This is a genomic window from Paenibacillus sp. PL2-23 (assembly GCF_040834005.1).
GTDB lineage: Bacteria > Bacillota > Bacilli > Paenibacillales > Paenibacillaceae > Pristimantibacillus.
The window spans coordinates 5,142,501-5,257,843 of the sequence record NZ_CP162129.1; the positions used below are offsets into that span (position 1 = coordinate 5,142,501).

General features: G+C 51.0%; 94 protein-coding genes, 1 pseudogene and 1 riboswitch (1 of these 96 only partly in view). Of the genes and pseudogenes, 12 read left to right on the top strand and 83 right to left on the bottom strand.

The genetic code is table 11. The features are described from left to right. On the bottom strand, positions 1–557 hold the beginning of the coding sequence (gene ligA / locus AB1S56_RS22860) for an NAD-dependent DNA ligase LigA (RefSeq protein WP_340872874.1). It extends 1,444 nt beyond the left edge of the window; 557 of the gene's 2,001 nt are visible here — the first part of the coding sequence; the start codon lies at positions 555–557; its stop codon lies off the left edge, out of view. Positions 558–649: 92 nt separating this feature from the next. Then, positions 650–3,043 carry a DNA helicase PcrA gene (gene pcrA, locus AB1S56_RS22865; protein ID WP_340872873.1) on the bottom strand — a complete coding sequence of 798 codons (2,394 nt, stop codon included), beginning with the start codon at positions 3,041–3,043 and terminating at the stop codon, positions 650–652. A gap of 207 nt (positions 3,044–3,250) precedes the next feature. On the opposite strand from pcrA, the gene AB1S56_RS22870 reads away from it, so the two are divergent. Continuing rightward, positions 3,251–3,622, top strand: coding sequence for a hypothetical protein (locus tag AB1S56_RS22870; protein ID WP_340872872.1), 372 nt, complete (start codon positions 3,251–3,253; stop codon positions 3,620–3,622). A gap of 70 nt (positions 3,623–3,692) precedes the next feature. Here AB1S56_RS22870 and AB1S56_RS22875 read toward each other — a convergent pair whose 3' ends face one another. The 6 genes from AB1S56_RS22875 to AB1S56_RS22900 all read right to left on the bottom strand — a co-directional run bounded on the left by AB1S56_RS22875 (position 3,693) and on the right by AB1S56_RS22900 (position 10,077). Next, positions 3,693–4,052 (bottom strand): DUF4183 domain-containing protein, encoded by a 360-nt coding sequence (locus tag AB1S56_RS22875; protein WP_340872871.1) that lies wholly within the window; start codon positions 4,050–4,052, stop codon positions 3,693–3,695. Positions 4,053–4,127: 75 nt separating this feature from the next. Continuing rightward, the gene (locus AB1S56_RS22880) at positions 4,128–4,820 is read right to left on the bottom strand and encodes a heptaprenylglyceryl phosphate synthase (RefSeq protein ID WP_340872870.1); all 693 of its coding nucleotides are present in this window, start codon (positions 4,818–4,820) and stop codon (positions 4,128–4,130) included. A gap of 215 nt (positions 4,821–5,035) precedes the next feature. Further along, complete coding sequence (locus AB1S56_RS22885; protein ID WP_340872869.1) at positions 5,036–6,499, bottom strand: hypothetical protein; 1,464 nt, start codon at positions 6,497–6,499, stop codon at positions 5,036–5,038. Then, positions 6,499–6,834 carry a hypothetical protein gene (locus tag AB1S56_RS22890; protein ID WP_340872868.1) on the bottom strand — a complete coding sequence of 112 codons (336 nt, stop codon included), beginning with the start codon at positions 6,832–6,834 and terminating at the stop codon, positions 6,499–6,501. Before AB1S56_RS22890 ends, AB1S56_RS22885 begins: the two co-directional genes overlap by 1 nt. Then, the gene (locus AB1S56_RS22895; protein WP_340872865.1) at positions 6,812–7,399 is read right to left on the bottom strand and encodes a sigma-70 family RNA polymerase sigma factor; all 588 of its coding nucleotides are present in this window, start codon (positions 7,397–7,399) and stop codon (positions 6,812–6,814) included. The genes AB1S56_RS22890 and AB1S56_RS22895 overlap by 23 nt, the downstream gene beginning before the upstream one ends. A gap of 146 nt (positions 7,400–7,545) precedes the next feature. Beyond that, positions 7,546–10,077 carry a DUF3656 domain-containing protein gene (locus AB1S56_RS22900; RefSeq protein WP_340872864.1) on the bottom strand — a complete coding sequence of 844 codons (2,532 nt, stop codon included), beginning with the start codon at positions 10,075–10,077 and terminating at the stop codon, positions 7,546–7,548. A gap of 312 nt (positions 10,078–10,389) precedes the next feature. Between AB1S56_RS22900 and AB1S56_RS22905 the strand changes: the two genes are divergently transcribed. After that, positions 10,390–11,358, top strand: coding sequence for a sugar phosphate isomerase/epimerase (locus AB1S56_RS22905; protein ID WP_340872863.1), 969 nt, complete (start codon positions 10,390–10,392; stop codon positions 11,356–11,358). 60 nt (positions 11,359–11,418) lie between these two features. Here AB1S56_RS22905 and AB1S56_RS22910 read toward each other — a convergent pair whose 3' ends face one another. From AB1S56_RS22910 to uvrB, 3 genes are all read right to left on the bottom strand, one after another. Then, positions 11,419–11,646 (bottom strand): hypothetical protein, encoded by a 228-nt coding sequence (locus tag AB1S56_RS22910; RefSeq protein ID WP_340872862.1) that lies wholly within the window; start codon positions 11,644–11,646, stop codon positions 11,419–11,421. Between the two features lie 366 nt (positions 11,647–12,012). Continuing rightward, the gene (uvrA, locus tag AB1S56_RS22915) at positions 12,013–14,904 is read right to left on the bottom strand and encodes an excinuclease ABC subunit UvrA (protein ID WP_340872860.1); all 2,892 of its coding nucleotides are present in this window, start codon (positions 14,902–14,904) and stop codon (positions 12,013–12,015) included. Between the two features lie 15 nt (positions 14,905–14,919). Next, positions 14,920–16,917 (bottom strand): excinuclease ABC subunit UvrB, encoded by a 1,998-nt coding sequence (gene uvrB / locus AB1S56_RS22920; RefSeq protein WP_340872859.1) that lies wholly within the window; start codon positions 16,915–16,917, stop codon positions 14,920–14,922. Positions 16,918–17,223: 306 nt separating this feature from the next. Here uvrB and AB1S56_RS22925 point away from each other — a divergent pair, with 306 nt between their 5' ends. Together AB1S56_RS22925 and AB1S56_RS22930 are read left to right on the top strand one after the other, a co-directional pair. Next, entirely contained in the window at positions 17,224–18,372 is a 1,149-nt protein-coding gene (locus tag AB1S56_RS22925) for a response regulator (protein WP_340872858.1), read from the top strand. A gap of 190 nt (positions 18,373–18,562) precedes the next feature. Next, positions 18,563–24,685 (top strand): SdrD B-like domain-containing protein, encoded by a 6,123-nt coding sequence (locus AB1S56_RS22930; protein ID WP_340872857.1) that lies wholly within the window; start codon positions 18,563–18,565, stop codon positions 24,683–24,685. Between the two features lie 96 nt (positions 24,686–24,781). Here the strand turns inward: AB1S56_RS22930 and AB1S56_RS22935 are convergent, their stop codons facing one another. The 5 genes from AB1S56_RS22935 to ftsE form a co-directional block, all read right to left on the bottom strand. Continuing rightward, entirely contained in the window at positions 24,782–26,098 is a 1,317-nt protein-coding gene (locus AB1S56_RS22935) for a PDZ domain-containing protein (protein WP_340872855.1), read from the bottom strand. A 109-nt stretch (positions 26,099–26,207) separates the two neighbouring features. Further along, positions 26,208–27,671 carry a S41 family peptidase gene (locus tag AB1S56_RS22940; RefSeq protein ID WP_340872854.1) on the bottom strand — a complete coding sequence of 488 codons (1,464 nt, stop codon included), beginning with the start codon at positions 27,669–27,671 and terminating at the stop codon, positions 26,208–26,210. A gap of 170 nt (positions 27,672–27,841) precedes the next feature. Beyond that, positions 27,842–29,080, bottom strand: a complete 1,239-nt coding sequence (locus tag AB1S56_RS22945; protein WP_340872853.1) for a peptidoglycan DD-metalloendopeptidase family protein — start codon at positions 29,078–29,080, stop codon at positions 27,842–27,844. A 15-nt stretch (positions 29,081–29,095) separates the two neighbouring features. Continuing rightward, positions 29,096–30,013 (bottom strand): permease-like cell division protein FtsX, encoded by a 918-nt coding sequence (gene ftsX / locus AB1S56_RS22950; protein WP_340872852.1) that lies wholly within the window; start codon positions 30,011–30,013, stop codon positions 29,096–29,098. Then, positions 30,003–30,689: a cell division ATP-binding protein FtsE gene (gene ftsE, locus AB1S56_RS22955; protein WP_340872851.1), complete on the bottom strand. Its 687-nt coding sequence runs from the start codon at positions 30,687–30,689 to the stop codon at positions 30,003–30,005. The genes ftsX and ftsE overlap by 11 nt, the downstream gene beginning before the upstream one ends. Positions 30,690–30,916: 227 nt before the next feature. Here ftsE and AB1S56_RS22960 point away from each other — a divergent pair, with 227 nt between their 5' ends. Continuing rightward, complete coding sequence (locus tag AB1S56_RS22960) at positions 30,917–32,362, top strand: VanW family protein (RefSeq protein ID WP_340872850.1); 1,446 nt, start codon at positions 30,917–30,919, stop codon at positions 32,360–32,362. Between the two features lie 558 nt (positions 32,363–32,920). Here AB1S56_RS22960 and AB1S56_RS22965 read toward each other — a convergent pair. From AB1S56_RS22965 to AB1S56_RS23025, 13 genes are all read right to left on the bottom strand, one after another. Then, on the bottom strand, positions 32,921–33,574 hold the full coding sequence (locus tag AB1S56_RS22965; protein ID WP_340872849.1) for an SGNH/GDSL hydrolase family protein: 654 nt from the start codon (positions 33,572–33,574) through the stop codon (positions 32,921–32,923). A gap of 26 nt (positions 33,575–33,600) precedes the next feature. After that, a complete protein-coding gene (locus AB1S56_RS22970; protein ID WP_340872848.1) occupies positions 33,601–34,950 on the bottom strand; it encodes a hypothetical protein in 1,350 nt (449 codons plus the stop codon). Positions 34,951–35,079: 129 nt separating this feature from the next. Further along, positions 35,080–36,681, bottom strand: coding sequence for an ABC transporter substrate-binding protein (locus tag AB1S56_RS22975; protein ID WP_340872847.1), 1,602 nt, complete (start codon positions 36,679–36,681; stop codon positions 35,080–35,082). Positions 36,682–36,760: 79 nt separating this feature from the next. Next, positions 36,761–37,672: a carbohydrate ABC transporter permease gene (locus AB1S56_RS22980; protein ID WP_340872846.1), complete on the bottom strand. Its 912-nt coding sequence runs from the start codon at positions 37,670–37,672 to the stop codon at positions 36,761–36,763. A 27-nt stretch (positions 37,673–37,699) separates the two neighbouring features. Next, entirely contained in the window at positions 37,700–38,632 is a 933-nt protein-coding gene (locus AB1S56_RS22985; protein WP_340872845.1) for an ABC transporter permease subunit, read from the bottom strand. A 209-nt stretch (positions 38,633–38,841) separates the two neighbouring features. After that, positions 38,842–40,599, bottom strand: coding sequence for a sensor histidine kinase (locus AB1S56_RS22990; RefSeq protein WP_340872844.1), 1,758 nt, complete (start codon positions 40,597–40,599; stop codon positions 38,842–38,844). Beyond that, on the bottom strand, positions 40,596–42,227 hold the full coding sequence (locus AB1S56_RS22995) for a response regulator (protein ID WP_340872843.1): 1,632 nt from the start codon (positions 42,225–42,227) through the stop codon (positions 40,596–40,598). The genes AB1S56_RS22990 and AB1S56_RS22995 overlap by 4 nt, the downstream gene beginning before the upstream one ends. 83 nt (positions 42,228–42,310) lie before the next feature. Next, entirely contained in the window at positions 42,311–42,658 is a 348-nt protein-coding gene (locus AB1S56_RS23000) for a hypothetical protein (protein WP_340872842.1), read from the bottom strand. A gap of 269 nt (positions 42,659–42,927) precedes the next feature. Next, positions 42,928–43,233: a hypothetical protein gene (locus AB1S56_RS23005; protein ID WP_367903396.1), complete on the bottom strand. Its 306-nt coding sequence runs from the start codon at positions 43,231–43,233 to the stop codon at positions 42,928–42,930. A gap of 435 nt (positions 43,234–43,668) precedes the next feature. Further along, on the bottom strand, positions 43,669–43,998 hold the full coding sequence (locus tag AB1S56_RS23010) for a hypothetical protein (protein ID WP_340873789.1): 330 nt from the start codon (positions 43,996–43,998) through the stop codon (positions 43,669–43,671). A 5-nt stretch (positions 43,999–44,003) separates the two neighbouring features. Further along, positions 44,004–44,936, bottom strand: coding sequence for a hypothetical protein (locus AB1S56_RS23015; protein WP_340873790.1), 933 nt, complete (start codon positions 44,934–44,936; stop codon positions 44,004–44,006). Between the two features lie 576 nt (positions 44,937–45,512). Next, positions 45,513–45,932 (bottom strand): hypothetical protein, encoded by a 420-nt coding sequence (locus tag AB1S56_RS23020; protein WP_340873791.1) that lies wholly within the window; start codon positions 45,930–45,932, stop codon positions 45,513–45,515. 331 nt (positions 45,933–46,263) lie between these two features. Further along, positions 46,264–46,629, bottom strand: a complete 366-nt coding sequence (locus tag AB1S56_RS23025; protein WP_367903397.1) for a hypothetical protein — start codon at positions 46,627–46,629, stop codon at positions 46,264–46,266. Positions 46,630–48,050: 1,421 nt separating this feature from the next. Here AB1S56_RS23025 and AB1S56_RS23030 point away from each other — a divergent pair. From AB1S56_RS23030 to AB1S56_RS23045, 4 genes are read left to right on the top strand one after another with little or no spacing between them, the layout of a single operon-like run. After that, positions 48,051–48,473, top strand: coding sequence for a DUF6431 domain-containing protein (locus AB1S56_RS23030; RefSeq protein ID WP_340873551.1), 423 nt, complete (start codon positions 48,051–48,053; stop codon positions 48,471–48,473). 46 nt (positions 48,474–48,519) lie between these two features. Next, on the top strand, positions 48,520–49,875 hold the full coding sequence (locus tag AB1S56_RS23035) for a DDE-type integrase/transposase/recombinase (RefSeq protein WP_367903356.1): 1,356 nt from the start codon (positions 48,520–48,522) through the stop codon (positions 49,873–49,875). After that, positions 49,868–50,668 carry an ExeA family protein gene (locus AB1S56_RS23040; RefSeq protein ID WP_367903357.1) on the top strand — a complete coding sequence of 267 codons (801 nt, stop codon included), beginning with the start codon at positions 49,868–49,870 and terminating at the stop codon, positions 50,666–50,668. Before AB1S56_RS23035 ends, AB1S56_RS23040 begins: the two co-directional genes overlap by 8 nt. 17 nt (positions 50,669–50,685) lie before the next feature. Next, positions 50,686–50,892, top strand: coding sequence for a DUF5348 domain-containing protein (locus tag AB1S56_RS23045; RefSeq protein ID WP_367903469.1), 207 nt, complete (start codon positions 50,686–50,688; stop codon positions 50,890–50,892). A 112-nt stretch (positions 50,893–51,004) separates the two neighbouring features. Here AB1S56_RS23045 and AB1S56_RS23050 read toward each other — a convergent pair whose 3' ends face one another. The 26 genes and pseudogenes from AB1S56_RS23050 to argC form a co-directional block, all read right to left on the bottom strand. Continuing rightward, positions 51,005–51,415 (bottom strand): immunity 26/phosphotriesterase HocA family protein, encoded by a 411-nt coding sequence (locus tag AB1S56_RS23050; RefSeq protein ID WP_340873806.1) that lies wholly within the window; start codon positions 51,413–51,415, stop codon positions 51,005–51,007. A gap of 338 nt (positions 51,416–51,753) precedes the next feature. Continuing rightward, positions 51,754–53,244 (bottom strand): polymorphic toxin-type HINT domain-containing protein, encoded by a 1,491-nt coding sequence (locus tag AB1S56_RS23055; RefSeq protein WP_367903398.1) that lies wholly within the window; start codon positions 53,242–53,244, stop codon positions 51,754–51,756. Between the two features lie 88 nt (positions 53,245–53,332). Next, positions 53,333–53,608, bottom strand: a complete 276-nt coding sequence (locus AB1S56_RS23060; protein ID WP_367903399.1) for a DUF2500 family protein — start codon at positions 53,606–53,608, stop codon at positions 53,333–53,335. 64 nt (positions 53,609–53,672) lie between these two features. Then, entirely contained in the window at positions 53,673–55,190 is a 1,518-nt protein-coding gene (locus AB1S56_RS23065; protein ID WP_367903400.1) for a transposase, read from the bottom strand. A 179-nt stretch (positions 55,191–55,369) separates the two neighbouring features. Then, complete coding sequence (locus AB1S56_RS23070; RefSeq protein WP_340873774.1) at positions 55,370–56,194, bottom strand: hypothetical protein; 825 nt, start codon at positions 56,192–56,194, stop codon at positions 55,370–55,372. A 254-nt stretch (positions 56,195–56,448) separates the two neighbouring features. After that, positions 56,449–56,970: an IS3 family transposase gene (locus AB1S56_RS23075; protein ID WP_367903477.1), complete on the bottom strand. Its 522-nt coding sequence runs from the start codon at positions 56,968–56,970 to the stop codon at positions 56,449–56,451. Positions 56,971–57,483: 513 nt separating this feature from the next. After that, positions 57,484–57,789 (bottom strand): hypothetical protein, encoded by a 306-nt coding sequence (locus AB1S56_RS23080; RefSeq protein ID WP_340873771.1) that lies wholly within the window; start codon positions 57,787–57,789, stop codon positions 57,484–57,486. Between the two features lie 315 nt (positions 57,790–58,104). Beyond that, positions 58,105–59,451, bottom strand: coding sequence for a polymorphic toxin-type HINT domain-containing protein (locus AB1S56_RS23085; protein ID WP_367903401.1), 1,347 nt, complete (start codon positions 59,449–59,451; stop codon positions 58,105–58,107). A gap of 592 nt (positions 59,452–60,043) precedes the next feature. Continuing rightward, positions 60,044–61,381 carry an IS1380 family transposase gene (locus tag AB1S56_RS23090; RefSeq protein ID WP_340873812.1) on the bottom strand — a complete coding sequence of 446 codons (1,338 nt, stop codon included), beginning with the start codon at positions 61,379–61,381 and terminating at the stop codon, positions 60,044–60,046. A 90-nt stretch (positions 61,382–61,471) separates the two neighbouring features. Further along, the gene (locus AB1S56_RS23095; RefSeq protein WP_340873828.1) at positions 61,472–61,996 is read right to left on the bottom strand and encodes a hypothetical protein; all 525 of its coding nucleotides are present in this window, start codon (positions 61,994–61,996) and stop codon (positions 61,472–61,474) included. Beyond that, positions 61,984–63,018, bottom strand: a complete 1,035-nt coding sequence (locus tag AB1S56_RS23100; RefSeq protein WP_367903402.1) for an RHS repeat domain-containing protein — start codon at positions 63,016–63,018, stop codon at positions 61,984–61,986. The genes AB1S56_RS23095 and AB1S56_RS23100 overlap by 13 nt, the downstream gene beginning before the upstream one ends. Before the next feature lie 58 nt (positions 63,019–63,076). Then, positions 63,077–63,616 carry an RNA 2'-phosphotransferase gene (locus tag AB1S56_RS23105; protein ID WP_340873758.1) on the bottom strand — a complete coding sequence of 180 codons (540 nt, stop codon included), beginning with the start codon at positions 63,614–63,616 and terminating at the stop codon, positions 63,077–63,079. A 2-nt stretch (positions 63,617–63,618) separates the two neighbouring features. Next, on the bottom strand, positions 63,619–64,002 hold the full coding sequence (locus AB1S56_RS23110; protein ID WP_340873753.1) for a hypothetical protein: 384 nt from the start codon (positions 64,000–64,002) through the stop codon (positions 63,619–63,621). Positions 64,003–64,020: 18 nt separating this feature from the next. Then, a complete protein-coding gene (locus AB1S56_RS23115; RefSeq protein ID WP_340873754.1) occupies positions 64,021–64,425 on the bottom strand; it encodes a hypothetical protein in 405 nt (134 codons plus the stop codon). A 97-nt stretch (positions 64,426–64,522) separates the two neighbouring features. Then, positions 64,523–65,752 carry an IS110 family transposase gene (locus AB1S56_RS23120; RefSeq protein ID WP_340873760.1) on the bottom strand — a complete coding sequence of 410 codons (1,230 nt, stop codon included), beginning with the start codon at positions 65,750–65,752 and terminating at the stop codon, positions 64,523–64,525. A 133-nt stretch (positions 65,753–65,885) separates the two neighbouring features. Further along, positions 65,886–66,443 (bottom strand): annotated as a pseudogene (locus AB1S56_RS23125) (recombinase family protein); the annotation flags it as partial. Positions 66,444–67,232: 789 nt separating this feature from the next. Then, complete coding sequence (locus AB1S56_RS23130; protein ID WP_340873756.1) at positions 67,233–67,664, bottom strand: hypothetical protein; 432 nt, start codon at positions 67,662–67,664, stop codon at positions 67,233–67,235. 2 nt (positions 67,665–67,666) lie between these two features. Continuing rightward, a complete protein-coding gene (locus AB1S56_RS23135; protein ID WP_367903403.1) occupies positions 67,667–73,918 on the bottom strand; it encodes a DUF6531 domain-containing protein in 6,252 nt (2,083 codons plus the stop codon). Further along, the gene (locus tag AB1S56_RS23140) at positions 73,911–76,001 is read right to left on the bottom strand and encodes an S-layer homology domain-containing protein (protein ID WP_340871022.1); all 2,091 of its coding nucleotides are present in this window, start codon (positions 75,999–76,001) and stop codon (positions 73,911–73,913) included. The genes AB1S56_RS23135 and AB1S56_RS23140 overlap by 8 nt, the downstream gene beginning before the upstream one ends. Before the next feature lie 56 nt (positions 76,002–76,057). Beyond that, a riboswitch (cyclic di-GMP riboswitch) is annotated at positions 76,058–76,149 on the bottom strand. A gap of 293 nt (positions 76,150–76,442) precedes the next feature. Beyond that, on the bottom strand, positions 76,443–77,858 hold the full coding sequence (argH, locus tag AB1S56_RS23145; protein ID WP_340871023.1) for an argininosuccinate lyase: 1,416 nt from the start codon (positions 77,856–77,858) through the stop codon (positions 76,443–76,445). Between the two features lie 84 nt (positions 77,859–77,942). Beyond that, the gene (locus AB1S56_RS23150) at positions 77,943–79,178 is read right to left on the bottom strand and encodes an argininosuccinate synthase (RefSeq protein WP_340871024.1); all 1,236 of its coding nucleotides are present in this window, start codon (positions 79,176–79,178) and stop codon (positions 77,943–77,945) included. Between the two features lie 38 nt (positions 79,179–79,216). After that, the gene (gene argF, locus AB1S56_RS23155; protein ID WP_340871025.1) at positions 79,217–80,173 is read right to left on the bottom strand and encodes an ornithine carbamoyltransferase; all 957 of its coding nucleotides are present in this window, start codon (positions 80,171–80,173) and stop codon (positions 79,217–79,219) included. Positions 80,174–80,264: 91 nt separating this feature from the next. Continuing rightward, positions 80,265–81,479, bottom strand: a complete 1,215-nt coding sequence (locus tag AB1S56_RS23160) for an acetylornithine transaminase (protein WP_340871026.1) — start codon at positions 81,477–81,479, stop codon at positions 80,265–80,267. Positions 81,480–81,501: 22 nt separating this feature from the next. Then, complete coding sequence (argB, locus tag AB1S56_RS23165; RefSeq protein ID WP_340871027.1) at positions 81,502–82,293, bottom strand: acetylglutamate kinase; 792 nt, start codon at positions 82,291–82,293, stop codon at positions 81,502–81,504. A 48-nt stretch (positions 82,294–82,341) separates the two neighbouring features. Beyond that, on the bottom strand, positions 82,342–83,583 hold the full coding sequence (gene argJ / locus AB1S56_RS23170) for a bifunctional ornithine acetyltransferase/N-acetylglutamate synthase (protein WP_340871029.1): 1,242 nt from the start codon (positions 83,581–83,583) through the stop codon (positions 82,342–82,344). Between the two features lie 33 nt (positions 83,584–83,616). Next, positions 83,617–84,675 (bottom strand): N-acetyl-gamma-glutamyl-phosphate reductase, encoded by a 1,059-nt coding sequence (gene argC / locus AB1S56_RS23175; protein ID WP_340871030.1) that lies wholly within the window; start codon positions 84,673–84,675, stop codon positions 83,617–83,619. Between the two features lie 349 nt (positions 84,676–85,024). On the opposite strand from argC, the gene AB1S56_RS23180 reads away from it, so the two are divergent. Continuing rightward, a complete protein-coding gene (locus tag AB1S56_RS23180; protein ID WP_340871031.1) occupies positions 85,025–85,975 on the top strand; it encodes an Rpn family recombination-promoting nuclease/putative transposase in 951 nt (316 codons plus the stop codon). 18 nt (positions 85,976–85,993) lie between these two features. Here the strand turns inward: AB1S56_RS23180 and AB1S56_RS23185 are convergent, their stop codons facing one another. From AB1S56_RS23185 to rfbF, 12 genes are all read right to left on the bottom strand, one after another. Then, positions 85,994–86,848, bottom strand: coding sequence for a YitT family protein (locus tag AB1S56_RS23185; RefSeq protein ID WP_340871110.1), 855 nt, complete (start codon positions 86,846–86,848; stop codon positions 85,994–85,996). Positions 86,849–86,965: 117 nt separating this feature from the next. Next, a protein-coding gene (gene prfB / locus AB1S56_RS23190; protein WP_340871032.1) for a peptide chain release factor 2 occupies positions 86,966–88,073 on the bottom strand; the annotation gives its coding sequence in 2 pieces (ribosomal slippage) (positions 86,966–88,000 and positions 88,002–88,073; 1,107 coding nt in all). Positions 88,074–88,103: 30 nt separating this feature from the next. Further along, positions 88,104–90,617 (bottom strand): preprotein translocase subunit SecA, encoded by a 2,514-nt coding sequence (gene secA, locus AB1S56_RS23195; protein ID WP_340871033.1) that lies wholly within the window; start codon positions 90,615–90,617, stop codon positions 88,104–88,106. A 193-nt stretch (positions 90,618–90,810) separates the two neighbouring features. Continuing rightward, positions 90,811–91,356: a ribosome-associated translation inhibitor RaiA gene (gene raiA / locus AB1S56_RS23200; RefSeq protein ID WP_340871035.1), complete on the bottom strand. Its 546-nt coding sequence runs from the start codon at positions 91,354–91,356 to the stop codon at positions 90,811–90,813. A gap of 230 nt (positions 91,357–91,586) precedes the next feature. Next, positions 91,587–91,784: a cold shock domain-containing protein gene (locus AB1S56_RS23205; protein ID WP_087569424.1), complete on the bottom strand. Its 198-nt coding sequence runs from the start codon at positions 91,782–91,784 to the stop codon at positions 91,587–91,589. Between the two features lie 163 nt (positions 91,785–91,947). Further along, entirely contained in the window at positions 91,948–93,039 is a 1,092-nt protein-coding gene (rfbG, locus tag AB1S56_RS23210) for a CDP-glucose 4,6-dehydratase (RefSeq protein ID WP_340871040.1), read from the bottom strand. Position 93,040: 1 nt separating this feature from the next. Further along, complete coding sequence (locus AB1S56_RS23215) at positions 93,041–94,861, bottom strand: glycosyltransferase (RefSeq protein ID WP_340871042.1); 1,821 nt, start codon at positions 94,859–94,861, stop codon at positions 93,041–93,043. Positions 94,862–94,872: 11 nt separating this feature from the next. Continuing rightward, entirely contained in the window at positions 94,873–95,430 is a 558-nt protein-coding gene (gene rfbC / locus AB1S56_RS23220; RefSeq protein ID WP_340871043.1) for a dTDP-4-dehydrorhamnose 3,5-epimerase, read from the bottom strand. A gap of 23 nt (positions 95,431–95,453) precedes the next feature. Beyond that, on the bottom strand, positions 95,454–96,533 hold the full coding sequence (locus AB1S56_RS23225) for a class I SAM-dependent methyltransferase (protein WP_340871045.1): 1,080 nt from the start codon (positions 96,531–96,533) through the stop codon (positions 95,454–95,456). 15 nt (positions 96,534–96,548) lie between these two features. Further along, positions 96,549–97,460, bottom strand: coding sequence for an NAD(P)-dependent oxidoreductase (locus AB1S56_RS23230; RefSeq protein ID WP_340871047.1), 912 nt, complete (start codon positions 97,458–97,460; stop codon positions 96,549–96,551). 14 nt (positions 97,461–97,474) lie between these two features. Next, entirely contained in the window at positions 97,475–98,158 is a 684-nt protein-coding gene (locus AB1S56_RS23235) for a hypothetical protein (RefSeq protein WP_340871048.1), read from the bottom strand. Between the two features lies 1 nt (position 98,159). Continuing rightward, complete coding sequence (gene rfbF / locus AB1S56_RS23240) at positions 98,160–98,942, bottom strand: glucose-1-phosphate cytidylyltransferase (protein ID WP_340871049.1); 783 nt, start codon at positions 98,940–98,942, stop codon at positions 98,160–98,162. A gap of 203 nt (positions 98,943–99,145) precedes the next feature. Between rfbF and AB1S56_RS23245 the strand changes: the two genes are divergently transcribed. Next, on the top strand, positions 99,146–101,137 hold the full coding sequence (locus AB1S56_RS23245; protein WP_340871050.1) for a glycosyltransferase family 2 protein: 1,992 nt from the start codon (positions 99,146–99,148) through the stop codon (positions 101,135–101,137). Positions 101,138–101,198: 61 nt separating this feature from the next. Here AB1S56_RS23245 and AB1S56_RS23250 read toward each other — a convergent pair whose 3' ends face one another. The 16 genes from AB1S56_RS23250 to AB1S56_RS23325 form a co-directional block, all read right to left on the bottom strand. Then, on the bottom strand, positions 101,199–101,525 hold the full coding sequence (locus tag AB1S56_RS23250) for a hypothetical protein (protein ID WP_340871052.1): 327 nt from the start codon (positions 101,523–101,525) through the stop codon (positions 101,199–101,201). Beyond that, positions 101,526–101,924, bottom strand: coding sequence for a flagellar export chaperone FliS (gene fliS, locus AB1S56_RS23255; protein ID WP_340871053.1), 399 nt, complete (start codon positions 101,922–101,924; stop codon positions 101,526–101,528). Positions 101,925–101,946: 22 nt separating this feature from the next. Beyond that, positions 101,947–103,395: a flagellar filament capping protein FliD gene (gene fliD, locus AB1S56_RS23260; protein ID WP_340871054.1), complete on the bottom strand. Its 1,449-nt coding sequence runs from the start codon at positions 103,393–103,395 to the stop codon at positions 101,947–101,949. A 15-nt stretch (positions 103,396–103,410) separates the two neighbouring features. Next, positions 103,411–103,770, bottom strand: a complete 360-nt coding sequence (locus AB1S56_RS23265) for a flagellar protein FlaG (RefSeq protein WP_340871055.1) — start codon at positions 103,768–103,770, stop codon at positions 103,411–103,413. Between the two features lie 212 nt (positions 103,771–103,982). Next, a complete protein-coding gene (locus tag AB1S56_RS23270) occupies positions 103,983–104,750 on the bottom strand; it encodes a flagellin (protein WP_340871057.1) in 768 nt (255 codons plus the stop codon). Between the two features lie 224 nt (positions 104,751–104,974). Beyond that, a complete protein-coding gene (gene csrA / locus AB1S56_RS23275) occupies positions 104,975–105,214 on the bottom strand; it encodes a carbon storage regulator CsrA (protein WP_340871059.1) in 240 nt (79 codons plus the stop codon). A gap of 1 nt (position 105,215) precedes the next feature. Further along, entirely contained in the window at positions 105,216–105,659 is a 444-nt protein-coding gene (gene fliW, locus AB1S56_RS23280) for a flagellar assembly protein FliW (RefSeq protein WP_340871060.1), read from the bottom strand. A 74-nt stretch (positions 105,660–105,733) separates the two neighbouring features. Next, entirely contained in the window at positions 105,734–106,303 is a 570-nt protein-coding gene (locus AB1S56_RS23285; protein WP_340871062.1) for a DUF6470 family protein, read from the bottom strand. A gap of 3 nt (positions 106,304–106,306) precedes the next feature. Then, on the bottom strand, positions 106,307–107,230 hold the full coding sequence (gene flgL, locus AB1S56_RS23290; protein ID WP_340871063.1) for a flagellar hook-associated protein FlgL: 924 nt from the start codon (positions 107,228–107,230) through the stop codon (positions 106,307–106,309). Positions 107,231–107,257: 27 nt separating this feature from the next. Next, positions 107,258–108,796: a flagellar hook-associated protein FlgK gene (gene flgK, locus AB1S56_RS23295; RefSeq protein WP_340871064.1), complete on the bottom strand. Its 1,539-nt coding sequence runs from the start codon at positions 108,794–108,796 to the stop codon at positions 107,258–107,260. Positions 108,797–108,811: 15 nt separating this feature from the next. After that, positions 108,812–109,306, bottom strand: a complete 495-nt coding sequence (locus AB1S56_RS23300; protein ID WP_340871065.1) for a flagellar protein FlgN — start codon at positions 109,304–109,306, stop codon at positions 108,812–108,814. Positions 109,307–109,336: 30 nt separating this feature from the next. Continuing rightward, complete coding sequence (gene flgM, locus AB1S56_RS23305) at positions 109,337–109,603, bottom strand: flagellar biosynthesis anti-sigma factor FlgM (protein WP_340871066.1); 267 nt, start codon at positions 109,601–109,603, stop codon at positions 109,337–109,339. A 98-nt stretch (positions 109,604–109,701) separates the two neighbouring features. Next, positions 109,702–110,124 (bottom strand): TIGR03826 family flagellar region protein, encoded by a 423-nt coding sequence (locus tag AB1S56_RS23310; protein WP_340871067.1) that lies wholly within the window; start codon positions 110,122–110,124, stop codon positions 109,702–109,704. 98 nt (positions 110,125–110,222) lie between these two features. After that, positions 110,223–111,143 (bottom strand): hypothetical protein, encoded by a 921-nt coding sequence (locus AB1S56_RS23315; RefSeq protein WP_340871068.1) that lies wholly within the window; start codon positions 111,141–111,143, stop codon positions 110,223–110,225. Positions 111,144–111,164: 21 nt separating this feature from the next. Then, the gene (locus tag AB1S56_RS23320; protein ID WP_340871069.1) at positions 111,165–113,255 is read right to left on the bottom strand and encodes a helicase-related protein; all 2,091 of its coding nucleotides are present in this window, start codon (positions 113,253–113,255) and stop codon (positions 111,165–111,167) included. Positions 113,256–113,374: 119 nt separating this feature from the next. Next, positions 113,375–113,833, bottom strand: coding sequence for a hypothetical protein (locus AB1S56_RS23325; RefSeq protein WP_340871070.1), 459 nt, complete (start codon positions 113,831–113,833; stop codon positions 113,375–113,377). 215 nt (positions 113,834–114,048) lie between these two features. On the opposite strand from AB1S56_RS23325, the gene AB1S56_RS23330 reads away from it, so the two are divergent. Beyond that, positions 114,049–115,098, top strand: a complete 1,050-nt coding sequence (locus AB1S56_RS23330) for a hypothetical protein (RefSeq protein WP_340871071.1) — start codon at positions 114,049–114,051, stop codon at positions 115,096–115,098. Positions 115,099–115,343: the final 245 nt, after the last annotated feature.

A 115,343-nucleotide genomic window follows, 5' to 3' on the forward strand; every position in this document is an offset into this window, starting at 1 on the left:
TTGGCAAGCACGGACAGCCCCATAATGCCTTCGCCCTGAACCTCAAGGGTTCCTTGTGTAAAAGGAATCGTCAGCGGAATCGACTTAATCGTCCGAACCTGCGCCAGGATGCCCTCGCCAATCGTGCCATTGCCTCGGGTTGACGCCTGCACGAGCACGCCGTTCTCATACGTCAAATTCAGGGTCAAGCCGTCAAACTTGAGCTCGATGACATAGCTTGGGTTCGGCAGCGGCTCCTGGTCGGGGTGTTTGGCATTATAGTCCACGATGCCGCGAAGGACGCGCGCATGCCAAGCCAGCAGATCCTCTTGGTCCTGCGCCTTATCCAGGCTCCATAGCCGCGCGCGATGGCGATGAGGCTCGAAGCCTTTCAGCAGCTCGCCGCCAACACGAAGCGTTGGCGAATCCGGCAGCGTCACGCCGGTCGACCGCTCCAGCGCGATGAGCTCATCGTACAGCTTGTCGTAATCCACGTCGTTCAGCCGGGGCTGGTCGAGCGTGTAATAGTAGTAATTATGCTCCGTAATGAGAGCGATAAGCTCCTTCATCCGATCCATGCTTGCGTTCACGGACAAGCCTCCCCTTCATGGTCGATCTTTCCTGTTCTCCTATCGATTATGTTCAACGCGAGTCCGTCTCATTCCTCTTGCTACAGCTTCGTGAGCGGAGCGAATTCCGACAGCAGACGTTTGATGCCGACAGGCGCAGGGAAAGCGACCTGAAGCTCCTTGTCCTTGCCCGTTCCTTTGACCGCGACAATTGTGCCTTCGCCCCACTTGCCGTGCGCGACGCGATCACCTACCGCGAAATCGCCATTCGAGCCGCCAGCGGCTCCGGCTGGAGCAGGTGCCGCCGCGCCTGTTCCGCCTGTAAGCTTCACGCTGCGCGAAGAGTCGAACGGCGTGCTGACGCGAACGCCGCTGCCGGGGGCTGCCCCGCCTCCGCCGCCCACAATACGGGACGTCCCCGCTCCGAAGCCGCTTTGGCGTGAAGCCGCGCTTGAAGAAGGCGCTCCGCCTCCGCCTGTAAAGCGCGTGCCGCCTGAACGAGCGAAACTGCTCGTCCCGCTTCCTCCGATGCTTGTCGATACGCCCTCGCGTACCGCCTCCGGAATTTCCTCCAGGAACCGCGACGGCGAATTCATCCCCGTCCGCCCGAACAAGGTGCGCATGCGCGCGCAGGTCAAATACAACTTCTCCTCCGCGCGGGTGATGCCGACGTACGCCAGCCTCCGTTCCTCCTCCAGCTCTTCGTTGTCCGCTAGTGCGCGGCTATGCGGGAAAACGGATTCCTCCATCCCGATGATGAACACAACCGGGAACTCCAGGCCCTTGGCGCTGTGCATCGTCATGAGAACAACCGCATCGCCCGCTTTATCATCCTCCTCCTTGTCCTTGTTCATGGAGTCGATGTCCGCGATTAGCGCCAGATCGGTCAAGAACGCGACAAGCGATTTGTCCTCATTGCGCTGCTCGAAGTCCATCGTCACCGACAGGAACTCGTCGATATTTTCCACACGCGCCTTGGATTCCAACGTATTCTCGCGCTGCAGCTCGATCCGGTATTGGGACAGCTCCAGGACCTTCTCCGTCAGCTCCGTCACCGTCAAATAGTCCACCATAGAGGTCAAATTATGAATAAGGCCGTAGAATTCTCCCAGCAGCGTCCTCGTCCGTCCGTTCACATCCACTGGACCCAGATCACCCAACACGCGATAGATGGACGTGCCCCTGCGAGCCGCCTCCTCCTCCAGCTTCGCAACGGTGGTGTCGCCAATGCCGCGCTTCGGAACATTAATGATACGAGTCAAGCTGATGTCATCATCAGGGTTGGAGATCAGCCGCAGGTACGCGAGAATATCCTTAATCTCTTTGCGATCGTAGAACTTAATGCCCCCCACAATCTGATAGGGGATATCGGATTTAATCAGTATTTCCTCTATGACCCGCGATTGCGCATTGGTCCGGTATAGAATGGCATGCTCGGAATAACGACGGCCTTTCGTCACATTCTTGCGAATTTCCCCCGTTACAAAATAACCCTCGTCATGCTCCGAATCCGCCTGATACAGCTGAATCATGTCGCCAGGTCCCTGCTCCGTCCACAGCTTCTTCGGCTTGCGGCCGGTGTTGCGCTTAATAACAGCGTTGGCGGCATCCAGAATGTTGGACGTGGAGCGGTAGTTCTGCTCCAGCATAATCGCCTGAGCCTCGGGATAATCGTTTTCGAAATTCAGGATGTTCGTAATGTCCGCCCCGCGCCACCGATAGATGGACTGATCGCTGTCGCCCACAACACAGATGTTATGATGCTTGTCGGCCAGCATCCGGCACAGCATGTATTGCGCGCGGTTCGTATCCTGGTATTCGTCCACATGGATGTAGCGGAATTTGTTCTGATAAAACTCCAGCACCTCCGGCACTTCCTTGAAGAGCTGGATCGTCTTCATAATCAGGTCGTCGAAGTCGAGCGAGTTGTTGCTCTTCAGACGCTTCTGGTACATCTCATACACCTTGGCCGCCAGTCCGTCAAAATAGTCCCCAATCTTCGCCTCAAAGCTCTGCGGCGTTATCAGCTCATTCTTCGCGCTGCTGATTGTCGCTTGAATCGCCTTCGGCTCAATCTTCTTCGTGTCGATGTTCAGATCCTTCATACAATTCCGGATAACGGACAGCTGATCCGACGAATCCAGGATCGAGAAGTTCGAGGTGTAGCCGATCCGGTCAATGTCCTTCCTCAGAATGCGCACGCACATGGAGTGGAAGGTGGATACCCATATATCGCGTCCGGAAGGGCCGACAAGGGCGCTGACCCTGTCCTGCATTTCGCGGGACGCCTTGTTCGTGAACGTAATTGCAAGGATGCTCCATGGCGCCACCCGCTTCTTCTCGATGAGATATGCGATCCGGTGCGTCAGCACGCGTGTCTTGCCGCTGCCCGCTCCCGCCATGATCAGCAGCGGTCCGTCAGTAGCCTGGACCGCCTCGCGCTGCGGCGGATTCAGCTTCTGAACCGCCTCTTCGATACCTATAGGATTGAACATGCTTAGACTCCTTTTGTTCGCCATTTTGTTCGCCTATTTACAGTTTAGACGGCGCCTGTCGGACTGTCAATTCTCCGTGAATACCCTTATCTTCCAAAAGGCTTTGCCATCTTGCTTGGTGTTAATTCGGCGAATGAACGCCTGCCAATTGTCCGTTTCGGACATGCGGAAGGGTGCATTTAATATCCAGTAGAGGAGGTGATTCTTATGGCCAGCTTAATTCTCCCGCGGTCCTTTACAGTGACGGTTGATTACGACGTACTTAACTACTTCATGACCGTACCGGCCGGCGGCATTACCTTGCCAGCGGCTACGCCAACAGACATCGGTCCTTCTGTTCAGACCTGGCTCGACGGAACGGGGGCTACCGTCACCCAGTTTGCCGTTGATATCAGCACACCGCCTGCCGGAACCGAATATGCGTACCAGCTTATCGTGGACGGGCAGGTGCAGGAGGAAGGTCTTGTAACGAATGTAACGGATACCGTACTGGAGCTTACCTCCGCAGATGCCGCAGCGATCCCTAACCGGTCGCAGATTGTATTTACAATCTTCCAAGTCGTGACCACCTATTCGTAGCAGAGCGACCATCATAACAAACAAGCAGCAACCCTTCGCGCAGAGCGTTGGGTTGCTGCTTGTTTGGATGCTATTTTACCAAAATAAACTGCGCTATAATCTGGGAATTGCTCGGCGGCGGTTCGTCTGATTGGAATGTTAGCCTGCCGGACAGCACACGATAGAGCTGCGGCGCCTGAAGCATGCCATCAACGAATACATTCGTTAGCGAGATAAGTCGCGTCTTCGGAATTCGACTGTCATAGCCATCTACGGCATCCGCCATCGTGAAGGTTCGCTTCTCGCCATCCCCTAGCGCATAATAGTAATAGGTTGCAATGATGGGCCTGCGCCGTCTGCGCTTGCAGCGCTTCCGCTTATTGCTGGCCTTGCGGCAGCCTGATTTCCGTTTAGATGGATAGGTTCTCCGATTCAGCCCCTTCACGAACATGCCCTCACTCCCGCCCCCGACACTCTGCTGCTGTTAGTATAGTCGAGCGGAAGCGTCTTGGACGCCGTCAATCACCTAAATCCGGATGGCTGCTACGGTTGACAGCGCCGCTTCAAGATCGTTGTATATAATATTCCCAACGACGATCGTATGAGCGTGCTCCGCGGCCTGCCGCGCCTTCTCTGCAGAATCGATGCCGCCGCCGTAGAACAGCCTTGCTTGCGACACATGACGCCGAGCCTGCTTCAGCAGCTCCATATCGCCGAACATGCCGCTGTACTCCAAGTAAATAACAGGAAGACGCATAAGCCTGTCCGCCATCCGAACATGGGCAATCACCGCATCTTCGTCCAGGGAGGCGTTGGCCCCCGTCAGCTTTGCGGCCGTCGCGTCCTCGTTCAATATGATATAACCCTGGGCAGCTGTCTCCTCCCACGGCACGAATGTGCCGTACTCGCGCAGGCCCTCGATTTGTTTGCCAATAATCCACTCGACCCGTTCCGTGTTCAGCACAAGCGGCACAAAATAACCATCGAAGCCCGGCACGGCTCCATCAAGCGTGGAAACCTCCAGCGCGCAATCCACCTCATACCGCCGCACCCTCGACATTAAATCCACCGTATTCTCAAACGTGACGCCGCTGGACCCTCCAACTAAGATCGCATCCGTACCCGACATACACAAAGCATCCAGCGCCTCATCCGAAATATCCTTGTCGGGATCAAGCTTGAATACATGCCGCCATCCTGAATACCACGCCTCACTCATCTCTCCACACGCCTCACTTTTCACTCGGCTTCACTGTTCCGCTCAAGCGGAGTCAGAGCACAGCCGGCTCCACTCCAACTCCGCTTCTACGCCAAATTCTATGCTATGACAGGCTGTGCGGCATGTCAAACCTGTGCGCATTGCTGAAGCTGGTGCTGCCTGACCTAATAGACCCATGTTTAGGGCGCTACTTCGGGAGCCAGCCTGGAGGAGCCTCACTTTTTCTTTACTGCTTCCTCCAGTCTCGCGATCTCCCGCAAGTCTTGCGGCAACGGTGCCGATAGTCGTCTCAGATAAGCCAATGCCTCCGCAGCATCGCCATTCTCCTGCGTGATGCCCTGCTCGGCCAGCCGCGCAAGCACGCGCAGCGCGTAATCGCTCCCTTCCTCCTCGTAGGCTGCGATCGCTTCTTCGTATTTATTTTGCAGAATGAGGCGGTCTCCCTCCAGCATGCCCTGCTCCGAGATTCGGAATAGAGGGGCTGCCGTTTCTTGATCCAAATAATGCCCCGCCGAGCTGGACAGCTTGCGTCCTTCCGCATCATAAGCTTCGACAGACCAAATAAACTCGCCCCCGGGATGCAGCCTTCCGAGGAGGCCCGACGACAGCAGAATGGCCGACCCGTCTTTTGCGAAAGACTTCCCCGAGCTTCCCGCCGAAATGCCAGCCAGCTCTCCTAATGAATAGCTTACGGTTGTAGAGGTATAATGCTGATCAGACAACTCCGCAGTCGCACCGCCGCTATACTCCCCGTCTTCACCGCGGAACGGCGTTGTCATGTACAGCTTGTAATATGCCGCGCCCTCGTAAGGCTCCCAGTGAAAGGCAATCTCATCCCCCTCAACCACTTCATTCCTTGAAGGTGCTACAATCTGAACTTGGCGATGGAAGTCGATATCATGCGAGGCGGTGACGCCTTTCTTTGCCGTGAATGTTTGCCCGGGCTGCTCGGCAAGGACATAACCCGCAATCTGCTCCGGGAGCAGACCGACGCCGGCTTCATACTCCTTAGGCTTCAGATCATAAAACCGATACTTACCCTCTCCGTCCGTAATGGTCATTGGATACTGAGGGAAAGGATTGGAGTAATAACCGGCTGCATTCGCCTCGACAAGAAACACAAGCGCATTCGGTACAGGAGAGCCGCCTATCCTCAGAACGCCCTCTACAGAAGGCTTTGCATCCTGCCGTTCATGCCGGGATTGCAGAATGTTAAGATAGGCTTCAAGTTCCTCCTCCCAGCCTGGTACCGCCCCGGCAAGCTCTCGCAGCAGTTTTTCAGCTTGCTCCCACTGGCTGCTCCAAAAATAGTGCTTCGCTAGCCGGTAGTGTATGTCATCCATCGCATGTCCGCTGTCGTAACGCTTCACCAATTGCTCGACCTTCACCGCTGCCGCTTCTCGTTGCTCGGTCGTTGCGGCATTGCCGCTGCCGGAAAGCCCCCACCCTAACGAAGATATGAAAATCCTATTTTCACCGTTAGAATCTATTCGATCAACGTACTCGTAAGCCAGCTCATTCGCAGCAGGCTTCGCATAGCGGCTGTCCGGGAACCACTCCAGAACCGCAGCCGAATACCCATTATAATAAAGCAGCGATGGAAGCTGGTTATAGCCGAACCACCCCAACAGAAGGACAGACGCAAGCACGCCCAGCAATGTCCTCAGCTTTATTCTCATTAAGGCCTCCCCTCCTTGCGAAGCTGAGACTCGTAGAAAACCCCTGCATCGGTCGCGATCAGCCTTTCATTCGATAACGGCGTCTCCGCAAAAACAAAGCTGGATTCCTCCTTCAAGGAAATAACCTGCCTCCAGCCGGCCAGCGGAAGCACAAGCAGCAGAAGGAGTATGACTCCGATGACAGGCGCTGGAATGACAATCTCCTTCTTCCAGAAGGATACCGGCTGCCTGATGGCGCGAAGCACCTCTCGTCGGCTCGACTCATCAAATGTAATGGAAGCCGCCTCATCCTTCAGCCTTTTTCGAATGTGCTTATCCTCCCAATGTTCGTCCATGCTCCCATCCCCCCTCTTGCAATTGTTGCTTCAGCTTGCCCCTGGCACGCATCAACTTGCTCTTCACCGTACCCTCCGGCTCACCCAGCACCTCGGCTATATCCGCCGTGCGCAAATCATGGAAATAGTGAAGCACAACGACCTCCCTGTATTTGAACGGGAGCTTGCCGATCTCCTCTCGAAGCGTCATCCGGTCTGCCCACTCCGCATCACCAGGCTGTGGGGCCGGTCGCCGTTCAAAAGCATCACTCTGTGCCATATCATCATCCGTTACGGTTAGGTTAAGAAACAGACGCTTCCATGCGGCTTTCCGCATGCTGCTTCGGCATAATTGAACGGCTATTCGCAGCAGCCAGCCCCGGAGAGAGCCCTCTCCCCGGAATTGCCCAATGCGCCGGTATGCAAGGATGAACGTCTCCTGCGACACATCCTCGGCCAAATGCCGGTCACCAAGCATCAGCACCGCCGTGCGCAATATATCGCTGCCGTATCGGTCCATTAAGCACACCGTTGCCGCCTCATTCCCTGCTCGCAGGCCCTCCACCAATCGCTTCTCCTCGTCCACTCCATCACCTGCCTTAATGAACACCTGTTCTATGTATAGAGATGCTTCCAGCAGCAAGTTTGGTTGCATCAAAGGTTTTGAAAAAAAGGCTGCCTCCCGAGGAGACAGCCTTCGTATTCGTATGCAGGGCCATCGGCACTGCAGCTCTATTTCACCAGCTGCCCACGCGTAACGCCCAGCTGGTTCGTTGCCTTCAGGCTGCGCCATACCTGCGTGCCGCTGATGCGGCCGTCCAGGGCGTCGCGGTAAAGGGACAGCACCTCGCCCACCTTCTCGCCCGGCTCTTCCAGAAACTCGACGCGGAAGTGGGACACGCCCAGCTCCACAAAGTTTTTGATATATTCGGCGCCGGACTGCTCAATGGCGTTGTACACGGTGTTGCGGCAGCCCTCGTCCACGCGGACGGGATGGGACATGCCGATTCGATCCTGCAGCGACGCGCGGGATTCCTCGCAGGGACGGCCGCAGTTCGTAAAGTTGGTGCCTTCGCTCATGAACGTACAGTAGACGCAATGCTCCGTATGGAACATGGGCAGATGCTGGTGGATGACAACCTCCAGCCTCGATGTGTCCGAACGCTCCAGCAGATCAACCATCTGCTGAATGTTGAGATCATAAGACGGCGTAATCAGGTCAACGCCTACCTCCGTGAACAGCTTAACCGCTTTGTGGTTCGCTACGTTCAGCGAGAAATCCCCGATCAGCTTAGGGAATGGCTGTCCCGGATTGGCGGCGCGGGCGCGCAGGTAGTAATAGAGCGCTCCCGTGTTGCGAACCAGCACAGCATCCGGCTTCAGCTTCAGAATATTCGCATGGTAGCCGTTCTCGCCTGGCATATGAATACGCGGCGTCGCCAGCGCGATCGGCACGCCCGCCTTGCGGCAAGCCTCCACCGCTGCCGGGAACTGCTTGATGAACTCGAAGTCGGCATAAATATAGGAGACGCCGCCGTATTGAATGGCCGCTTCCACCTGCTCCAGGCTCCGGCAAAGCGCGGTCAGCTCAGCTTTGGTGCCGCTGCGCTTCGAGATAAGCTCCGCCCGGTTGTTCTCATGCGCGTCCGCGAACGCATCGACTTCACGCTTGATGTAGACAGGCGGCTTGGGACGCTCGCCTGCCAGCTGCTCTACCGCTTCGCGGCGCATCCGGTTCAGCTCGCGCACAGGGACAATCAGCTCGCCCTGAAGCTCCACCTCGATGCCGTCAAGCTGATAGACCGTTCCGCCGAGACGTCCCAGCTGATCCGCCAGCAGCGCTTCGTCCATGGGACGCTTCTGCGCAGCCTCCAGCGGCATCTCGGATTCCACCTCGACCGTCGTGCCTTTGTGCACATCGGTCCATACCGTACGAAGCGGCTCGCCGGCGACACCCGTCACACGGACATGCAGCGGAAATACACGATACGGCTTCTCCGTCTCGAACGTGGCGCGCAGACGCTTGTCCAGCGCGGGATCGCTTGTCTTCCATACACGATCGCCCACATGCACCTTGCGCAGGTCAACGTCATTACGGCCCGGCACCAGCTCGATCAAGGCGCCCTCCGGCGCCTCGCCCTCAAGCTTCACCCCTTGGCGTCGCACGTCATAGACGCGCCCGCCCTCTTCCTTCTTCGTGGGATCGCCGGCATCGAACACGATGCCGTCGCCGCGCTTCACCGGCGCATCGAGACGAACCGTCACCGCATCGCGCATAATCCGCTCTACACGCCCCAGGTAGACGCCGCGGCTCTTCGGGAATGTGCCTTCCACCAGCTCCTTGTTGTTCGTCCCTTGCAGGAAGCCGTGCGTGAAGCCGCGCGAGAAGCTTTGCTGCAGCTCCCTCACTTCCTCCTTGGAAGGCTTCGAGCGGTCGCCGTCGAAATACTTGTCGATAGCCGCGCGGTACTTGCTCACGACGTTCGCCACATACTCAGGACTCTTCAGGCGTCCTTCGATCTTGAACGATGTAACACCCGCCTCGATCAGCTCGGGTACGATATCAATGGCTGCCAGGTCCTTCGGCGACAGCAGATAAGCGATATCGCCCATAGGCTTATGCTCGCCGTCGACCATCAGATCATACGGCAGTCGGCATGCCTGCGCGCATTCGCCGCGATTGGCGGAGCGCCCGCCCCACATCTCGGAGGTCAGGCATTGGCCGGAGTAAGACACACATAACGCGCCATGCACGAATACCTCCATCGGCAGCTTCGCCTGCTCGCCGATCGTCTTGATTTGTTTCAGGTTATTTTCGCGGCCAAGCACCACTCGTTCCATATCATACGGCTTCGTAAATTCAACGGCCTCAGGCGACGTAATCGTCATCTGCGTCGAGCCATGGATCGGGAAATCCGGCGACAGCTCGCGAATCAGCTTCACGAGACCCAGATCCTGCACGATCACAGCGTCAACACCGGCGTCGATACACATCTCAATCAGCTTCTGAGCGTCTCTCAGCTCGTCCTCAAACACAAGAATGTTGAACGTCAGGAAGCCCTTGACTCCATACGTGTGCAGGAACGCCATAATTTCCGGCAGCTCTTCGCTGCGGAAGTTGTTGGCGCGGGCTCTGGCGTTGAACTTCTCCACCCCGAAGAAGATCGCGTCCGCTCCATTCGCCACGGCGGCCCTCATGCAATCCCAGTCGCCGGCCGGAGCCAGCAGTTCTATATCCGATCTTGTTATTCCGTTCATCTTCATCTATGATTGTTCCTCTCATCGTTCCTGCGGCTATGCAAGCCGGTAGCTTCCTTTAGTTTAACAAAGGCCAGCGCCCGATTCCAGTGAACATGACTGGTATTTTACCGTTTACTCCTACGAAATAATCGTCTGAAGCCGTCCAACAGCAATGATGCACGCTCCGGTTGGCGCCAAGCCTTTTCACATTTGCCGAGTTATTATGTTATTTTGCCAAAATGAGGTTGCACACATCTGTTGCGCAGTGGGAAATGCTATACTAGTGCTGACAAACGAATTTTAATCCAATCATTGGATTCAGGAGGGTACACATTTATGAAGTTAGGCGTATTCAGCGTATTGTTCTCGCAAAAACCGTTCGAGGAGACTCTGGACTACATCGCCTCCAAAGGCCTTGAGGCCATCGAGATCGGAACGGGCGGCTATCCCGGCAACGCGCATTGCAACCCGGATGTGCTTCTGGCCGACGCCGGCAAACTGAAAGCGTTTAAGCAAGCGGTTGAATCGCGTGGACTTATCATTAGCGCGCTCAGCTGCCACGCCAATCCGCTGCATCCGCAGAAGGCGCTTGCCGCACCGGACGACGCGATCATTCGTCAAACGATTGAGCTTGCGAATCGTTTGGAAGTCGAAGTCGTCAACACCTTCTCCGGCTGCCCGGGCGACCATGAGGACGCCAAATATCCCAATTGGCCGGTTGCTCCATGGCCGAATGATTTCCAGGATATTCTGAAATGGCAGTGGGAGCAGAAGGTTATTCCGTATTGGTCCGAAATCGGCGGCATTGCGGAAGCGGCAGGCGTGAAGATCGGTCTGGAGCTGCATGGCGGGTTCTCCGTTCACAGCCCGGCTACATTAATTCGCCTTCGCGAAGCGGCAGGCAAAGCGATCGGCGCCAACCTGGATCCGAGCCATATGTGGTGGCAAGGCATTGACCCGGTACAAGCGGTACATATACTCGGCCGTGCCGGCGCTATTCATCACTTCCATGCCAAGGACACGACGATTGACCCGATCAACGTCAACCATCACGGCGTAACAGACATGCAATCCTATTCGCTTATGCTGGATCGCGCTTGGCAGTTCCGCACAGTAGGCTTCGGTCACGACATGAAGGTTTGGGCTGACATTATTAGCGCGCTTCGCCTCGTCGGCTACGACTACGTCGTCAGCATCGAGCATGAGGACGGTCTGATGTCTGTGGAAGAAGGCTTCACCAAAGCCGTTCAGAACCTGCAGCAGGTGCTGATCCGCGAGCCGCTGGGCGAGATGTGGTGGGTGTAAGCGAATATTGCGAAAAAAAAGCACCGCCGGACTCCGGCGGTGCTTCTTATTGGGCTTCAATTAGCCTTTCACACGGATCAAGCCAAATTCAAAAATCATGACGTAGTCGATGAACAGGAACAATCCGAGCGATACAGCCGTGAATCCAATCGCAAACAGGTTCTTCCGAGGGCGCGCCATCAACAGCCGCACAAAACCAATTGCGAGAATTACAGTAAGGGCCAGCATAAAAAAGTCGAATGGTTCAAAGCCTTTGACAACCTCTGTCGCTTCTTCCGCCAAAAACATAAGGGGACCTCCTTTAGTCACACGTAACCTAATATTACTCTATGTTAGCTTTTAGGCGCTTTGGATGCAAGTCTCAATCGACTTTCGTAACAACTTTGTCACGATTAGAGTGGCGTGATCCATTACGCATCTTCATCTATTCTGACACCGCTTTCCCATTCTTAAAATGTCCCAATACGACTTCAACTATAACCTTGTCTTTCCGAGTCCCGAACCCCAACTATATTTTTGCACAATTTCACACAAATTATATCAAGCAAGATCAAAGAGAAAACCCGAATTCCACGAGACGACATTGCGGAATCCGGATCATCATTTTATCGATATACACACATTCCTCTTACTGTCACCGACGCTGCATGTCCATTATTCCGTAGCTGAAGCTCCCGCGCCGACATGCTCCTTATTACCGCTGCGCTGAAGCGTTCGCTCGCGGTCCCTCTCCAGAATCGGCTTCAGATATCGGCCAGTATACGACTGCTCCACCTTCACCACCTGCTCCGGTGTGCCGGTCGCGACGATGGTGCCGCCGCCGCTGCCGCCCTCCGGTCCAAGATCAATTAAATAATCGGCTGTCTTGATGACGTCGAGATTATGCTCAATGACAAGGACGGACTCGCCGGAATCCACGAGACGATGAAGCACATGGAGCAGACGGTCGATATCATGCACATGCAGACCCGTCGTCGGCTCATCCAGAATGTAGAGCGTCTTGCCTGTACTGCGGCGATACAGCTCCGCCGCCAGCTTCACGCGCTGAGCTTCTCCGCCGGATAATGTGGTGGCTGGCTGCCCCAGCTTCATGTAGCCGAGACCCACGTCCAGCAGCGTCTGCACCTTGCGGTGAATGCGCGGTATGTTCTCGAAGAAGGAGCAGCTGTCTTCAATCGTCATCTCCAGCACTTCCGCAATGTTCTTGCCCTTGTACTTCACCTCAAGCGTCTCCCGGTTGTAACGCGCGCCCTTACAAATTTCACATGGCACATAGACGTCCGGGAGGAAGTGCATCTCGATCTTGATAATGCCGTCGCCTCGGCAGGCCTCGCAGCGGCCGCCCTTGACGTTGAAGCTGAAGCGGCCCTTCTTGTAGCCGCGCACCTTGGACTCATTGGTGCTGGCGTACAAATCCCGGATATCGTCGAACACGCTCGTATAGGTCGCTGGATTGGAGCGAGGCGTCCGTCCGATAGGCGACTGGTCAATGTCGATTACCTTCTCCAGATGCTCCAGTCCACGGAATTCCTTGTACTGGCCGGGGCGAACCTTCGCTTTGTTCAAGTCACGCGCCAGCGTCTTGTACAGAATTTCGTTCACGAACGTCGACTTGCCGGAGCCAGACACACCCGTCACGGCGGTAAATACGCCAAGCGGAATCTTCACATGAATATTGCGAAGATTGTTTTCCTTGGCGCCGCGCACCTCCAGCCACTTGTCGCTGGTTGCCCGGCGCTCCAGCGGAACCTCGATGAATCTGCGGCCGCTCAAGTATTGACCGGTCAACGACTTCTCGTCCTCCATGACCTCCTTCGGCGTGCCCTCCGCTATAATCTGGCCGCCGTGAATGCCCGCTCCCGGCCCAATATCAATAATATAATCCGCAGCAAGCATCGTATCTTCGTCGTGCTCCACCACGATAAGCGTATTGCCCAGGTTGCGCATATGCTCCAGCGTCTGAATCAGTCGATCATTGTCCCGCTGATGGAGGCCAATGCTGGGTTCATCCAGAATGTACAGTACGCCCATCAGGCTTGAGCCAATCTGCGTCGCCAGACGAATGCGCTGCGCCTCGCCCCCCGACAATGTGCCCGCTGCCCGGCTGAGCGTCAAATATTCCAGCCCGACATTAACCAGGAAGCCGAGCCGGCTGTTGATTTCCTTCAAAATCAGATGCCCAATCGTCTGCTCCTTAGGCGTGAGCGGCAAGCTCTCAAAATATCGCTGTGCCTCCCCAATAGACAGGTTCGTCACATGCGAGATATTCTGATCGCCGATCGTGACGGCGAGTGTCTCCTTGCGCAGACGCTGTCCCTTGCAGCTGCCGCATGGCTTCGCGCTCATGTACCCTTCAATATGCTCCCGCATCATCTCAGATGGCGTATCGCGGTAGCGGCGCTCCAGATTGTTCACAATGCCCTCGAAGGGAACAAACGCTTCCTTCCGATGGCCGAAGTCGTTCTCATAGACGAAGCGCACCTTCTCCCCGCCCGTACCATACAGCAGCTTCTTCATCTGATCGGCAGGGATATCCCCTACCGGAACGTCCTCCGGAATATCGTAATGCTTGCAGACGGAGCTGAGGAACTGCGGATAATAGTTCGACGTGCTGCCCGCCCATGCCAGAAACGCGCCTTGCGCAATGGTCTTGGTCATATCCGGCACAAGCAGCTCCGGGTCGACGATCATCTTCGCGCCCAGACCGTCGCACTCCGGACAAGCGCCGTACGGACTGTTGAATGAGAACATACGGGGAGCCAGCTCCTCGATGCTGAAGCCGCACTCCGGACAAGCCAGATTGGAGCTGAACAGCAGCTCCTCCTTCTCCATCACATCGACCAGCACCCGGCCCTCCGCCAGCTTCAAGGCCGTCTCCAGCGAGTCCGCCAGCCGCGCATGAATATCGGGCTTCACCACAATCCGGTCTACGACGACCTCAATATTATGCTTCTTGTTCTTCTCAAGCTCGATCTTCTCGCTCAGCTCCCGCAGCTCGCCGTTCACACGAACGCGGACGAAGCCTTGCTTCTGAACATCGGCAAGCAGCTTCGTATGCTCGCCCTTGCGTCCGGACACCAGCGGCGCCAAAATTTGCAGCTTCGTGCGCTCTGGATATTCCATGATGCGATCGACCATCTGCTGCACGGTCTGCGACGTAATCTCGATGCCATGGTCCGGGCAATGCGGACGCCCGATCCGGGCGAACAGCAGACGGAGATAATCGTAAATTTCCGTCACGGTGCCCACTGTAGAGCGCGGATTGCGGCTGGTCGTCTTCTGGTCGATGGAGATGGCCGGGGACAAGCCGTCGATGGAATCCACGTCCGGCTTCTCCATCTGTCCAAGAAATTGGCGGGCATAGGCGCTTAACGACTCCACATAGCGGCGCTGCCCCTCCGCGTAGATCGTGTCGAAGGCGAGCGACGATTTGCCGGAGCCGCTCAGCCCCGTCAGCACAACGAACTTGTCGCGGGGAATCGTTACGTCAATATTTTTGAGATTGTGGGCGCGGGCGCCCTTCACTACGATCTTGTCACTAGCCACTTGCTTCTCCTCCTGTCATCCCACCTCGGCGCGCAGCTCCAGCAGAGCGTCGCGCAGCTCGGCCGCACGCTCAAACTGCAGGCTCTTCGCCGCTTCCTTCATCTCGCTCTCCAGTCTCTCAATCAGCGACTGGCGTTCCTTCTTCGTCATATTGCCCGTACCTGCGCCTGTCAAATAGTCTGCCTTCTGCTCCGCGACCTTGGTCGCTTCGATGACATCGTGCACGCGCTTGCGGATCGTCTGCGGCTGAATGCCATGCTTCTCATTGAACGCCTCCTGAATGGCGCGGCGGCGCTCCGTCTCCTTGATCGCGCGGTCCATGGAATCCGTCACCTTGTCCGCGAACATAATGACTCTGCCCTCCGAGTTCCTGGCCGCCCGGCCAATTGTCTGGATCAGCGAGCGGTCGGAGCGAAGGAAGCCTTCCTTGTCCGCGTCCAGGATCGCAACCAACGACACCTCCGGCAGGTCAAGGCCTTCCCGGAGCAGGTTAATGCCCACAAGCACATGGAACACACCCAGGCGCAAATCCCGCAGAATCGCCAGACGCTCCAGCGTCTTAATATCGGAGTGCAGATACCGTACCTTGATGCCAACTTCCTTCAGATAATCCGTCAAATCCTCTGCCATCTTCTTCGTCAGCGTCGTCACGAGCACCCGCTCGTCCTTGGCAATCCGGTCGCGGATCTCCTCCAGCAGATTGTCGATCTGTCCCTTGGAGGGACGAATATCAATCAGAGGGTCCAGCAGCCCCGTCGGACGGATAATCTGCTCCGTCATGCTTGGGCAATGCTCCAGCTCATACGGACCCGGCGTTGCGGAAACGTAGATCAGCTGCTTCGTCTTCTCCTCGAACTCCTCAAAGCGAAGCGGCCGGTTGTCCATCGCCGAGGGCAAGCGAAAGCCGTGATTAACAAGCATCTCCTTACGCGCCCGGTCGCCGTTGAACATGGCCCGAATCTGCGGCAGAGACACGTGAGACTCGTCAATGACAACCACCATGTCTTCCGGAAAATAATCCAGCAGCGTATAAGGCGTTGCCCCCCGCTCCCGGAACGTCAGCGGACCCGAGTAGTTCTCGATGCCCGAGCAAAAGCCCATCTCCGCCATCATCTCCAGATCATAGCGAGTTCTCTGCTCCAGCCGCTGCGCTTCCAGCAGCTTGCCCGCCTCCCTCAGCTCCGCCAGCCTCTCCTCCAGCTCCCGCTCGATATTGACGAGAGCCAGCTTCATCGTCTCCTCCCGCGTCACAAAGTGGGAGGCCGGGAATATCGCTGCATGCTCCCGTTCGCCGACAATCTCCCCTGTGAGCACGTCAATCTCGGTAATTCGCTCAATCTCGTCGCCGAACAGCTCTACCCGAATGGCCCGCTCGTTGTTCGCGACAGGGAATATCTCCACAATGTCCCCGCGCACCCGGAACGTGCCTCGCGTGAAGCTGATATCGTTGCGGGCGTACTGAATGTCGACCAGCTTGCGCAGAATGGCGTCGCGCGGCTTCTCCATGCCAACACGCAGAGACAGGACCATGCTGCTGTATTCGGTAGGCGAGCCGAGGCCGTATATACAGGACACGCTCGCTACAATGATGACATCCCGCCTGTCGAACAGCGCGCTTGTAGCGGAGTGGCGGAGCTTGTCGATCTCGTCGTTGATGCTGGAATCCTTCTCGATGAATGTATCTGTGGATGGGATGTAGGCTTCCGGTTGGTAGTAGTCATAATAGCTGACGAAGTATTCAACCGCGTTGTCGGGGAAGAAGGACTTGAACTCGCTGCACAGCTGCGCTGCGAGCGTCTTGTTGTGGGCAATGACTAGCGTGGGACGGTTCAGCTCCGCAATCGCGTTCGCGATCGTATACGTCTTGCCCGTGCCCGTCGCTCCCAGCAGCGTCTGATGCCGCTTGCCGGCCTTCACGCCTTCCACGAGCTCCCGAATCGCTTTGGGCTGATCGCCTTGCGGCTTGTATTCCGACTTTAATTGAAATCTCTCATTATCCGGCACATCTTGCATAGCTTCTCTTCCCCCCAGCCCTTTCTGCTTATCTTCATTATAGTCAATGTTGCGAGTGGTTTATATCCAAAGGAAATATCCGTTCCCGAAAGTGTTTCGTTTTATAAGAATGTGTGTTCCCATTCATTATAGCGTTTACTGCCAGCCGATGCAATGACCCGCGGCTCGCTTTCGGAATTGTAAATATTTTTACAAACTAGATCTGATATGGTAGTCTACTTAGCAAAATCACATGAGATAAATGTAAATTGGCAATCAGTATGCGCCACGATGTTATTGCGGCGCGCGGAGCGGGTGAAGCAGAGGATGAGAGCAATACTTATTGATGATGAAAGACTGGCATTGATTCGAATGGAGCAAATGGTGAGAGCCATAGACGGAATGGAAGTTCTGGGCATGTTCATGGACCCCGCAGAAGCGATGGCGCAAGTCGCAACGGACCGGCCGGACATTATATTTCTGGATATTCAAATGCCTGAGATCAGCGGACTGGACTTGGCCGTGCACATTCATGAATGCTCGCCCGAGACCGAGATTGTATTCGTGACGGCTTATGACCAATATGCATTGGAGGCCTTTAACGTACAAGCCCTGGACTATCTGCTGAAGCCGGTCTCAAGCGAGCGGCTCGCGCAGGCGGTGGAGCGCATTCGCAAGTGCAGCAAGGGGAGGGAGTCTGTGCTGGGCGATGCGGCGAAGCAAGCGCGTCCGGCTGTAGGGGTGAGGTGTATGGGAAGCTTGGAGCTGCTGCTTGAGGGACAGGCGCCGATTCGGCTGAAGTGGCGAACAGCCAAGATTAAGGAGCTCTTTGCATATTTGCTTCATAACAGGGGGCAAGTCATTAGCAGGGATATGCTGATCGAGCTGCTGTGGCCGGAGGTTGAGGAGAAGGCGGGCATTGTCAATTTGCAGACAAGCGTTTATCGAATCCGGACAATGATGAAGGAGCTTGGCTTGCAAGATGCCTTGCGTCTGGGTTATTCACAGTACGGCTACAGACTGGAGGCAGAAGGCGTCGTACTGGATTCCGAGCGGTGGGATGCCGAGTTGAGGGTGCTGCCTCCCCTCTCCGAAGCGACGGCAGATGCCCATCTGCGCGTATTTCACGCGTATGAAGGGGACTACTGGGGCGAAGACAGCTACTTCTGGGCGGAGCCTGAGCGTCGGCGACTGAAGTCGATGTGGCGGCATCATGCCGGCGAGCTGGCGGAATATTATCAGGGCATCGGGAAGCATCGCGAGGCTCTTGCCCTCTATGGCCGTATGATCAAGCTGGATCCTGCGCTGGAGCAAGCGCATTGGGCCATTATGCGCATATATGATGGAATGAATGACCGAAGCTCGGTCCATGCACAGTATGAGCTTCTGGCAGCCGCACTGGAGCAATCGGCCGGTATTCAGCCAGACCCTGCTCTTATAGCCTGGTACGAGCAATGGAGCAGCGGGAATAAGTGATCTCCTGCAAGCCTCCCATACATAGTATGGAATAGACGCGAACTGGAAGCCGTGAATAGCGGCTGCATCCGGTCGCGTCTTTTTTTGTCCACCCATGGTCAGAGCTTGGTCAGCACGTTCAACTATACTGAGCGAGATGCACAAATGAAGAGAATATGTCGAAAATGCAAGAAAGGATGACAAAAGAGCTATGAAGGCTGCAAGATCCCATCGTCACCGCAAACCGCCTCTGGACCGTTTCCTGTCTTGGTTCGGCTACTTGCCCGGACTGTCCGGAAACGCTCTGACCGTAAGCCAGAAAAGCATCGCGCTGATGCTGGCTATGATGCTGCTCCTCCAGACCCTGCAGATTGGAGGCTTCGTCCAGCGCACAGCCGCCGCTCCAGTCGCCGTACCGGATTCGGTCATAAAGCAGGTGCTGCTCCTGCAGGGACCAAGCTTCGACAATAACGCCCTGCTGAGCTGCTTCGCAGCTCCCGACAGCTCCTGCCCATCCCTGCTCGCAGCTGTCAAAAACGACGGCTCCACAGCTCCCGTTTATACGGGTGAATTCGAGGCGACGCTGGGCGGAACGAGCTACCCGTTCACGTTGGCCTATGATTGGGAGATTACCGACGAAATTGCAGCGAACGGTGGAACGTACACGTTCCAGCTGCCAGCTCAATTGAAGCTTGAGGCCGATATCGTCAATGTATCGCTCGGCAATGCCGGCACCTTCTCCGTAGACAAAGCCGCCAAGACGATTACAGTTACATTCGTCGCTCAGGGAGGCGATCCTCTGTCCCATCAGAAGAAGGGCGGCATGCAGGTTAACGCCTGGCTGGAGGAGACCACGGTCATCGAGGACCGCGAGATCATCGTCCGCATACCAGTCAGCGCTTCAGCCACAATCGAGGTGGAGCTGCCCGTTGACTTTGGCAATCCTGCCCCGACCATCAGCAAAACGCGTACTGGCGTGGATCGTACCGTCAATACGTCCGAGGTCTATTGGAGCGTCGACGTTAACCGCTCGCTCGCGACGCTGGGACAAGCCATTGTCGAGGACACCCTGCCAGCCGATCTGGAGTTGGATCCCGCAAGCGTCGCCGTACATCCGCTCATCGTCAGCATGAACGGCTCCGTGACGGAAGGCGCGCCGCTGGGCGGAGGTTACATCGTCGATCCCGCAGCCGGCCCGAACCAGTTCACGGTCGACCTGGGAGCTATCGACTCCGCTTATCGCATCAAATTTACGACAAAGGTTAAAAGCGACGCCGTCATTCCGGAAAGTCCGGCGAAGTCCCTGACCAACACGGTCAGATTGTATGATGGCGGCACTCAGCGCGCTTCCGCCTCCGCCAATGTCTCCGTGCAGCGCGGCCCTTCACTCAGGAAAACCGCTGGCGGCTATTCGCCTGACAACGATCACGAGGTCGTCTGGACGCTTAACTTCAACTTCGGCCAGCTCGAGCATACCAATCCGGTGCTGACTGACATCCTGCCGGAAGGCCATGCCATCGTGCCCGGCTCCATGACTGTGGAAGCCGTTCATGTGAACGGCGACGGGTCCGCAGGAGCGACAATCGGCGCGCCGCTGGTGGATGGAGCTGGCTATACGCTGACTTACAGCCCATCGGGAAGCCCGACGGTAAAGGATGCATTCGACTTGCAGCTTAACGGCCCGGTTACCGAAGCATACCGCATCGTGTATCGAACCAAGGCCAAGCCTGATGCGCCTGTCGTCAGCGACGGGACCAAAAGCAATAATCTGACTACCGACGTCTCCGCCGGCAGCGTCAGCGCGTCAGTCAACTATCAGCAGCGGGTCATCGACAAAACAGGCTCGCTGACGGATTATAACGCCAAGGAAATATCCTGGACAATCGTGCTTAACCGGAACGGCTACCGCTTCGAGGAGGACGGCGCCGACAAGGTCAAGCTGACCGATACCTACGGCAACAGAGGCTTGACGCTCATTCCGGGATCGTTGACGGTGACGCCGCAAGGAGGAGCCGCGCTTACGGAAGGCGTGGACTACACCTTGTCGACGACCAGTGACGGCTCGCGCGAATCCGGCTTTGAGCTGGTGTTCGCCGACAGCTATACCTTCGACAAACGCCATACGATCACCTATCGAACAGCTTATGATTATGAGAGCTATCCGGCTGCCAGCCCTTGGAATGCCAGCAATCGGTACACGTTCCCGAACACTGGCACCTTCTCCTGGGGCAAGATCGTGGACAACGCTACGGGGACCATAACCTATGCGAGCCGGGGCAGCCAATCCGACGGCCATACCATTACGCCGAATGACTATACGCGTTATAACGGCTATAAGAACGGGACTTACGATGCACGAGACAAGTCCATAACATGGAACGTGCTTTTTAACTACCACAACGAAGCCGTTACCGGAGCCGTCATTACTGATACGCTTCAAAACGGGCAGGAGCTGGTGAATGGCTCCATCGTCGTCACACGGCAAACCCTTGCGCCGGGAGGCGGCTTGTCGAACGGCGCGACACTGAATGCAGGGGCCGACTATACGGTTGCTTATGATACGTCGGGAGCAAATCCGGTGTTGACTATCACCTTCAACGGCACCCTTACAGGCCCGCATCTCATTACGTTCCAAACCACAATGGCGGGCAAGCTGGTGCCTCAGCAAATCAACAACACAGCCGATTTCTCCAGCAGCAATTCGCTGTACCGGGCAACCTTGACCGCCAGCGTATCGCCGCCTTACGGCAATGAATTTATCGTCAAGCAATTCAGGCAGCCAGATCCGGGCGGCTTGAGACTCGCCGAATGGACAATCTGGATTAACCGGAGCTTGTCCAAGCTGAACGAAATTGTCGTGGAGGATACGCCGGATGTCTACCAGACGTTGCTGCAGGATTCGTTCCAGCTGTACAAGGCAGTGCCGAATGTCGCCAATCCGACGAATGAGAGTCATTTCACGCTGACCTTGGTTCCGACAACAGATTACACGCTGACCTTCCAGCCGGTGTCGGCAGCAACGCCAGCGCATCTGATGTTCATCTTGTCTGTCAACGCCCCTGAGGAGGCAGCGTATAAGCTGGTGTACCGCTCCTTGCTTGCGGAAGGCGTGGGCAGCAACGCGACGAACCAATTCAAGATGAGCGGATGGGGCTCCTCGGTTACAAGCCAGCCGAGCCAGCATACATTCTCGGTTAACAAAAACTCGGCTTCCGGCTTCTCCTTCCCCTCAGGCGCCAGCTATCGGGGCAGCGTTAAGCTTGTGAAGCAAGCCGATGATGATACAAGCATCAAGCTTCAAAATGCCGTATTCAAGATCAAGCCGAAATTCGGACCGGACACAATTGCTCCGAAGACAACCGATGTCAACGGCGTCGTTGTATTCGACAACCTCCCGTTCGACGTTTATGAGCTGATCGAGGTCACGGCGCCAACAGGCTACAAGCTGGACGCGACCGCTCGCGAAATCGTCATTAACGATACTGACGAGGTTACGGTCACCATCAACAACGTCAACGATTCCGGACGCATCGGCAATTTTGTCTGGTTGGACCGGAATCGGGACGGCTTGCAGGATAGCGGCGAGACCGGTATCAACGGCATTACCGTCAAGCTGTACGAAAGCGGCAACGCGACTGCTGTCGCAACCACAACAACGGCCAATCATCCTGTTGACGGTACGCCAGGCTACTATTTGTTCAGCGGACTGGAGCCGGGGGATTACTTGGTACAATTCGAGTGGCCTTCCGATTACGAGCTGACACGCAATACGCCAGGCAACGCCGCCCTTGACAGCAATGCGCTGGACGGGGATAACAAAACGTCCGTCATTACGATTAACCGCGCGAACGGCTTCGAGGACCTCACTATTGATCTTGGTCTCGTCGCCAAAGGCGAAATCGGCGATTATGTCTGGCTGGATCGCGATCGGGACGGACGCCAGGATGCGGCGGAAGCCGGCATTAATGGCATTGAAGTGATCCTCTTCAAGGAAAGCGGCGGTGTGCGCACCGAGGTAAGCCGAACCACGACGGCCAACCATCCGACGGACGGCAAGCCGGGCTACTATCTGTTCGATCAATTGCTCAACGGGGATTATTATGTACAGTTTATCGTGCCTGTCAGCTACGACACGACGACTGCGGAGGCCGGCTCTGACCGCTCCGTCGATTCCAACGCGACAGACGCAGCCGGCTTGACGGGCGTCATTCCGATTGGACCAGGCGGGTGGGTGGATCACACTATTGATCTTGGACTGCAAGCCAAAGGCTCCATTGGCAATTACGTCTGGTTCGACAAGAACGATAACGGCATTCAAGATGCTGGCGAGCCTGGAATTGAGAACATTGAGGTTCGCTTGTACGACAAGAGCGGAGGCTCCTCCGTGCTGGTCGCTGCGCAGCAGACGGATGCCAACGGCTATTATTTATTCGAGCATCTGGTTCAGAACGACCATTATTACGTCTGGTTCCAAACGCCATCCATCTACGATCTCGCCAAGATGGAGGAGCCCGGCTCTTCAGCCGCTAATGATTCCAACCGGATTCATACCAGCGGCGCCAACGCCGGCGAAACGGTCCATGCCGTGCCAATTGGTCCGGCTGGGTGGAGCGATCTGACGATTGACCTGGGCTTTACCGGCAAAGGCGCCATCGGCAATTACGTATGGCACGACCGCAACCGCAATGGCTTGCAGGACGAGCATGAGATGCACGGCATTAACGGTGTAACCGTCTATCTGTACCGCGATACGCCGACAGGCACGCCTTACAAGACGGACACCACCAAGACGGAGGACGGCAAGCCGGGCTATTACGGGTTCAAGGAGCTTCCGGCAGGCACCTATTACGTTCGCTTCGAATTCCCGAGCGAATATGAGAAGACAACAGCAGAAGCCGATCCGGATTCCGCTGACGGCTCCAACGTCACGGACGCAACCCATACGACTGGCGCGATCAGAATCGCAGAATCCGAGACGCCGTATGGCTGGGTGAACCCCAGCATCGATCTGGGACTTGTCGCGCAAGGCTCCATCGGCAACTACGTCTGGTTCGACGAGAATCGCAACGGCATTCAGGACGCCTCTGAAGCGGGCATCAACGGCCTGACGCTGCGCTTGTACAAGAACAGCGCTGCGGGACCGGTCTATGCAGAGACTGTCACTGAGAACGGTCCGGACGGCAAGCCGGGGCATTACCTGTTCGACAACCTCGCCAGCGGCGATTATTACGTTCAGCTTATGCTGGACAACAGCCACGAGCTGACACTGGCGGAGCAGGGCAGCGGAGCAGGCGCCGACGAGCTCGACTCCAACGCGACGAATGCCGCCAACATCACGAGCGCTATTCCCATTGGCCCTCTCGCTCCGAAGGGCTGGAACGATCTGACGATCGACTTCGGCGTTGTACGAAAAGGAGCGATTGGCAATTTTGTATGGCATGATTGGGATTATAACGGCAAGCAGGATGAAGATGAGACCAGCGGACTGAATAACGTGACCGTCAGGCTCTACGATGCAGCCAAGACGTTGATCGCAACAACCGTCACCGCCGATAAGGACGGCAAACCAGGGTACTACCTGTTCGACCACCTGGTCGCAGGCGACTATTACGTGCAATTCGAGACGCCATTGTTCTACATCCCGACAAAGCAAGGAGCCGCAGGTGTAGCAGCCAGCCAGGATTCCAATCCAACACATGGCGGCATGACTGAAGCAATCGCGATCGGCCCTGTTGGACCTGCTATATGGCGAGACCTGACGATTGACCAAGGCTTCTATTATGTGCCTCCGTTCATACCAACGCCGACGCCAACGCCTTCACCTGGTCCGTCGCCAACGGGGCCTGAAGAGCCTGGCGCAACACCAACTCCGACGCCAACGCCGACTCCGTCACCGACGCCGGGCAACCCTGGCGTGCCGACCGCATCGCCAGCACCTTCTCCGACGTCTAAGACAGAGAAAACGCCGGAGGAAACGCCGATTGAGCTGGAAATTGAGGTGCCCAAGGGCGGCACAACCGTACCTGGCACGCCTCCAGGGAACGGGACGGTTACCGTGAAGCCGGACGGCAAGGTTACGTATACGCCTAAACCAGGCTTCACGGGCAGAGACAGATTCTCCGTCATTGTGAAGGATGAAGAAGGCAACGAGGAAGAGCTTTGGTTCGACATCGACGTGGAGGATACGCCGCTGGGCGGATTAGACGCCATTCCAGATGTGGACAAGCTGCCGAAAACAGGCGATACTAGCAGCCTGCCATTATATCTGCTTGGCGCCGCCTTTATCGCTATTGGCCTTCTTGGCCGATACGCCGGCAGAAGGAAATCCTCTTAATCGCATCATGAACACGCATCGCTTAGCATGACAAAAAGAGCTGCTCCGTTACCTTCCCAACAGGTAGACGGAACAGCTCTTTTTCATGATTTGCAGCTATACCTTGGCAGTCTCTTCCTCATTCGTCCCTGATGCTGTGGAGACGTCTCTCCGATTACGGGCGCGGCGGTTGCGCAGCAGCTCCAGCAATGTCGCAGCACCATCCGCGGCATAATAATTCGCCTGCTCGTCCGGAGCCAGAATAACGCCAAGCTGATGATGCTCGCCCGCGTAACGCGCCCTTCCGGCGAACTTAAGCTCGCCTTCATTGTTGAATACCTCCAGGCGGCAGAATGCGGAATTCAGCGCCAGCGCGTCATACAGCTCCTCCTTGGTCGACACCCGAACGCCGTTCACCTTGTGCAGCACCTCGCCGGGCAGCAAGCCCATCGCCGCAGCCGGCGTCCGCGGCACGATGCCCAGAATGCGCAAGCCGCGCGAGTCGTGTACGTACAGCGGCTTGGCGCTCTGCTCGGCCAGCCGGCTGCGCCATGCGATCGCTTCATGCAGCACGATGGCGACCAGCGCCGCCAGCGGCAGCAGCATCGGCACCAGCCAAGCCGCCAGCGCGCAGCCGGCCAGCAGGACACTGTACGCCAGCAAGCTGTTCGCCGCATGCTTCGCCTTCCGCTTCGGCAGGCTGGTTCGGGTCATCTCTGTAAAACCGATCATCATCGGCAGCGCCACGAAGGTCCAGCCCTGCGACCAGTCCGCCCCGAACAGGGGCGTCCAAGGCAGCGTCGTGCCGGAGGAAGCGCCTCCCACCGCCGGAACGAGCAGGAACAGAGGTACGGGCCAGAAGCCTTGCAGCATATAGCCACCGATCAGCTTGCCGCGCTTGCCCTCCACGAAGAGCGGCATCGACAGCCTGTCGCCCTGCCATCTCACCAGCAGAGCCTCCGCAATGTGGAGCAGCGCCACAAGCAGCAGCAAGCCTGCCGCATCTATCTCCAGTAGAGACGCCGCGGCTGAGCCCATCCAATCCGATCGTTCGTCAAGCAGCGTCCAGCCGAGCATCCACTGCAGGAGCGACAAGATGCCAGCGCTGTACGCAAAGCATAAGTATCGGATACGAATGAGCATCAGGAGCATGGCGACGCCCCATAGCCACAGAACGGCAGAAGGCGTAACCATCGCGCCAAGAAACACGCCCGCAAGCGAAACAGCCGTACCAACCAGCAGACCCGTCAGCACCGCTCTCAGCGTTAAGGGAAGCCAGTCATGCAGCTTGACCGCGAAGAGCTGTCTCTCCATTCGGATCTGCCTGCTGTATTGCAGGATAATAAACAAGACCGAAATATAATAAAATGGCTGCATGAGCAGCTGCAGAGCAGCATACCCCAGCTGCTGCCCGATCGCCTGAACGATATCCAATGCTCGCAATCCCCCTGTCTGTGCTTATCCCAATCGGAGATGAAAGAAAAAGAAGAAGGGCCGGCCTCCACAAGCGAAGCCAACCCTTCTTACATTCGACACAGACGCCTTATTTCCTGCCTACCGCCTTCACCGCTTCCAGCAGCTGAGCATCGTTGTCCTTATTCTGAATCCACTTGATAACCGATTTCTCCAGCGCTTCCGCCGTCTTCGTGTCGATCTCGCCAGTGACAGACAAGCCATTCTCGCGCTGGAAGTGCTGTACGGCCGTCGTTGTCTCTTCGCCAAAATAACCGTCCTCGCGCTTCGGCTCATAGCCGAGTCCATGCAGCATGATCTGGGCGCTGCGCACTTGCTCGCTCAGGCTGTCGGGCTTCAGCGTCTCCTTCACATTGATGCGAGCCACCGTATACAAATCCGGCGGCGTGACAAGCTGGTCCGGCGTAATGCCCTTCTCATGAATCCAGTTGCCATCTGGCGTCAGCCACTTGGCAATCGTCATTTTCACCAGGCTGCCGTCGCCCAGCGCCTTGTTATAGCTGACCTGAACGGTACCTTTGCCGAAGGACTGCTCACCGATGACAGTCGCGCCGGCCGCCTCCTGCAGCGCCCCCGCCAATATCTCCGAAGCGCTTGCGCTGCCCTTGTTCGTCAGCACCGCAATAGGGTAATTCTTCTGCTCGCCGCCCTTGGCGAGCGTCTTCTCGCGATTGCCGTCCCGATCCTCCACCTGGACGACGGTCGCGCCTTCCTTCATCATCAGCTGGGAGATCTCTACCACGACTGGCAGCACACCGCCAGGGTTATTCCGGACATCCAGCACAAGCCCCTTCATGCCCTGGCTCTCCAGCTTCTCCAGCTCCTCCTTGAAGCGCTTCGCCGTATTCAGGGAAAATTGGCGAATCTCGATGACGCCGACGCCATCGGGCCGAAGCGAGCCATACACGGTCTCCACATCAATATCCTCGCGGATAAGCGAGATATGGATCGGCTCAGAGAAGCCGGTCCGTTGTACAATCAGCTTGGCCTTGGTGCCTTTGGGACCGCGAATCTTCGACACGGCATCCTGCAGGCTCAGCCCATCCAGCGGCTCACCGTTGACCGAGACCAGCACGTCCTTGGCCAGCAGGCCCGAGCGCTCTGCAGGCGAGCCCTTGATGGGAGCTACAACGATGATTTTGCCATTCTCCGTTGTCACCTCCGCGCCGATTCCCGTGAACGAGCCCTCGATCGACTCTGAGAAATGCTGCGCCACGTCCTTCTCCATATAGACGGAATACGGGTCGTCGAGCGCCTCCATCATGCCGCTCACGGCGCCGTCAACCAGCTCCTCGCGATCTACATCCTCGTAGTACTTCGTTTCAATCAACTCGATGACCGCGTTCAGCTTGTCCAGCTCCTGCTGATTCAGCCGGTACATGCCGGCGTTGTCCGAAGCGGCAGCCGCAACGGCCGTGCTCGTCCGCTCCTCGTCTGGCTTCAGCCATTGATCGGCCATCGTCAATGTAACCAGTACGGAGGCGAACATCGACAGCATCACGAAAGCCAGTACAGTACGTCCTTTGAAATACACCTCAGTACACCACCCTTGCTTCAATATCCAGCTTGCACGACCTCTCTAGTATATGACAAGCGGGCAGCAATTATTTGCCTGTGTCAGTGGCTCCGAAGGCCGGCATTCTCGCCGGACAATAAGGGCAGCCCCAAGCTGCCGGGCTGCCTCTCTCTAGCGATATCCAATTATTACTTCAAATATCCGCCCGGATTAACCGGAACTTCGTTTTTACGCACTTCAAAATGCAAATGAGGCCCTGTGGAATTGCCGGTGCTGCCCACTTTGGCAATCTTGTCGCCGCGCTTCACCTCGTCGCCAACATCAACCAGTAGACCGCCGTTCATAATATGGCCGTACAGGGTCCAGAGACCATTGCCATGGTCAATAATGATACAGTTGCCGTAGCCGCTCCAGTTCTGCGACACGATAACAACGCCGGATTCCGCCGCATAGATGGCCGTCCCCTGCGGAGCGGCAAAATCGATGCCAGTGTGCGTGTGCTTTTTGCCCGAGATGGGATGGATCCGCGTACCGAAGTTCGAGGACACCCGGTAGCTGTCCCGAATTGGCATAGCCAGCTTGCCGCCGCTATACGGATTTTTGATCCGCTTCTCTTCCGCCTGCAGCTTCGACACCTGCGCAGCCAATGCTACGAGCAACTTCTCCTGCTCCTCGCTGATCACCTCGAACTCCTCGATGGACTCAGAGAGCTCCTCTGCCTTCTCGTTATAGCTGGCGATCAGCACTTCCTTCTCCGATTCCTTCTTCACGAGGTCCGCATGCTTCAGCATCAGCTCCTGATTGATCACCTCAAGCTCCGCGAACTGCGCCTCTACCTCTACCTTCTTCTGCGCGACGAGCTCCTTGTCTTCCTTCAGCCGCTTCACCATATCGCGGTCGGAGTCCAGAATCGTCTGCAGCGCGTCGAACCGGTCCAGGAAATCCGAGAAGCTTGTCGCGCTGAACAGCACGTCCATATAAGACACAAAACCATTCGAATACATGAGCCGCATACGCGCCTCCAGCAGCGCCTCGCGATCGACGACTCGCTTCTCCGCCAGCTCCAGATCCTGGCCGGTCTGAAGAAGCTCCACCTGCTTGGCTTCCTTCTCCGCCTTCTTCTTGGATTGCTCGATCGCAACCTTGTCGATTTCCTTCATCAGCGAGTTGATCTCAGCCAGCACGTCTTCCTTCTTGCGGGCGATCGTCTTCTGCTCCTGCTCCGCGTTCTGCTTCTGCCTGGCGACATCCGCCGCCTTGCGCTCCGCATCCTTGATCTTCTGGTTGGCCGCGCTGATTTCCTTCTGAATCTGAGAGAGTGTCGCGGCTTGCGCGACTTCCCCGCCGCCTCCCGAAGGCTGCAGGGATATAGTTGCAACCAGCGCACCGGCGATCATCACCAAGCCAAGCTTCTTCATCTTCTTCATCTCTGGTCTCCTCACCTACACTTTCAAATACTTGCGTACCGAAATGGTGCTTCCCCAAATGCCAATCAACGTTCCAACCGTAACAATCAGGACTGCCGTCATCCAGCCCGCTTCCTCCATAGGGACCATAGCGATCATCATCAGCGACAAGTCCAGCTGCGTCAGCTCAATGACCTGCTTGTAGCTGAGGAGCACAAGAGCCGTTGTAACGACGGAGCTGATGAAGCCGATCAACGCGCCTTCGATGAAGAAGGGCCAGCGGATAAAAGCGTTTGTCGCGCCGACCAGCTTCATAATGCCGATCTCCCGACGTCTATTAATAATTGTCATCTTGATCGTGTTGGAGATCAGGAACATAGCCGTTACCCCCAGACCGATGACAATGACAAAGCCGATATTGCGGACCGCATTCGTCACCTTGAACAATTGCTGCACATACCCCTCGCCATACTTGACCTTGGAGATCGGGAGCGTCTCATCCCCCTGATTAATTGCGTTAATCTGAGCGGCGACCGTCTCTACCGTCTGAGGGTCGAACACCTCTACCACATACGACACCGGCAGCGGATTATTATCGTTGTTATAGCCCTCCAGCCAATCGCCGTTTTCCTCGCCCATTGCTTCCTTGAGCAGGGCCAAGCCCTCCTCCTTGGAGACGACGGTCACCTTGCTGACCTCTTGAATATTGCCGATTTTGTTCTGAAGCTCCGTAACCTTGGCGTCCTCCACATTCGTCTGCAGGTACACCTTGATCTGCACCTTGCTTTCGATCTGGGAAGCCATATGGTTGACGTTCATCGCAAGCAGGACGAAGATGCCGAGAATAAACAACGAGATAAAGATCGAGCTCATGGAAGCGAAGGACATCCAGCCGTTGCGAATAATATTCTTGACACCCTCGCGCATGTGACGGAGAATCGTGCTAAACTTCATAGCCGTACTCCCCTCTCGCCTCGTCCCGAACGATGTTGCCATTCTCGATCGCGATGACGCGCTTGCGCATGTTGTTCACAATATCGCGGTTATGCGTCGCCATTATAATGGTCGACCCCCGGAAGTTGATCTCCTCCAGCAGATTCATAATGCCCATCGACGTTTCAGGATCGAGATTGCCGGTAGGCTCGTCCGCGACAATAACCGTGGGATTGTTCACTATTGCCCGGGCAATCGACACGCGCTGCTGCTCTCCGCCCGACAGCTGGGACGGCAACGCCGCGTGCTTGTGCTTCAATCCGACGAGGTCGAGCACCTCCATCGTCCTCTTCTTGATAATGCGGCGTGGAGCCTCGATGACCTCCATCGCAAAAGCGACATTTTCGTACACTGTCATCTTAGGAAGTAACCGGAAATCCTGGAAAATAACTCCGATATTGCGTCTGACGTATGGAATTTTGCGCGGCTTCAGCTTGCCTATATTAAATCCGTTGACCGAGATTTGGCCTTTGGTAGGCACTTCCTCCCGGTAAATCAGCTTCATAAATGTAGATTTGCCGGCACCCGAGGGTCCAACGACATAAACAAACTCATTCCGATCTATACGTACCGAAACGCCGCGAAGCGCGTGCGTGCCATCGGCGTAAGTTTTCCATATGTCGTGCATTTCGATCACGTTATCACATCCTGTTTATAGTCAGTTGTACTATTTCGACAGCTTGCGGCTAATTCCTTCAACAAACCACTTTTTTCATGATTCTCATTATCCTGGCCCTTGTCGAAAAATAATGCCCTAACCTCCCTCATCATACATCCTGCATGGGACTTTTTGCGGCTGCATATATATGGAACACTGTGTTTTCATAGCCAGTTTTGCAGAATCGGGAAAGGGTGTTCACGCGAATGACGAAGCTGAGAATAATGGGGATGACAGCCGCTGCACTGGTGCTGCTGGCCGCTGTTGCGGGGCTGCTGGCGGTGTGGAAATATGCGGCGCAGGAGGTCGTGCCCCAAGGGGTGACGGCTGGCAAGCTGGACATTGGCGGGATGGGCATCGACGATGCGATCGCGCTGCTGGATCAGTACGAGAAAGCGCTGCTGGCGAGGAGCATTACCGTTCAGGCCAATACGGCGGCGGGAGATAATCGAAGCTGGGGGCTGGCGGAGCTGGGCTATCAGGCGGAGTTCGCCGGCGCGCGCGAGGCGCTGCTGAGGCTGCGGCAAGGAAGCATCTGGGAACGGGCCAAATATCGCTATGGGTTCAAGGGTGATCTGACCCTCAGCCAAACCTGGGACCGCGACCTGTTCGAATCCGCGCTGCGCAGGCAGTGGGGCTGGATCGAGCGCAATGAATCGAGGAATGCGACCCGAACCATAACGGAGGACGATGAAGTCATCTATACGCCCCATACGGATGCGTATCGCTTGAAGCTGGAGACGCTGGTCGCCGAGGCCGGCAACTGGGCGGTTGTGCCGGAAGGAACGCCGCTTGCTGCGATGCAAGGCGACAAGTCTCGCTTCGAGGCGCAGCTCCCGGTTCAGGCCATTCATCCTGCGGTGACGCTCGACCAGCTGAAGGAAGAGGGCATACAGCGGCGAATCATGTCGTTCACCACGGATTTCGCGACAAGCGCGGAGGGCAGAGCTTACAATGTTACCATTACGGCTCAGGAGCTGAATGACTGGCTGCTGAAGCCGGGCGAGGTGTTCTCCTACGCCGATCTCATCGCCAAGGTAGAGAAGAAGCATCAATATCGCGAGGCGTCGGTTATACTGAACGGCAAGTTCGTGACAGGGGTTGGCGGAGGCATCTGCCAGGTGTCCAGCACGTTGTATCAGACCGCGCTTCGCGCAGGACTGGACATCGTCGAGCGGCGCAATCACTCCCTGCCGGTCGGCTACCTGCCGCTTGGCCATGACGCCACCTATGCAACGGACGCAATTGACTTCAAATTCCGCAACTCAACGGGCAAGTCCCTGCTGATCCGGACAGAAGTGAAGGATCGGAAGATTACGATCAAGCTGTTCGGCACCATGGCGGAGAATGAAAGCTACGAGATCGAATCCAGAACCACGGATACGCTGGAGCCCGGCACACAGCAGGTGGTGAACCGCGAGCTTCCCGTTGGCAAAAGCGTCGTCGCGCAGCAAGGCAAGCTTGGCTACGTCGTGGAGACGTTCCGCATCTTGAAGCGAGACGGCGCTGAGGTTTCCCGCGAGCGGGTCTCCAAGGACACCTACAAGGCTCAGCCGACCATCATCGAGGTCGGCCCTTCATCGCTGGACGCGACGCCTGCCCCCTCCGCCACCCCTGCTCCAGGCGAGTCAATTGTGGAGGATGGCGTGTAGCTTTTGACACCGCCGTACCTCCATCGTCCCGACGGGAAGCCTACTACAGAACTTCCTTGACGCTGCCCACTTCAGGGAGATGAGCAAGTGTGAGCTGCAGAACGTACAGTTAATTTGGAGTAACTTGCCTTCTTCAGGGGGATTAGCTGCAAAACCTACATTTAAATCTTAGTAAATCCGCTCATTATCCCATGAATCGTGGTATTAACTGCACTTTCTGCATTTAGTTACGGTCGCGAGAGGCTATTGAGTAAATTAACTGTACCTTCTGCATGCCGCGACTTGGTAGAAACCTGCAGATTGCCCACTTCAGGGAGATAAGCAAGTGTGACTGCAGAACGTACAGTTAATTTGGAGTAACATGCCTGCTTCGGGGGATGGTCTGCAGTCCGAGCGCATCGGTCTCCTATTCTGATAAAAAATAAACCACAACGCGATAGCAGGTCGCTTTGTGGCTCATATAATTACCGAATCCATAAGGGGGCAGGACATCAGCAAGAAACAAGCCTATGCCATAAGCATAAGCTTGCTTCTAATCAATAACCGCTGACGGCAGCACTATGAGAGCGCAAGACGACTGCTTTGCACAGCTCTGATCCATTCTCTGGCTATGAGCTCATGTCCCGCCGCGGTCGGATGTACGCCGTCATTCAGCCAATAGGCGGGATCCCGCCGCAGAGCAGCCTGATCGAATTGCTCCTGAAGTCCGACGAAGACGGCGTCGTATTGCTCGGCGAGCTTTGCCACGATACGCCGATAGCCGTCCAGATGGCCGCGCCACTCCTCCCAGCCCTCGACGGCAATTCCTGCCTGCAAGATAAACGGCTCGCACAAGATTAATCCCGTATTCGGCAGGACCTCCCTCGTCTCGTCCAGCAGATGACGGTATGCGCGCTCGAACCGGTCGCTCGCTCCCTCCGGCAGCTTGTGCATAATGCGCCATACATCGTTGACGCCGATCAGTATACTGATGATATCCGGCTTCAGATAAATCGCGTCCTCGTTCCATCTGGCATAGAGGTCGGAGACGCGATTGCCGCTTATCCCTCTATTTACGAACCGGTGCCGGGTGTCCGCCAGCTCAAAGCCGAGCTTTCCCGCGATAAAATTGACATAGCCTTGCCCTAGCGCCGATGCGCCTTGTTCTCTTGGCCGACCCGCATCGGTAATGGAATCCCCTTGGAACAATACCGTTTTCTCTTTGCTCTCCATACCCGCTCTCCTCTGTATCCCCGGTTTTACAATTTCTCCAGCACCAGCTCGATCTTCACCGGGGCACCCGTTAAATCAAATCGCAGGAACACAACCCTGTCCTGAATCAACTTCGCCGCCTTAACGCCTGCCGAGGTCGACCGGATCGCATATCCCTTCAGATCGTCCCAATAGGTTAAACCAAACGGCACCTTAGGCCAGTAGCCAATTTCGAACGTCATCCGAATTTCGTTTTCGTCCTTCTTATAGCCGCTTACGAACACTTGAGGCACGTTTTCGACAAATTCATCAGCCATGTCGCCCTTGCCGACGTAATTCCTCAGCCGATCCGGCGCGCACGAGCCCTCCACAAACGCCATCTGGCACTCGCTGTCGTAATACTGGAACGTATCCGGCCAAGGCCCGGCAGCGGTTCCTCCCATCGTCATTGTATATTCGTTCACTTCGGGGCGTACCTGCGAATCCCGGGTCAGCATATACGAAGGCGCCGTCACTTCATTGCTGTCATGATACTTCTCCATCGCGAGCGGCAGCGTCGTCATGGTAATCGGATATTGCTTGATATAGTCAAAAAACAGATCCAGCATGCCCGCGCATTCCTCGACATGGGAGGCCGGATAGATCGCAAACCGATCGGTATATTCCATCTCATGGCTCTCCTGCTGCTGGAGGAAATAGACCTGCTCGTTATTCGCCGTGTTGTCGAGATAGTTATGGAATAGGCTCTTCCAATATTCGATGTTGCTGCCTGTGCACAGCCCTGCTCTCAGCACATCGTTCGGGTCGGTCGAATAGATGCACGGGCTGCCGGAGTGGTACGTCGCATGCAGATCTCGCGCTGTCCATTCGCTGGCGACCAGCTTGCCCTTGCCGGGATGCGGCGCCTTGAAGCGGCCCCCGTCAATATACCAGGAGCCCCATGGGATGCCCTTGTGCGTAATGTTGTCCCACCACACCTGCTCCCAGCAGTATCCCCATATGCCCTGGAAGCCGAGCTCCTCGGCTACCTCGACGAATTCCTTGTAGATGCTGCCTTTCACGATAATCTTGGTCTTCGCCCATGGGAACGTCTCTTGGAGGAAAGCCCAACCTTCCTCCAGCGACTTCCGCAGCCTCGCTCTGGAATGCTCCGATTCGTCTGCATAAAACGGCGTCTGAAGGATGACGTCGTCCCCGTATTGCTCATGCCATAGCCTGATGCGGTCAGCCAGCACCGTCGCGGATCCGGAATTGACGATCCAAGTGACCGAAATGCCGTGCTTGTGGGCGATCGCGGCTGTGCGGTCGATTCCTTCAATCGCGATCCCATGTCCCCAGTGCTGGTCGACATGCGTCGCGAAGCTTACGAATGTATAAATCAGATTTTCCGGCTTCACGTTAGCGTTTCCCCTTCTGTCCGTATAGTTAATCCTTCATCCGGCCTGAATGCCGAAGAGACTCCTTGCGGAGACTCTTCGGTTCGTCCTATTTTGGGTTGCTATCTGCTATCTGCTATCTGTTGGCTACTATCTGTTATCCGCCCACCAAGCGTCGATCTGCGCCTGGATCTCGGCTTGCACCTTCTCAATGCCCGCAGCTTTCAGCTTCGCGTTACGCTCGTCGATCACTTTGGACGGATTCTCCACTGCTCCCGTCGAAAGTATCTTGTATTCCGTTATGACGGCAATCAGCTCGGAGATCTCGCTCTTCACGTTGGTATCGTCAAAGACGAAGCCCATCAGAGGGAAACGTACCGCCTCATCGTTAAATTTCTTCCAGTTGGTATACAGATCATCCGGCTGACCCGGCTTCAAGTAGTTCAGCATCTGGCTGCCGATAACCCAGAACAGCGCCGTCGAGCCGTAGCCGGAATCCGCGATCGGTTCAATCCGGTTCTCGCCGACTTTTTTGTAATGCTTGCCTTCAATGCCGTGCACGATCAGGTTAATGACATACGGATCGGTATGCAGATAGTTCAGCACCATCATCGCACGCTCTGGATCCTCCGACGTTCTCGAGATGGAGAACATGGAGCCAGTAGCGAGGTCCGTAGTAACAATCGGCTCGGTTACGACATGCGAAACATAATCGAATTGGTTGTTATCGGCAATCTTGGTCTCGATGTCGGAGCCCGGCTTCCATACGCCGGACTGCATCCACATCTTGCCTTGGCGTCTCAGATCGCCGGCATCTGTCTTGCTGGTGGCTGCGTCGGAGTTGATATACCCTTTTTCGTAATAGCCCCGGAACAGCTCGAATTCTTTTTTGTTAATATCGACAAGCTCCGGATCCAGAAGCGACTTCACTTTCATCTCCGACGCCGTGTAATCGACAAAGAACATTTGCGTCTTGCCCGGAGTCGGGCCGATTGGACGGTAATTCGAGTTGGTCTCGAACATCATATGAATGCCGCCGCCCGCGTTGCCTGATGCTCCGGCAATGTACAGATTCATGAGGCCCGGCTCTTCTTTGCTCATCTTCTCGAACCATGGCTCCAGATCTGCCCATTTGTTGATTGACTCGATCGGAATGTCATACTTGTCAACAATGTCCTTACGGTATGTGAATGATTGCCCTTGCGTAATTTCTTTGTTCGTCGGAACCGCATACAGCTTTCCTTTCATGCGAGGCGCTTCCAGGTAGAGCGGATGCAGCGATTCCTTGATGCCTTGCCCATGCTTGTCGAGCAGCTCGTCGAGCTCCAGGAACGCGCCTTTTGTCACGTTGCCGAAGTAGTTGAGCCACGACGTCGTGAACACAAGGTCCATCTTCTCGCCGGTATTCATCATCAGCTCGGTCCGGTTTTGGTAATCGCTCGGCGCGATTGGTTGAAGTTTAACGGTTGCGTTGATCTTTTCCTTGAAAAACTCATTGAGCTTCTCTTCGACGAGGCCATCGTCTGCTTGCGGCGTGCCGAAGTACACGATCGACACTTGGTAAGGCTTCAGGTCGGAGGCGGCTGGCTTTTCACCGGTATTGTCCGCGGATGGCGATGCGCTTGGCGCGTTCGTCGCGGTGTTGTTCGTCTTGCTGTTAGTCGAGTTGCTGCCGGATGAACACGCTTGCAATACAAGCATGGCCGCCAGCATGATTGCAAGCGCAATCAGAAAGGACTTCTTTTGTCTCATCTTTTAACCCTCCAATATAATCATTAATATAGCACGGCGCAGCGGGCAACTGCCGCTTGCCGGGACTATTGCAGTAGTGTCAGCCTTTGACCGCGCCGACAGTAAGGCCCTTGACGAAGTATTTCTGGAAGAACGGGTAGATCATCAGCAGCGGCCCCATGCACACGACAGCGAGCGCCATCTGCAGCGACTCGTCGGGCAGATTCTTCATCAGCTCCGGATTTTGTGCGGCTAGCTGCACGTTGGAGCGCAAATACTGAACATCGTTAAGCACACGCAGCATCAGATATTGAATGGGATACTTATCCTCGGATCGGATGAACAAAAGCGAGTTGAACCAATCATTCCAGAACATGATGGTGCCAAGCAGCGCCATCGTCGCCATGACGGGCAGAGATAACGGCAGCACGATCCGGAAGAAAATGCGGAATTCGCTTGCGCCGTCGATTCGCGCCGATTCGATCAGCGCGGGATGAATCGTCGACTGGAAGAACGTACGCATAATGATCACGTTGAACGGAACGATGAGCAGCGGCAGCAGCAGCGCAGCATACGTGTCCAGCAGATCGAACACCTGCGTAAAGATGATATATTTGCTGACTATGCCCCCGTTGAACAGCATCGTGAAGAACAGGACAAACGTGAAGAACATGCGGAAAGGATAGTCCTGGCGCGAAATGGGATAGGCGTACATCGCCATGAGCATGACGCTGATCGCCGTCCCGATAACCGTAATGCCAATGCTGATCCCATAAGCTCTAACAATCGTCTCATAATCCTTGAACAAGCTCTCGTATGCGACCCAGGACAGCTTCTGCGGGATGAACTGATAGCCATTGTTCACTAAGGAATCGATGTGGGTAACGGATACGATCATAACGAGAACGACGGGCACGACACATAGGAAGGATAGGAGAATGAATACGCCGTTCAGCAGCGTATTGGCGACGGGAGAAATCCTGTTCTCCCGCCGGCTTGTTGACTTGCTCATGCATTTCACCTCTTGTCGTAACGTAATCTAGAACAAAGCCTGATCGGGGTTGATCTTGCGCACCGCCGAATTAGTCAGCAGCACAAGCACGAAGCCGAGTACCGATTGAGCCAGCGCCGCTGCCGACGACATGCCGATATCGTTAAGCTCCATCATGACGCGGTAGACGTACGTATCAACCGTGTCAGTGACGGGATACAGAACACCGGAATCCATTGGCACTTGGTAGAATAACCCAAAGTCAGTGTTGAATACGCTGCCCATGGACAAGATCGTTAAGATGACAATGATCGGCTGAATGATCGGCAATGTGATATGGAGGATCTGCTGCCATTTCGACGCCCCGTCGAGCACGGCGGCTTCGTAATATTCGTTATCGATCCCCGCGATTGCCGCGATGTAAATGACTGCGCCAATGCCGACATTTTTCCACGCGTTAACCAGGATCAGGATATACGGCCAATACTCTTTCTCCGAATACCAGAACACCGATTTGATGCCGAGCCAATCCAGAATCGAAGCGTTCATGAGCCCTTTGTCCGGATTCAAGAAGGCGTACACCAAGTAGCTGACGACGATCATGGACAGGAAATAGGGCATGATGAGAAATGTCTGATAGGACTTGGCGAGCTTGCCTCGCAGCTCGTTAATCGCGACGGCGATCGCTATCGAAATGACCGTGTTGACGACCATAAAGGCCAGGCTGTACAGCACCGTGTTTCGCGTAATTCGCCAGATGGAGCCCGAGGAGAACAGAAACTCAAAGTTTTTGAACCCGACCCAGGGACTGCCTAAAATACCGTCGATATAATTGATATTTTTGAATGCGATGAACACCCCGAACATCGGCATGTAGCTGTTGACGATCAGCACGGCAAGCGTCGGAATAAGCATGATCGTCAGAAATCTGAATTTCCATAGAGCATGGAAGAAGTATGATATCCCCACTCTCTGTTTCACCAGCTCTCACTCCTCTCTATTACCTTCAGTATAGGCGAGCGCAGGTGGGATATCGATGATGTATAGAAGCAGCCGCATGATGTAAACGAGCCGCACATAAGACGTCGTATCCGTTCCGTATGCGTGTGGATTCTTGCAGTCTCGAAGGCTTATTTGCACGAATCAGTCATCCGCCGCCAAAAAGGAAAAACTCCGGCAATATGCCGGAGTCACTCGTTATTTCTATATTCCTGCCTCGGCAGGTGAATCGCCGCGATCACGCCGCCGCCTTCGCGCAGGGCGTACCGCAGACCGTACGATTCGCCGTAGTGCAGCTGAATCCGTTCATGGACGTTGCGGATTCCGTAGCCCTTGTCGGTCATCTCGCCTCTCGTAATGCGCTCCAATCTATCGATGTCGACCGGCAAAAATCCGTTGTCCTCTACCGCCATGACAAGCTCGGTATCCGTACAGCGAATCCGTATCCATATCTCGCCTTCTCCGTCCATACTGTTAACGGCATGAAAGATCGCGTTTTCGACGAGCGGCTGCAGTATGACTTTTGGCGTCGCGTATTTTTTAGCGTCTTCGTCAATGTCGTAATTCACCTCGAAGTTGTCCGGATACCGCTTCATCTGAAGCCGGCAGTACGCCTGGACATGCTCAAGCTCCTCGCTCATCGGTATAATGGTTTTTCCTTTGCTCAGCCCGATGCGGAGCAGTCTGGACAGATCCTTCACCATGCCCCCAACGTCCCGGTTGCCCTTGCCGATCGCATACCAATAAATCGAGTCCAGCGTATTGTACAGCAGATGCGGCGTAATCTGCGAATGCAGCGTCGCAAGCTCGGTTTCCTTCTTCTGAATCCTCATCGTGTAGTTTTCCTCGAACGAGTGATCCAGCCTTCTGGTCATCTTGAGGAAGGAGCCGTACAGAATACCGAACTCGTCCGAGCGCACCAGCTCGGGCCCGACGCTCGTATCCAAGGGAACGCCCGGCTCGTAAATTTTCATCACCTTGACCAAACGATGCAGCGGGCTCACGATAATCCGGAGCAGGTACAACACGAACAGCAGCACGAGAACCAAATAAATGGCCGACAAGACCATAATCACCCACTGAAATTCCTTCGACCCGCCCGAGACCGAATGCAGCGGGACGCGATACACCAGTCGGGTATGATATTCGGGCTCATAAGAGAGCGCGTACAGCCAGCGTCCCCCATCCTCATTAGCGAAAAAATAGTCCGATTCCCCCATTCCCGCCAGAATGGGCATGTTAGATTGCGGTAAATCGGATAAGCCTTCTTGCATCAACAGCTCATGAATGTCGCTAAACAAAAAAATGCCGGACTGATCCGGTAGCTGCACGTTCAAGAGATCCCGCGTCAGATACACCTCCAAATTGGAGACGACCAAAAATCCGAGCACATCCTTGTAATTCTGAGCGTTCAATATGCTCCGGACGAAGCTGACCTTTGTCACGCCGGCCGGCGAGGTGATGGAGCGAAAAACGCCGGCGCCGCGTTTCTGCACCGCTCTCTCTGACCAGGCCGGCATCTCCGAGGCTTCGTCCTCGATATATTTGAATCCGCTTTCCTTGGCCGATAGATCGATTAACGTGCGCTTGCCTTCCTTATTAATCATATAAAGCGTATATTGCGTGCCGTCCTGAGACCACAGCTCCAAAATTTCATCCGCCTGCTTGATTTGGCCGTACGTCTCGATATTGGACCAGAACGTGTTGAACTCCGTACGGTTGAACAAGTGATTGCCTAGAAATGTAATGGTCTTGTCATTGACGGCGGACATAGACTTCGCTATCGTGGCATGATTCTGCCTCGCCAGCTGCAGCATCGTGCGTCCCAGCTCGTCCTGCATCGACCTCTCCGTCTTGTAGGCGGATACCCAGCCGACGATCAGAAACGGGCCAATAATAAACAACGCGAACGCCAGCGTCACCTTATATTTCAGCTTCAGTCCGATCACCCTCCCGAGCCTTTGCGGTAATCTGCCGGACTAACTCCCGTATATCGCTTGAACATTCGGCTGAAATGCTCCGGAGACTCGTACCCGACCTCATTGGCGATCTCGTACCTCTTTTTGTCCGATGTGGCGAGCAAATATTTGGCTTCCTCAATTCGCAGCTCCGTTACATAGTCCCATACGCTTCGTTTGGTCTCTCTCTTGAACAGATAACGGAGATAAGCCGAGCTAAAATGCACCTCGCCCGCGATATCCTGAATTTTGAGCGCGGGATTGCGATAGTGGTTCTGAATATAACCCGTTATTCTCGCCAGAGTGGTGCGGTCCCTCTCCTGCGCCAAATCTCTTAGCGACTCTGCCGCCTCTACGATATAGGAGGCAAGCCGATCGACTTTGCTTGCGGCGACAGCCTCCCTAAAGTACACATCCGGGTCGAATCGGCGGAGCGACGCGCCGTTCCCCTGCCCGTATTCCAGCAGCAGCCCGTATATACGGTAAGCCAGCATACCGAAGTAGCTGTTTACCAGCTCGTCCGTATGTCCCAGCTTTCTGAGCAATATTTCGACCTCAAGAACGCATGGAGACAGCTGCTCCTCGTCGCCCCCTTTCAGAAGCTGGACGCACTCCTCCACCTTCTTCATCCACTCAACCATGTTCAAGCTGTCCTGCGCGGCGACATCCCCATAATAGAACACTTGCTGCTCGGGATGCAGCTTCTTCCATTCCGTCGACATATGCGCTTCTTCCATAAGCCTGGACAACAGGGTGACGTCGGATTGCAGGCTGCTCATGCCGATCGTCGCGTCCACGTTCAAGTATTGCGTGAAGTTAACGGAGACATACTGGCCGATGAGATGAATTTGCGACTGCAGCGCCTGGATCTGTCCCGACACGTCCTGCTCGTTTAATTGAATAATGCCGATCAGCTCATTGCCAAAGCCGTTCATGGTAAGCCCGTTCCACTCGCACAAGCTCTCCTCGAATATATTGAGCGCCGCAAACTTCAGCAGCTTTCGGTCCCGATACATCACTTCCCGCTGACTGAAGCCTCCATGACTGAGATCCAGACGGACGGAGATCACGCCGAAATACGGCCCTCTGAGCTCGTTGCCCAGCTCGGCCGCAAGCTCGTTATGCTCCTGCTTGGACAAGCCCCGCTCCGTCACTAACTCCATTAATATTTCGCGCCGCCTGGTGGAATCCGATTCGTGCTTCCCATGCTCCCGTATGGAACGTTCAATCGAGCGTTTGCCGATTTCCTCCTTCTCCGCCAGCACCTCGTTAACGACGCGAAGGAGCTCGTCCTCATCCACGGGTTTGACGAGATAATCTCTGGCGCCGAGACGCAACGATTTTTTGGCAAAATCGAACTTCTCGTGCGCAGATATGACAACGACGGGCAGGTTCGGCTGCTCCATGTAGATCGTCTCCATGAGCTCGATCCCGCTCATTCGGCTCATCTGGATGTCGGTCAGCACCAGGTCGAACTGGTCCATCCGCAAATAATCGACGGCTTCGAAGCCGTTCAAAGCCGTCTCCACGCTCGTTATAGACAGATCCGATGCCAGCAGGAAATCCCGAATTCCCATGCTCACGTTTGGTTCATCATCCACGACTAATATTTTCCACATTGGCATCCGCTCCCTGCCATTTTATTACCAGTATACTGAGGAGCCGCAACCCTGTCGATGATCTATCTTAGCCTTTGCGTGACTCATGTGACCGGTTTGGGGGATTGTTTGTCCGACGGCTTGTCAGCTTGTCTGAGCCCGCTGGAATAATCATACCCCAGCCCCGTGTAGCCGAACAGGTTGTCTGGGCCCGACCAGTTCAGATCGGTCTTCTTGCTGTCCAGCATCACGCCGAATTCGTCATAGTGATACCGCGCAGAGACGCGTCCGTCCTTCTCTGCAAGGCCGATGACGCTGCCCAGGGCATCGTGCATGTACCAAAGCGTCTTGGGCTGTACGCCCGGCTCCGCTCCGCCTGCGCCAGGGGTTGGCTCCCAGCCATTGTTGGCGTCATACGCCGGCAGGTACAATAAGTTCGAAAAAAAACACATAGGGCAGTTCCTGCGCTAAATACTACAGATCTAGCAGACCCGACCCCTTAACGAAAGCGAATTGATCAGGGGTAATTAATTAGGATATAAAATTAAAGCATTTAAGTGTGTACAATCACATATTGCGAATTTCATACGGGTAAGAAGAGGTGTACGTCTTTTCGAGACGTGCCGCCCGATTCATTCGACACCGGGAGATCTTATTGGAAGTCACTATACCAGTAAGAAACCACAATACGAAAAATATCGCATCGTGGTTTTAAGGTCCGTCACAGGTTTTCAATAAGTTTTGTAATCTCTTTAATTTCAGGAATGAGTTGTTCGGCTAGAAGTTTATTGCTCGGGTCATTTCTGTCCTTAAAGTTTGCTCCCGCAAAAAAATCATAATGGAGCATAATTCGTTTTTTAATCTCCTCTTCATTTTCTCCATATGTTTTACTAAAAAAGTGTCCATGCTTTTCCATTTCATCATACGGATACCCGACAAACTCGATACTAATTTTATACAGTTCAATAATTTCTAAAGCAGTCTTTTTAAAATCACTTTCATTAGGATTTCCTATTTTAGTTCCCATTGAGCACCCCAAAATTCCGTTTTCAAAGTAGTGATTTTTATGGTAGACTTCACCTTAAAGGTGCTCCTCTCTTTGGGTGATGATGTTCTCGTCAAACACCATTCTACCAAAGATCAGGACACTTTTTTATATTTTTATGAGGCTTTACTTTCGTAATTCAGGTTGAATAAAACGTGAGAAAGCGAAGATAACAAAAAACAGGTCAATCATGGTGGTATCTGACCATAATCAACCTGTTCATTATATCGGTATTGCGCTATTTGAGTTATAAAAATAAAGCCTTTAATGTGCGTACAAACAAAATGACGAAATCTTTATACAGGTATTACATGGGTTAGATGTGTTATTGGTTGAATGACGGATTCATTCGGCACTGGGTAGCCCCTAATAAAGAAGACCTAAAGGGAGGGGGAACCTTTAGGGCACTCTTTTAACCTAGAGTTGAGAATACAAATTTGAATACGTCTTGTACCAATCAGGGCGTTGCGCTTTTATTAAAGACAGCGCTTCGGTCAATGTAATTCCTTTTAAGTTTAGTAATTTTGCGTAATTAATTCGTTGATTGGTCAGCCATATGTGTGCTATAGACTCACCACAACTTGCCAAAATCATCTCATCGAAGTTACTGTCGTTTGATAACTTAATTAGAATATCAATTGTATCGTCGTCCTGAAAGTTATTTCCCAGTTCAATTACTGCATCATCTTTCTCTGCATCACTTGTTGTTGGGTCTAACAAGATTTCCAATAGACTTTCTTTATCCATACATATCACTTCCCAAGCGGAATATGTGTACCTACACCTCGCCCACCCGTTTCACCAGTAAAAGGATTGATGTACGTTCCTTTATCATCTAGTCTAGCATCAAAACGGGGTTGATTGCTTCCTGCTCCCAAACCTTCTCTCGCACTTGCTTCGGGTTTAAGTTTTAGTCGCCAACTAAATGTACCATCAGCGTTCCTTACTCCCCACTGTTCGACTCCACCTGCGGTATTTTGTTGTTCCCATCCTTTATTCTTTGCCCAGTCCCTCAGGTTTGTGGTGTTCTTGGAGACGCTACCAGTATCTTTAACTAGAGAATTACCCGTCCCCTTAGTCCCCTTTAACAGCTTAGCTAACTTCGGTGCTTTCGAAGCCAGTTTAGCCGTTAAAGCTCCACCCAGAGTTCCTATGCTCACAAGAGTTTGGAGTGCTTTACCCGAAAAATAACCATAATCATAAGCTTCTTTTTTAGATGGATTCCCATTCCATACATGATTATAGTTCTCTTGGATATGTTTGAAGGGGTATATATATTCATCACCTAATCCAGCTTTCAAGTCATTAAGGGTGATAGCGTTGCTGGCAATGTCTCCGTATAGAAGTTCAATGATGACGGATTTAATGCAGCAATACCTTTTGCATTTTCCAACAATGAAGAACCAAAACCTTTTGCCAGATCCAAGATTGGTGAAGTCGTCGTCATAGATGTATTTATCCCACGCTTCTTCAACGTTTAAGTTGAATCGCGCTTCCTGTCTTTCATATGCGTTTACTAAGCGTTCATACGACAGCTTGTAATGATGATAGTCTGGTCGCCGTTCCTTTCCTCGCGATAAAATTACAGTGCCAGTAATACGACTTGGCGGCGAATATTGCGTATCAGGTCGTTTATCAGCGATTTCCTGCCGTCCCTTCCGTTTTTGCGGCTTAGTCAACACCATTCTTGACGATTTCCTTGACGTTGGAGTATGTCGCAATAATCGCAGAAGGTGTGAGGGTAAAAGAGCTAAAAATAAGAAAATTGATAGTCGCCGAAATGTTCGCCCCATAACGTCTTTTTGAAAGAGGATACCACTAGAAGGACGTTGATATTTTAAGGAATTGCGGTCGAAAATGTCCGGTTTCTAAAATTCACAAAAAAGCTTTATGAATCGCCGGAATCCGTATGGAATAAGGGATTAAGCCATGTCCGAAATTGTGGGAATGGCGGTGAAATAACGTCAAATGTGACATACGTATATTTATCGTCGGTTATTACTCTGCTAAAAGTACAGGTGAATCATGATAGTATCTGACCATAATCGACCTTTCTAATACAACGGAGTGCCGTTTATATAGGTTATAAAATTCAAGCGTTGGCGTGTGCGTACAATTAAAGTGTTGAAATCCTTATACGGGTATTACATGAGTAATATGTGTTATTGTTTGAATAATGGGTTCATTCGTCACTCACCCCCTCCAAAAAAAGAACCTTGAAAGGCATGCAGCCAATCAAGGTTAACTTATCCAAAAGGAACTTATTGCGGACGATATTCACCGTTTACAAACTTTCTTACAAAACCTTGTGCCGGAAATTCAGGATAATTAAACTCCCATAAGCATCCACAATCGTTGCATTTATACCATTTTGTCGCATACCAAGGTATTTTTTCGATTTTTATTGTTGAGCAACCAACATAATATGGCATTTCAACCAGAACATCTTGATATATACCTTTTGCAACTTCACGTTCAAAAAATACTTTTACCTCTTGGAATAGTGAGTATGAATCAATCTTGACTTCCATTCGTTCTTCACACTCACATTTTATTGTCCGAACCATGATGCATTCACCTCCGGAATATATTTGGTTGCCTCCTCCTAATAAAGTACCCGTTCCACCATTAATTGCTTGTGGCGCTGCCGTACCTTCATATATAACTGTCCATAGTTCCACCGTCCTTGAGCCTTGAGTACACTCCCAATATTTATAATTTCCCCTCTATACGTATCCTCACTAATAAACCGTCCGATCTCCGGCGGACAGATCTAGCAGACCTCACCCCTTAACGAAAGCGAATTGATCAGGGGTAATTAATTAGGATATAAAATTAAAGCATTTAAGTGTGTACAATCATATATTGCGAATTTCATACGGGTAAGAAGAGGTTTAAGTCTTTTCGAGATGTGCCGCCCGATTCATTCGACACCGGGAGATCTTATTGGAAGTCACTATACCAGTAAGAAACCACAATACGAAAAATATCGCATCGTGGTTTTAAGGTCCGTCACAGGTTTTCAATAAGTTTTGTAATCTCTTTAATTTCAGGAATGAGTTGTTCGGCTAGAAGTTTATTGCTCGGGTCATTTCTGTCCTTAAAGTTTGCTCCCGCAAAAAAATCATAATGGAGACTCATAATTCGTTTTTTAATCTCCTCTTCATTTTCTCCATATGTTTTACTAAAAAAGTGTCCATGCTTTTCCATTTCATCATACGGATACCCGACAAACTCGATACTAATTTTATACAGTTCAATAATTTCTAAAGCAGTCTTTTTAAAATCACTTTCATTAGGATTTCCTATTTTAGTTCCCATTGAGCACCCCATAATAATTACAATGATAACAAACAGAACAAATCGAGTAGGTTTCAATTATTTTTCCCCTTCGGCCATTTAATAAAGTCTAAAGAATTTATTGGGTAATCATAATTGCCCTCTACAAAATCTTCAGCTTGACTTGTTGTAAGAGTATATTGAAACTTTCCTACGTCTTCAATATAAAAATCATACAATATTTTACCGTTATCATAACAGCCCAATAATGCTTATTCGGCCTCCATTTGATTTAGGGCCGGATTAAATCGGATCGTTTCAAGGAATGTGAGAATGACCTTAACACCTGCAAAATTTGTAGCATTTCTCATAGAAAATTCCGTTTTCAAAGTAGCGATTTTTGTGGTAGTCTTCACCTTAAAGGTGCTCCTCTCTTTGGGTGATGATGTTCTAGTCAAACACCATTCTACCAAAGATCAGGGCACTTTTTTATATTTTTATGAGGCTTTACTTTCGTAATTCAGGTTTAAATTTCCGTGTAAAGGTTTATCCTGCAAAATGCCAACGCCCACCCAAATCTCCTTGAACTGCATCCTTTCCATTGTACATTTGAATATGTTGCCCGATCTCTGTTTTGAGTTTCTATTCCCTCACAGGAGTTGCGATCTACGAATCCTTTCCCATGAGATGTCATACAGGACAACGAACGCCCGATATGTTAGTCCTAACTTCTGAATGCATTTTTTAACGGGATGATTCATGAATGATGTCTCCTTTCAAGTTGTCTTCCCTTATAGGTTAAACGCTCTACAGGCAGGAATAACACCAGACATACAGAAGCATAGGACGATTCTTAAATTTGTCACATCGGATTATTTCATCAATAACAAGTAAGCCTAGATAATGACGGTAAATCCCTAATGGATTCGATTAGATTGTCGCACCCCATCATACTATTGGATATGATAATTTTCTGAATCAGTTCAGTCTTAGCAGAAGCATGAATAGCCGAATTTGCTTGGCTTCGTTACCTCCCGCCCGCCTTATGTGCGGTGCATGGTGCGCGACGGTGGCAGGACTCTTAAAAAGAAACCACATGGAGTTGTTACACTCGCATGCGGCTTCATTGTGCGTTTACTGATATTCTTTTTCGTATAGCACTCGATGAGACTGTCTCCCCACATATCCATAGCTTGCAAGGCCATCAAGTCGAGTATACTGGGGTTTATGATGTGTTTCTGTCGTCCGTTAATAGCCGGAAGTTGACGTTCATAAATGTCCGAATTTAGACCGATATAGTGACCATACTATCAGTCTAAAGAAAGAAGAAACGCTCCCGTAATCGTCATGCTGTTGGTAGCAGCATAACCGGAAGCGTCACCTCAAGAATATGGTCATTGTATCAGATTTCACGCTGGTTGAGAAGGAGTCTGCATCCGGCGTTTTTTGTTAGGAGTGCGGAACTGGTTCCCTGCCCTTGCTGCGGAGGCCGGTTAGAGGTCGCGGGCAGCCGGAGGCGGGTGTGGTACAGAAGCAGCGGAGAACGGGCGAAGCTCATCATTCGGAGGTTGTATTGTAGGCCATGCGCGAGAATTCATCATGAACTGCCGGATCTGCTTGTCCCCTACAAGCGTTATGACGCTGAAAGCATCGAAGGTGTATGGGCAGAACCAGATGCTTCGGTAGTAGCCGCAGACGAATCCACCATTTCTAGATGGCTGGCCTGGTTTCAGGTTTGGGCGGTGTATGCAGCAGCAGCTCTACACGCCATTAGTACCCGGTTTCAGCTTCCTGTGGAACAAGCGTCCGTTGCTCCACAGTCCGCACTCCACGCTTTAGGACGGTATGTCGGTGACGCAGCCGGATGGCTAGGAAGAACTGTCCGCCCCATCGCCAATTTAAATCTTTGGGTTACAGACCCGTTCTGCCTGTCTGTCCGCTGAAGCTTGTTTTAGACTCATGCTAACCCTAGTAAATGGAGGCATGAGGATGAACAGACAAAAGAAATCGGACGAGGTTGCGGCGGAACGCTTTCAACTGCTGTCGCCGCTCCTAGCATCCGGTCTGGATGCGGCGAAGGCGGCTCAGTTAAAGTCGGCCATTTGTGCGCAGTCCGGCTTATCAGAGAGGACGCTGCGCCGGTACTTGGCCGAATATCGCAAGGATGGGTTCGACGGACTCAAGCCGAAACTCAAAGGCCGGAAGCCGCTGCCAGACACCATACCAACTGAGGTGCTGGAAGAAGCGATCCTGCTTCGGCGGGAGGTGCCGAAGCGGAGTGTGCGCCAAATTATCCAGATCCTCGAATGGGAGGAGAAGATCGCACCTGGAATAATTAAACGCAGCACCCTGCAGGCGAGATTAACCAGGCGCGGTTACAGTTCAAGGCAGATGCGGATGTATGCCGGTGGCGGTACGGCCGCGCGGCGCTTTCAGAAGCAGTCCCGCAATCGCTTATGGCAGAGTGACATCAAGTATGGGCCGTACCTTCCCATTGGTCCTGGCGGTTCGAAGAAACAAGTCTATCTGGTGTTATTCGTGGATGACGCGACGCGGTATGTGCTGCATGGAGCCTTCTACGCGTCGATGGAGCAAGCCATCGTCGAGGACAGTTTCCGAAGAGCGATCGAGAAATACGGTGTCCCAGAGGCCGTGTACTTCGACAACGGCAAGCAATACCGCACGACTTGGATGAACCGGACGTGCGCGAAACTCGGTATTCGCTTGCTCTTTGCCAAGCCCTACTCTCCGGAAAGTAAAGGCAAGGTTGAGCGTCTAAACGGCGCTGTGCAGAGCTTTCTGGACGAGGTCGCGCTTGAGAACGTTAAGACACTCACCGAGCTTAACGACTGGTTCCAAGTATGGCTTTCGGAGTGCTACCAGAATAAACCCCATGCCGCGCTGGCGAACAAACAAACACCCGAAGCTGCGTTTCGGAGCGATCCGGCAGCGCTTCAGTTCGTAAATTCCGAGCACCTCGCGGCCAGCTTCCTCCACGCGGAACAGCGGAAAGTGGATAAGGCCGGCTGTATCAGCTTTCAAGGCAAGAAGTATGAAGTTGGGCTGTTGTTCATTGGGCAAACGGTTCAAGTCGTCTATGACCCGGCAGATATCACAGAAGTGACGATCGAATACGAGGGATGTACGCCTTGGAAAGCACGGGAGCTCATCATTGGAGAAAGGGCTGGCAAGCGGCCGGCCCTTCCAGAGCATTTGCAGAAGCAGTCAGCAACGGAATCCCGCTTGCTCCGAGGTGCCGAGCGGAAGCATGACGAGCGCGCACAAACCCAAACGCCGGCCGTCTCCTACCGCATGCTGAGGAAGGAGGCTGGCAAGGATGTTTGAATCCTTCTACGACATGACCCGTACACCATTTGCTCGGGATATTCCCGTGACAGAGCTTTATCCGGCGAGTGCTATGGAAGAGATGCTGGACCGGTTGCAATACGCTGCTGAGCGCCAATTATTCGCCGTCATCAGCGGCGACTGCGGGACGGGCAAGACGACGACCGTCCGCCGTTTTGCCGCCATGCTGGATGCCGCAAAGTATAGGCTGCTGTACCTGTCGGACTCCAAGCTAACGCCGCGCCACTTCTACAAAGGGCTGCTCGAACAACTCGGATGCGAGTCGAAGTTCTACCGGGGCGATGCGAAGCGTCAGCTACATCGCGAAGTGGAGCTCATGCGCGGCATCCATCGACTGGAACCGGTTGTCGTCGTAGATGAAGCCCATCTGCTTGATCGGGAGATGCTAGAGGAAGTGCGCTTCCTGCTCAACTGCAAGATGGATGCGCAAAGCCCTATGGCACTGATTCTAGTCGGGCAGAGCGAGCTATGGGACAAGCTTCGTCTCCAATCCTATGCAGCGATTCGTCAGCGGATTGACCTTCAGTGCAAGCTGCCCTATTTCGACCGTTCCCAAGTCGGCGAATATTTGAAGCGTCAGTTAGCATATGCCGGCACCGATCATGAGATATTCTCGGATGAGGCGGTAAATGAAGTTTACCGATTCTCGGGCGGATCGGCCAGACTCATCAACAAGTTGAGCACTCATTGCCTCATCTACGGAGCCCAGATCAAGCGCCGCATCATTGACGATCATATGGTGAAGCACGTGATTCAGGGTGAATTGTCATGAACGAGCCTTGGAACCGGATGACGTACGATCGGGACGCAAATAGTTGGTTTGTCCAGCTAGGAGAGAACGCTTATCCTGTTTACTGCGGTGAATGTTTTGAAATTCGCATTGGGGATCGCGGCATCCCATGTCGACTCGAGCTTGACCGTTATTGGTACGTGATCATGAGAGAAACCCGATTTAACTTAAGAAACAAAGACATTTACCACATTCGATTCGTTTAGCAGAAATGGGAAAGCCGTAATACTCTCGGCTTTCCCATTCATTGAGTCTCTATGGACATGATTACGATCAGACCTTGGACAACTAACGTGATCATTTTCTGGACATTATGGATCAGCAGTAACAATGATGTATTCGCTCACCCTCTAAATTATAAAACTTATCTTGTGTCTCAAAATCGTCGAAAAAGCCATAATCGACGTTTAATTCTTTAATAGTAACAGGCTGATTCCCCACCGTTTCGAAATAACCTTTTAACCAACCTTGAAAATTCACTACTGTTGGTGGAAATAACATTTCGCAAGCCTCAAGGTTGGCAGGTATTTTCTTTTCTTGAGAAAAGCAGTTATACACGTAAATCAGATTCATACCTTGAAAGTTTAAATTCTTCCCTTGGATATTCGTTCTAATAACTTTACCAAAATAATAGTGGTTCTTCTTTGGTTGAATAACGAATACATCACCTTCTACAGGCTGCTTTCGTGACTTCTTCATGGCAATCAGTTCCGTAAACTCATTTGACATACGTAGATTCTCCTCATTTGTGTTTTATTTGCGCCCCCTAATAAAGCCTTCAGCCCATGTCCTTGTTGTCATTCTAATATTGTTTCTGTAAATAGATATGCTGTTTACTTTATTCTGAAGTTGACCGCCGTTCTTTTGCATGCCATAGTAATCAATGTTATACTGCTCCAATCCCCTTGCTTGCCATTTGGTAAAATAATCACCTCCATATGCAACCCTTATATCATCGAATCGCTCACCATGTTCTCTTTTTCTTCTGTTGAAATCATTAGTGATGCCTACGTAAACAATTTGATTATTGTTGTATCCGTAATAAACTTGATAATTCGCTGTACCACTCAGCAGTGAGCCACAGAATCCATATTATGTGTCCATATTTTTAGATTGGAAACAAAATAAGTGTGGTCGTTTTTAACCCTGAAATTATAAACTGAACGATGTTCTTTTTTAACTTCAATGTCTTGAATATTCAGTTCAACATCTTCATTTGTAACTAGTCGTTCACCTATTTGAAGGTCTTTTACTTTGACCCATCCTTTCCCGACAATCCAGAAAGGATGTTCCGCAGTAGTGGTTATGACTTCACCATTTACTGTGATGTTGTATATTTCTTCAACTGTTTTACGGAATAGCAACTCTACTTCCTGATAAGATACGTTTCCTGACTTATCGTTTTTGGCGAGCACCTTATCTCCTATTTGAATTTCTTCAATAGGTTTCTCGCCCTCGTCGGTGAGTACAGTTGTACCCGCAGTAAAGCAATTACACTGAATTAATCCAACTGGTGTGACGGCATAATTACTTGAAGTACCATCAACAGTATATTGAATTTTTCCCGTCCCTGTAAACTTAGCCTCACCGTCAAAACAATCCACGTAAGAACAAACGCTATTTCGAATTTCATCGTTGCCTTGCTCTAATTTCTTTTGCATTGCTTTTTGCTTGGCTACACAGGCACTATCATCACAGTATTTCTGAATATATCGTTGAATCTCCCACCACATATTGGAATTATTTGCGAGTTGCGGGTTGTTAATTAACCCGTCAACTCCGCTAAATGAATCGACATAACAACCAGCATCTTTTCCAGCAACACACATTCCACTTGGATCAGTATACTTCAACGGATTATTATGTACATACCCATAAAGATTCTGACTCTGAGGATTCCACAGATCCCCCTTATACGTATCCTCACTAATAAACCGTCCGATCTCCGGCTGGTAGTACCGTGCTCTTGCATACGTCAGCCCGCTGGAATAATCATACCCCAGCCCCGTGTAGCCGAACAGGTTGTCTGGGCCCGACCAGTTCAGATCGGTCTTCTTGCTGTCCAGCATCACACCGAATTCGTCATAGTGATACCGCGCAGAGACGCGTCCGTCCTTCTCTGCAAGGCCGATGACGCTGCCCAGGGCATCGTGCATGTACCAAAGCGTCTTGGGCTGTACGCCCGGCTCCGCTCCGCCTGCGCCAGGGGCTGGCTCCCAGCCATTGTTGGCGTCATACGCCGGCAGGTACGTCATGCTTAGGCGTTCGCCGCCTGCCCCATAAACATAGGTTTCCTTCCACTTCGTTGGATCTGCTTCGGTTACTTGAAGCGGCTCCGGCAGCGCCAGGCTCACGTCATTGGTGAAGTTCAGCTCCCAATGCTGCTTCTTGTGCTGCTTCTCCCAGCCGTCGCGTGGTCCCCCTGGGTGCATGTCCGGATATTCCTCGTCGGTATAACCGCATTTCTTCGCTAGCCCCGGTGGAATGAAGCCCGGCGGCACTACATGGCAATTGGCCGAGCCATTGCCATTACCTCGACAACCCCTATGCTGAATCAATTTTCCGAACGTGCAAGTACCGCCCTAAGCTTGAATTTCGGAATGGGTCTACGTTTACTTAACCAATCCGTTAAGACGTATCGACACGTCAACGCCTCTGACAATATTTTATGCAAATAGAAAACCACATGGAGTTGTTACACTCGCATGTGGTATATGAATTATCGCTAATTAAAACCGACAAAAATGTTATGAATGATTTTTTTTGATAAGTTAAAACTCCACTATCACCAGTATGCAACTTCTCATAATCACTATATTTCGGAACCTTTAATTCAACATCTGAACCTTCAATTTCAAATGTAACATAATACTCCTTGATATGCAGGCCCTCCTTATGGATTCTTAGTAACACCAATACCACCAGAAAATCCGAATTATAACACCATTCTACCAAAGATTAGGGCACTTTTTTATATTTTCATGACTTATGCAGTTCGCGAGATTAACTGGTAATTGTGAGAATCTATGCTTGAATAAACCGGCCACCAGGTCATATAGAGATGGGGTGGCCAGTAAGCCGAAATAAGACTTGCAAAGCGCCGCGCTTCTATGTCAAAATCGATATAGATTCGTTCAGACCCTTTGTGGTTTCTGCGACGAACCTGACAACGAGTGTGGAAGAGGCCGCGTACCATTTCGCCGTGGGTGCAGCTTTCGTCACTCGTTTTTTCTTTGTTTACCTGCCATAAGGCATAAGCCAGAAGTGTCTCTGTGGTGAACAACAACTCCATATGCGCATGCTGGTGCGCTTCGGATGTAGAATGGCAAGATTCAAAGCCAAGTTCTTGCTTGGCCGTCCGGAAAAATACTTCAATACGCCAGCGTTTCCCATAGACCTCAAGCGCTTGTTTAGGAACATCATGGCGGTTGCTAATGATCAAATAGGCGCCCTTGTAGGTGGCAAGGGAATCTTGGCCCTCCTCGGCTGCTGCGGCCGATTCTTCATCTTCTTTCAAACGAGTGGCGACAACAGCGGCAATCGGAACAAAACGATGTTTCACAGTCGGTTGCCCTTTTCGCCCTGTGGCGGGATAGGGCAGTTTCATATAAATATCAGCTAGTGCGATGGCCGTCAGACCGGAGGATCCTTTGGCCACAAGGGATTTGTACGTCTCTTTAATCAATTGGCGTGCCGATACGGGAATAAACCTGTCGCGTCGGCCCGGCTCCTTCACGATTCGGAACAAAGCCGTGTTCCGTTTCGCTTTGGTTACCCAATCAAACTTATTCTCCATGAGGAATACAAAAAAATCTTTGCATAAATACCAACGATCCATGGCAATCCATAAGCGACACGAGACATGCTCTCTCAGCATCAGTAGCATTTGTTTGGCCAAATCAAGCTTGGAGAGTCCGTGCTCGCCTTCTTCCACCTTACGCCACATGCTGTAGTAGAGCGGATATTCAAGGCCATTTTGCAGCACGGCTTGCAATACAACCACATTCATACACCAGCTATAAGCTTTTGTAGAAGAGTCCTTGAGCCAACAAAGGAATGGCAGGCATTTAGCAAACGGATGATTGCTATGGGTATCATCTAAATTAATAATGTCGCCCTCGCGTAATTGCATATCCTCGTCTCGCTGAAGACGCTCGACGCGTTTCTTTCCGAAGGTACGCCAAGCAAAGGGTGAGGTAAACAGTCGGCTTAGCGTATACTGCGCCAATTTAAAAGGTTTAAACATTTCGCGAAGCACGGCATCCTTTTCGGCTAAACTCGCCATTTGCGATACCGCGGTGCAGCCGGAAGTTAATCCGATCACGTAGAGAAAACACAGCATCCATGCGGGTGTGCCGTTGCGTTTGGAGATACCCGATTGCGAGAGAAGAAATGAAAAATCGAATTTGTCCCACAGCGTACGTAAAATGGGAGCTCCTCCGCATTCGCTGAGCGGAAGATGACGAAAACGTGGTTTTTCAAGGTTTGGCTTCAAAAAAATCACCCAAAATCCTCTAAGATATACCCGTAAGAAAAGGTATCCTTCGCGATTATTGGGTCGATTTTGGTTTGTCAAGTGTTTTTGCGAAATTCCCTGTACTAGTTTGCTTTTTCTAGTATTTGGAGCGAACTGTATAAGTCATGATATTTTTATGAGGCTTTACTTTCGTAATTCAGGTTCAATCAAATAAGAAACGAAGGTTCAACTGAAAATGATTTAATATTGTTATTTACTAAAATCCTATAAAGTTTTTGGGATATTATAATTTCTTTCCCCCCCATAAACTTCCCTTGATATATGCTACCGAACCAGTTTTCGGTGTAACAAATATCCTGCCTACCCCAATCGGGTTTATTAAAATAAAGCAGTCCTTTTCTTAGAAATTTATTATTAAACCCACACTCCTTGCACATATCTCCTCTCTCCAGTTGAGTAGGGTCTATTACTTGACCAATGCCTACCTCTATCTCAACCTTGTAGAATCCCTGAATTTGCTTACTAGGCGATTTTAAGCTATTTACTGGAACATATTTCAACCCTTGTATTCCTTCTTGTTCCAACACTGTTTTCAGTTTATTTGATACAAATATTTCTGAATTTGGTGGGTTAGATATAGATAAATCATATTTTTTTAAGAATTTCTCATTCGCTAACACATGATTTCTATGCAATTTCCTTACTCTGTTTTTGCATTTATTACATTCATAGTAAAGAGATTCACTTGAATGGGAGTCATCAGCATCTCCGTTTATAATTAATCGTAAAATCTCAGAATCTTCTTTATCTTTCTTAGTAAAAGAATACTCTCGTCTAAATACGAAGTGGAATACCTCATTCTGAACAAGAACATTAATAAAATCATTATAATCTGCTGTACCAGAATTAAAACAAAATACAATCATCTTTCCATGGTTTTTATCTACAGTATTATAACTATAATAATTCTTCCAATTTTCCAACAAATATTCGAACTCTTGCAATACATGTATCCACAGTTTTTCCTTCATATAAAAAGTCAACCCCATTTGATATTTTGTACTCCCTCTACTTCATGGAGTTGTCAAAAAAAGTGCAGTTTGAAAACACCCTCATACAGAAATCCCGTGACTAAGCTGCCTGTGACAGCATTTTTTCGCGATAAATAGCGGGGGGCCAGCCCCCTGGATTAGTGGGTGTAAATCCGCTGTCTGTTGTAATAGACCATGATGTATCTGAAAATGGCCGATTTCATATAGGCCATCGGGTAGCGCTCCGTGTTGATCTAGTACAGCTTCTCTTTCTTTAGCGCAGCAAAAAAGCTTTCCATCCTAGCGTTGTCATAGCAACGCCCTGTACCGCTCATGCTCTGAACGGCATCTCGTTTAGCTATACACTCTCGGAATGCATATCTTGTGAATTGACTGCCTCGATCACTGTGATAAATCATTCCGCGAGCATTCTTTACTTTAGAGGCGTTCTCAAAGGCCTGGATGCAGAGCTCCTTGCGCATATTGTCGTCCATGGCGAGGCCCACGATCTCGCCATTGAAACAATCCAGTACCGCGGACAGATATAGCTTGCTGTCTGAACAAGGGATTTCGGTGGTATCCGATAGCCACTTTTGGTTGGGGGCTGAGGCTCTGAAGTCTCTCTGGATCAGGTTCTCACTCTTTTGAGCTGCGGCATCCTCGCGTGTAATGCCGTTTGGATGACGCTTGCTTTCTTCAACAATCCATGCTTCCTTCATGATGCGATAGACCGTGCTGTAGCTGGTCTTGATATCTATTTGTGACAGCGTAAAGATGTAAGCATAGAGCTGGTATGCCCTTACCGCTTCCGGTCTTTTGCGAAAAAACCGAGTGCATCCTTGAGAATTTCATTCGCGCGGCGCAGCTCGATTATTTTTTTCTAACTCGATTTCACGGGCAGTCTTATCGGCAGATGCATAAGCACTTCCGCTCCCGATATGTGCTCCATCGCCGTGCAAGGCTCTTCGCTTTCTCCAATCCTGTAAGGTGTGGTAGGCTACGCTACGCCTAACTGCTCGGCGGCTTTCTTTGGGCCAATCTCATCGCTCAATCTTACTGCTTGTTCTTTGAATACTTTGTCGTATCAATTCATTGCCTCTCGTTCCCTCGTCTGATTTCATTTTATTTCATATGAGGGGGTTTTTCGACTGCATTTTTATTGTAGCACTCCATCGGGACATTGCGTTTGATTGTGACGGAGATAAAAAAATAGATTGCCCGCGTTCATTCGGCACTGGGTGGGGGTAAAAGAAAGACCTTGAGGATTTCCGCCCCCAAGGTCAAGGTGTTTAATCACCTGCGACATGTACAGCTTGAACATTAGCATCACTTAAAGATTGAACCAATCTATCTAAGGAAGAATGATGCACGGAGTCAATAAATGTACGTATTTGTTTCAAATCTTCCACAAAGCATGAGAGTTCAGATTGATTAAGTCGAACATTAGTCTTGTAATAATCTTTAACTTTCCTTAAATACATATAACTCCTCCAATTTGATGTGCCCGTAAATATAGCATCATGTAAACTATTGGGTATTTCTAATAGCCCTATTCTGACTTTTTTCTCATCAAATAATACAATATCCAGCCCCATAGTCCCTCCTAAATATACTTTTAAACTAAATTTTGTCATTTCCAATCGGCTTGTGGGAATGCAGTTACAAGGTTTCCATCCTTATCTACAACGACTCTAACCTTGTACAAATTATTCCCATTTGCATCAACGTCCATGACTTTATTGAATTCTTTTTCATAAACAAATCTGTCTCCATCCATAGATACTCTGTCGGGGTTTAAAATTGCGTCTCTACTGTAGGTACGCCAATAGCCACCTGTTACAGTCCACTTACTTTTATGCTCCCAACCTGACTTGCTACCAATATGTCTATCCTCGACATGCTTTACCCCGTCACCAGAAGTCTTTCACCTTAAAGTTGTAGACTGTCTTGTGTTCCTTCTTAACCTCAATCTTCTCAATGGCTAATTCCTTACCATCAGAGGTTGTCAGAACATCGTCCACCTTAAGATGCTGTGCTTCCACCCAACCTTTGCCGACGATCCAAAACGGATGCTCATCGGTAGTCGTTATGACTTCGCCGCCAACAGTAATATTATACGTTTCCTCAACATCACGTTGATAGAGCCATTCGACTTCCTTGTATGCCACTTCTCCAGTCTCATCAGACTTAGCAAGAACCTTATCCCCTACCTCGATTTCCTCGATAGGTTTCTCCCCTTCGTCTGTTAAAACCTTCGTACCTGCTGTAAAACAATTGCAATCTAATAACCCCTTGACATCTAGTTTCTTAGCCAATTTAGGTGCCGCTTTAATAATAAGTTTTAATGCTGCCGTGCTTCCTCCCACCATGGTTAGGATTTCGCCCATTTCTTGCCCGTAACGACGAACCTCTTTATCTGTGGGGTTACCTGTAAATATAGGTATTGTATTTTTTGAGAAATAATTAATTTTATCCTTTGCCGAACTCCCTAGAGCTGAGACTAAGTCCTGCAGACCGATTTTCCCATTATATATGGCTTGACCAAACTGGTAGAGGCCAACATAGGTTTCCCAAGACAGGAACTCCTCTACAGTCCCTTTAAGGGTGTCATAAACTCCTAGTGCCAAATCGTCCCACTGGTTCCAAGCTATATGTCCAGATGGATCAACATAAAGCATTGGATTATTATGCACATACGAATACCCATTCTGACTCTGCGGATTCCACAGATCCCCCTTATACGTATCCTCACTAATAAACCGTCCGATCTCCGGCTGGTAGTACCGCGCTCTTGCATACGTCAGCCCGCTGGAATAATCATACCCCAGCCCCGTGTAGCCGAACAGGTTGTCTGGGCCCGACCAGTTCAGATCGGTCTTCTTGCTGTCCAGCATCACACCGAATTCGTCATAGTGATACCGCGCAGAGACGCGTCCGTCCTTCTCTGCAAGGCCGATGACGCTGCCCAGGGCATCGTGCATGTACCAAAGCGTCTTGGGCTGTACGCCCGGCTCCGCTCCGCCTGCGCCAAGGGCTGGCTCCCAGCCATTGTTGGCGTCATACGCCGGCAGGTACGTCATGCTTAAGCGTTCGCCGCCTGCCCCATAAACATAGGTTTCCTTCCACTTCGTTGGATCTGCTTCGGTTACTTGAAGCGGCTCCGGCAGCGCCAGACTCACGTCATTGGTGAAATTCAGCTCCCAATGCTTCTTCTTGTGCTGTTTCTCCCAGCCGTCGCGTGGTCCCCCTGGATGCATGTCCGGATATTCCTCGTCGGTATAACCGCATTTTTTCGCTAGCCCCGGTGGAATGAAGCCCGGCGGCACTACATGGCAATTGGCCGAGCCATTGCCATTACCTCGACAACCCCTATGCTGAATCAATTTTCCGAACGTGCAAGTACCGCCCTAAGCTTGGATTTCGGAATGGGTCTACGTTTACTTAACCAATCCGTTAAGACGTATCGACACGTCAACGCCTCTGACAATATTTTATGCAAATAGAAAACCACATGGAGTTGTTACGCTCGCATTTGGTTTAAGAATTATCGCTAATTAAAACCGACAAAAATGTTATGAATGATTTTTTTTGATAAGTTAAAACTCCACTATCACCAGCATGCAACTTCTCGTAATCACTATACCTGAATCCGTGACAGCTTAGGTCCCCTACCTCCTAGGCAGTCCGTATTTTGGAAAACAGGCGTAGAAGATTGTGTATCTTACAACATTCCCATCTTCGGATTCAAACAAGAAGCGCTTTTCACAGGAAGCAAGGCATGCGAAATAAACCTCCTTTTTTACAGGGGGGAGGCGACTGGTGGCTGTGCTTGCGTTTCATTCACAATAATCAGGCAAATGCCTGGTAGATTCGACGAACGGTTTGGAACCATGGACTGTAACGGCCGAAATTGAAGGACGTTTGTCGGGCATGGCGGCTGACTCTAGCTGCGATGTAGATGATGTTCTGAATGACAGTTCGGATACGACGGCGCCCGACGCCTCCACGAATCGGTGCATCATCTTGACGTAAGCTTTCTTGTCCCATGATGCGAAGCAGGTTATAGGCGAATACGCCAGCGTGCAGGACTAGCTCATTCGTATCGAACTTGCCTGCCGGCAATCGCTCCAAATCTAGATCGGTCTTAAGCTCACTATGAAATTGCTCGCTTGTGCCATGATCGCGATAAAGCTCAATGACACGCCATGGCGAGCAAGTCAGAGATGTCCAGTAAACGTTCACTTCCACATCTGGAAACATGAGCACCTGCCCATCCCGATCGATCGTACGCACGATGACTTGGAACACTTGACGCAGGTTACAATCGAAGTCTTTCTGTGGAAATGTAATCGCGCCGATGTAGGTGGTCTTCCCAGGGCGTTGCTCACAAGATATCCCTTTGTCTTCGGCTACTCGCAGCCAGCTTTCTTTGGAAGCGCCGCGAAGATTGACTTTAATGATGTAGTCAACATCTTTCTCCGCGTGGCAAACTTGCAAGTTTTCAAGACTATCGTGAGCAGAATCCATACGGACGAGTAGACGATCACTTGTAATGCGACGAGCGTAATGAATCGTTTCCCGAAGGAAATCAGCACCATCTTTCTGGCTGTGTGTACTACCTTCACGCAATTGAAGATTTACGCCATACCCTTCTCGGCCCAAATAGGCAAAGATGGGGGCATATCCAAATGTTCCTTTGTACGTGAGGGAGACACCTTCTTTTTTCGTGCCGGAGTTATCGAACGGCGAAACGTCAATGTCCAGCGGTATGACCGTATGCTCGCCTGCGTCAAGTCCAGTTACCGGGGCATTGAGGTTTCGGATGAGGTCGGCAGATTCCTGCAACAGAATGTCATTCCAATTGGCATCTATTGTTTGTGCAGCGGCATCCAGTCGCTGACGGAGCGTAGGGCTTGAAGGCACTTTGCGAATACCCAGGCATGTTTGAAACACCGTATCTTTGCGAAAAGGCTCGATGTGGTCGAAATCGCTTTTACCTTGGCAGAGCAGACCAAGATAGCTTTTCATGACTTCGCCGTTCCCGTGGATCGGATTCTCCATTCCTTTAACGGCTGAGCGATTAAGACGCTGAGACAACTGTGTATGGGAAAGCAGCGCACCGACCGCAGCCAAGCCTGCATGCGTTGTTAAGAGGATTTCCTTAGATTGGGTGAATTGGATCTTCATATTCAGCACCTCGTTGGTGAAAGTAGATAATAAGCGATTATCTTTAATTTTCGACTTCAGAGATGCATTTTCCTTTAAATATCTCGGTTTTTATAAACTTTGTATCACGGATTCAGGACTATATTTCGGAACCTTTAATTTAACATCTGAACCTTCAATTTCAAATGTAACATAATACTCCTTGATTAAAGGTGAATTCACTGAGTTTTTCCACTCATCAATTCTCTTTTTTCTTACAATGGCATTCGAAGAAATAAAAGGCTTGTTCTTATCTAATCGGTTCAAACGCCATACTATAAAACAAATTAATACAATAACTAAAAATACAACAATCGGTATAATAACCTCTAACAATGCAGACCCTCCTTTTGGATTCTTAGTAACACCAATACCACCAGAAAATCCAAACTCTAATGCGACTTTAAATCGAACTACTCCGTTTTGATAAGAAACTTTAGCCGCAGTACCCACAGCGCCCCCAACTTCGACTACAGTAAAGTATCCAGTATCTAATACAGGCGTATATACTCCAATTATAACATCCGCTAAAGTGGCATCCGCTCCGATAAAACATTTACCTGAGTTGTAATCACAGCTTACTCCTACTTCTGCCACACCAGCCGAGAATTCATTAATTTAACACCCCCAGCGTATGCCTTATATTCCATCTTAGTACCGATAAAATCGCCATCGAATTCAAACTTTGCATCAAAAGAATTAGTATCCTGATATGGATCAAAAGTAATAATACTAGGCGTGACATTAGGACCTGGATTTCTAATATCAGGCTTTTCAGTTGCATTCCATGCATTAAATTTTATTTCATACCTCTGATATGAAACAGCAGCAGCAGAGCTCCCTACCTTCCCTTTGAGAATACCATTTTCCACGATAGGCTGACCGTTATCAGGAAACCAATAAGATGTCTCCGGATTGTTACATATACCTTCATGAGCCCAAGCACCATCAGCTGATACGCAATAATTACCAGAGGGATCAGTATAGATTAACGGATTATTATGCACATACGTAAATTGGTTCTGACTCTGCGGATTCCACAGATCCCCCTTATACGTATCCTCACTAATAAACCGTCCGATCTCCGGCTGGTAGTACCGCGCTCTTGCATACGTCAGCCCGCTGGAATAATCATACCCCAGCCCCGTGTAGCCGAACAGGTTGTCTGGGCCCGACCAGTTCAGATCGGTCTTCTTGCTGTCCAGCATCACACCGAATTCGTCATAGTGATACCGCGCAGAGACGCGTCCGTCCTTCTCTGCAAGGCCGATGACGCTGCCCAGGGCATCGTGCATGTACCAAAGCGTCTTGGGCTGTACGCCCGGCTCCGCTCCGCCTGCGCCAGGGGCTGGCTCCCAGCCATTGTTGGCGTCATACGCCGGCAGGTACGTCATGCTTAGGCGTTCGCCGCCTGCCCCATAAACATAGGTTTCCTTCCACTTCGTTGGATCTGCTTCGGTTACTTGAAGCGGCTCCGGCAGCGCCAGGCTCACGTCATTGGTGAAGTTCAGCTCCCAATGCTGCTTCTTGTGCTGCTTCTCCCAGCCGTCGCGTGGTCCCCCTGGGTGCATGTCCGGATATTCCTCGTCGGTATAACCGCATTTCTTCGCTAGCCCCAACAAAAAAGAAACCTTGAAAGGCACGAAGCCAATCAAGGTTCAATCAACTGAATTTATATTATTCTACAGAAATGAATTTAGATGGAATAAATTCCGCCAACCATACTACATTATTGCCTTGGTAAAACTCCACTCCTTCACTTGAGGCATTTTCAGCTTGAACGTTTAATAATACAGGACTTGAATCTTTTCGTTTGCCCACTAGATTCGCAGTATCAATATCAACTGACAGATGAACATACTGTCTCGCCATCGGGCGAAGCCCCTCTGATAAAATTCGTTCTACTAAATGCTTAGCTGTCCCATGATAAAGAATCGAAGGGGGAATACCAACCTTTTTGTTTACTTTTTGAGGTACAGAATGACCGTATAATGCTCTAATCTTTCCATCAAAAATTTCATGCCGTTTCTTATCTGATACCTCAATCATTTTCCTCAAATTACTTTCATTTATTGATTTCCACTGCTCATCAATTCGTAGTGCTGAAAGTAATTGGTCAATATCTACCCATCCCTCATTGTCTAGCTCTAATTCATACTCCCAAGGAGCATGTCTTAAAGCATAAGAAACCTCTTTACTTAATTTGGTAATATCCAGCACTAAGCACCCTCCATATCAATTAAATCTTTGCTAAAGTAACGGGAAGATTTTTTCTTCCCGTTCACTTCAATATAGTACATTTCTCTTTCAGTCTTATGGTGCCAATTTATTTCACAAATGAACCCAAAGACTTCCGGATTTGACCGTATTCTTACGGCCTGACCAAATGTAAATTTAGGTGTTAAGATTTTTTGAAATAATGTGGGTTTTACCAAAAAACTCTGCTTATTATACTGTAGCACTATATACTGGTCTTGTTCTCCGACACAAAGAAACACTTTTCCATAAGGTCGTAAACTACTAAATTTTTCTCTGTATCGTGGTTCAATTAGTTCCTGTCCATCTTCTTTAAACCATGGGTATATCCCCCATATATCTTTCAAAAAATCACCCCCTTGAAATTATTGGTCAAATGGCACATATCCTTGGAACTTGGAACTGAAAGCAGACGAAGGAAGTTGACCAAACGCTTCTTGTGCAGCTTGAAGAGATTCGTTGCTTGGTTTATAATGCCCACTTGCGTTGTCAACCTTATAAATCTGCCCACCCCTAATTTCAACAATACCTGCTGCTCGAACCTGAGGATTTACACCGCCAATTAAAGTAGGATGAGGCATCCTTTGACCTGCCCTCGTGCCAATTATTACGTTCCCGTTTGTATCTACTACATACATATACTGTCCGGACATTTGCTTGCTTCCTATTTTACCCGTATCAGTTATTAAATCGTTAAGATTTTGGGCTGTCGGATTCTTAATGTAACTGCCATTTTTCAATACTCCTGCAGCTTCATCTGCTGCCTTCATTGAAGGATCAACTGTAAATTTACCCGTCCCCTAAGTTGTAATCTTAAACTTGGGAATAAAGAAGGTGGCAACTGGTTTTCCAATTACCACCATTATATCAGCTTGCTTGACGCTCTGTTAGAGTTGCCGCCGCCCTGTACTCCGTCTTGTTCTTCATCATGCTGTAGATGATGTTTACAAGCCTTCTCATGACGCAAATCAGGGCTTGCTTCTTCGTCTTACCTTCTGCTAGCTTGCGTTGGTAATACTCGTAGAATACGGGATTCCGTTGCTTCTTGTTGTCACCTTTAGCGACTTGGATTTGCTGAACGGCTAGGTTGTGGAAGATGGCGTTCAGCACCCGATTTCCTTGTCCGCTTGCTTGGTCTTTTCCCTTGCCGCCCGAACTAAAGCGGACAGGAGCGATTCCGGCGAAACGAGCTAGCTTGTCAGCGTTAGAGAAACGGCGGATATCGCCGATTTCGGCAATTAGTTCCACCGCTGTAACGGTGCTAATACCGTCCATCGACTCTAGTTTGTAATCCGTTTCAGCAAGTAATTGACGGAGCTGAGCTTCAATTTCCTTTATCAACTCTCGGCTTCGCTTCATGTCCTGTACCATGTTGACGATAAGGAAGTCTCGTGACGCTTGATAATTCCGTTTCGTCTCGCCGTCTTTCTTCACCAGTTCCAAGATTTCCTCCGCCTTACGGGTAGAACAGGTATTATGACTTGCCTGTCGCAGATATGCCGCAAGTTCCTCTAGCTCTACGTTTTCCAGATGGTGTGGGGCAGGGTACTTCTCCCAGAAGGCTAAAGCCGCTTTCCCGTCAATGTCACAGAAGAACTTCTTATACGACGGATAATGATAGCTCAACTGTTGGTGAAGTTGATTCTTGAGTGTTGCGGCGTGTTTGACTATAGCGTTCCGTCTTACTACGAGCTGCCCAATTGTCCAATACATATCGTGTGGATTGGCGTCAGGAAGTTCGTCAAGCCGTGCAAGCAACACCTTAGCGATGCAATACGCATCCCAACTGTCGCTCTTTTGCGTAGTGGCGTAGCTCTTACGTTCATTATACGACAACGCGGAATTGACTTCCTTGACGATTTGCTTTCGCTCGACAAGGTGAACGGCTAACGCTCTGCCATTGCCGCCTGTATCCTCTAACCCATAGACAGGGGTCATTCCTCTAGGCGTATGCTTCTTAACGAATTTGAGCAAGTCGTCAAAGGCAGACGGTTTATTGTCAATCTGGATTTCGCCTAGCCGTTCATTCCAACAGTCGATAATGACTGCGGTATGGTGGGCTTTATGTAAATCCAATCCAACATAAACATGGCGCATCTTGTAATGCCTCAAAGCAATCACCCCTGTGTACGGAATATCGTTGGTTGACGGAATAGAATGGGGGCAACCTCAGTTCAAGCGTTAGTCCGAAGACCCGCAACGGGACGCAAGCCTCTCCATTCAACTCCAATCACAGTATGGCTTCATGTACACCATGAGCCTTTATATTTCCATAGCGATACATACCGCTATAAAAATCACGTCTATCCAAGATTCGCTTAATTTGCACCTTCGTAAACAGTCTACCTTGCTGGGTCGTATAGCCTTCCGCGTTCATCACTTCGGCTATTTGGGTTAACGACCATTCAGGATACCGTTCCCTTAACTGAAAAACTTTGCGGACGGTTTGCGCTTGCTTTTCGTCAATTTGGATGGCTTTCTGACCTTTATGCGCTTTGTAACCGAACGCAGCTCGACCTCCAGCGTATCCGCCTTGATGGGCTTTCTTATGACGCCCTCGGCACAGCTTCATTGCGATTTCCAAGCGTTGATACGCGTCTAGTAACTCCATCAGACCGTTAATGAGAAAGTCGGACGGGTCTTTCTTGTATATGGAGTACGTTGGCTGTTCGATACTCCGAACGTCAACGCCGTACTTCTTAAATTCACGATGTACCAACACTTTGACGATATCCGAACGCCATAGACGGCTCGTATTCAGGACGACAACAGCGTCAATATTCCGGCTGGCTAGCGCGGTCTTCGACGTTCAAGATGAATCAGACTTCTTGCGTCCCATATGCGTTTACTAAGCGTTCATAAGACAGGTTATAACGGTAATAGTCTGGTCGCCGTTCCTTCCCCCGCGACAATATGACAGTACCAGCAAAACGACTTAGTGGCGAACATTGCGTATCAGGTCGTTTGTCGGCAATTTCCTGCCGTACCTTTCGTTTTCGCGGCTTAATCAGAGCATCCTTTATCCGCGACATTTTACGTTTCCCAAACTTTTTTGAAATTTTTTCCCCAAAACGGCATTGTTCATGCGAATAATACGATGACTAGCGCCGGGGGTAGTATTACCCCCACGATATGTAGTCAGCGCTATTCTTGACGATTTCCTTGACGTTGGAGTATGTCGTAATAGTCGCCAAAGGTGTGACGGTAAAGGAGTAAGAATATTTAATTATTAGGTGGTCGCCGATATGTTCGCCAAGGTCGCGGCGATATAGTACGGAATAGCGCAATACAGCGATTCCATAACGTCTATTTATCAGAGGATTTCGCTGGGAGGACGTTGATATTTTTAAAGAATTGCCGTCGGAAATATCCGCTTTCGGAAATTCGCAAAATTGGCACAGGAAATCGCCAGAATGCGCACAGGGTGAGGATTTACGCCATGTCCGAAATCGTGGGAATGGCGTTGAAATAACGTCAAATGTGACATTGACGTAGCCGCCCGATTCATTCGGCACTGGGTAGCCCCATTAAAAAAAGAAACCTTGAAAGGCACAAAGCCAATCAAGGTCAAATTCTATTACCAGTTCCCTTTATCAAAGTCCTCATTATCAATCTCTTTAATGTACACCGAAATCCATAATACAGTATTTTCAACAGGGTCAGTCTCAATATAAATCCCTTTAGGACTACAATATACTTCTTCAAAATCATCGTATTCAAAACTAGGCTCCATTTCCAAAACCTCGTCAATAGACATACCAATATGAATCACATCAAATAACTTTCCAGTATAGTTCTTTAATGCGGTGATTTTGAACAACTTCCCATTGAATAAATTAAACCACAAGTAAACTTCATCTTTAATTTCATATCTCACTAGTGATTTTCCTAATAGAGCATCAGCATCGTTGAGATTTTTAATTATGTCATAAAATTCGCTAATATGGTTGTAAAGTTTCACTCCACCCATTCCCTCCCACGGGACAATAGGGGCATTCAACAACACCATAGTTAATTACCTCCTGTGAAGATTATTGTTGCTGTTTCTTTTCCATCTGTCTTATAGGCACTTTCAACACCATCAACTACCTTTATGATACCTTGGTCGCTCGTACTAATTTTTACATATGGACTTCCTCCGTGTCTCCCACCTCCGGGCGATACTTGAACTTGAGTAATATTCCTATCTCCGCCAGTATTATTTATTTTAATAATTTTTGCCCCTGAACTTGATTTAGTAGAATCTTGTACAGTAACATCGTATCCTTCATTTCTTAGCATTTGGGCGATTTCGTCTGCCGATTTGCCTTTGAATGCAGTAGGATTTGATTTGAATGCATCAACAGTGGCTCTACCGTTATTGAGGACTGCATCACCCGTCCCCTTAGTCCCCTTTAACAGCTTAGCTAACTTCGGCGCTTTCGAAGCCAGTTTAGCCGCTAAAGCTCCACCCAGAGTTCCTATGCTCACAAGAGTTTGGAGTGCTTTACCCGAGAAATAACCATAATCAAAAGCTTCTTTTTTAGATGGATTCCCATTCCATACATGATTATAGTTCTCTTGGATATGTTTGAAGGGGTATATATATTCATCACCTAATCCAGCTTTCAAGTCATTAAGGGTGATAGCTCCATTATACAATGCTTTGGCGAATTCCCATGTTGCTGGCAATGTCTCCGTATAGAAGTTCAATGATGACGGATTTAATGCAGCAATATCTTTTGCAGTTTCCAACAATGAAGAACCAAAACCTTTTGCCAGATTCAACGATGTGGACCAACTCATGTGTCCTGTCGGATCAACATAAAGCATTGGATTATTATGCACATACGCATACAAATTCTGACTCTGAGGATTCCATAGATCCCCCTTATACGTATCCTCACTAATAAACCGTCCGATCTCCGGCTGGTAGTACCGCGCTCTTGCATACGTCAGCCCGCTGGAATAATCATACCCCAGCCCCGTGTAGCCGAACAGGTTGTCTGGGCCCGACCAGTTCAGATCGGTCTTCTTGCTGTCCAGCATCACACCGAATTCGTCATAGTGATACCGCGCAGAGACGCGTCCGTCCTTCTCTGCAAGGCCGATGACGCTGCCCAGGGCATCGTGCATGTACCAAAGCGTCTTGGGCTGTACGCCCGGCTCCGCTCCGCCTGCGCCAGGGGCTGGCTCCCAGCCATTGTTGGCGTCATACGCCGGCAGGTACGTCATGCTTAGGCGTTCGCCGCCTGCCCCATAAACATAGGTTTCCTTCCACTTCGTTGGATCTGCTTCGGTTACTTGAAGCGGCTCCGGCAGCGCCAGGCTCACGTCATTGGTGAAGTTCAGCTCCCAATGCTGCTTCTTGTGCTGCTTCTCCCAGCCGTCGCGTGGTCCCCCTGGGTGCATGTCCGGATATTCCTCGTCGGTATAACCGCATTTCTTCGCTAGCCCCGGTGGAATGAAGCCCGGCGGCACTACATGACAATTGGCCGAGCCATTGCCGTTGCCATTACCGTTGCCATTGCCGTTCCCATTTCCATTGCTATTCCCGTTGCCATTACCGTTACTGTTACCATTACCATTACCGTTGCCGTTACCATTTCCATTGCCATTGCCGTTGTTTCCGCTCGGACCTGCGGCGTAATCAATCGTCATCTTCATTCGGTTGCCGTCGCCATCATAGGCGTAGCGCGTGATATCGCCTTTATGGTTGATCTGCTCAATCAACCGGTTCGCGCTGTTCCACGTATACCGCTCGATCACCTCAGGCTCCGACCACGCCGGCTCGCTTACAGCGGCGAGCGAAGCATACAGCGAATCTTCCATGCTGGAATTGCCGGATGTATAGACATTGCCGTTCACGGCATCATCAAGTGACGATGGCGCCGCCGCGTTCATATCCGGAAGCTGGAGCAGCTTCTCCATAACCTGCAGCAGATTCCCGCGCGGATCATACATATAGTCTTTCATTTCGCTGCCGTTCGTCCATTGGAGCAGGCGGTCCGCCGCGTCGTAGGTATACGTCTCGGTTTCGGCCACATCGCCCCACACGCTTGTTTTCGACAGGCGGTTGCCGACCGCGTCATACAGGTACTGCGTCGATACCGGAAGCTCCGCGGATGCCGCGTTCTGCGTCTGCACGTGAACCAGCTGGTTCAACGCGTCGTACGCGTAATCCGTTACGATGCGTTCGACGCTTTCGCTTCCGTCCAGATCGTCCTCGTCGTTTCCGTCCGACAGGCGCTCGCTGCTTATACGGTTGCCGACCGGGTCGTACGCATAGATCATTTGCTCCATGACCTTACCGAACTGGTTCCGATGCGTCAGCTCCAGCAGCTGTCCCGCATCGTCATACGCGAAGCTGCTCTGCCCCATTGTCGGCAGGTTCTTCGCCGTCAACAGCCCTCTTGCATCGTACGCATAAGTCGTTACCCTTCCCTCGGCATCCGTCACCGCAGTCATCCGATCAAGCAGGTCGTACTGGTAGCTGACGACGGTCGCATCCGGATAAATAACCTTGCTCCGCTGACCCGTAGGCGTCCATTCATAACGAATCGTCTGCTGGTTGGGATCGGTCACCTCGATCAGACGGTTCAGCGCATCGTAGGCATAGGTCGTCGCGCCCAGCTCATCGGTCATCTGTGTCCGCCGGCTGGCTGCGTCGTAGGCGTACCCGACCTGCTTGCCGTCCGGGTACAAGATGCCCGTCAACCGGCTCAGCACATCATAGCTGTAGCTGGTCGTTTCGCCGCCTGGAAGCGTCACGCCCGTCACATTGCCAAGGCTGTCATGCAGCAGCTCCGTTATACGCTGCTCCGGACCGATTGTGCGAATGAGTTCGTTGCGCAGGTTATAGCGATAGACGGTCTGCCGTCCCAGCGCATCGGTCTTCGACGCAATATTGCCCATCGCGTCATAGCCGTATTCGGTTACAGCCTTCAGCGCATTGGTTACGCGCTGCAATCGTCCGAGCGCATCGTAGCCGTATTCGGTCGTCTGTCCCTTCGCGTCTTTCAGGACGGTCAACAAACCGCGGGCATCATAATTCATTTCCGTCATCGCGCCAAGCGGATTAATGAGCGAGGTTACCCGTCCCGCCGCGTCGTAACGGTATGCTGTGACTTTACCGGCTTCGTCGATGGATTCGATCACCCGTCCAAGCTCGTCCCGCATCATCTCGGACGCTTGTCCAAGCGGGTCCGTCACCTTAACGAGCAAGCCGCGCGGATCGTATTCGAGCTTCCACTCCGCACCATTCGGGTTCGTCGTCCGAATCAGCCGTCCTGCAGCGTCGTACGCATAGGTTGACTTCTGCTCCAGAGCATCCGTCTGTTCAACCATTCTGCCTAGCGCATCGTAAGCGTACCGAACAGAGCGGCCCAGAGGATCGGTTTCCTCCGTCAGCCGGCCGGCCGCGTCGTAGCTGAGCCGCGTCTCGCCGCCCGCTGCGTCGGTCACCTTGACCGGCAAATTCCGTTTGTCGTATTCGACTCTAGTTTCGCCGCCACTCGGATCGATGTACCGGATCAGGTTGCCGCTGCCGTCATATTCATAGCGGCTTACATTCCCTTCCGGATCGGTCACGGACGCCAGGCGGTCTGCCGTATCGTAGGTATACAACGTCTCGGCTCCGTTCGGGTCGATTCGTCTGATCATATTGCCAACGCCATCATATTCGAGACGCGTTCTATTGCCCAAAGCGTCGGTAATGGCAGACACTCTGGCGAAGCTGTCGTACGTATAGACGGTGCGAGCCCCCTCCGCATCGGTGTAGGCGGTCAGGTTGCTGTCTTTGTCATACTCATAACGCTCGGCATGGCCCAGCTGGTTGATGCTCGCGGTGACGCGGTCGCGCGGATCGTATTCCAGCTCTGTCCGCCCGTTCAGCGCATCCACGATCCCCTTCACCCGGTGCAGCGGATCGCGGATCAGCTCCTGGCGGCCGCCCATCGGGTCCGTCATCATCTTCGCAAAGCCGTAAACGTCATTTTCAATCTGAACGGTTTCCCCATTGGCATTGGTCATGGCAGTCGGGATACCACGACCGTCCACTTCCATATGGGACACACCGCCGAGCGCGTCGGTGATCGTTCTCACATTGCCTTTGCCGTCATACGCAAGTGTCGTTGTATGGCCAAGCGGATCAACAATCTCCACAGGCAGGTTAAGAGCGTTATACCGAATTTCTGTCTGATGTCCTTCCGGGTCCTTCGCCCGGATCAGGTTGCCGCTGCCGTCATATGTATAATGCCATACGTTGCCCCTGCGGTCGGTCATCTCGATCAGATTGTCATGCCTGTCATAGAGGAATTGCTCGCTCGTCCCGTCCGGATAAGCCATCCCCGTCTTCCGATAACGCTCGTCGTAGCTATAGATGGTCTCCCGCCCAAGCGCATCGGTCGTGACGGTTCGCATCTCCTCCGGAAAGTATGCAATGCCGCCCCATACCCCGGCAAAATCCCGCTGGCTCACGACGCGGTCCAAATCGTCATATTCGTTCAGCAGCGACATGGTCTCATTCGGATTGGAAATTTCCGTCAAGCGGTGCTTGTCGTCGTATTGATATCCAATTCTTGCACCGTCAGGCAAAATCATCGCCGTCAAATCATGATTGACCGCGTCATATTCGTAGGCCGTGTATCGTCCGGTATGGTCGGTAACGCGCACGACCTTGCCTCCCGCTCCGTAATCGAACGTCAGGCTGGCCCCGTTGGTGCTCACCCCGGTCAACAAGCTGCCCAGGTACGATAGCTGGACGAAATTGCCGTTCGGATCGACCATGCGATACAGCTTGCCGTCTCTGCGGTAAACGTACGACCACCGCTGCGGCGTTTGCTGCGTATAGGTGCCGTCGGCATGTCTCGTGAGTGTATCGTACAATCCGTCCGGTCCTGTATAAAGACCGCCCTCGGCCGGTTCAAAGCGATGGCTCGCTCCTTCCGGGGATACCGCATAGATAACGCCGCCCTCCCGGAACTCCAGCTTCCGCTCATACGAATGATGCCAGCCGACGCCGAAGTCGCCGTCATTACGGCTTCGGCTATGATAGGTCAGCGTCAGCTCAAGCGGCATGACCGCCTGTACACTGATATTCGTATGCCTGAACACGAAGTCGCCCGTCGCCAGGTTGACCGGGTCGAAGGCCTCCGGGAGTGGGTGTCCGTTGCGATTCGCATATTCTTCGTCAATTCGCGCGCTGTCCGCGAGCGTAATCTCCCCGGCCTGCTTGGGGTCCTGGATTAGCAGATTCACCCCTTCTTGAATAGGGCCGTAACACACCTGCCCGTTGCAATCCTCGACGGGGAATCCGTTAAAACCAGCGATTTTGCCGATTCCAGAGACTATCGCTTCTTTCTCGATGATATTGTAATAATAGCTCGACACAACGGCCCAGTTCACATTCCAGTCCGGCGCTTCATAACGCAGGACACTTAGCGTTTCCGAACCGTCCGAGCTTTTCCCGTCAAATTCCCGTGTGGCAAACGCCTGGATTTCTGCGATTTCATAGGCGGGAAGCGACACCTTCACTTCCCACTCCCCAACAAATAGCTCCGGGTCTTGATCGGTCAAAGCCTCAAAGTCCGTGAAGTACGAGGCATCTATCGGTATCGCACGCGCCCAGTCCGATGCTCTTGGCTTCACTTCAATGTTGTCCATCAGCGTCTCAACGGCGCCATCATCGTAGGTCGTATTGTCTCCAACTCTTCGAATGCGCTTCATCCGAAGCTCAACCGTCGTTCCAATCTCCGCTATCCCCCTGATTGTATGCTCCCGGCTCATATGAGTATCCGTGTCCGGGACAATCTCCACCCCGGTCGGAGCCGGCGGGTCCGGATTTACGACGTCGACGATGCCCGTGTTCCCAAATTGCGCAAAACGGGTGGGCGTAACCCGGATCGTGTAGCTGCCCTCCTCCGCTGGCTTGCCGTTCACCTTGCCATCCCAGTCCAAGATATGCGTCTCTATCGTCTTGTACGGTCTGCTGCTTAGCACGCTCACAGTCGATCCGTTTCTCTCCAGCGTAATCTCTGTATCATGGAACTCTTGCGTCTCAGAATCGGGGTCCGGGTTGTCGAAGCTGAAGCTAACCGAGGTCCGTCCGCCGTACACTGAGCTGAATTTGGCACGATCGACCTGGAGCGATGTTGCCGCATGCGCCCTCTCAGGATTCATGCCCGGAAGCAGCGGAAGCCCCCCGAGAAGCACAAGGAATGCCAGCAGAAACTTTCCGATTTGCCCCCAGCCTGGTATCATCTTGCGTCGAACAACGTTATCCACTGAACACCTCTCCCTTCATGGCCAGCCATCTATAGATGACCGCGGCAGCTTCCGCACGCGTGCTCGTAGCTCCAGGATGAAGCCTGCCCCCGCCGCCTTGCACGATCCCGCTCTTGATAACCGCTTCGATCGAAAGCCTAGCCCAAGGGCTCACCTGACCGGCATCGGCATAACCGGCAAGCGCATTGCCGGACGCTTCTTGCTTGAGCTCAGCAGCATTCGCCAGCATGACCATCATTTGCTCGCGCGTAACTTCCGCATTGGGCTTGAACAAGCCGCCTTCGTAGCCTCTGATCCATCCCGCCGCAGCCGCCTGTTCGATCCATGGAGCCGCCCAGTGCCCGGACGGCACGTCCTTGAACGTTCCCGTTCCCGCTGTCTCTTCAGCAAGCCCTGCCGCCTGAACCAGCATTTTGGCGAATTGGGCGCGCGTCACAGACTGCTTCGGCTCGAAGCTGCCGGTTGCCATGCCATTTACAATCCATCTGGCGGCCAGCACCTCCACTTCCCGTTTCGCCCAGTGGCCATTCATATCCGGGAATGAAGGCTCATAGGCGAAGAGAGCGTATAATCCCGGCTGCTTCACACTGGCGCTGACCATCCGCCATGCGGAATCCGCCGTTCCGCCTGCGTAGACCCAATTGTCGCCCTGTTCGTCATAACGATACATGCCCATTTGGCTAGCCTGATCGGCAGTCGTCACAGGACGCTCCAGCGCGATGGTGAATGTCGCCGGCTTCATAAGCTCCGCTTCCGCCGTCCACTTCCAGGCCGCTCCCGCCCAGACCATGCCTTTCACCTGCTTGCCTTTCGTCCGTAGCTCGGCTTCCGAGTGGTTCTCCAGCGTCACGCTTGTATCCGCCTTGAAGGTCCCAAGCCCGAATGAGAGCCCTGCCGCTTCGCCAGCCGTTATTTGGCCGCCGTCGGGGCCAATCACGATGCTTTGCGGCTGCTGGCCGGAATCCGTATTCTTCGAAGGCGGGACTGCCGGTAACGACGGCTGGCCTGTGCCAACTTCCGTCTCGACGATTATTCGGTTCACCAGACTGCCATCCTTGATGATCGTCAGCTCATTTCCATTGAATCCGATTAAATCCTGAGGTCTTGCCGCGCCAAGGCTGAAGACATCCCCGCTGCTCAGATCAGCGCCTTTCATGAATGTCGCTCCGCCGGATTCCTCCATCCAGACCGCCTTCCCGCTTGAAATGCTCATATGGCTATATTCAACCTCCGGCTTGACCGGCGCGGTCAGATCAACAGGCTGCGGGTTGCTTGCGCTTAAGTCCATAAACGTGTATTTGATATTGCGGTTCTGATCCCTTTGCTTCCACAGAATCTGCTCGCCGTTAAATACAAAACGGTCTACAAACTGCGAATAGGGCAAGTCCAATATCTTCCGATGCGTACCGTCGGCAATCTTATACTCATACAGATCTCCGTCCTCCGCCCCTTTATAGACGATGAGCCCGTTAGAGATTACCGGATCTCTGCCTCTCCCCAGCTCTGTCAATGTTCTGCTCTCCATGTTGTATAGATGCATGTCGTATCTCGGATTCGTCTGCCAGACAATATAGCTCCCGTCGATTAGAGGCGCCCGGTGCAGGGCGACTGTCGTATTTAATTTGGTTTCGATTTTCGTTATTGTATTGTAGCTGTAGATATCCCAGTTCATATCGCCCGTTCCGTTAGCGAAATCTCTCCTGTCCACCCACACAACAATCGCTTCCCCGCGTGTGTTTACCCCGATGGAGGGCGTGTCGGTGGGATTGCCATGGCTGGTAACGGCTACCGTTAGTCCGCTTCTCATGTTGCCATAATGGATTTGCCCAGCCGGACCAGAGCCGTCCGCCCCTCTTCCTCGCCAGACCACGTGCTCCCCGCTCATTCGAACCTGGCTCCCGTTAATCTTGAACGAAGCTGCCTCGTCCTTGTAGGTATAAACGCTATCCGCATAAGCTTCCTGTCCGTACGAAAGCGTCAAGCCTCCCAGCATGCTGGCGATCACGAGGCCTTTTAGAGCCTTGCTCCACATCCCCATACCCGCAATGGCCGCTTCTCTGAATCTCACAACTCTACTTCTCATGTCTCTCTACCCCTCTCTCATCTGCAGGCAATAAAAAAAAGCAATAGCAAATATACTTGAGCAACCCGGCTGTCTGTTCATGTCATCCATGACGTAAGACCCGTGGCTTTGCGTCCCCGACTTTCGTACGAGTTTGCCTTTGGTCAAGCACTTCACTAGTGCTTTATCCTCATATATTCGTTTTTGCAATCCATCTATTACCACAAATGAGTATACATGCTTCGGGAAAATTTGACAATGAGAAAATATAGCCTGGCGACAATTCTAAGCTCAGATAAGGTGTAAATTTATAAATTCTGGATCAAGCGTAAACAGCTGCGCCGTCCTTTGGCGGAGCAGCAAACGTTTCGCGTTGAAATATAAGCCCAGTATAGAGGAAACTTATACTTTCTTATATTTTAAAAAAAGACGGACCCCCCGCAAGGAGATCCGCCCTACTTATTATCTGCTTCGTTCCAAATATTCCGCTACCCAAGCCGCCGTCTCCGCGAGCGTTACATCGGCACGGCCGATAGCCGCTTCGACCTGCTCCTTCGCTGTGCCGCCGTAGACGTTGCGGGCATTCACAACCTGCTCCGGCTGAAGCACCGCGTAGATACGGTCGTCGAACAGGCTGGAGAACTGCTTGAACTCGTCGAGCGTCAGGTCCAGCAGGTACTTGTTCTGCTCAATGCAGTACAGCACCGTCTTGCCGATCACCTCATGCGCCTGGCGGAACGGCAGTCCCTTGCCGACGAGGAAGTCGGCGATGTCGGTCGCGTTGGAGAAATCCTGGTTGACCGCTTGGCGCATCTGCTCCTTGTTCACCTTCATCGTGGCGATCATCGGAGCGAACAGCTGAAGCGCGCCCTGCATCGTCTTCACCGTGTCGAACATGCCTTCCTTGTCCTCCTGCATGTCCTTGTTGTACGCCAGCGGCAGCGACTTCAGAACCGTCAGCAAACCGACAAGATTGCCATAGACGCGGCCCGTCTTGCCCCGGACAAGCTCCGGCACGTCGGGGTTCTTCTTCTGCGGCATAATGCTGCTGCCCGTGCAGAACGCATCGTCCAGCTCCACGAAGCGGAACTCCGTGCTGGACCAAAGGATCAGCTCCTCGCTCAGGCGCGAGAGATGCATCATTATAATCGAGGCATGCGACAGAAACTCCAGGATGAAGTCGCGGTCGCTCACGGCATCCAGGCTGTTCTCATACACGCGGTCGAATTTCAGCTGGCTCGCTACAAAATGGCGGTCGATCGGGAACGTCGTTCCCGCCAGCGCACCGGCTCCCAGCGGCAGCACATTAATGCGCTTGTAGCTGTCCTGCAGGCGCTCGATGTCGCGGCCGAACATCGCCACGTAAGCCATCAGATGATGCGCGAACAAAATCGGCTGCGCGCGCTGCAGGTGCGTATAGCCTGGCACGATGGTGTCTGTGTTCGCCTTCGCTTGCTCCACGAGAGCCGACTGCAGCTTGTGCAGCATGTCGACGAATTCCACAACGCGCTTGCGAAGCCACAGATGCATATCCGTCGCAACCTGATCATTCCGGCTGCGGCCCGTATGCAGCTTGCCGCCGACGGAACCCACATCGTCGATCAGCGTCTTCTCGATGTTCATATGAATGTCCTCATCGCTGATCGAGAACTCGATATCTCCGCGATTCACACGCTGCAGGACGCGATGAAGGCCGTCCTTGATCTTCTCCACATCATCGGCAGGCAGAATCCCTTGCTTGCCCAGCATCGTCACATGCGCGAGGCTGCCTTGAACGTCCTCCTCGGCCAGCTCCTTGTCGAACATGATCGACGCCGTATATTCCTCAACCAGTTGGTCTGTTTTTTTCGTAAAACGACCGCCCCATAATTTACTCACCGTATTCCAGCACTCCCTTCCGGACGCAACGGAACGGAAGCCCGCTCCTTCATGCTGCAGCAAGCTTCCGTCCTGATCCGGTTATTAGTTTTTGCTTTGCTCGACACCAGAGGATACCTTCAGGCGCAGCGCGTTCAGGCGGATAAAGCCCGTTGCGTCGCCTTGATCGTACGCCTGGGAAGGATCAGCCTCCATCGTCGCGATATCCGGATTGTACAAGCTGACCGGACTCTTCACGCCTGCGCCGATCACATTGCCCTTGTACAGCTTCAGGCGGACGACGCCTGTCACGTTCTTCTGCGACTCGTCCACAAGCGCCTGGATCGCCAGACGCTCCGGCGCGAACCAGAAGCCGTTGTACACCAGCTGGCTGTACTTGGCGATCAAGGAATCGCGAAGATGCATAACCTCGCGGTCCATAGTCAGCGACTCCATCTTGCGGTGAGCCGTGAACAGAATCGTTCCGCCCGGCGTCTCGTATACGCCGCGGCTCTTCATGCCGACGAAGCGGTTCTCCACCATGTCGACCCGTCCGATGCCGTGCTTGCCGCCCAGCTCATTCAGGCGCTCCATCACCTCAAGCGGGCTCAGCGTCTCGCCGTTCAGAGCCACGCAATTGCCCTGCTCGAACGTCAGCTCCACGTATTCCGCTTGATCCGGCGCGCGCTCAGGCGATACAGACAGCACGTACATGTCTTCGTTCGCTTCGGAGCTTGGGTCGAACCAAGGGTCCTCCAGCATGCCGCTCTCGAAGCTGATATGCAGCAGGTTGCGGTCCGTCGAATACGGCTTGGCTGCGGATGCCGTCACCGGAATGCCGTGCTTCTCCGCGTAAGCGATCATCTCGGCGCGGCCCGGGAACTGCTCGCGGAACGCTTCAAGACGCCATGGCGCGATTACGCTGATCTCCGGAGCCAGCGCGGCTGCCGTCAGCTCGAAGCGCACCTGGTCGTTGCCCTTGCCGGTCGCGCCATGCGCGATGGCCGTAGCGCCTTCTGCGCGGGCGATGTCCACCATACGCTTCGCGATCAGCGGACGCGCGATGGAGGTGCCCAGCAGGTATTGGCCTTCATACAGCGTGCCCGCCTGGAACATCGGGTAGATGAAGTCCTTCGCGAATTCCTCGCGCAGATCGTCAATGTACACCTTGGAAGCGCCTGTCGCCAGCGCCTTCTCCTCCAGGCCGTCGAGCTCGTCCTTCTGTCCGATGTCTGCCGTGAAGGCGATAATTTCTGCGTCGTACGTTTCTTTCAGCCATTTTAGAATAACGGATGTATCCAAGCCGCCGGAATAGGCCAGCACGATTTTTTCCTTCGCCATATCTCCCTTGCTCCCCTTTATCAAATTGGTTGATTGAATTAGGACATAATCGCCGCCAGGATCGCTTTCTGCGCATGGAGACGATTCTCCGCCTGGTCGAAAATAATGGATTGCGCGCCGTCGATGACGCTTTCGCTTACTTCTTCTCCGCGGTGCGCCGGAAGACAGTGCATGAACAGGTAGTCCTTCTTCGCGTATTTAACAAGCGCGTCATTGACCTGGTAGCTCTTGAACGCAAGCTCGCGCTCCTTCTGCTCCGCCTCCTGCCCCATGCTCGCCCACACGTCGGTGTAGATGACGTCGGCCTCCGCGATCGCTTCCTTGGGATCATGGCAGACCACGATACGGGAGCCCGTCTCAGCGGCGTTCTCCTTCGTCTGGCGCACAATGTCCGCGTCCGGCTCATAGCCCTCCGGCGTAGCAATGGACATGTCCATGCCCAGCTTCGCGGCGCCCATCATCAGCGAATGCACCATGTTGTTGCCGTCGCCGATATACGCCATCTTCAGCCCTTCAAGCTTGCCCTTCTTCTCATAGATCGTCTGGAAGTCGCACAGCGCCTGGCACGGATGCGACAGGTCTGTCAGCCCGTTAACGACCGGAATCGTAGCGCCGCGAGCCAGCTCGACCACCTTGCGATGAGCGAAGGTGCGAATCATGATGCCGTCCAGGTAACGCGACAGCGTCTGCGCCGTGTCCCAGATGGTCTCGCCGCGGCCGATCTGCAGATCGTTGCCGCTCAGGAACAGCGCGTGTCCGCCCAGCTGATACATGCCTACCTCGAACGACACGCGGGTGCGCGTGGACGATTTCTCGAAGATCATACCAAGCGTCTTGCCCTTCAGAATATGATGCGTTTCGCCCGCCTTCTGCTTTCTCTTCAGCTCGATAGCGAGGTCAATCAGGTAATGCAGCTCTTCCTTTTTGAAATCGACCAGCATCAGAAAGTCGCGCCCCTTCAAGCTTTGCGCGATTTCCTCGTTAACAAGTTGCATTTGATTCCCCTCCTTCAGGGTTTGACGGAGTCAAACCCACATCGTAAGCATAAGCTTGGCTTACGTGGTAAGCCACGTCGTAAGCATAAGCTTATTTCATAAGCAGCTCCGCCAATATAGCGACAGCCTCATCTATTTCCTCATTCGTCACTAACAAGTTAGGCAACAGACGGACTACATTCGGTCCCGCTGTAATGACAAGCAGTCCGCGCTTCTGCGCTTCCGTCACCACTTCGCCGACCGGACCCTCGCATTCGATGCCGACCAGCAGCCCCAGTCCGCGCACTTCCTTCACGAAGCCGGAGCCCGCCAGCTTCTCGCGCAGCTGCGCCATGAGATATTCGCCCTGCCGCGCCGCCCGCTCCGACAAGCCATCGCCGACGATACACTCAAGCGTCGCCTTCACGACCGCCGTTGCGATCGGCGTACCGCCGAAGGTGGAGCCGTGGCTCCCTGCGGTGAAGCCTTCGCGCAGCTTCTCCTTCGCCACCATCGCGCCAACCGGGAAGCCGCTTCCGAGCCCCTTGGCCAGCGTGAAGATGTCCGGCTCGATGCCGAAATGCTCATAGGCGAACAGCTTGCCCGTGCGGCCCATGCCCGTCTGAATTTCATCGACGATAAGAAGTATGCCCTGCTCGCGGCAAAGCTCTGCAACCTTCGCTATATATTCGCGGTCAACGGGATGGATGCCGCCCTCCGCCTGCACCGTCTCCAGCATAATCGCCGCCGTCTTGTCGCTGACCGCCGCCTCCAGCGCCGTCCAGTCATTAAGCGGGATCGCTGTGAAGCCCTCCGGCAGCGGCGCGAAGCCTTCCTTGACCTTCGCCTGGCCCGTCGCCGTCAGAGTAGCCAGCGTGCGGCCGTGGAACGACTGCTCGAACGTAATAATCTCGTAGCGCCCGTTCTTCTGCACCAGCTGCTGATACCGGCGCGCCAGCTTGATCGCCGCTTCGTTCGCCTCCGCTCCCGAGTTGCAGAAGAACACCGCGTCGCCGCAGCTGTTGTCCGTGAGCAGCTTGGCTGCCTCCGCCTGATTCGGAATATGGAACAGGTTCGACACATGCCACAGCTGATCCAGCTGCTGCACGAGCGCTTCCTTGATGCGCGCCGGAGCGTGACCCAGATTCGTCACCGCAATGCCGCTCATGAAATCCAAATATTTGTTGCCCGCGTCATCCCACAGCCAGCTGCCTTCGCCTTTCACCAGCGTGATAGGATAACGCGCATATGTAGGGAACAAGGATGCTCCCGCTCCCGCTTCGGCCGAAGCCGCAGCAGCGGAAGTCTTCGTCTGTGTATCGCTCATCTTCCCGTTGCACCTGCCCTTCCTAGCTCTGTACGATGCTTGTGCCGACGCCGCCCTCGCGAACCGCCCGCGTCAGCACGCCTGGCTCCTGTCCGCTCACAATAACCACCTCGCGCACGCGCCCCTGAATGCACTGAATGGCCGCGCGCACCTTCGGAATCATGCCGCCGTATATTTCGCCGCTGGCGATCATCGCCTCGATCTCTTCCACCGTAACGGCTGGAAGCACCCGCTTCTCGCCGTCCACCGTCTTCAAGATGCCGGGCACATCCGTCACGACAATCATACGCTCCACGCCGAGATGGGACGCTACCGCGCCGGCCGCTGTATCGGCGTTAATGTTGTAGCGCTGCCCTGCCGCGTCGATGCCGATTGGCGCGATGACAGGCATATAATCCATACCCATAATGCCTTCGATAATATCAGCCTTCACGTCGGTCACATCGCCTACGAAGCCGATCTCCGCAGCGTTCGCCACAGGCCGCGCCTGAATGAGTCCGCCATCCACGCCGGACAAGCCCAGCGCCTGGGCGCCATTAAGACCGATCTTGCGCACAATCTCCTTGTTGATGCGTCCCGCCAGCACCATCTCCACCACGTCGAGCACAGCATCGTTTGTCTTGCGCAGTCCGTTCACGAACTCCGTCTCGATGCCGAGCTTCGTCAGCGTCTCCGAGATGGCCGGTCCGCCACCGTGCACGATAACCGGCTTCACGCCGCTCTGCTGCAGCTCCCGCAGCTCGCCAAAAAACTCATCCGGCAGCGCCGCAAGCGTGCTGCCTCCGCATTTCATCACAAATCGAACATTTGCCATAACGTCCAAGCCTCCACCCTTCGTGCCCCACAAAATCGCGAACGCCGCTTACGTCCGGTATGCCGCATTAATGCGGACGTAATCATAGGTCAGATCGCAGCCCCATGCCGTCGCCGCGCCGTCGCCCATGTTCAGGTCCACGCCGATCACTACCGTGTCGCCCTTCAGATACTCCAGCGCCAGCTCCTCGTCGAACGCCACCGGACGGGACTGCGCCAGCGTCACAATATCGCCGATACGAATATCCACCGTTGCGGGATTCACGCTCACACCCGCGCGGCCAACCGCGGCGATGATGCGCCCCCAGTTGGCGTCCGCGCCGAATACCGCCGATTTCACCAGCGACGAGCCGATGACCGTCTTCGCGATAGCGGCGGCGTTCTCATCGCTCTCCGCTCCGCGCACCTGAACCTCCACCAGCTTCGTCGCGCCTTCGCCGTCGCGGGCGATCGCCTTCGCCAGCACCTCGCACACATAGCGGAGCGCCGCGGCGAACGCCGCCCAGCCTTCGTGCTGAGGCGTCAGCTCTTCGTTGCCCGCAAGGCCGCTGGCCATAGCGACCAGCATGTCGTTCGTGCTTGTATCGCCGTCGACCGTAATCATATTGAACGTGAAGTTTGTTGCTTCACGCAGCAGCGTCTGTAACGCCTCGCTGCCGATCTTCGCGTCTGTCGTCACGAAGCCCAGCATCGTCGCCATGTTGGGATGAATCATGCCGGAGCCCTTGGCCGCGCCGGCAACCGTCACCTTCTGGCCGTCCAGCTCCAGCTCGACGCATACCATCTTCTGCACAAGATCCGTCGTCAGGATCGCCTGGCAGAAGCCTTCGGCGCCCTCCAGCCCGCCATTCAGTTGCGACGGAAGCGCGTCGATGCCGCTGCGGACCTTGTCCATTTTCAAATTTTCGCCGATAACGCCCGTTGACGCCACCGCTACATGATCCGCCGATACGCCGATCGCCTCCGCGAAGCGCGCGCGCATCTCATATGCGTCCGCCTCGCCTTGCTCGCCCGTACACGCGTTAGCGTTGCCGCTGTTCACGATGACGGCCCGCAGCAGACCCTCCGCAGCGATGCTGTCGCGGGTTACCTTCAATGGCGCAGCCTGAAAAATATTCGTTGTATACACGCCCGCCGCCGCAGCCGGCACGTCGCAGACGATCGCGCCGAGGTCATGACGCGTTGTTTTCTTCAAACCGCAATGAAGACCGCCTGCCCGGAAGCCTTGCGGCGTTGTAATCGAGCCATCCTCCACAACCTTGAACGGCTGCGGTATAGTGTCCTGTCCCATTATACGTTCATTCTCCTCTGCCACTATGAATACTTACGGATAAGCAGGAACAAATTGAAGCCCAAACGTCTCATCCCAGCCCATCATAAGATTGAGGTTTTGCACCGCTTGGCCCGCCGCGCCCTTCACCAGGTTGTCGATCACCGACACAATCGTTATCCGGTTCGTGCGTTTGTCCAGCGCAAAGCCAATATCGCAATAGTTGGAGCCCCATACTTCCTTCGTCGCCGGCCACTGGCCTTCTGGACGAATCCGTACGAACGGCTTGCCCTCGTAGAAGCTTCTGTACAGCTCCAGGAAGTCGTTCAACGACCGCTCTCCGCTTACGCTTGCGTACATCGTCGACATAATGCCGCGCGTCATCGGCACCAGATGCGTCGTGAACGTCGTCACAACCTCTGTGCCCGCCGCCTCAGACAGCACCATCTCGATTTCCGGAATATGCTGATGCTGATTGATCTTGTATGCCTTGAAATTTTCATTCAGCTCGGAGTAATGCGTGCCCAGCGATGCGCCTCGGCCCGCTCCGGACACGCCGGACTTCGCGTCGATAATAATCGTCGAAGGATCGATGAAGCCCGCCTTCACGGCAGGGAACAAACCAAGCGTCGTTGCCGTCGGATAGCAGCCCGGATTGGAGATAAAGTCGGCTCCGCGCACCTGCTCGCCATAGATTTCAGACAGACCGAACACCGCCTTGCCCAAGTGTCTCTCGTCAGCCGCCGGCTTCTTGTACCACTGCTCATAGAGGGCAGGCGACTTCAGCCGGAAATCGCCGGACAAGTCGATGACCTTAAGCCCTGCTGCCAGCAGCTCAGGCGCAAGCTTCGACGCTACCCCCGGCGGTGTGGCCAGGAACACGACGTCCGCTTTGCTCTTGATTGTGGCTGCGTCCACATCGTCGAGCAGCTCCTCGCGAATGCCCGTCAAATGCGGGTACCCTTCCGTGATTGGCGTGCCCGCGCTGGAGGACGAGATGACCGACGTCACCTCGGCCAGCGGATGCGAAGCCAACAGCCTTATCAATTCCACCCCGCCATAGCCGGTCGAACCGACGATGGCTATTCCAATCTTTTTATTGTCATTGTTCATGCAAACCGTCTCCTTGTGTGCCCTGCGGTCTCACACGGGGAAGCTTATGTAACAGCTTAAGTTGTCCAAGTCTAGCTGCGCGCTCTCACTCCGCATAATCGGGCGATATGTATCTATGTTTAGCCTTAGCATGAGGTGCTCCAATCAACTTTCCATTATCTACAACTTTCTATTTTACATGATTCTGAAGAGGATGAACATATTCAGGAATCCTGTATTATTATACATCTGATCTAATATTAATACAACGATCTGATTTCGGATATTTTTGTTCAAAGTCTTTGTTGACAATTGGATTTATCCTTGATTAAAATAGGAACAAATGTTCTATTATTGGAGGTTTTCATCAGTGTGCAATCAGACCGACAGAAATGTGATCTCACATGACGAAGCGTTTAAAAAACTGCTGCAAACCTTCTTCTCAGAGTTTTTAGATTTATTTTTCCCGGAAGTCAATCAACTGTTGGATCATTCGCATACTCGATTTCTCATGCAAGAACTTCTCGTCGATATCGTCGGTGAAGAGAGAAGAAGTGTAGACTTACTTCTTGAGACACGTTACAAGTCTTTGGACGCTTACGTGCTTGTACACCTTGAACCCCAATCGTATCGTCAATCGGACTTCAATGAACGCATGTATATTTACTTCAGCAGATTATTCGAGCGCCATCGCAAGCAGCATAAACTCATCATACCAATTGCCATTTATACGGCTGATGGTGTTAATGATGAGCCGAACACATTATCTATGGAGATTCCAGGACATACAATCCTGCATTTTCAATTTCTAAAAGTAGAGCTGCGCAAGCAGAACTGGCGAACGTTTATCGGGTCCAACAATCCAGTTGCTGCAGCATTGCTTGCAAAAATGGGTTATAATAAAGAGGAAGCAAGAGAAGTTCGGACCGCTTACCTTCGCATGATCCTCCAATTTCAAAAGGAATTGGACCGCGCGAAGCTTTCGCTTATTATGTCAGTTGCAGACCTTTATTTCAAACCAGACCCGATAATGGATGAAGAAATATTGTGTGACTTAAGCAAACAATATCCGGAATATGAGGTGACAATTATGGAGCTCATGCCCGCTTGGAAGCGTTGGGGATTTGAAGAAGGCCAGTTGAAGGGGCGCGAAGAAGGACGGGAAGAAGGACGAGAAGAGGGACGAGAAGAAGGCATACTTCTCGGACGTAATCTGACCATTCAGAAGTTGCTGGAAAAAGGATTCACGCCTGATGAAATTTCACGCACCCTGGACATACCATTGGGCGATGTCGTCTCCAATTCCACCAAGCGTGACTAATAGCTATCATCCTCATTATCATTCTTCCAGCTTAAAGCCCTGACCCAGCACCTCCGCCGTATTGCTAATAATGACGAACGCTCCTGTGTCGATCGCCCGCACCAACTGCTTCAGCTTCGGCACCTCGTTCTGACCCACGACGACCATCAGCACGGTTCGTCCTGTGCCCGTGTACCCGCCATGGCCGTCGAGACGCGTCAAGCCGCGGTCCAAATCATGCAGAATGGCCCCTGCCACTTCCTCGGTCTTCTCGCTGATGATGAAAGCCACCTTCGAGAGCTGAAGGCCGTTCTGTACAAAATCGATCGTCTTGCTCGTCACGAACAAGCCAATGAGCGCATACAGCGACACCTCCGGCGAGAAAATAAAGCCCGCCGCAATAATGACGCAGCCGTCGAACAATACAATCGCCAGACTATAGGGCAAGCCCGTCAGCCTGTACAGGATTTGCGCCGCCAGATCCAGACCGCCCGTCGAGCCGCCCCCGCGGAACACCAGTCCCAGCCCGAGACCAACACCTATCCCGCCGTAGATGGCAGCAAGGATCGGATTGTCCGTCGGAGAAGGCACATTCGCCGTCAACAGGACGAACAGCGGCAGAATAAGCGTACCCAGCAGCGTCTTCACCCCAAATTTTCTGCCCAGCAGGACGAGTCCACCGATAAAAAGCGGAATATTAATCGCCCACTGCGTCAAGGCGGGCATAAAGCCCGTCAGCTTCTGCACCAGAATGGAGATGCCGGACACCCCGCCTGACGCGATCCCGTTCGGCACCAGGAACAGATTAAAGCTGAGCGCCACGATCAGCGTGCCGACTAATAGCTGCATCAAATTCCATATCAGCTGCGCCTGCGGATTTTTGGGCTTTAGCATGTCACCGCGTTTCATCTTTCCCGCTTCCACTCGTATCATCCCCTGTTTCCAAAAAGAAGAGTTCCACACCATTACAGTGTTGGAACTCTTCCTCTAAGCTATGCAAGCCTATTTCCATTAATCGTGACGAATCTGATTGCGCAGGTACCCGTCGATAAACGCGTCCAGATCGCCGTCCATAACAGCGCCGACGTTGCCCGTCTCCACGCCCGTGCGATGATCCTTAACCATGCTGTAAGGATGGAAGACGTAGGAACGAATCTGGCTCCCCCACGCGATGTCCGACTGAACCCCGCGAATCTCGTCGAGCTCCTTCTTCTGCTCCTCGATCTTGCGTTCGTAGAGCTTCGACTTCAGCATCTTCATCGCGCGGTCGCGGTTCGCGATCTGCGACCGCTCCTGCTGGCAGGCGACGATGATGCCTGTCGGAATATGCGTAATCCGGATAGCCGACTCCGTCTTGTTGACGTGCTGGCCGCCCGCTCCGCTGGCGCGGTACGTATCCACCTTGAGATCCTCGGTGCGAACCTCGATCTCGATATTATCGTCGATCTCCGGCATGACGTCGCAGGAGACAAACGAGGTATGGCGGCGTCCCGCCGAGTCGAAAGGCGAGATACGGACGAGGCGATGCACGCCCTTCTCCGCCTTCAGATAGCCGTAGGCGTTGTAGCCCTTAACCGAGATCGTCACGCTCTTGATGCCCGCTTCGTCACCGTCCTGGTAGTCGAGCACCTCAACCTTGAAGCCGGATTTCTCCGCCCAGCGCGTATACATCCGGTACAGCATCATGCCCCAGTCTTGCGACTCTGTGCCGCCGGCGCCGGGATGCAGCTCCACAATGGCGTTCAGCTTGTCGTATGGCTGGTTCAGCAGCAGCTGCAGCTCGAAAGCCGACACCCGCTCCGTCAGCTTGGACACGCCTTCCACCACTTCGGCCTGCATCGCTTCGTCATTCTCTTCCTCAGCGAGCTCCAGCATCATCTGGAGCTCCTCCTGGTCGTCGCTCAGCTTCTGATACTGCTCGACGACCGATTTCACCGCGTTCAGCTCGGAGATGAGGCCCTGGGCCTTCTCATTGTCGTCCCAGAAATCGGGCATCGACATCTTCTCCTCGAAGTTCGCGATCATCTCATGCTTGAGATCTAAGTCAAAGAGACCCCCTGAGCTCTTGGAGCCGCTTCGCCATCTCGCGCAAATCCTGCTTCACCGTTATATCCAACATGGCTTTCGCTTCCCCTCAATCTATATCGTGCTATTGGCCGACGCCATGGCACTGCTTGAATTTCTTCCCGCTGCCGCATGGACACATATCGTTGCGCCCAACCGCTGCCTGGCGCTTCACCGGACGCTTCTCCGCCGCTTCTCCGCCGCCGCTTGTTGACGTCGTCTGGCCCTTGACCACCTCTTGGCGCTCCAGGTTGCTCTCGACGCGGGCCTTCATCATATATTTGGCAACTTCCTCTTGAATCGTCTCGATCATTTCCTTGAACATCTCGAAGCCTTCGAACTGGTATTCGCGCAGCGGGTCTGTGCCGCCGTACGCGCGAAGGTGAATGCCCTGGCGCAGCTGGTCCATCGCATCGATGTGATCCATCCACTTGCTATCGACGGCGCGCAGCACAACAACCTTCTCGAATTCGCGCATCGTGACTGGACCAAGCGCTTCCTCGCGTCTGTCGTACAGCTCCGTAATTCGGCCAAGGAGGAACTCGACGATTTCTTCCTTCTCTTTGCCCCAGATATCGTCCTTCGTCATGGTGCCCTCTTCGAGCAGGTTGGCATGCGCGTAGTCCACGATTGCCTGGTGCTCCCACTCCTCCGGAATATCCTCCGGACAATGCGCCTCGACGATCCGCTCCACGACAGGCTTGATCATCTCCATAACCTCGCCGCGAATGTCCTCCGACTCCAGAATGTCGCGGCGCTGCTTGTAGATAACCTCGCGCTGCTGGTTCATGACATCATCATATTGCAGGACAACCTTCCGCGTGTCGAAGTTGCTGCCCTCTACGCGCTTCTGCGCGGACTCGACAGCTCTCGAGATCATGCGGCTCTCAATAGGCTGGTCCTCATCCAATCCGAGACGGTCCATCATCGCCATGATATTGTCAGAACCGAAGCGGCGCATCAGCTCGTCCTGCAGCGACAGGTAGAATTGCGACGAGCCCGGATCGCCCTGACGGCCTGCGCGTCCGCGCAGCTGGTTGTCGATCCGTCTGCTCTCGTGACGCTCTGTACCAATAATGTGCAGGCCGCCCAGCTCGGCAACCCCTTCGCCCAGCAGAATGTCCGTACCGCGTCCCGCCATGTTCGTCGCAATCGTCACAGAGCCCGGCTGACCCGCGCGGGATATAATCTCCGCTTCCTCCGCGTGGAACTTCGCGTTCAACACCTTATGCGGCACGCCGCGGCGCTTCAGCATCTCGGACAGCTTCTCCGAGTTCTCGATCGAGATAGTACCTACAAGCACGGGCTGCTTGTTCGCATGGCGCGTCACGATTTCCTCCACAACCGCCTTGAACTTGCCGTTCTCCGTCTTGTAGACGACATCCGGAATATCCTTGCGGATGTTGGGACGGTTTGTCGGGATTTGGACAACGTCCAGCCCGTAGATCCGGCGGAACTCCTCTTCCTCGGTTTTCGCCGTACCCGTCATGCCCGACAGCTTGCGATACATCCGGAAATAGTTCTGGAACGTAATCGTCGCAAGCGTCATGCTCTCATTCTGAACCTTCAGCTGCTCCTTCGCCTCGATCGCCTGATGCAGACCGTCACTGTAACGGCGGCCGGACATGAGACGTCCCGTGAACTCGTCGACGATAACAACCTCGTCCTCCTGCACGACATAATCGACGTCGCGGCGCATTATGACATTCGCCTTCAGCGCCTGCTGGATATGATGGTTAATGAGAACATTCGCATGGTCGTACAAATTCTCAATGCCGAACGCGCGCTCCGCCTTCTCCACGCCCGCTTCAGTCAGAAGCACATTGCGAAGCTTCACATCGACCGTATAATCCTCCTCCACCTTCAGGCGGCTGACAAAACGGTCTGCGGCATGGTACAGCTCTGTCGACTTGGCGGCTTGTCCGGAAATAATAAGCGGCGTTCTCGCTTCGTCGACCAGGATGGAGTCCACCTCGTCAATAATAGCGTAATAGAGCGGACGCTGAACCATCTGCTCCTTGTACAGCACCATATTGTCACGCAGGTAATCGAAGCCGAACTCATTGTTCGTCCCGTACGTAATATCGCAGGCATAGGCCGCTTGCTTCTCCGCGTGGGACAAGCCATGCAGGTTGCAGCCCACCGTCATGCCGAGGAAGTTGTACAGCCGGCCCATGAACTCGCTGTCGCGCTGCGCCAGATAACCGTTGACCGTTACCACATGCACGCCGCGCCCCAGCAAGGCGTTCAAGTATACCGGCAGCGTCGCCGTCAGCGTCTTACCTTCACCCGTCTTCATCTCCGAAATCTTGCCTTCATGCAGAACGATGCCGCCCATCAGCTGAACGTCGAAGTGACGCTGGCCGTGTACCCGGCGCGATGCTTCGCGGCAAGTCGCGAACGCCTCCGGCAGAATCGCGTCAATATCCTCGCCCTTCTCCAGACGAGCCTTGAACTCCTCCGTCTTCGCGCGGAGCTCCTCATCCGAAAGCGGCGTAAACTTCGACTCCATGCCATTGATCTCGTCCACTATGCGCTGCAGACGCTTCACTTCTCGCTCGTTCGCGTCGCCGAATATCTTCTTCACTAATCCGAGCATGGTATTCCCCTCTTTCGGTAGTAGTACTATTTGTTTAAGATTGTAACAGTTTGTAGACACTGTCGCAATGTATGGAGGCATCCCAGCGGCAGCCGTTTGAACAAAACTGCCCCGACAGCAGCCCCAACATCAAGAAAGCCCCGCTCCATCAAGGAGCAGGGCTGTGTGTCTACTATATAAGGTAACGTATGGATTAGCTTTGCTCAATGAGCCCATACTTCCCGTCGCTGCGCTTATACACCACGTTGACTTCCTTGCTGTCAGCGTTCGCGAATACGAAGAAGTTATGTCCGACCATGTTCATCTGGAGAATCGCTTCCTCCACGTCCATGGGCTTCAGGGTGAATCGTTTCGTACGGACAAGCTCGAGATCATCTTCCTCCTCCAATACGCCTACTGCGGAGCCTTCTTCACGGAACAGGGCTCTCACTCCGCTGCCCTGTCTGAATTTGCGATTAACCTTCGTCTTGTGCTTGCGAATCTGGCGCTCCAGCTTATCGACCACAAGATCGATAGAAGCGTACATATCCTGGCTCTTCTCCTCGGCTCTGAGCATGACACCGACAAGGGGAATCGTTACCTCTACCGTATGCTGGCCCTTCGTAACGGATAGAGTAACGGTAATTTCGGAGGCGATTGGCGCGTCAAAATATTTCTCCAACCGGCTGAGTTTCTTCTCGGTATAATCTCTCAAAGCTTCTGTCACCTGAAAGCGTTGACCTCGAATGTTGTAAATCATGGGGCACTCCTCCTTTACATGCTCTTATTATAGCATATGCTAGAGCCCAGATCAAAATAGTTTTTAGTTTTTTAAGAATTTTCAGAAAACTATTGTAGAACAACATTTGCTATATATGCGCACTTTTACACGAATTATGACCACACGAAAAAAGCTCCGGTTTCCCGGAGCCCTGTGTGTAGGCACTGTCAATTGCACCATCTATACGTTGGCTAATAATAGCCGGATGATTACAGTTTGACTACGTTTGCAGCTTGTGGACCGCGTGCGCCTTCAACGATATCGAATTCAACCGCTTGGCCTTCTTCGAGAGTTTTGAAGCCTTCGGATTGGATCGCGGAGAAATGAACAAATACGTCGCCGCCTTGCTCAGTCTCGATGAATCCATAACCCTTCTCTGCGTTAAACCATTTCACTTTACCTTGCATTCGCAAACATTCCCTTCATCTTCAAATACTGTGAGGCATCGTTAAGGTCTGGCCCACAAATCGACTATACCACCGAGATCATGGAATTGTCAAACAATTTCTTGGAAGCGGATACATACTGTGTTTAATGTTCCTCTAGCCTGCTACTCAAGAGCAGGGCTATTCATTTCAACATCATATCCTTTTCGTAATCTTTAATTTGCCTTCTGCAGAGTTCTGTAAGATTTCCTCCATTTACGTATTCCAAGTGCCATTGGACCGTAGCTTGTAGTGCCTTTTCAAGAGGCCATGTTGGACTCCACCTAAGTAACTGCAAAGCTTTTGAGCAGTCCAACTTTAGATTATTAGCTTCATGTAAATTCTCCTGAGGAACCACAGTGTAATTATTATTAGTTTTAGATGGCCATATTTTTATTAACTGTTGTACAATCCATTCCACTGGTTTAGTGTCATATTCATTAGGACCGAAATTCCACGGTTCTGAGAACTCTGTTGGGTTTGAGTGCAAATTTTGGCAAAGAACCAAATACCCTGATAAAGGTTCAAGTACATGTTGCCAAGGGCGTACAGCCTTAGGGTTTCTAATTTGAATATCCACCCCTGCAGTTAACGCAGTTAATATGTCAGGAATCAATCGATTCTCGGCCCAATCCCCCCCACCAATTACATTCCCCGCCCTGGCAGTAGCAATACCAATACCTAGAGTGTTGTAAAACGATCTACGATAGGCCATAGTAATTAATTCTGAGCAAGCCTTACTACTAGAATAAGGATCAAATCCTCCAAGAGGTTCAATCTCACGATAACTCCAGTGCCACTCTTGATTTTCATAACATTTGTCTGTGGTAACATTCAATATGACCTGTAAAGAACCACAAGTCCGCGCCGCTTCTAGAACATTGACCGTGCCCATAATATTGGTTTGAAATGTATTTACAGGATCTGTATATGATTTTCTAACTAGTGATTGTGCAGCTAAATGGATAAGAATTTCGGGCTCAAATTCATCTATCGACTTTTGAAGTAATGTCAAGTCATTTATATCCCCAATCCTCGAGCCTTCAAATGTATCTTCGAGATTTGCTAAAGAAAATAATGAAGGCTCTGTTGGAGCTGCTAGTGAGTACCCATATACCTTTGCCCCCATGCTATTTAGCCATAAACTCAGCCAGCCACCTTTAAATCCTGTATGTCCTGTTAAAAAAACCTTCTTACCCTCCCAAAAACTTTGATTAACCGGTTGTGGTTTCCTCATACTAAAGACTCCTTACATCATTGAATTTCATTTGGTACATAGTGTAGCTTAAATTAAGCTTAGAATTAACATATTGCATCCCTTCTTCTTGCCCGCGTGCTAGAAGATTTGATATTTCATTAATTATTCTACTTTCATCTGTTTTTCGTTCAGAAGAAAAATTAATTATTGAAATTGGCTCAAATCCGCAGTTTTGAGCACAAGTATTTACCCATTCATTGATATATATTTTTTGATTATGAACAGTTTCTGATGCATTCAACATATTGTAGATAGCCTCGAAACTTATGCAATTAGACACCTTAAATATAAAGTGGCCATTTTGATTGAGCTTTTTACCAAAGTTTTTAAATATTCCTTCAAGATTATCTTCATAATAGTTTAGAGGCTGCTCGATATACACTAGATCATATGTTTCATCTAGATTGACAGGAAATTGAGCCAGTGATTCAATCACATCTACTCTTTCAGCAATTGTATTGAGATCTTTTATATATTTACTATCAGTAGTCAACACATGTAGCTGAGGTGTACAAAGACGCTTTGACCAAATGCGATTTTTAATTTGTAGCAGTGTAGCCCCGCACTTAACATCAATCCCCAGTATTGACTGAGTATGGTTCAATCCACTGAAATCAATTTTGTTAAAATCAGGTTGCATTCTTGCATCCGTCCAAGCATCTAACCCGTACTTATTAATAAAAATCTTTCTTCCCTCATCCAAAGAGTTGGTCAAATGATCACTGGCCGTTGTCAAACTTCCGTAATGATGTGCTACGGTATCTCCACAATATATAAGCTTATATCCCGCGCGCCTTATTCTAAAACTAATATCATCATCTAAAAATTCTCCTCTATAGAAACGAGTATCATAATACCCGATGTGATCTAACAATGCTGTAGGACAACACAAAACATTAGGTAATAATACAACTCTCTCTTCCCACTTAGAAGAATCACTTACATTGTACTCTTTAGCCCTCTGAAGAAAATCCTCTTTCGATATAAAGGGTATAGAAATCTGCTGCATATTGGAGATAGAAGTAGCTCCAGGCGATACAAAACCATAACTTGAGTCTGATTCTATACAGGTCAACAAATTCATCAACCAGTTAGGTGTGAAAATAAAATCATTACACACAGCAGCACAATACTTACCTTCTGCCGCCATTAAACCAATATTAAAACCTTTTACAAGATGAATGTTATGCTTTAAGTGAATAACTTTTGCATCTGGTATTGAATCAAAATACTCCTTCGTTCCATCCGTTGATCCGTTATCCACCAATATTAACTCATAATCGATATCAATTGTATGTGTTAATATACTTTCGACGCAATCACGTGTATAACTCAAATTATTATAAGCCAATAGAACTACACTGACTTTATAGCGCGCTTCTTGTCCTAATGCAACTATCTCTTCATGATTAATTGTATTTACTTCTGGATAAAGTCTAGGAAATTCATTTTTATCTATAACGTCTTCTAATATATATGCAACTTCAAATTCCAAAATTCTGAATAATGAACAAAAATGAAATCGGAAATCAAAAAGAAAATCTTCAACGTCATCTTCATTTAAAAGTCGCTTTAATTGATCAATATAATATAATAAATTTTCACTAATCTCATTTACTCGGTTTGGAAGCTCAAAATCTGTGATCGCTCCACTGATTGCATGTGTCAGGTCTACCATGTCATCCAGCATTAAGATATCAGAATTTCTTAATTCACCTTTTACAATACAACTTTTTAAATAACTAACACATTCATACCCCATATCAAGCAACTGAATAATTTGTGTAGCTAAGCTCTTCATTTAATACCCCTTTATTTTTGACATATTGTATGAATTTCAGGATTGAAATCGAACCATTGCATATCCTTTGATGAAATGATAGGTTCATCACGAATTGGCCACTCAATATCAAGTGTTTTATCGTCCCAGCGTAAACCTGACTCATGAGATGGAGTATAATATTCGCTAACCATATATTGAATATATACATTATCTGTAAGAGTCAAATACCCATGAGCAAATCCTTTTGGAACATATATAGACGTTCTATTTTCAGAAGAAAGCTCTACTCCGAACCACTTGCCAAAGGTCGTGCTATCTTGATTCAGATCTACAATTACATCAAATATTGCACCCTCAAAGCATGAAACAATCTTATCCTCGCAGTAAGGCGGCAATTGAAAATGCATACCACGTAGAGTATTTCTCAAATAGTTATATGCGATGTTCATTTGAGCCACTTCGAAGGAAACACCATGTGTAGCAAGCGTTTTTTTACAAAACCCTCTGGCGAAATATCCTCGGCTGTCTTCTAGTGGTTCTATCTCAATTAACATTGCTTTATTTAAAGGAGTGGACTTAATAAGCATAACTTCCTCCTCAATGTCGAGTGCTAATTTCCTACCGCCAATAACTGTCCTTGGAAATTTAGTGCATATAATTGTGATGTAATTTGCTCCTTATGAGAATTAGCGAATAGTATTACAATATCATACTGACTAACCGCCTCTCTTGTAGGTATTACAATTGGGATACCTGCAATATGCTGTCCATCTTTTTCATTATTGCTATCAAATATACAGTCGATTATCAATATCCCCTCTAACATAGCTAAGAAACTTGAAGATTCCGCCCCAGCCCCCCAAGCTGCAACTCTAGATCCATTTGGTATCCGGGAAACCAAATAATCTCTAGTAGATTCTCGCTTATTTCCAAATGTCACAGAAGGTCTAGAGCGCTTCCTGGCATAAAGTTCAAGCAAGTTAGGATCAGGGCTTGCCTGAACACAAATTATTGATAGTCCCGCCCTCTGAGCCATTGTCGCTAAGCTTGAGACTGAAAAATATTGAATATGATCTGTACATAAGTTGTAGTATAATCGTTCGGACATAATTCTTTGGCCATTTGGCACTTCGACTATCAATATGCCATCCTCATTCAATGATTGTGCTGCTAGCTCAAACAGAGCAGATGGCTGCTCAAGATGCTCAAGCACTTCAATCATACTTATTGCATCAAAGCCTGCATCAAATTTTAAACCTTCATGGAAATAATCCTGAATAATATTAAATCCTTTTTGTGCTGCTATAATTGCACTTCTCGCTGAGGGTTCTACACCATAAAGTTCGTTAAAATGCTCTTGTGCTAACTCCAGGTAATGTCCTACTCCACATCCTATATCTAAGAACCGCTCTCGTTTAGAAAGAAGTGATACTAGACGACTTATTTGTTGTTGACGTACTCGTTTAAAGCTTGATCCCCAATAAGATCCCATAGAATAATCTTGATAATATTCTTCGCTTAAATAAGTTGGAATTTGAGTATGCCCACATGAATAACAATGATAAATATCAAGATCTCTGAGTTCTAAATAATTGGTATTATAAACACTCATTAAATTATGTGGTGCACCTTCAAACGTCTCTAAATACGAACATTTTTGTCCACATATACAACAAATAATAAGTATCATTCCTCTCTTAATAAATTATTTCCTAGCCAACAATTCCCCCAACATTTTCTCAGTAAAGGAATACAAGTTTTCGGTTGGTGCTGCAATATCATAAATGCTTTTGAAATCAAATTTTTTAATCATTCCTTCTCCATACGGCCTATTAATATCTATGGATAGTCCATACTTCTTATATGCTATGTCTTGGACTAGCTTTGCCAATTCAAATACACTAATACTTTCCTTACCATTAACGTGTATAACTCGCCCTCCTGGTCGTTCCTGTAATACCCATAACACTTTTTTAAACAGGTCGGATATGCCAACAAAATTACGCAGTTGCAAACCTGATGTCATTAATGTTATTGTCTGTTTCTCAACAGCCTCTTTACAAAACAAAAAAGGAATAAGATTCCATCTTTTGAATTTCTCTAAATCTACTGGAACACCGAATAAATTTGAAGGCCTCAATATCCATGCATTCACTTCTTCCCTACGATCGAGCACCCCTATCGTTTGTTCTGCCATGTAATGAGACAACCCGTAATCATTTAAAGGTTCTGGTATTGTATTTTCAGTTAGCAATCCCTCTTGATTTCCGAAAACGTGGAAACTTGAAAAATATATAAAATTTTTAATATTGTTTTTTATACAGAAATCAAGAGCAGCACGAGTACCTGCGACACTTTCCGCTAACGCAGAATATTTATCGAACTTATAAAGTATTTCGTTGGGGGAAACCGTGTGAATCATAAAGTCAATGTCATTAATTTTCTGATTAACGACCTCACTAGGTTTCGAAAAGTCTAACTGCATGCTCGTTTTATTTGTCTTTCTGTTTCTAGTAGAAGATACAACGTTATATTCTTCCTGTTTCAACATTTCAGTTAAGTGCATTCCTATATAGCCATCAGATCCCGTAACTAATACATTTTGTCGTTTGCTCATATGCATACACCCACTTATTTGAATATTGGAACATTAAAGAACGTCTGAGCCCAAAATTCTTCGGTTTGCTGAGTTACATGTTGACCCGTTTCTATATGTCTATAGTACAATGTATCACTTTTTAAATTGCGATTTCTTAATAAGGATTGATTCCCCAAGGTTACTCTGTCTCCTACTATACAAGGGCCAATAATAGAGGAATGTGGAGCCATTGCTACTCCCTTACCCAGAGTAGGATATTTACCTTCAATAGCCCCGACTGTACTACCTTGATAGCATACAAAAAAGTCATTATAAGTTGCCTTTCCCAGAACTACATTACCTCCGTGAATAATTAGAAAAATATCCGGTAAATTCGCATCATACATACTTATGACACCGTTTATGGCCTTATTTAAATAAAATAGCTTGGATGAAACATCTACATCCTCAAATATTTTCCAAGATGCATTTGAAAGAAACCATAGGAATATTGTGTATTGATCGGCATGTAGATGAGAAAAAAAAGTTGTTCCTTCAACATGGTAAGATTTCATTGCTACGTGTTTGAAACAGTACTCCGTGCGCTCAAGGGCTTCATTCATAGAGCGTATAAATAACTTATCATTAGTACGTATTAGTTTATCGGGGAACATATTATTGAGCTGCCTTGTAACATAAGACATTAAATCTTTTGTTGTTAATGTCGGTATGAACATTTTAATTACCCCACACCTTCCATGGAGCTTTTGCATTCCGCCACATCTCATCTAAAATAATTTTTTCCCTCAGTGTATCCATGGGTTGCCAAAATCCATCATGCTTATATACATTTAACTCTCTGGCATTTGATAAGTTCTGTAACGGTCCTTGTTCCAGTATTGTGTTATCCCTGTCAGGCAAAAATTCGAATATACTGGGTTCGCAAACCATATAACCTCCATTTATCCAACCTCCGTCGCCTATAACTTTTTCGGCAAAGCCTATAACATGATTATTATCTAATTCTAATCGACCAAATCTTCCCTCAGGTTGTACGGCCGTGATAGTAGCTATGGTTCCATTTACTTGGTGTGATTCAACTAATTTATTTATATTAATATCGGCTAAACCATCGCCATATGTCAGCATAAATGAAGTATTATCAACGTATGGCTGAATTCTTTTTATACGACTACCCGTCATAGTATCCAATCCTGTATCCACCAATGTAACCTTCCAGGGTTCTACTGTATTATGATGAACTTCTACAGAATTCCCGGAAGTGAAATCATAAGTAATGGCTTCGGACATATGCCGATAATAGTTTGCAAAATATTCTTTAATGACATACCCTTTATAGCCAAGACATATTATGAATTCGTTATATCCGTAATACGAGTAGGTTTTCATTATGTGCCAAAGAATAGGCGCATCACCTATTTCAATCATGGGCTTTGGTTTAAGGTGTGACTCCTCGCTTATTCGCGTTCCTCTTCCACCGGCCAAAATAACTACCTTCATAAATCTCACTCTCCTATCTCTGTGTTGCTTGTTCCATATAATATTCATCGTCATATACCTTCTTATTATGTAGCATAATTAATCAATCACAAAAATCAATTAACTGCCAGTGGATGCTTTGTCGTATAATAATTACATCACTAATTGTCGATATTATTTAATATAGCCAGACCGTTTACTAATGCATACACTAAGGAGAACCTATGGATAACATATTGTCTGTTTGCATGATCGTAAAAAATGAAGAAGATGCCCTCGACCGCTGTTTAAATAGCATAATTGAGCTGGCCGATGAAATAATTATTGTTGACACCGGCTCCGTTGACCGAACAAAAGAAATTGCTATGCAGTACACAAATAAAGTATACGATTTCACTTGGAGTAACGATTTTTCAGCCGCTCGCAACGAGAGCTTGAGGTTTGCCACTTCCAAGTGGGTACTAGTACTTGATGCTGACGAATATGTAGAAGCCAACGACATACCCGTAATACGTGAATTTTTAATAAAGGAACAACCTTTTGCGAACACGATCTATGGAATATCCGTATTCAGCTTTCTTGGAAAATCAATTCGAACAGGCAAGATCACAGAGGCTGCGGTAAGTCGCCTGCTTCCTAACCATTTCGGGATAAAGTTCTACCGCCCCATCCACGAGCAGTTATGTTCAAACGAAGAGCTTCCTCTCCTAACAAAGAAAGCACCTATTAAGGTTTATCACACTGGCTATTTAGAAACAACAATGAATAAAAAGGATAAATCCGCTCGAAACAAACAAATCTTTGCTCAAATCAAAGGAAAGTCAGGTTTTACCGCATATGATTATTTCACCATAGGTAACGAATACTCGGTTCAACGTGATTACAAAAAAGCAATGTACTACTATGAAAAAGCATATGCAAAATCTAATCCTCATACAAACTGGCATTATATCTTGACATTCGAATTAATTAACAATTACATGAGGGCAGATCGAGTATTCGAAGCATGGGAACTACTCGAGAAAGAAAGCAGAGATAAAAAACACTATCCAGATTATTATTGCATGCAGGGCATTATTTACGAATATACGGGATTTTATGATCTAGCCAAAGAAGCCTTTAAATATGCTTTGGAGAAGTCTGAAGCGCTCGCCGCTACAACACCAGTCTTTTGGCTGGTTAATCCTTCATTAGCATTGGAAACTCCTCTTTCCAAACTAATTACAATCTCTAAGCTTGAAAATCACAATTCAGAGATGATTATCTTTCTAACTAAGAAGATTCAAAGTGACCCTACAGACTATAGCTCGTTGGTTCAACTTCTGGAGCTTGTATTATTGGCCGAAGGAGAGACGGCTGTCCAAACCTTTAGCGAAGTCTTGTTCCCTAATCCGCATTTAGAGCAACAGTACTTATTATTCAAGGTTTTTCTTGCCCTAGGAAGGCTTGAATTAGCTCGGACTTATTACTCAACAATAACGTCAAAAGAACATCTCTCCAACTACGATAAACTAAGATATTCGCTTCTAACTGGAGAGAAACAGACATTTGCAGAACTTCTCGAAGAGCAAAGATTTGACTATAAGGATAAAGAAGCTCTACATTTAATATCACTTGCTTATTTAATATGGGGATTCAAGACTGATCCTTCTAAATTCGATACTGATACTATGGATATATCAAATGATATTGATAATTCAAATAGTGGAGATACTGATATTCAACCATATACAGGTAAGCAATTTTATACAGAATTAATTCATAACCAAATCACGCCTGAATGGATTGACAATAATCAAGTCCGTCTATTCGAGCTAATTACCGACTTGTTCCAAATGGGCCAATACGATGTATTCGATAACTACATTCAAAAGCTCTCTCATCCGGTTATTATTGATTTGCTCGCCAACTATTTCTATTCCAAACAAATGTACGATATTGCTGTTAGCTACTACACCATATTGCTTGAGTCCAATGAACTATCTCTTGTAAGCTATATCAATCTTGCGACGATGCACGTGAACGATAAACTGTTCGAAGATTCTATCCCGTTCTATGAAGCGGCCATTAAGGAATCTCCTCAATCTCGGCAGTTATATGTCTCTTTACTGACCTACTGCCAAGATCGTGTCACGAAGGAGAAATATGCAAATCAATTGTTACATCACTTCCCTCATTATCGCAAGCTCCCTTTCCTGAAGACTTTGATACAATAAAAGTTAATACTACAAAAAGAGGCGCTAAAGGTTCCTAACACCTTAGAGCGCCTCTTTCTCTTTATTCCTTATAATCTATAAAGTAACTTTCACTTGCGTATGCTTTCTCATATATCTGTTTCTGTATACGAGAGTTCCCTAGTTTACTCAAACCCAATGCAGCCTCGTCCATGAGTAGCTTCATTCGAGATATAATTATCTCATCGTACTTCTGAATGCAAATAATTATTTGTTTCTCCTCATCGTTGATTACCTTAGCCTGCCTAAGCTGATCAATCACGGAGTCTCGCAGCTCCACGTGCCCCACGAGCTCCTCAGTCTCCGCAGTTTCAATTTGCTCAACCAGTCTTAAGGTTGCCATTAACAATTGATCAAGGTTGGTCCGCATTTATTGAACTCCAGCTTCTTTCATACTCATACCTGTAGATCCCTTCACAACTTGCTTCCATGCTTCTTTTAACTCTAACAAGTGACTAATCGCCTCTTCAATCGGTGAAACACTTTTGTTTACATTTGCTTTGATCAACAGATGGAGCAGATACTCATAAATACGAACAAGATTTTTCGAAATATCATAGCCATGATTTAGAGAAGCAATCAATTCATGGATTATCGCCTGGGCTTTTTTCAGGTTATGATTAGCCTTCTCGTAGTTGTTCACTTGAATACCCTCAATACCAGCCTTCGCGAATCGAATGGCGCCTTCATATAACATAATAATAAGCTGTCCACCACTAGCTGTTTGAACGGATGATTGCTGGTAGATTTGATATGGCGATTTCATCATGTTGATTCACTCCTTTGGAAATCTAAGCAAAGCTCGATAGAGAAGACGACTGACTATTCATCTTATTAATAGCCGCCTCCATAGCAGAGAATTGCTTGTAATATTGGGTTTCCAGCTTATTCAGCCGAGCAAGCACCATAGTTTCTTTATCCTTCATGCTACGAAGTTGTTCACCTATCAATGAACCTTCCAGAAAAGCAGTGGCACTGTCTGAGCTAGTAAGAGATGTACCAGCTATTTTCGAAAGATCAGTTAAAGCTGTCATAGAAGTATCCATCATTTTCTTAAAAATACCATTAGTACCGTCAGCGAATAATGAGATCGTTTCGTCCGAATGAGAATCTAGAGCTTTGCTTAACTGCTCCTCGTCTAGAACAAGCTTACCCTTTTCTGAATAACTGCCTGTCGTAATACCGACTGATACAGTACCATTACCTACTCCCGCAATTAAAGTAGTTGCAATAGATCTTAGATCCGAAACATATTTCGATAGAGTAGCATCATTTCTAAGGGCTCCACTTCTCGCCTTCGCTTCCCACTGTTCAACTTCCTTATCAGATAGAGAAGCTTTCTCATCGCTTGTTAATGGAAGAAATGCTCGATTCTTTTCCTCGGATAGTTCTCCATTAATAACACTAATCAGCTGATTGTACTCCGTCACAAAATTTTTGACTGTTTCCACAATCTTGCTAGTATCCTTAATCACCGAAATTGTTGCACCCGTTGCAGAGATAGCTTGGGCTGTAAAATCCACTCCATTTACCGAAAAGCGGTTAGAGTCCTGTTCATAAGTAACACCGTTAATATTTACTCTAGCCTTTCCTCCAGCCACGGAAGCAACAGAGTCGTATCTTGCATTACTTCCGTTGGGAATAAACACACTTTCAGTCATTGCTAATTTATTCTCACCAGTCTCGGTGGCAGCTAATGAAAATTGACCAGTATCAGCATTATAAAGAGCCATTGCTTTTGATTTGCTGGAACTGGCATTAATAACTGAAGCAAGATCACTTAGTGTTGCGGTTTTACTGACCGATATTTTCTCTCCGTTAATTGTAAAGGCAATATTAGAAGTGTTTTCAGGGTCTTCAGTAAACCCTAACGTATCTAATTGAGCTGTACCTGAAGAAACTCCAAAATTGTATACATTAGTTTGGGAAAGCGCAAGTTGTTCCACCTTTACTATCATAGATCCTGCTGCAGTTGAGCTTGTCGAATTTACCTTAAGTGCAAGTGTATCTCCCGTAACTTGACTCATCTTTGCACTAATTGCATTGGAAAGGTTGAAAGTAGACAGTTTATTATTTCGAAAATCAACAATTTTGGTACTAATCGCCCTATAGTCTTCTCTCTTCCATTCTACTTGACCTCTCTTCTTAATCATTGTATCATAAGAGGTCCTGCGGGCTTTCATTAATTCTTTGACCATTGCATCAACATCTAGGCCGGATGCCAATCCTGAAATTCTCATTCCATCACACCTCACTTACACTTTTTTATCTACCATGATGCCTGCCAATTCTATAAGTTTTGCCGCTGCTTCTACTAGTTTTTCCTCAGGGAATTGCCGAATGACCTCGCCCGTAAAATTATCTTTAACCTTGTAAACTACTTGCTTTGTTATCTCATGAATTGAACGGTCAATTGATGTATCTGAAGGCTGAATAGCTTTAAGTATTCGATCTAAGCTCTTCTGCAGAAACTCATCCGTTACAGCCCCCATACTTGAAGTTGGATTGATTAACTTTTCCGTTGTATCCAAAATCGCTTCTCTTTTCGGCCCGATGTTCACATTTGAATCTGTCATATACCCAGTCGAAGTATTCACAGATGAAAAATTAATCATCTCATCCCCGCCTATGATCAAAATATCAAGATATATATATTATCGGACAAACTAGCTCGAATTGTTAGAATGAGTTGAACAAGACAGCATAAATCTACTTTCAGATGATGCAGGTTGTCGGATAAAATAATAGATTGGTTCTAGTTGAACTTATATATGCATAATAAAAAGAGGCACTTGGATGAAACCAAGGCCTCTTAGCTTTGAAAGGATTAACGAAGCAAGGACAATACGCCTTGCGGCTGTGAGTTGGCTTGAGCCAGCATCGACTGAGCCGCTTGAAGGAGAATGTTGTCTTTTGTAAGTTTGACCATTTCGGAAGCCATGTCAGTATCGCGAATGCGAGACTCGGATGCAGTAAGGTTCTCAACAGTCGTCCCCAGGTTATTGGAAGTGTACTCTAGACGATTTTGAACAGCACCAAGTTTAGCACGTTCAGTAGATACAGCTGTAATTGCAGTTTCCACTTGACCAAGTGTTGAAGCAGATGTGAGGGACGAGAAGCTAGCAGTAATAATTGTGTTAATGCCGATTGTTTGAGCAGCATCATCGGATTGAATCGTAGCACCGCCTGTGATGTTCATGCCGTTGAACTTCGTATCAGTCATGATTTTTCCAATCTGCGTGCCCAATTGACCAAGCTCAACATCAATGTTCGCTTTGTCTTCAGTGGAGTAAGTGCCGTTCAGTTTTTGAACGTTTAACTCTTTCATACGAGTCAGCATGGCGCTAACTTCGTTCATTGCGCCCTCAGCGGTTTGTACGAAGGAGATACCATCTTGAACGTTGCGTTGTGCCATTTCAAGACCACGGATTTGACCACGCATCTTCTCGGAAACGGCAAGACCTGCAGCATCATCAGCTGCACGGTTGATGCGAAGACCGGAAGAAAGTTTCTCCATCGATTTGCTGGCACTAGCAGTGTTAAGACCCATGTTACGGTGAGTGTTCAAAGCAGTAATGTTGTGATTAATACGCATTTTAATTTCCTCCCTGAAATTGTGTGTTAATATTCCACGTCCTTGTGGTCTGCTGAAGTAGGTCGGCCGCCCTTTATCAGCACTAATATATATATCGGTGGTTTTACAAAAATGTTTATAGCAAGTTGCATTTTTTTGCATTAAATTTATCAACCTTTTTAAACACAAAAAAACAAGTCAAAAGCAAGACTTTTAGGGCAGTCTAAGTTGCTCGTCGAGTCGCCTTAGCCATTGGACTTTAATTTACTGAACTGTTCTCTTAATTCCGCTGCGCTCAACTCGAATTGTTCAGCATCTATATTTGTCGCCTCTATGGACAGATATAGTTCTTTCCTAAGAACACCAACTTCACTGGGGGCCTCAATTCCAATCTTCACAGTATCGCCAATGGCCTCCAGGATTGTGATTTCAATATCATTACCAATGATTATGGACTGCCCCTTTTTTCTGCTTAAGACAAGCATGTTATTCCCTCCCCGCAATTGCCGTAGCAGTAAATAGAGGCTGCCGAATCGAATACTTCGAATCTGCAAGTATGTACTGTGCAGCCCTTTTCGTTCTTGTATTCAAAATGATCGGAGCTGCCAAGTTGACTGTAGCGGCGACCAGTTCTTCGCGTACGCTAACAATATTGAAGATCAGAAGTTCATTTTGGGATCGAACGTCCAATTCCGTCTTAACTATATCGTTTAATTCAAATTCATAATGGGGAAAAAACTCAAACGGCGATACGATGATAAAGGCAAGTTCCCCGTCATCAACGCTTTGCAAATATATAAAAGGACTTTCTTCAATTTCAACTAGTACATACTCGTGCCGCTCTTTAAATCCGGGAATGCCATTTGAGAACGTAATCAAATCATTCCTCGAATATTCGTATTCACCAAATCGAACCGTATTAATTTTCAACTAGACCACACTCCTTTCAAAATAAAAAGCTATAGCATCGAAATCCGACTCTATAGCTTTAATATTATCCGCTTTTATAAAGTAATATCAAATTTGGGAGGTGTTATATGTACTGATGGATACTGTTCCATGTAGGTACGCGTACTGCCCCGCTTATATTCGATCTGAGGTCGATTCGTTTGCACTTGAATATCAATCCCCCCGACATCAACATTAATATCTGGTTTTGTGAATGTAGGATTAAAATCAACATTATCGGAAGAAGCCGGACCGAATATGTCATGGTAGGGACTTTGCCTGAACATGCTGTCTCTAGCCACTTCGGCAATAGGATTGTCTGTAGCAAGGATGTTCCCAATTTTATTGTATTCATCTACAGTATTTTGTATTGCGTCAAGTACAAACTTACCGGATTGATCGTAAATTCGATTCCAAAATGTCAGTGGCTTACCTCCGGTCAAAGCATCCCAAGTTTTAGTTTGATCGATGTGTACAACCGCCGGTTCTGAATCAATATGAACTCTTGCACCTTTCGATTCTATTTGAATGTACGCTCGCGACTGTTTGATTTCGAAGTGACCAAGTTCACTCCGTATACCAATTTTCGCCCGGGTAGATTGTATTTGCAATTGAGGAAATATCATATGTTATCTCAGGAAATCCACTAGTGATTGCTTTATTACCTTAGCACCAACGGATAACGAAGCCTGATAAATATTTTCGTTAATTTGTGAATCAATCAACAGTTTCTCGAAGTCGGCATCCTCTACCTTTGATTGCAAATCAGTTAAGTTTAACTCCATATCGACTAAACGATTTTGCATTAGCTCCACTCTATTCACGCGGGCTCCGATTTCTGCACGTGCATTTAATAATCGATCCATGCTGTTATCAAGATTAGAGAGCTCCATAGCTACACCACCATAATCTGCACTCCCCAAAGCATTTATAATACGATCTAATACTGAGAATACATTATCTCCCGTACCCGCAAGGGAAGCATCCGGTGTACCAAATACCTGCTCAGCTGTTAGATTAATATCCAACTTGATTTGATTACCAACAATATATTCTACTTTTCCTTTATCGGGAGAAACCTCCCGCGCATTAAATCCAGGAGATGATTTATCAAATGGAATTTGATCGAAGTTCTCGCCGCTAAATATATATTTACCACTTATCTTACTGTTTGCAATATCAATAAGCTGAGTTCTCAATTGCGCTACTTCGCTCTTGATATTCTCAAGGGCTACATCGGGATTAGTGCCGCTAGAACCTTGTACGGCAAGCTCCTTTACACGTTTCAATACGTCCCCCGCCTGAGCGACGACCGTATCATTAAAATCCAACCAAGATAATGCCGAATCCACATTTTTCTGATATTGTTCATTAGCAGATATCTCCGACCGGTATCGCAGGGAATATGTAATTCCGACAGGATCGTCCGATGCCTTGTTCAGCTTGCGGCCAGTCGTAGTATGCTCCTGCAAGCGTTCCATCTGGGTCAAGTTGCGATTAAGGTTCCGCATAAGCTGCATGTGCATCATGCCTTGAGTAACGCGTAACGACATTTAAACAACCTCCTTATTGGTCAAGGCTTACCGGCCTACCATGCCGGTTCCGTTAATAAGTTTGTCCAGCATCTCGTCGAAGGTTGTCATAAACCTGGCGGATGCGCTGTATGCGTACTGATATTTGATCAAATCCGCCATCTCTTCGTCGAGAGAAACTCCGCTTATCGATTCGCGGCTGGCTTCGACTTGGTCAAGCTGAGTCTGGGAATTGGTATACAAACGTTGTGCCTCCTGGCTTTGCACACCGAGCGCGCCAACAACGGCACCGTAGAAGTCTCCAACCGTAGCAGATGTAACTCCGCCGCCATGCGCAGTTTCGTCGAATGCAAACTTGACATCCTGAAGCTGCGACATGAGCAGAGCCAGGCCGTTATTGCCTTTAATCACAGAAGTAACACCCGTTGTTCCGTCTGTTGTTGTCCGCAAAGACGTGGCGATTTTATTGGAATCAGCCGCAATTGAAGGATTAAGCGTGATGCTTCCAGCTGTAATACCGGCAGCACCTGGCTTGAATGTGAAAAAATCCTCGCCTGATGTGGCTGGATCCGCTAATGTATACCCCAGCTTATGAAGACCGTTGATGCCTTGGACCGTTACGACCTCGTCGGCAGTCGTCGGAGTTGTCGTACCCGGCTTCACCCAGCCAGCAGGAACAGTCACCTGGAACTCACCGTTTGCAAGCGTATTCGCCAGTGTATCCAGTTGCTGCTGAAACTCAGCTACGTATTTTTCACGGGAGACGATCATCCCATGTACTTCCCCGCCGGTAAGATTACCTCCGATATATGCCGTTTCTAATGCCCCTGGCGTAATCGGAGTGACCGTCCCACCTTCAACCATAACGTTTCCACCCATACTGATAGTATAGCCTTGGTCAGTCTCCGTTACGTTAATGTTCATAATACGGGACAACTGATCTGTCATCAAATCACGTTGATCACGAAGGTCGTTCGCATCGTCGCCGAGCGACTCAATTCGACGAATCTCCATGTTGAGCGAAGATATCGTGGACAGCAGGGAATTAGTCTGAGTCACCTTCACTTCAATATTGGATGTCAGATCCTCACTCAAATCGGTAAGTTGCCTGCTTAACTCGTTGAAGGTTTCAACCAACGCCACGGCGTTTTCCTGCAAAATTTCACGACCGGTGACATTCTCAGGGTTCTTGCTCAAATCCGACCACGAGTTCCAGAAGTTTTCCAGCACAGTGCGAATACCTGTTTCAGAAGGCTCCTTAACATAACCTTCTAGCTTACTCAGTGTATCCGTCTGTATCTCTAGGCTGCCTACTCCTTGATTCTGCTGGCGAAATTGACTGTCCAAGAAAGCGTTGCGAATACGCGTAATTGAAGTGAATTCAACGCCGGTTCCAAGCTGACCCGGAGCATTGGATCGGTTGATTCCGTAGGCTTCAATAGGGCGAGCCGCGACCATCGTGACCTTTTGACGAGAATACCCCTCTGTGTTGGCGTTCGATATATTATGACCAACTGTGTTTATGGCAGCTTGTTGCGTAAATATGCTCCGTTTCGCCGTCTCCAGCGAGTGAAAGGTCGATCTCATGTTCTCATCCCCTTATTATACCTTTGAATCATACCAGTTCCTCTTATTGCTGTAGGATTGGTGCTGAGGATGCTGGTACACCATATCCTCGCTCGGATTCTCAACGATCAGCCCCAGCGAAAAGTTTATAAAATCCAGCGACTGCTGAATAAGCTTCTGGTTTATTTCGTTTACTTGCTTCAACCGGTTTAGGACGTCTGTAAGCTGTCCATGCAGCTCAAGAAGGACTTTCTTTTCTTCTGCATTGTTAACAGACTTAATTAAATCAGACAGAACGCCGGAGAGATTGCGGAAGCCAAGGTTCTTGAAATGTTTGGCAGTCAACAACATACGGCTTGTCTCAATTTCTTCTGCGTGTGCTGTCAGCAGCTTCTCCTTTTGGGTGACAACATTGAGCTGCACAATCTCATTCTTCAGAATGAGAGCCTTCTTGCTTTCCTCACATTCTAGAAGCTTCTTATATAGCTCCAGCTGTCTTTGAAGCGTCTCAATTATGGCGGCTACCGACATTCCGCATCAACTCTCCTAACTTGCTGTCGATTACTCCCTTATGAAGGGCAGAAGCTTCTCGGCGATCTTGCCAGCGTCCACATGATAAGTGCCGGACGCCACTTCGCTCTTCAGCCGGCTGATGCGCTCGCTGCGCTCCGCGTCGGACAGCTTGCTCGTCGACAGCATCTCCTTCGCAGCCGCTGAGATCTGCACCTCGTCCTTCTGCTTCGCCTTCTTCGTAGGATCCGATCGCACTTCGCTCTGCTTCGCGTAGGGGTTGGCTGCTCCGATGCGCTTGGTTTCATTAATCTTCACTGTTCTCACCTCGTTATGGTCAGCAACTAAAAAAGCCGATTTACTCTTATAGAGGTATTATCGGCTCTCGTCATATTTTAATGAATAGTATCCAGAAATTATCTTCCTTTATACTCGCTGATACCGCGATAAGCCGTTTTCTTCGCCTGCTGGTCCTTCTCCAGCTGAGCCGCCTTGGCGCTCTCGTCCTGCATCAGCTTGCGGGTGTCCTTCGTCAGCCGAATGCGGCAGTCCTCGCACAGATGATTCTCGCGGATCAGCGTGCCGCAGGACTCGCAAGGGAAGGACATATTAGGCGCGTTCACAATAGAGATGCGGCCTTCCCGGATAAACTTCGTAATTTGTCTTATAGCAACGCCAGTCGCGTCGGACAGCTCATGAATAATGGCACCCTTGTTCTCACGCAAGTAATCCGCGCACAGCTGGTACTCTCTATCGATATCCTTCATGCATGCCGGGCACACGTCCCTGAAGTTTTTGGCAAAAATCTTACCGCAGCGAGGACAGTTTTCTACGTTCATCGCTCAAGGCCCCCTCTTGTCCTAAATAATCCTACCTCCATATTAACGGATTTCAAACGCGATTTCATTAGGAAAAAATACAGCTCCCCCATCCCTCCCTAAGATCGGGACCACGTAAGCACATATATGCGCAGGGGAACACGGGCGTGGCGCAGCAATATCTCCGAGCACGCCTCCACTGTACTGCCCGTTGTATAGATATCGTCGATGAGCAGCAGCCGAAGCTCACGGCCGCCCTCCCCACTCCTGGCTTCCAGCTTGGCAAGGGAATCAGCATGAACGTTGAACATCGTCTTCACCGACTGCAGCCGCTCCGCTCTTGATTTGAAGCTCATCTTCTCGGAATGGTGCGCCCGCACGAGCAGATTGAAGAGAGGCATGCCGAAACGCTCGGACAGGTGACGCGCCAGCTGCTCCGCCTGATTGAAGCCCCGCTCCTCCGCCCTCTGCGCGCTGATCGGCACGAAGGTAATAGCGTCCCAGCAGGCGCCGGGCACCGGCGGGCGATCACCTGCTGCTCGCTGCCAGATGGCGCGAAGCCATGGCCATCGCGTAGAAGCCAAGCGCGCTTGGACCGCGCCCTCCGCCCGCTCAAGCTCCTTCGCCATGCGAAGCAATGGGGGCACCAGCATCTCCGCCAGCAAGGGCGCAAGCCGCTCGCGGCCCCGGTACTTGTACAGCGCCAGCCAGCTTCTCATAACAGGGTCATAGGCAACAGCGCTCCGGTTCATGACAAAATGGCGATTCCTCCGACGCCCGCAATCCTCGCAGTGAATGGCCCTACCGCAGACCGGACAGCGAATCTGCACCAACCATGGGATGGAGCGACGGCACCGCCCGCATAAAGCTTGAGCCAATACAGCATGGCCGGGCTCTCCAGCCACGCTCGCCCCTCCCGCGCCGATGAATTGGCCGCATACCACACAGCTTTCGCTGCGGGGCGCCATCCAGCCAGCGGAATGCCCTCCCGCAGCTCGGCAAACATCCCATAAAACCCGAATTCCCCGAACGATGCTCATTCCCGTCCACCTCTTTTCCGCTTAGCTTTTTGGCAATAAATAGCCTTTGGCGCGAGCCAGCGCATTCATGGCGCGAATATGCCGTACGGCATGAAGCTGGGATTGTGTTCTCTGCGGCGCTACAAAATACACCTTGCCGCCGGGATCAGCAGCGCTCCTCCCCGCCCGTCCCGCCATCTGCACCAGCGAGGCCTCGTCGAACAGCCTGCCGTCCGCGTCCATAATCATTACGTCGCTTCGAGGAATCGTTACGCCGCGCTCCAGGATCGTCGTCGTGACCAGGATGCGGATGTCAGCCGACCGGAAGGCAGCCACCTTGGCCGCTCTTGCCGGGTCCTGCGAGGAGGTTGCGGCAACGAGCTCTTGGGGCAGGCGAAGCTTCTCCCGCAGGAGGACAGCCAGCGGCTCAGCGTGAGCGATGCGCTGCACGAACAAGAACAGCTGGGCGCCCCGCTCCAGCGAGGCCTGGATCGCCTTCCTCAGTGCAGCCGGCAGCCTGCCCGATGCCAGCATCGCGTGAACGGAGGGCGAGCTCTTCAGCGCGGGCACCGGCAGCGGGTGCCGATGGTAGCGCACCGGCACTCGGGCGTGCGCCAGCTCTCCCCGCTTCGCCGCCCGCTGGAGCTCGCGCGGAGGCGTTGCCGACAGCAGCAGGCGCGGCGCTCCGGGCAGGCAGCTTTTGTCCGCCGCATATTGCAGCAGCGGGTCTCCATGATAAGGGAACGCGTCGATCTCATCCAGGATGACCAAATCGAACGCGTGATGGAAGCGGAACAGCTGATGTGTCGTGGAGAGCGTTATGTCGCCCCGCTCCCAGCGCTGCTCGCTCCCGCCGTACAGGGTGACCACCGACGCATGAGGGAACGCGCTGCGGATGCGCGGGTCCAGCTCCAGCACCACATCCCGTCTGGGCGACGCAATAAGCGCCCGGCCGCCGCGCCTCAGCACCGACTCCACAAGCGGGAACACCATCTCCGTCTTGCCCGCTCCCGTTACGGCCCATAACAGGAAGCTGCGAATACCGCCCTGCTGGCTCGGCATCCCCACACGCGACCGGGCCCTTCCTGTCTTAGATGCAGGCGAGCCGCGATGCCGGTCACGCTCCTCCACGAATCGCAGCGCCTCCTCCGTCGCCGCCTGCTGCGCGGGGCTGAGCCCCCATCGCGCCAGAAGCCCCGCCCCCGCCACGGGAGCTGTCGGGGCTTCAGCTACCTGCGGCGCGCCCCCTTGCCCGCAGCCGCCCATCCAAGCCCGCTGCGCTTGAGGCGTATAGACGCCCTCAATCAGCAGCTCGCACTCCCTGCTCCGCCCCATCGTGAGGCAGGCTTCGCAATACGCGCACTCGCGCCCGCAGGCGAGGCACCGCGAGCGCAGCAGCCGCGCCTCCCCGCTGCCGCACCGCCGGCAGCGCAGCCGGCGCCGCGCGTCCGGCCGCCCGCCCCCATCGGCGGCGACCGCTCCGCGGAGGCGCACGCGCCCGAGCAGCGCCGCCAGCTGGATCGCTTCGCGCCAGCTGGCGGCGGCCCCGGGACCGCCGGCGCCCAGAAGCTCGCGCGCTTCGCCGCTTAGCAGCGCGCGCCCCTGCAAGAGCTCGGCGGCGAGCTTCGAAGCCGCCGCCACATGGCTCCAGCGCTCGGGGGCCATAACCCGCTGCCCCTCACCCTCACGCCAGCGTTCTATGCTCCGCTGCTCCATGCCCTCTATACTTGACGATACACCACCTGTCGTATCGCTTGCCCGCTTCGAAGCGAAAGCATGCTTCCTTCTCTCCCCCGCCGCACGCACTTCTTCAATAATGCCAGACATCAAAGCTACCGCTTTGGCTTCGTTCATTGTCGCTCCAGAATAGCGCTGCCCTTCCATGCCTCCATAGCGAGCGCCCAGCCCCTGCTTCACCCGCCCGAAATGTTTGCTTTCCACCCGCTCCCTCCACAGCTCCACCGCCTCGGAGGCTTGTCCCAGCGGGAGCTCCTCGCGCCACAGCCACGCACATTCCGCCGCCTCCCACGCACTTCCTTCACCAAACCAATACGCATAATCGACCTCCGGCGATAAAGTGAGCCAGGCCGACCATTCGCCACGCTTCTGCAGTACGTACACTTGTGCTCTCATGTTATCCCTCCTTATCTCCTTGCGAGCCGAGCTCGCGCTGCCTGGAACGACAAAAAAACACACCCGACCCCGCCCGCATCGGGCAAGTCAAGTGTGCTTCACTATGACTGCATTATAGGTCAAAACGGCATCTTCGACAAGTCTGCCGGATTCTCCAGGTCCACCAGAACCGCATGCTCTGATTCCGATACAATGCCCTCCGCCTGAAGCAGCCACAGCATTTGAACCGCGCTCACCCCGTCATGCGAGCGCTTTCCAACCTCGGTTTCAGGATTTACGCCTGCCTTCCTCGCGTGCACATGAACCTCTTGGCCGCTTCTTCTCCAGCGCTCCACAACAGCCATCGTGTCTGTCGATGCTCCCACGTCCACCACCGTCAGCCGCACATCCCTGCCCATCCAGCGGGAGAACGCGCGCAGCATTCTCAAGTACCATTCCATCTTCTCCTGACCATCGCTTGCGATCAGCACATAATGCTTGCCCTTGCCGGATCGTCCGCGGCCGATCCAATAAGCCAGATGCACGAGCAACGCCGCCGCGGCATAACAGCTTATGATAAGAAGCAGAACATTCAGCATGTCGGCACCTCCTTATGCCATACTATATGCCGCGCCCCGCCCATCGGTTACGGTCCTTCGGACGAGTTGACTTGCGTGTTTGTCATGAAAAATACTTTTCGACACCAATATGAATTTTTCACCAAAAATACACCCTTGCCCCATTTCCATCATATGCTATCATTTGGGTACGTGCCCGCGCATATATATGTTCTGATGACAGTAGAGGAGAGTGAATGATGAGTAGAATCACCAAAAAGCCCATTTCCATCGCAATGGCTTTACTGCTGCTTCTAACCCTAGCCACCGGCTCCTTTGTATATGCCGAAGGACTGCCCGAAGGGGCCAACCCCACCGCCGCCTTACATATGGCAGCAGCGGCTGCCCAAGCGCAGGCCGGCTGCGCCTCGTATGCCGGAACAGCAGATAAGCTGGGCCAGCAGGACCCCTCCATCCCTTATATCAAGATCAATGGAGACGGGACCGCCACCACCAAGTTCAAAACCGTGCAAAACTGCGTTCAAGCCAGCTTCTCTGTATACACCTATGTCGGCTCCCCGACGCCTTACGAGAACCAGGTGTATTACCATGGCGTAACCGGCACGTATGACACAGCGGGGAATTACGAATTAACGATCAATATGCCGTCATGCGGCACTAGCCAGGTGGACCTGTACGCCGGCCCCATCCAGACCGAGCTCGGTACGGGCGGGCATAAAATGGGCACCTACAGAAGCTATCTCTACATCAACAGCGGCGTATGCCCGACACCTACGCCAACGCCTACACCTACACCAACGCCTACGACGACAGCATCGGATACGCCTTCGTCGACGCCGACCGAGACATCAACCTCAACACCTACGTCTACACCAACCGAGACAACAACCACCACATCGACGACTACGCCTACTCATACAGCTACTTCAACACCAACGACTACACCTACTCATACAACCACCACACCAACGACTACACCTACCGAGACAAATACTTCAACACCGACGTCTACACCTGCGGCAACTCCAACCCAACTGAGCGAGCCTTCGTCTGAGCCAACGGAGGATACGATCACCATTGAGGAGGATGAAGTGCCCCGAGGCGGCGGCGAGCCCGAGGATGACACGGCTATCGACACGTCAACCGACGAATACGAGCCGCCCATCCAGCAGCTGCCCCAGACAGGGGACAGCAGCCCCGTTCCGTATTATGCTTTAGGGTCCTTCCTCGCTCTGACCGGTCTAATGAACATGGGCAGCCGGAAGCGCACCGCACATAAGCGTTAATCCATCCGCAACATGATGTCATTGTCTCGGGGGCGCAAGCAGGCGCATCATCCGAGCTTTGTAACGGACATTTTCGACCTTTAGAAAAGTCTAATCGGCCACCCAAAGCTGTAACGGGCATTCTCGACCTTTAGAACAACGATTGAGGCAGAATGGGTCCGTTTAGAACGGCTAAGCGTCAATTTTGACCGTTACATGCTGAATAGCCTCCAATCCCAGCTCTAAGCGCATTTAATGTCCATTAC

What these genes read in the sequence shown, in the direction of transcription:
- AB1S56_RS23205 (WP_087569424.1), bottom strand. Translation starts at nt 91,784, where the DNA reads ATGCAAGGTAAAGTGAAATGGTTTAACGCAGAGAAGGGTTATGGATTC.
- AB1S56_RS23120 (WP_340873760.1), bottom strand. Translation starts at nt 65,752, where the DNA reads ATGCGCCATGTTTATGTTGGATTGGATTTACATAAAGCCCACCATACC.
- AB1S56_RS23320 (WP_340871069.1), bottom strand. Translation starts at nt 113,255, where the DNA reads ATGAGAGCACAAGTGTACGTACTGCAGAAGCGTGGCGAATGGTCGGCC.
- flgL (WP_340871063.1), bottom strand. Translation starts at nt 107,230, where the DNA reads ATGTCGTTACGCGTTACTCAAGGCATGATGCACATGCAGCTTATGCGG.
- AB1S56_RS23300 (WP_340871065.1), bottom strand. Translation starts at nt 109,306, where the DNA reads ATGTCGGTAGCCGCCATAATTGAGACGCTTCAAAGACAGCTGGAGCTA.
- AB1S56_RS22910 (WP_340872862.1), bottom strand. Translation starts at nt 11,646, where the DNA reads ATGTTTTTGGCGGAAGAAGCGACAGAGGTTGTCAAAGGCTTTGAACCA.
- AB1S56_RS23070 (WP_340873774.1), bottom strand. Translation starts at nt 56,194, where the DNA reads ATGAAGGAAAAACTGTGGATACATGTATTGCAAGAGTTCGAATATTTG.
- AB1S56_RS23285 (WP_340871062.1), bottom strand. Translation starts at nt 106,303, where the DNA reads ATGATATTTCCTCAATTGCAAATACAATCTACCCGGGCGAAAATTGGT.
- secA (WP_340871033.1), bottom strand. Translation starts at nt 90,617, where the DNA reads ATGCTCGGATTAGTGAAGAAGATATTCGGCGACGCGAACGAGCGAGAA.
- AB1S56_RS23140 (WP_340871022.1), bottom strand. Translation starts at nt 76,001, where the DNA reads ATGAGAAGTAGAGTTGTGAGATTCAGAGAAGCGGCCATTGCGGGTATG.
- fliS (WP_340871053.1), bottom strand. Translation starts at nt 101,924, where the DNA reads ATGATGAAATCGCCATATCAAATCTACCAGCAATCATCCGTTCAAACA.
- AB1S56_RS23185 (WP_340871110.1), bottom strand. Translation starts at nt 86,848, where the DNA reads ATGCTAAAGCCCAAAAATCCGCAGGCGCAGCTGATATGGAATTTGATG.
- AB1S56_RS22890 (WP_340872868.1), bottom strand. Translation starts at nt 6,834, where the DNA reads ATGGACGAACATTGGGAGGATAAGCACATTCGAAAAAGGCTGAAGGAT.
- pcrA (WP_340872873.1), bottom strand. Translation starts at nt 3,043, where the DNA reads ATGTTCAATCCTATAGGTATCGAAGAGGCGGTTCAGAAGCTGAATCCG.
- AB1S56_RS22965 (WP_340872849.1), bottom strand. Translation starts at nt 33,574, where the DNA reads ATGGAGAGCAAAGAGAAAACGGTATTGTTCCAAGGGGATTCCATTACC.
- AB1S56_RS23310 (WP_340871067.1), bottom strand. Translation starts at nt 110,124, where the DNA reads ATGAACGTAGAAAACTGTCCTCGCTGCGGTAAGATTTTTGCCAAAAAC.
- rfbG (WP_340871040.1), bottom strand. Translation starts at nt 93,039, where the DNA reads ATGAGGAAACCACAACCGGTTAATCAAAGTTTTTGGGAGGGTAAGAAG.
- AB1S56_RS22925 (WP_340872858.1), top strand. Translation starts at nt 17,224, where the DNA reads ATGAGAGCAATACTTATTGATGATGAAAGACTGGCATTGATTCGAATG.
- uvrB (WP_340872859.1), bottom strand. Translation starts at nt 16,917, where the DNA reads ATGCAAGATGTGCCGGATAATGAGAGATTTCAATTAAAGTCGGAATAC.
- AB1S56_RS23000 (WP_340872842.1), bottom strand. Translation starts at nt 42,658, where the DNA reads ATGTGTTTTTTTTCGAACTTATTGTACCTGCCGGCGTATGACGCCAAC.
- AB1S56_RS22960 (WP_340872850.1), top strand. Translation starts at nt 30,917, where the DNA reads ATGACGAAGCTGAGAATAATGGGGATGACAGCCGCTGCACTGGTGCTG.
- AB1S56_RS23160 (WP_340871026.1), bottom strand. Translation starts at nt 81,479, where the DNA reads ATGAGCGATACACAGACGAAGACTTCCGCTGCTGCGGCTTCGGCCGAA.
- AB1S56_RS23265 (WP_340871055.1), bottom strand. Translation starts at nt 103,770, where the DNA reads ATGATTAATTTTTCATCTGTGAATACTTCGACTGGGTATATGACAGAT.
- AB1S56_RS22875 (WP_340872871.1), bottom strand. Translation starts at nt 4,052, where the DNA reads ATGTTCGTGAAGGGGCTGAATCGGAGAACCTATCCATCTAAACGGAAA.
- AB1S56_RS23130 (WP_340873756.1), bottom strand. Translation starts at nt 67,664, where the DNA reads ATGGTGTTGTTGAATGCCCCTATTGTCCCGTGGGAGGGAATGGGTGGA.
- AB1S56_RS23235 (WP_340871048.1), bottom strand. Translation starts at nt 98,158, where the DNA reads ATGTTCATACCGACATTAACAACAAAAGATTTAATGTCTTATGTTACA.
- AB1S56_RS22945 (WP_340872853.1), bottom strand. Translation starts at nt 29,080, where the DNA reads ATGAAGAAGATGAAGAAGCTTGGCTTGGTGATGATCGCCGGTGCGCTG.
- AB1S56_RS23315 (WP_340871068.1), bottom strand. Translation starts at nt 111,143, where the DNA reads ATGAGCATCGTTCGGGGAATTCGGGTTTTATGGGATGTTTGCCGAGCT.
- AB1S56_RS23225 (WP_340871045.1), bottom strand. Translation starts at nt 96,533, where the DNA reads ATGATACTTATTATTTGTTGTATATGTGGACAAAAATGTTCGTATTTA.
- AB1S56_RS23085 (WP_367903401.1), bottom strand. Translation starts at nt 59,451, where the DNA reads ATGCATCCAGGGGGACCACGCGACGGCTGGGAGAAACAGCACAAGAAG.
- AB1S56_RS23005 (WP_367903396.1), bottom strand. Translation starts at nt 43,233, where the DNA reads ATGGGAACTAAAATAGGAAATCCTAATGAAAGTGATTTTAAAAAGACT.
- rfbF (WP_340871049.1), bottom strand. Translation starts at nt 98,942, where the DNA reads ATGAAGGTAGTTATTTTGGCCGGTGGAAGAGGAACGCGAATAAGCGAG.
- raiA (WP_340871035.1), bottom strand. Translation starts at nt 91,356, where the DNA reads ATGATTTACAACATTCGAGGTCAACGCTTTCAGGTGACAGAAGCTTTG.
- AB1S56_RS23150 (WP_340871024.1), bottom strand. Translation starts at nt 79,178, where the DNA reads ATGGCGAAGGAAAAAATCGTGCTGGCCTATTCCGGCGGCTTGGATACA.
- AB1S56_RS23330 (WP_340871071.1), top strand. Translation starts at nt 114,049, where the DNA reads ATGATGAGTAGAATCACCAAAAAGCCCATTTCCATCGCAATGGCTTTA.
- AB1S56_RS23035 (WP_367903356.1), top strand. Translation starts at nt 48,520, where the DNA reads ATGAACAGACAAAAGAAATCGGACGAGGTTGCGGCGGAACGCTTTCAA.
- AB1S56_RS23010 (WP_340873789.1), bottom strand. Translation starts at nt 43,998, where the DNA reads ATGGATAAAGAAAGTCTATTGGAAATCTTGTTAGACCCAACAACAAGT.
- AB1S56_RS23080 (WP_340873771.1), bottom strand. Translation starts at nt 57,789, where the DNA reads ATGGGGCTGGATATTGTATTATTTGATGAGAAAAAAGTCAGAATAGGG.
- csrA (WP_340871059.1), bottom strand. Translation starts at nt 105,214, where the DNA reads ATGCTTGTCTTAAGCAGAAAAAAGGGGCAGTCCATAATCATTGGTAAT.
- argC (WP_340871030.1), bottom strand. Translation starts at nt 84,675, where the DNA reads ATGAACAATGACAATAAAAAGATTGGAATAGCCATCGTCGGTTCGACC.
- AB1S56_RS22975 (WP_340872847.1), bottom strand. Translation starts at nt 36,681, where the DNA reads ATGAGACAAAAGAAGTCCTTTCTGATTGCGCTTGCAATCATGCTGGCG.
- AB1S56_RS23325 (WP_340871070.1), bottom strand. Translation starts at nt 113,833, where the DNA reads ATGCTGAATGTTCTGCTTCTTATCATAAGCTGTTATGCCGCGGCGGCG.
- AB1S56_RS23115 (WP_340873754.1), bottom strand. Translation starts at nt 64,425, where the DNA reads ATGAAGGCAGCAGATGAAGCTGCAGGAGTATTGAAAAATGGCAGTTAC.
- AB1S56_RS23250 (WP_340871052.1), bottom strand. Translation starts at nt 101,525, where the DNA reads ATGCGGACCAACCTTGATCAATTGTTAATGGCAACCTTAAGACTGGTT.
- argJ (WP_340871029.1), bottom strand. Translation starts at nt 83,583, where the DNA reads ATGGGACAGGACACTATACCGCAGCCGTTCAAGGTTGTGGAGGATGGC.
- AB1S56_RS22980 (WP_340872846.1), bottom strand. Translation starts at nt 37,672, where the DNA reads ATGAGCAAGTCAACAAGCCGGCGGGAGAACAGGATTTCTCCCGTCGCC.
- flgK (WP_340871064.1), bottom strand. Translation starts at nt 108,796, where the DNA reads ATGAGATCGACCTTTCACTCGCTGGAGACGGCGAAACGGAGCATATTT.
- AB1S56_RS23045 (WP_367903469.1), top strand. Translation starts at nt 50,686, where the DNA reads ATGACGTACGATCGGGACGCAAATAGTTGGTTTGTCCAGCTAGGAGAG.
- ftsX (WP_340872852.1), bottom strand. Translation starts at nt 30,013, where the DNA reads ATGAAGTTTAGCACGATTCTCCGTCACATGCGCGAGGGTGTCAAGAAT.
- AB1S56_RS23230 (WP_340871047.1), bottom strand. Translation starts at nt 97,460, where the DNA reads ATGAGCAAACGACAAAATGTATTAGTTACGGGATCTGATGGCTATATA.
- AB1S56_RS22995 (WP_340872843.1), bottom strand. Translation starts at nt 42,227, where the DNA reads ATGTGGAAAATATTAGTCGTGGATGATGAACCAAACGTGAGCATGGGA.
- AB1S56_RS22905 (WP_340872863.1), top strand. Translation starts at nt 10,390, where the DNA reads ATGAAGTTAGGCGTATTCAGCGTATTGTTCTCGCAAAAACCGTTCGAG.
- AB1S56_RS22870 (WP_340872872.1), top strand. Translation starts at nt 3,251, where the DNA reads ATGGCCAGCTTAATTCTCCCGCGGTCCTTTACAGTGACGGTTGATTAC.
- AB1S56_RS23245 (WP_340871050.1), top strand. Translation starts at nt 99,146, where the DNA reads ATGGATAACATATTGTCTGTTTGCATGATCGTAAAAAATGAAGAAGAT.
- rfbC (WP_340871043.1), bottom strand. Translation starts at nt 95,430, where the DNA reads ATGCTTATTAAGTCCACTCCTTTAAATAAAGCAATGTTAATTGAGATA.
- argB (WP_340871027.1), bottom strand. Translation starts at nt 82,293, where the DNA reads ATGGCAAATGTTCGATTTGTGATGAAATGCGGAGGCAGCACGCTTGCG.
- AB1S56_RS22885 (WP_340872869.1), bottom strand. Translation starts at nt 6,499, where the DNA reads ATGAGAATAAAGCTGAGGACATTGCTGGGCGTGCTTGCGTCTGTCCTT.
- AB1S56_RS22930 (WP_340872857.1), top strand. Translation starts at nt 18,563, where the DNA reads ATGAAGGCTGCAAGATCCCATCGTCACCGCAAACCGCCTCTGGACCGT.
- AB1S56_RS22900 (WP_340872864.1), bottom strand. Translation starts at nt 10,077, where the DNA reads ATGAAGATGAACGGAATAACAAGATCGGATATAGAACTGCTGGCTCCG.
- AB1S56_RS23090 (WP_340873812.1), bottom strand. Translation starts at nt 61,381, where the DNA reads ATGAAGATCCAATTCACCCAATCTAAGGAAATCCTCTTAACAACGCAT.
- AB1S56_RS23270 (WP_340871057.1), bottom strand. Translation starts at nt 104,750, where the DNA reads ATGCGTATTAATCACAACATTACTGCTTTGAACACTCACCGTAACATG.
- AB1S56_RS22880 (WP_340872870.1), bottom strand. Translation starts at nt 4,820, where the DNA reads ATGAGTGAGGCGTGGTATTCAGGATGGCGGCATGTATTCAAGCTTGAT.
- AB1S56_RS23040 (WP_367903357.1), top strand. Translation starts at nt 49,868, where the DNA reads ATGTTTGAATCCTTCTACGACATGACCCGTACACCATTTGCTCGGGAT.
- AB1S56_RS23015 (WP_340873790.1), bottom strand. Translation starts at nt 44,936, where the DNA reads ATGGTGTTGACTAAGCCGCAAAAACGGAAGGGACGGCAGGAAATCGCT.
- AB1S56_RS23050 (WP_340873806.1), bottom strand. Translation starts at nt 51,415, where the DNA reads ATGTCAAATGAGTTTACGGAACTGATTGCCATGAAGAAGTCACGAAAG.
- fliD (WP_340871054.1), bottom strand. Translation starts at nt 103,395, where the DNA reads ATGAGAATTTCAGGATTGGCATCCGGCCTAGATGTTGATGCAATGGTC.
- argF (WP_340871025.1), bottom strand. Translation starts at nt 80,173, where the DNA reads ATGCAACTTGTTAACGAGGAAATCGCGCAAAGCTTGAAGGGGCGCGAC.
- AB1S56_RS23215 (WP_340871042.1), bottom strand. Translation starts at nt 94,861, where the DNA reads ATGAAGAGCTTAGCTACACAAATTATTCAGTTGCTTGATATGGGGTAT.